At 58.9% G+C, this 115,343-nt stretch carries 75 protein-coding genes, 10 pseudogenes and 1 riboswitch; of the genes and pseudogenes, 52 read left to right on the top strand and 33 right to left on the bottom strand.

Translation table 11 applies throughout. From position 1 onward, the window contains the following. Nucleotides 1–790: 790 nt before the first annotated feature. Genes P6U29_RS32410 through P6U29_RS32380 form a run of 7 tightly spaced genes read left to right on the top strand, consistent with a single transcriptional unit; the run spans nucleotide 791 to nucleotide 8,263 of the window. Complete coding sequence (locus P6U29_RS32410; protein ID WP_407114379.1) at nucleotides 791–2,320, top strand: class I tRNA ligase family protein; 1,530 nt, start codon at nucleotides 791–793, stop codon at nucleotides 2,318–2,320. Beyond that, nucleotides 2,317–3,534, top strand: coding sequence for an MFS transporter (locus tag P6U29_RS32405; protein WP_407114378.1), 1,218 nt, complete (start codon nucleotides 2,317–2,319; stop codon nucleotides 3,532–3,534). Before P6U29_RS32410 ends, P6U29_RS32405 begins: the two co-directional genes overlap by 4 nt. A 24-nt stretch (nucleotides 3,535–3,558) precedes the next feature. Then, nucleotides 3,559–4,869 (top strand): lysine N(6)-hydroxylase/L-ornithine N(5)-oxygenase family protein, encoded by a 1,311-nt coding sequence (locus P6U29_RS32400; protein WP_407114377.1) that lies wholly within the window; start codon nucleotides 3,559–3,561, stop codon nucleotides 4,867–4,869. 55 nt (nucleotides 4,870–4,924) lie between these two features. Further along, complete coding sequence (locus P6U29_RS32395; RefSeq protein WP_407114376.1) at nucleotides 4,925–5,266, top strand: cupin domain-containing protein; 342 nt, start codon at nucleotides 4,925–4,927, stop codon at nucleotides 5,264–5,266. Further along, nucleotides 5,263–6,342 carry an NAD(P)/FAD-dependent oxidoreductase gene (locus tag P6U29_RS32390; protein WP_407114375.1) on the top strand — a complete coding sequence of 360 codons (1,080 nt, stop codon included), beginning with the start codon at nucleotides 5,263–5,265 and terminating at the stop codon, nucleotides 6,340–6,342. The genes P6U29_RS32395 and P6U29_RS32390 overlap by 4 nt, the downstream gene beginning before the upstream one ends. Before the next feature lie 11 nt (nucleotides 6,343–6,353). Continuing rightward, nucleotides 6,354–7,505 carry an alanine racemase gene (alr, locus tag P6U29_RS32385; RefSeq protein ID WP_407114374.1) on the top strand — a complete coding sequence of 384 codons (1,152 nt, stop codon included), beginning with the start codon at nucleotides 6,354–6,356 and terminating at the stop codon, nucleotides 7,503–7,505. A gap of 20 nt (nucleotides 7,506–7,525) precedes the next feature. Continuing rightward, a complete protein-coding gene (locus tag P6U29_RS32380) occupies nucleotides 7,526–8,263 on the top strand; it encodes a hypothetical protein (RefSeq protein WP_407114373.1) in 738 nt (245 codons plus the stop codon). A gap of 481 nt (nucleotides 8,264–8,744) precedes the next feature. On the opposite strand, the gene P6U29_RS32375 is transcribed toward P6U29_RS32380, so the two are convergent. Continuing rightward, nucleotides 8,745–10,289: an acyl-CoA dehydrogenase family protein gene (locus P6U29_RS32375; RefSeq protein ID WP_407114372.1), complete on the bottom strand. Its 1,545-nt coding sequence runs from the start codon at nucleotides 10,287–10,289 to the stop codon at nucleotides 8,745–8,747. A gap of 898 nt (nucleotides 10,290–11,187) precedes the next feature. Here P6U29_RS32375 and P6U29_RS32370 point away from each other — a divergent pair. From P6U29_RS32370 to P6U29_RS32360, 3 genes and pseudogenes are all read left to right on the top strand, one after another. Continuing rightward, nucleotides 11,188–12,513: pseudogene (locus P6U29_RS32370) on the top strand (M16 family metallopeptidase). Then, nucleotides 12,510–13,877: pseudogene (locus P6U29_RS32365) on the top strand (M16 family metallopeptidase). Before P6U29_RS32370 ends, P6U29_RS32365 begins: the two co-directional pseudogenes overlap by 4 nt. Before the next feature lie 352 nt (nucleotides 13,878–14,229). Beyond that, nucleotides 14,230–14,502: a hypothetical protein gene (locus tag P6U29_RS32360; protein WP_407114371.1), complete on the top strand. Its 273-nt coding sequence runs from the start codon at nucleotides 14,230–14,232 to the stop codon at nucleotides 14,500–14,502. 917 nt (nucleotides 14,503–15,419) lie between these two features. Here P6U29_RS32360 and groL read toward each other — a convergent pair. The 3 genes from groL to P6U29_RS32345 form a co-directional block, all read right to left on the bottom strand. Beyond that, nucleotides 15,420–17,060, bottom strand: coding sequence for a chaperonin GroEL (groL, locus tag P6U29_RS32355; RefSeq protein ID WP_407114370.1), 1,641 nt, complete (start codon nucleotides 17,058–17,060; stop codon nucleotides 15,420–15,422). An 83-nt stretch (nucleotides 17,061–17,143) separates the two neighbouring features. Next, entirely contained in the window at nucleotides 17,144–17,458 is a 315-nt protein-coding gene (locus P6U29_RS32350; RefSeq protein WP_407114369.1) for a co-chaperone GroES, read from the bottom strand. Nucleotides 17,459–17,993: 535 nt separating this feature from the next. After that, complete coding sequence (locus P6U29_RS32345) at nucleotides 17,994–20,357, bottom strand: LPS-assembly protein LptD (protein WP_407114368.1); 2,364 nt, start codon at nucleotides 20,355–20,357, stop codon at nucleotides 17,994–17,996. Nucleotides 20,358–25,190: 4,833 nt separating this feature from the next. On the opposite strand from P6U29_RS32345, the pseudogene P6U29_RS32340 reads away from it, so the two are divergent. Next, nucleotides 25,191–26,263, top strand: a pseudogene (locus P6U29_RS32340) (HlyD family efflux transporter periplasmic adaptor subunit). A gap of 31 nt (nucleotides 26,264–26,294) precedes the next feature. Beyond that, entirely contained in the window at nucleotides 26,295–28,448 is a 2,154-nt protein-coding gene (locus P6U29_RS32335; protein ID WP_407114367.1) for a peptidase domain-containing ABC transporter, read from the top strand. Nucleotides 28,449–28,800: 352 nt separating this feature from the next. Here P6U29_RS32335 and P6U29_RS32330 read toward each other — a convergent pair. Beyond that, a pseudogene (locus P6U29_RS32330) lies at nucleotides 28,801–29,007 on the bottom strand (transposase); the annotation flags it as partial. Between the two features lie 512 nt (nucleotides 29,008–29,519). Here P6U29_RS32330 and P6U29_RS32325 point away from each other — a divergent pair. Continuing rightward, on the top strand, nucleotides 29,520–30,167 hold the full coding sequence (locus P6U29_RS32325) for an FkbM family methyltransferase (protein ID WP_407119467.1): 648 nt from the start codon (nucleotides 29,520–29,522) through the stop codon (nucleotides 30,165–30,167). A gap of 564 nt (nucleotides 30,168–30,731) precedes the next feature. On the opposite strand, the gene P6U29_RS32320 is transcribed toward P6U29_RS32325, so the two are convergent. Together P6U29_RS32320 and P6U29_RS32315 are read right to left on the bottom strand one after the other, a co-directional pair. Next, a complete protein-coding gene (locus tag P6U29_RS32320; protein ID WP_407114366.1) occupies nucleotides 30,732–31,091 on the bottom strand; it encodes a hypothetical protein in 360 nt (119 codons plus the stop codon). Between the two features lie 329 nt (nucleotides 31,092–31,420). After that, complete coding sequence (locus P6U29_RS32315; protein WP_407114365.1) at nucleotides 31,421–31,585, bottom strand: hypothetical protein; 165 nt, start codon at nucleotides 31,583–31,585, stop codon at nucleotides 31,421–31,423. An 804-nt stretch (nucleotides 31,586–32,389) separates the two neighbouring features. On the opposite strand from P6U29_RS32315, the gene P6U29_RS32310 reads away from it, so the two are divergent. Then, nucleotides 32,390–32,557, top strand: a complete 168-nt coding sequence (locus P6U29_RS32310) for a hypothetical protein (RefSeq protein ID WP_407114364.1) — start codon at nucleotides 32,390–32,392, stop codon at nucleotides 32,555–32,557. A gap of 1,983 nt (nucleotides 32,558–34,540) precedes the next feature. On the opposite strand, the gene P6U29_RS32305 is transcribed toward P6U29_RS32310, so the two are convergent. The 3 genes from P6U29_RS32305 to P6U29_RS32295 all read right to left on the bottom strand — a co-directional run bounded on the left by P6U29_RS32305 (nucleotide 34,541) and on the right by P6U29_RS32295 (nucleotide 37,487). Continuing rightward, on the bottom strand, nucleotides 34,541–35,344 hold the full coding sequence (locus tag P6U29_RS32305; RefSeq protein ID WP_407114363.1) for a glycoside hydrolase family 12 protein: 804 nt from the start codon (nucleotides 35,342–35,344) through the stop codon (nucleotides 34,541–34,543). A 634-nt stretch (nucleotides 35,345–35,978) separates the two neighbouring features. Continuing rightward, complete coding sequence (locus P6U29_RS32300; RefSeq protein ID WP_407114362.1) at nucleotides 35,979–37,145, bottom strand: acyl-CoA dehydrogenase family protein; 1,167 nt, start codon at nucleotides 37,143–37,145, stop codon at nucleotides 35,979–35,981. 39 nt (nucleotides 37,146–37,184) lie between these two features. Continuing rightward, the gene (locus tag P6U29_RS32295) at nucleotides 37,185–37,487 is read right to left on the bottom strand and encodes a hypothetical protein (RefSeq protein WP_407114361.1); all 303 of its coding nucleotides are present in this window, start codon (nucleotides 37,485–37,487) and stop codon (nucleotides 37,185–37,187) included. 1,307 nt (nucleotides 37,488–38,794) lie between these two features. Between P6U29_RS32295 and P6U29_RS32290 the strand changes: the two genes are divergently transcribed. Further along, nucleotides 38,795–39,949 carry an 8-amino-7-oxononanoate synthase gene (locus tag P6U29_RS32290; protein ID WP_407114360.1) on the top strand — a complete coding sequence of 385 codons (1,155 nt, stop codon included), beginning with the start codon at nucleotides 38,795–38,797 and terminating at the stop codon, nucleotides 39,947–39,949. A gap of 677 nt (nucleotides 39,950–40,626) precedes the next feature. Here the strand turns inward: P6U29_RS32290 and P6U29_RS32285 are convergent. Both P6U29_RS32285 and P6U29_RS32280 read right to left on the bottom strand, forming a co-directional pair. After that, nucleotides 40,627–41,370, bottom strand: coding sequence for a carbonic anhydrase (locus P6U29_RS32285; protein ID WP_407114359.1), 744 nt, complete (start codon nucleotides 41,368–41,370; stop codon nucleotides 40,627–40,629). 10 nt (nucleotides 41,371–41,380) lie between these two features. Then, entirely contained in the window at nucleotides 41,381–42,136 is a 756-nt protein-coding gene (locus P6U29_RS32280; protein ID WP_407119466.1) for a thermonuclease family protein, read from the bottom strand. A gap of 901 nt (nucleotides 42,137–43,037) precedes the next feature. On the opposite strand from P6U29_RS32280, the gene P6U29_RS32275 reads away from it, so the two are divergent. Then, nucleotides 43,038–43,343, top strand: a complete 306-nt coding sequence (locus P6U29_RS32275) for a hypothetical protein (RefSeq protein ID WP_407114358.1) — start codon at nucleotides 43,038–43,040, stop codon at nucleotides 43,341–43,343. A gap of 563 nt (nucleotides 43,344–43,906) precedes the next feature. Here P6U29_RS32275 and P6U29_RS32270 read toward each other — a convergent pair. Continuing rightward, nucleotides 43,907–44,737 (bottom strand): nodulate formation efficiency C protein, encoded by an 831-nt coding sequence (locus P6U29_RS32270; RefSeq protein WP_407114357.1) that lies wholly within the window; start codon nucleotides 44,735–44,737, stop codon nucleotides 43,907–43,909. Between the two features lie 1,001 nt (nucleotides 44,738–45,738). Next, a riboswitch (cobalamin riboswitch) is annotated at nucleotides 45,739–45,942 on the top strand. A 100-nt stretch (nucleotides 45,943–46,042) separates the two neighbouring features. Between P6U29_RS32270 and metE the strand changes: the two genes are divergently transcribed. Together metE and P6U29_RS32260 are read left to right on the top strand one after the other, a co-directional pair. Continuing rightward, complete coding sequence (metE, locus tag P6U29_RS32265; protein WP_407114356.1) at nucleotides 46,043–48,388, top strand: 5-methyltetrahydropteroyltriglutamate--homocysteine S-methyltransferase; 2,346 nt, start codon at nucleotides 46,043–46,045, stop codon at nucleotides 48,386–48,388. Nucleotides 48,389–49,316: 928 nt separating this feature from the next. Beyond that, nucleotides 49,317–49,676 carry a hypothetical protein gene (locus P6U29_RS32260; protein ID WP_407114355.1) on the top strand — a complete coding sequence of 120 codons (360 nt, stop codon included), beginning with the start codon at nucleotides 49,317–49,319 and terminating at the stop codon, nucleotides 49,674–49,676. Between the two features lie 498 nt (nucleotides 49,677–50,174). Here P6U29_RS32260 and P6U29_RS32255 read toward each other — a convergent pair whose 3' ends face one another. From P6U29_RS32255 to P6U29_RS32230, 6 genes are all read right to left on the bottom strand, one after another. Further along, complete coding sequence (locus tag P6U29_RS32255; protein WP_407114354.1) at nucleotides 50,175–50,804, bottom strand: hemerythrin domain-containing protein; 630 nt, start codon at nucleotides 50,802–50,804, stop codon at nucleotides 50,175–50,177. 148 nt (nucleotides 50,805–50,952) lie between these two features. Continuing rightward, on the bottom strand, nucleotides 50,953–51,636 hold the full coding sequence (locus tag P6U29_RS32250) for a helix-turn-helix domain-containing protein (RefSeq protein WP_407114353.1): 684 nt from the start codon (nucleotides 51,634–51,636) through the stop codon (nucleotides 50,953–50,955). 800 nt (nucleotides 51,637–52,436) lie between these two features. Further along, nucleotides 52,437–52,679 (bottom strand): hypothetical protein, encoded by a 243-nt coding sequence (locus P6U29_RS32245; RefSeq protein WP_407114352.1) that lies wholly within the window; start codon nucleotides 52,677–52,679, stop codon nucleotides 52,437–52,439. Between the two features lie 291 nt (nucleotides 52,680–52,970). Continuing rightward, nucleotides 52,971–53,576 carry a response regulator FixJ gene (gene fixJ / locus P6U29_RS32240; RefSeq protein WP_407114351.1) on the bottom strand — a complete coding sequence of 202 codons (606 nt, stop codon included), beginning with the start codon at nucleotides 53,574–53,576 and terminating at the stop codon, nucleotides 52,971–52,973. Then, entirely contained in the window at nucleotides 53,573–55,003 is a 1,431-nt protein-coding gene (locus P6U29_RS32235) for a PAS domain S-box protein (RefSeq protein ID WP_407114350.1), read from the bottom strand. The genes fixJ and P6U29_RS32235 overlap by 4 nt, the downstream gene beginning before the upstream one ends. 112 nt (nucleotides 55,004–55,115) lie before the next feature. Beyond that, nucleotides 55,116–55,343: a hypothetical protein gene (locus P6U29_RS32230; RefSeq protein ID WP_407114349.1), complete on the bottom strand. Its 228-nt coding sequence runs from the start codon at nucleotides 55,341–55,343 to the stop codon at nucleotides 55,116–55,118. 1,666 nt (nucleotides 55,344–57,009) lie between these two features. Between P6U29_RS32230 and P6U29_RS32225 the strand changes: the two genes are divergently transcribed. Continuing rightward, complete coding sequence (locus P6U29_RS32225) at nucleotides 57,010–57,237, top strand: hypothetical protein (protein ID WP_407114348.1); 228 nt, start codon at nucleotides 57,010–57,012, stop codon at nucleotides 57,235–57,237. Between the two features lie 1,129 nt (nucleotides 57,238–58,366). On the opposite strand, the gene P6U29_RS32220 is transcribed toward P6U29_RS32225, so the two are convergent. Beyond that, nucleotides 58,367–59,113, bottom strand: coding sequence for a hypothetical protein (locus P6U29_RS32220; protein ID WP_407114347.1), 747 nt, complete (start codon nucleotides 59,111–59,113; stop codon nucleotides 58,367–58,369). A gap of 358 nt (nucleotides 59,114–59,471) precedes the next feature. Between P6U29_RS32220 and P6U29_RS32215 the strand changes: the two genes are divergently transcribed. The 4 genes from P6U29_RS32215 (at nucleotide 59,472) to P6U29_RS32200 (ending at nucleotide 61,377) form a co-directional block, all read left to right on the top strand. After that, a complete protein-coding gene (locus P6U29_RS32215; RefSeq protein WP_407114346.1) occupies nucleotides 59,472–59,873 on the top strand; it encodes a hypothetical protein in 402 nt (133 codons plus the stop codon). 510 nt (nucleotides 59,874–60,383) lie between these two features. Further along, entirely contained in the window at nucleotides 60,384–60,647 is a 264-nt protein-coding gene (locus P6U29_RS32210) for a hypothetical protein (protein ID WP_407114345.1), read from the top strand. A gap of 90 nt (nucleotides 60,648–60,737) precedes the next feature. Beyond that, nucleotides 60,738–60,959: a hypothetical protein gene (locus P6U29_RS32205; RefSeq protein ID WP_407114344.1), complete on the top strand. Its 222-nt coding sequence runs from the start codon at nucleotides 60,738–60,740 to the stop codon at nucleotides 60,957–60,959. A 16-nt stretch (nucleotides 60,960–60,975) separates the two neighbouring features. Then, complete coding sequence (locus tag P6U29_RS32200; protein WP_407114343.1) at nucleotides 60,976–61,377, top strand: hypothetical protein; 402 nt, start codon at nucleotides 60,976–60,978, stop codon at nucleotides 61,375–61,377. 640 nt (nucleotides 61,378–62,017) lie between these two features. On the opposite strand, the gene P6U29_RS32195 is transcribed toward P6U29_RS32200, so the two are convergent. The 3 genes from P6U29_RS32195 to P6U29_RS32185 all read right to left on the bottom strand — a co-directional run bounded on the left by P6U29_RS32195 (nucleotide 62,018) and on the right by P6U29_RS32185 (nucleotide 64,156). Next, nucleotides 62,018–62,341, bottom strand: a complete 324-nt coding sequence (locus tag P6U29_RS32195) for a low affinity iron permease family protein (protein ID WP_407114342.1) — start codon at nucleotides 62,339–62,341, stop codon at nucleotides 62,018–62,020. Nucleotides 62,342–62,605: 264 nt separating this feature from the next. Then, entirely contained in the window at nucleotides 62,606–63,001 is a 396-nt protein-coding gene (locus tag P6U29_RS32190) for an RNA ligase family protein (RefSeq protein WP_407114341.1), read from the bottom strand. 615 nt (nucleotides 63,002–63,616) lie between these two features. Continuing rightward, complete coding sequence (locus P6U29_RS32185) at nucleotides 63,617–64,156, bottom strand: hypothetical protein (protein ID WP_407114340.1); 540 nt, start codon at nucleotides 64,154–64,156, stop codon at nucleotides 63,617–63,619. Between the two features lie 754 nt (nucleotides 64,157–64,910). On the opposite strand from P6U29_RS32185, the gene P6U29_RS32180 reads away from it, so the two are divergent. The 3 genes and pseudogenes from P6U29_RS32180 to P6U29_RS32170 all read left to right on the top strand — a co-directional run bounded on the left by P6U29_RS32180 (nucleotide 64,911) and on the right by P6U29_RS32170 (nucleotide 65,981). Further along, nucleotides 64,911–65,159 (top strand): PilZ domain-containing protein, encoded by a 249-nt coding sequence (locus P6U29_RS32180; protein ID WP_407114339.1) that lies wholly within the window; start codon nucleotides 64,911–64,913, stop codon nucleotides 65,157–65,159. 65 nt (nucleotides 65,160–65,224) lie between these two features. Further along, a pseudogene (locus tag P6U29_RS32175) lies at nucleotides 65,225–65,329 on the top strand (ABC transporter ATP-binding protein); the annotation flags it as partial. A 379-nt stretch (nucleotides 65,330–65,708) separates the two neighbouring features. Further along, on the top strand, nucleotides 65,709–65,981 hold the full coding sequence (locus tag P6U29_RS32170) for a helix-turn-helix domain-containing protein (protein ID WP_407114338.1): 273 nt from the start codon (nucleotides 65,709–65,711) through the stop codon (nucleotides 65,979–65,981). A gap of 150 nt (nucleotides 65,982–66,131) precedes the next feature. Here the strand turns inward: P6U29_RS32170 and P6U29_RS32165 are convergent, their stop codons facing one another. Then, the gene (locus P6U29_RS32165) at nucleotides 66,132–66,389 is read right to left on the bottom strand and encodes a BON domain-containing protein (protein WP_407114337.1); all 258 of its coding nucleotides are present in this window, start codon (nucleotides 66,387–66,389) and stop codon (nucleotides 66,132–66,134) included. A gap of 551 nt (nucleotides 66,390–66,940) precedes the next feature. Then, a pseudogene (locus P6U29_RS32160) lies at nucleotides 66,941–67,608 on the bottom strand (helix-turn-helix domain-containing protein). Between the two features lie 217 nt (nucleotides 67,609–67,825). Here P6U29_RS32160 and P6U29_RS32155 point away from each other — a divergent pair. The 10 genes from P6U29_RS32155 to P6U29_RS32110 all read left to right on the top strand — a co-directional run bounded on the left by P6U29_RS32155 (nucleotide 67,826) and on the right by P6U29_RS32110 (nucleotide 76,693). Beyond that, nucleotides 67,826–67,939 carry a hypothetical protein gene (locus P6U29_RS32155; RefSeq protein WP_407114336.1) on the top strand — a complete coding sequence of 38 codons (114 nt, stop codon included), beginning with the start codon at nucleotides 67,826–67,828 and terminating at the stop codon, nucleotides 67,937–67,939. A 351-nt stretch (nucleotides 67,940–68,290) separates the two neighbouring features. Further along, nucleotides 68,291–69,913, top strand: a complete 1,623-nt coding sequence (gene ccoN, locus P6U29_RS32150) for a cytochrome-c oxidase, cbb3-type subunit I (protein ID WP_407119465.1) — start codon at nucleotides 68,291–68,293, stop codon at nucleotides 69,911–69,913. A gap of 11 nt (nucleotides 69,914–69,924) precedes the next feature. Then, nucleotides 69,925–70,659: a cytochrome-c oxidase, cbb3-type subunit II gene (ccoO, locus tag P6U29_RS32145; protein WP_407114335.1), complete on the top strand. Its 735-nt coding sequence runs from the start codon at nucleotides 69,925–69,927 to the stop codon at nucleotides 70,657–70,659. 9 nt (nucleotides 70,660–70,668) lie between these two features. Beyond that, nucleotides 70,669–70,833, top strand: coding sequence for a cbb3-type cytochrome oxidase subunit 3 (locus P6U29_RS32140; protein ID WP_407114334.1), 165 nt, complete (start codon nucleotides 70,669–70,671; stop codon nucleotides 70,831–70,833). 3 nt (nucleotides 70,834–70,836) lie between these two features. Next, entirely contained in the window at nucleotides 70,837–71,709 is an 873-nt protein-coding gene (gene ccoP / locus P6U29_RS32135) for a cytochrome-c oxidase, cbb3-type subunit III (RefSeq protein WP_407114333.1), read from the top strand. A 111-nt stretch (nucleotides 71,710–71,820) separates the two neighbouring features. Next, nucleotides 71,821–73,287, top strand: a complete 1,467-nt coding sequence (ccoG, locus tag P6U29_RS32130) for a cytochrome c oxidase accessory protein CcoG (protein ID WP_407114332.1) — start codon at nucleotides 71,821–71,823, stop codon at nucleotides 73,285–73,287. Nucleotides 73,288–73,305: 18 nt separating this feature from the next. After that, nucleotides 73,306–73,800, top strand: coding sequence for a FixH family protein (locus tag P6U29_RS32125; RefSeq protein WP_407114331.1), 495 nt, complete (start codon nucleotides 73,306–73,308; stop codon nucleotides 73,798–73,800). A 10-nt stretch (nucleotides 73,801–73,810) separates the two neighbouring features. Then, on the top strand, nucleotides 73,811–76,003 hold the full coding sequence (locus tag P6U29_RS32120; RefSeq protein WP_407114330.1) for a cation-translocating P-type ATPase: 2,193 nt from the start codon (nucleotides 73,811–73,813) through the stop codon (nucleotides 76,001–76,003). After that, nucleotides 76,003–76,185 (top strand): cbb3-type cytochrome oxidase assembly protein CcoS, encoded by a 183-nt coding sequence (gene ccoS / locus P6U29_RS32115; RefSeq protein ID WP_407114329.1) that lies wholly within the window; start codon nucleotides 76,003–76,005, stop codon nucleotides 76,183–76,185. Before P6U29_RS32120 ends, ccoS begins: the two co-directional genes overlap by 1 nt. A 55-nt stretch (nucleotides 76,186–76,240) precedes the next feature. Further along, a complete protein-coding gene (locus P6U29_RS32110) occupies nucleotides 76,241–76,693 on the top strand; it encodes a hypothetical protein (protein WP_407114328.1) in 453 nt (150 codons plus the stop codon). A 163-nt stretch (nucleotides 76,694–76,856) separates the two neighbouring features. Here the strand turns inward: P6U29_RS32110 and hemN are convergent, their stop codons facing one another. Then, entirely contained in the window at nucleotides 76,857–78,209 is a 1,353-nt protein-coding gene (gene hemN / locus P6U29_RS32105; protein WP_407114327.1) for an oxygen-independent coproporphyrinogen III oxidase, read from the bottom strand. 282 nt (nucleotides 78,210–78,491) lie between these two features. Between hemN and P6U29_RS32100 the strand changes: the two genes are divergently transcribed. Beyond that, on the top strand, nucleotides 78,492–78,698 hold the full coding sequence (locus tag P6U29_RS32100; protein WP_407114326.1) for a heavy metal-associated domain-containing protein: 207 nt from the start codon (nucleotides 78,492–78,494) through the stop codon (nucleotides 78,696–78,698). 591 nt (nucleotides 78,699–79,289) lie between these two features. Continuing rightward, nucleotides 79,290–79,475 carry a hypothetical protein gene (locus P6U29_RS32095; protein ID WP_407114325.1) on the top strand — a complete coding sequence of 62 codons (186 nt, stop codon included), beginning with the start codon at nucleotides 79,290–79,292 and terminating at the stop codon, nucleotides 79,473–79,475. 483 nt (nucleotides 79,476–79,958) lie between these two features. On the opposite strand, the gene P6U29_RS32090 is transcribed toward P6U29_RS32095, so the two are convergent. Together P6U29_RS32090 and P6U29_RS32085 are read right to left on the bottom strand one after the other, a co-directional pair. After that, entirely contained in the window at nucleotides 79,959–80,984 is a 1,026-nt protein-coding gene (locus P6U29_RS32090; protein ID WP_407114324.1) for a Ulp1 family isopeptidase, read from the bottom strand. 1,388 nt (nucleotides 80,985–82,372) lie between these two features. After that, nucleotides 82,373–82,573, bottom strand: coding sequence for a hypothetical protein (locus tag P6U29_RS32085; protein ID WP_407114323.1), 201 nt, complete (start codon nucleotides 82,571–82,573; stop codon nucleotides 82,373–82,375). Between the two features lie 1,046 nt (nucleotides 82,574–83,619). On the opposite strand from P6U29_RS32085, the gene P6U29_RS32080 reads away from it, so the two are divergent. From P6U29_RS32080 to P6U29_RS32040, 9 genes are all read left to right on the top strand, one after another. Then, on the top strand, nucleotides 83,620–84,720 hold the full coding sequence (locus tag P6U29_RS32080) for a sulfotransferase family protein (protein WP_407114322.1): 1,101 nt from the start codon (nucleotides 83,620–83,622) through the stop codon (nucleotides 84,718–84,720). Between the two features lie 277 nt (nucleotides 84,721–84,997). Then, nucleotides 84,998–85,897, top strand: coding sequence for a sulfate adenylyltransferase subunit CysD (gene cysD / locus P6U29_RS32075; protein ID WP_407114321.1), 900 nt, complete (start codon nucleotides 84,998–85,000; stop codon nucleotides 85,895–85,897). After that, nucleotides 85,897–87,780, top strand: coding sequence for a sulfate adenylyltransferase subunit CysN (gene cysN, locus P6U29_RS32070; RefSeq protein ID WP_407114320.1), 1,884 nt, complete (start codon nucleotides 85,897–85,899; stop codon nucleotides 87,778–87,780). Before cysD ends, cysN begins: the two co-directional genes overlap by 1 nt. A 2,111-nt stretch (nucleotides 87,781–89,891) precedes the next feature. After that, the gene (locus tag P6U29_RS32065; protein ID WP_407114319.1) at nucleotides 89,892–92,303 is read left to right on the top strand and encodes a 2-aminoethylphosphonate--pyruvate transaminase; all 2,412 of its coding nucleotides are present in this window, start codon (nucleotides 89,892–89,894) and stop codon (nucleotides 92,301–92,303) included. 31 nt (nucleotides 92,304–92,334) lie between these two features. Next, nucleotides 92,335–93,393: a dhydrorhizobitoxine desaturase gene (rtxC, locus tag P6U29_RS32060; protein ID WP_407114318.1), complete on the top strand. Its 1,059-nt coding sequence runs from the start codon at nucleotides 92,335–92,337 to the stop codon at nucleotides 93,391–93,393. Between the two features lie 29 nt (nucleotides 93,394–93,422). Then, nucleotides 93,423–94,208, top strand: coding sequence for a gamma-glutamyl-gamma-aminobutyrate hydrolase family protein (locus P6U29_RS32055; protein WP_407114317.1), 786 nt, complete (start codon nucleotides 93,423–93,425; stop codon nucleotides 94,206–94,208). A gap of 129 nt (nucleotides 94,209–94,337) precedes the next feature. Then, on the top strand, nucleotides 94,338–95,240 hold the full coding sequence (locus P6U29_RS32050) for an EamA family transporter (RefSeq protein WP_407114316.1): 903 nt from the start codon (nucleotides 94,338–94,340) through the stop codon (nucleotides 95,238–95,240). Then, nucleotides 95,237–96,523 (top strand): ATP-grasp domain-containing protein, encoded by a 1,287-nt coding sequence (locus tag P6U29_RS32045; protein ID WP_407114315.1) that lies wholly within the window; start codon nucleotides 95,237–95,239, stop codon nucleotides 96,521–96,523. The genes P6U29_RS32050 and P6U29_RS32045 overlap by 4 nt, the downstream gene beginning before the upstream one ends. Continuing rightward, nucleotides 96,523–97,860 (top strand): glutamine synthetase, encoded by a 1,338-nt coding sequence (locus tag P6U29_RS32040; protein ID WP_407114314.1) that lies wholly within the window; start codon nucleotides 96,523–96,525, stop codon nucleotides 97,858–97,860. Before P6U29_RS32045 ends, P6U29_RS32040 begins: the two co-directional genes overlap by 1 nt. 1,276 nt (nucleotides 97,861–99,136) lie before the next feature. Here P6U29_RS32040 and P6U29_RS32035 read toward each other — a convergent pair. The 3 genes from P6U29_RS32035 to P6U29_RS32025 all read right to left on the bottom strand — a co-directional run bounded on the left by P6U29_RS32035 (nucleotide 99,137) and on the right by P6U29_RS32025 (nucleotide 101,301). Beyond that, nucleotides 99,137–99,358: a hypothetical protein gene (locus P6U29_RS32035; RefSeq protein ID WP_407114313.1), complete on the bottom strand. Its 222-nt coding sequence runs from the start codon at nucleotides 99,356–99,358 to the stop codon at nucleotides 99,137–99,139. A gap of 70 nt (nucleotides 99,359–99,428) precedes the next feature. Continuing rightward, a complete protein-coding gene (locus tag P6U29_RS32030) occupies nucleotides 99,429–99,707 on the bottom strand; it encodes a hypothetical protein (RefSeq protein ID WP_407114312.1) in 279 nt (92 codons plus the stop codon). Nucleotides 99,708–100,752: 1,045 nt separating this feature from the next. Further along, the gene (locus tag P6U29_RS32025) at nucleotides 100,753–101,301 is read right to left on the bottom strand and encodes a hypothetical protein (protein WP_407114311.1); all 549 of its coding nucleotides are present in this window, start codon (nucleotides 101,299–101,301) and stop codon (nucleotides 100,753–100,755) included. Nucleotides 101,302–101,368: 67 nt separating this feature from the next. On the opposite strand from P6U29_RS32025, the pseudogene hisN reads away from it, so the two are divergent. From hisN to P6U29_RS32010, 3 genes and pseudogenes are all read left to right on the top strand, one after another. Beyond that, a pseudogene (gene hisN / locus P6U29_RS32020) lies at nucleotides 101,369–102,156 on the top strand (histidinol-phosphatase). A gap of 421 nt (nucleotides 102,157–102,577) precedes the next feature. Beyond that, entirely contained in the window at nucleotides 102,578–110,107 is a 7,530-nt protein-coding gene (locus P6U29_RS32015; protein ID WP_407114310.1) for a shikimate kinase, read from the top strand. After that, a complete protein-coding gene (locus P6U29_RS32010) occupies nucleotides 110,104–110,487 on the top strand; it encodes a hypothetical protein (protein WP_407114309.1) in 384 nt (127 codons plus the stop codon). Before P6U29_RS32015 ends, P6U29_RS32010 begins: the two co-directional genes overlap by 4 nt. Nucleotides 110,488–111,441: 954 nt before the next feature. On the opposite strand, the gene P6U29_RS32005 is transcribed toward P6U29_RS32010, so the two are convergent. Next, nucleotides 111,442–111,846 (bottom strand): hypothetical protein, encoded by a 405-nt coding sequence (locus tag P6U29_RS32005; RefSeq protein WP_407114308.1) that lies wholly within the window; start codon nucleotides 111,844–111,846, stop codon nucleotides 111,442–111,444. A 271-nt stretch (nucleotides 111,847–112,117) separates the two neighbouring features. On the opposite strand from P6U29_RS32005, the pseudogene P6U29_RS32000 reads away from it, so the two are divergent. Next, a pseudogene (locus P6U29_RS32000) lies at nucleotides 112,118–113,130 on the top strand (IS256 family transposase); the annotation flags it as partial. Between the two features lie 311 nt (nucleotides 113,131–113,441). Here the strand turns inward: P6U29_RS32000 and P6U29_RS31995 are convergent. Then, nucleotides 113,442–114,655, bottom strand: a pseudogene (locus tag P6U29_RS31995) (IS110 family transposase). A gap of 263 nt (nucleotides 114,656–114,918) precedes the next feature. On the opposite strand from P6U29_RS31995, the pseudogene P6U29_RS31990 reads away from it, so the two are divergent. Beyond that, nucleotides 114,919–115,119, top strand: a pseudogene (locus P6U29_RS31990) (transposase); the annotation flags it as partial. Nucleotides 115,120–115,343 lie beyond the last annotated feature (224 nt).

The raw sequence follows: 115,343 nt of genomic DNA, 5'->3' as shown, positions 1-115,343 counted from the left end.
CGCCCGATGCGGTTGTCAGGCCTGAAGCCCCCGATCACTACCAGTGTCGATTACCGCCGCCGCTAGCTAGCGCATCCGCCGTGCTCGGATCGACCAAGTTGCCGTTGGCGCCGTGCCGGTAAAGACGTGACGACCTCGATCCGCGGCAGGTGCGCCGGCAAGGCGCCACGGCGCTTGCGAGCCCGTACCTCACGGCCTTTGCTGGCCTAATCGGTGATTAGGCGTAAGCGGTGCGGCTTTACTGAGCCGCCTGTTAGGTTCGTGACCAATGTTGGAGAGCTGACGATACGCAGGCTGGGACCAAGCGCAAAATCAGCAATTTCGGTTGGCGCGCCGCTTGCTTTGTTCTCTGCGTCATCACCGATCGCTTCCAAGGAAGCGGGTCGTTGGCCCGATAAACCAGAGGCGGGAAGATTAGCTATGGTGGAAGCCGAGGTGCGACGATACGTCAAGAAGCTCGCGAAAGAGGGGCGTCCGCTCGAAAACCTCCAACAGAGCGCGAGAGGTTTTGCACGGATTGCGGGGGCCGATTTGAAAAGGCGCAACCCAACAGCGTCCATAACCTAGTCAAGCCGCGTGCTCCTCTTGCTTTCCGGGCGAAATATCTGGGCATCTGTTTGGGTATTTCCGGGATGTGGTGGAAGTCATTTGTGCAGATATGAGTAAAAGCCCGACTATCCCGCCGATAAATGTAGCGACCACGCATCCTGTGGATGTGTATATGTCCCCCGTCAACTTGACAGCCAATGGCAGAGCACATCTGGGTCACGCTGCTGGGCCATTTCTCAGAATGGATATCGTACAGAAACATCTGAAGAGAGCGGGGCATCATGTCCGCTCTGGACTGACGACCGACGGCTTCGAGAACCATGTCTTGGTCCGAGCGCTCCGTGAGAACATTGACCCCTCGGACCTGGCACATGGCTTCCATACTAGAATTGTTGAGGATCTCGCCTCCGTAGGTATCGTTTTCGATCATTTCGATGATCCGGCGTATGGCAGGAATCTGCAGCGCTTCTCGAATGTCAGCAACGCGCTCATGGATGCCTTGTTTGCAGCGGGCTCGCTCCATTTCCGCGCAGCACGCTTACCAGTGGACGACGCGGGCTCTACTGCCATGCAACCAGAAGAGCGCTTCTGCATTGGAGGCTGGTTTGGTGCAACCTGTCCAGTGTGCGAGGCATCTGCGGGTAGCTTCTTCTGCGAACAGTGTGGATATCATTTCGAGCCCGAAGAAGCTCTGAATCCGGTATCGAGGCGAGGGCGGATCGTAGAATGGACGGACAACATTTCCGCCTTTCTTTCAATTTCGGGAAACGACCGACTTCTCCGGGCGTGGGACGAGGCAGCCGTCGAATCTAGCTTTCTGGATATAGGGAAGCGGTATGTCGCACGCAAAGGACAGCAAATGCGATTGACAGTACCAGGCCTGCACGGGCTGGCTTGGGATTCGGGGCGTTTCGACAGCCAGCAGATATTGTTCAGCTACTCCTCGTTACTCTACGCTCATTCTCTCTATTGCGGGGATAAAGAGACAGAGGACTCCGGCAAGCTCAATCCTTTTGCCCGTGATTCCGATACTTTCCTGATTGGCGCCACCGGCATCGATAACACAATTCCGATGCTTGTCGGAGTTACAGGATGCGCATTGGGCCAAAACTCGTTTCGTCCATTTGATCGAATTTTCTTTAATCATTTCCTTAGACTGAACGGATCGAAGTTCTCCACTAGTCGCAGTCACGTGATCTGGGCGGGTGAAATCACTCGAATTCCAAATATATCCATTGATGTTCTTAGAGTGTACCTGTCGGAAATCTGCCCGGAAGAAACCGAGACCGATTTGGTGTCAGAGCGGTTAGTCGATCGTTACAACGTAGTTTTCGATAGGATATCTGTAGCCATTGATCGCTGCACCGACTCCTTAAGCGCGATGCCGGCGCTCACCGGGTGTCACGTAGATGACGCGATGATGATCGCGCTGGATCGCCTCTACGAGCGGCAGTGCGCCGTCCTTTCGCTAGACCACCTGCGAGTGTCGCAAGCTTCGAGGGCGGTTATCGAATGGCTCGATTGTCTTGATGACAAGCCGGACCATCAGACGGCTTACACATGGCTGATGGGGTTCAGTATACTGGCCTGGCCGCTGATGCCCAAAATAACAGAAGCCTTGTGGTACTGGCTAGGTCATAGCGGCCATCCCGTTGCAGCATGCGCTTCGACGCCTTCATCCCAACGGATCGGAACAGTACCAAAAATCCATGGGTGCAGGTTAGCGGCTGCAGATATTGATCGATGCCTCCCGGGGAAAATAGTAGCATGACACCTGCAGCGAACGTCGTTCCCGCCGAGAAATTGCCCAATCAAGTCCCGTTGGAGATCTCAATCCCCTTTATGCTTGGCAGTATCAGCGTGGCCGCATCCTACGGCTCGAGCTTCTTTCTCGTGGATGCTCTGCGGTCCTTTCGACAAAGCGCCACGACAGCCGGAGCCGTTATTTCGACCGGTACGATCGCCACAATACTGTGTTCGCTCGTAGCTGGCCGCATCGCGGACTCACTGGGCGTGATGCGAACCATCACCCTTGCCGCAGCGATGATGGCGATGGCGATGATATGTTTCGCATCAGCGCAAACTTTGACGCTTTTCGCTTACGTCGGCGGGCTTTTTCTTGGCATTGGATGGTCAGTCTTCTACATACTAGCGCCGCTTCAAGTCCTGGGTCACGTGCGAGCTGATGCTCGTATCAAGTATCTTACCTTGCTTTCGGGATCTCAAATGCTGGGCATCGGGCTTGCTGCCCCCCTCGCGCGCACCGTCGCGGAAAGTTCTGGTTCCTACATCGCGGTTTACGCTTTATTCGCGGCTGCATGTCTCGTTGGTGCGATGCTTTTGGAGTTCGCCGGTAGGGCCCTGGCGCAAGCTCCTCAGATCAAAATGCCAACTGTACGACTCACCCTTGAAGGCGTGCTAGGAGCCCTCAAATCGAACACGCGCTATCCGATAATCATGATAGGCCTCGGGGCATGCGCTTTCGCCGGTCTTTCCACGTTCCAGACGCTTTACGCGACATCGAGGTCGCAATCTGCCGACACGTTCTTTCTTGTATTCACGCTGACATCCGTCTTCCTGCGGTTTGCGGTGGCCCCGATAATTGGAAAGTTTCGTCTTGAACGTGTAGCCGCGTTTCTTATCGTGTGCACTATCGCCGGGCTATTCATCCTATTCATGAATGCAGGTAGTGCGGCGATCTACATCCTCGGGACAGCGATGTTCTCACTGGGATACGGGCTGAGCTATTCGACTCTGAACGGTATGGTTGTTTTCATTGCAGGTACGGATGGGACATCATTTGCCGTTGCTTCTCAAGTCTTCACGCTCTCCTATTTCATTGGCTTGTTCGGATTTCCATACATCGCCGGGCAGGTCGTGAAAGCCAGCAGCTTCGATGAACTGCTAATCAGCATGATGATGCTGATCGTCGCGAATGGTGTCCTTCTGGCAACTCAAGTCGTCTCGACCGGCCGGAAGCATTGAGCGGCTGTTTGCAAGGATCATGGGATGCTGAAGCACGGCAACAGCGTTGACGTAATCGCGATCGGTGCAGGGCCGGCTAATCTGAGTTTGGCAGCCCTCGCAGCACCGATTCCGGAAATCTCTTTGCGAATCCTCGAAAGTTCAGAAACGCTTAGATGGCATCCCGGTCTGCTTCTGGACGGTGCCGTTATGCAAACCAGCCCGCTAAAGGACTTGGTAACACCCGCGGATCCGACGAGCGCGTACAGCTTCCTGGCCTACTTGCATGATAAACGGCGGATCTACCAAGCCATCATCCGAGGACTCGCGTGCGTTAGCCGTAGTGAATTTGACGATTATTTGCGATGGGCAGCGGAAAAGCTGGCTAACGTTCAGTTCGGCGAGCGTGTTATTGCAGTCGAACTGCGCGACGAATCCTTCGATGTCATAACTGGTCGCCGCAACTACCAAACCAGTACGGCGGTGCTGGGCGTGGGTCGGGTCCCGTCTATTCCTGATTGGGGCAGGAATGCACCGCCAAACGAGGTGTTTCACAGCAGTACCCTCCTCGTGCAGCGCCGCGAGCTTTCAAGCAAGCGTGTTGTGGTCGTAGGTGGCGGCCAAAGCGGCGCTGAAATATTTCTTCGTCTCCTGAGGGGGGCATACGGTCCGCTGGAAGCCCTGACCTGGGTGACGCGCCGGGCAAACATATTCGCCCTCGAAGATAGCCCCTTCGTCAATGAATGGTTCTTGCCGCAATATGGCGGCTGGTTCTTTGAGCAAAGCGAATCCACTCGGAAGCAAATTCTTGAGCGGCAGTCATTGGCGAGCGATGGCGTCAACTCCGCGACACTTCGCACGATCTACAGTGCACTTTACGATCGCGAGGTCCATCGCGAGTCGTACCCGGCTCACGTGGAAATACGCGTCGACACCACGGCGGACGAGTTGCGCAGCGTGTGCCCGTTTCGCCTGGGCTTACGTCAGCAGACGACAGGTATTTGCTCAGAACATGTCGCTGACATTATCGTCTTGGCCACCGGCTACCGCACTGAGATCCCTTCGTTTCTAGAGCCGATCGCAAGCCGACTGACGGTTGTCAGCGCGCCCGGCGGCTCTCGTGAGATCGTGGTCGAGGAGGACTTTTCGGCTCGTTTTGACGGTCCCGAAAGATGTCGTTTGTACATACAGAACGGCGCACGCTTTCAACACGGCATCGCTGATACGAATCTCAGCTTGGTCCCTTGGCGTGCTTCGACCGTCCTCAACTCGATCATCGGCCGGGTGGCTTACGATTGCGGGCCTGCAACGGGCGCCGTCAAGTGGCCTAGCGCGGGGGTCGAGAGCTCCCGTTGAGCGGCGAGCGGTCGGCAGCATGCCGCGATCCAGCAGGCATTATTGGGAGTAGATCATGAAGAATGCGCAGCTGATGACCTTAGGCGACATAACGGTCTATAGCCCCGGTGTACTAATACAGAACGTCAAGGGAATAGGTGATCCCAAGACCACTTGTCCGGTTGAACTCCTCGAATTCCGGCTCGATCCGTTCGCGGTGTCGACGCCTCATTCCCATCCTTCCACCGAGATCTGGCGAATCACGAGCGGCCACGGTCAGGTGATGACCGATGATGGTGAGTTGGCCGTCAAGTCAGGGGATCTTGTGTTTCTGCGACCAGATCGAACCCATTATTTGGAAAATCGCGGCAGCGAAGTTCTGAGCGCCTTGTCCATCTCCTGGAAAGAAACCCGATGACCGACAGAATCTATGACCTAGCGGTCATTGGCGCCGGCGTCATGGGGCTCACTGCCGCCTTCATCGCAGCGAGCGGTAGCCCGAAGAAGAGAATCGCCATCTTCGAACGGGACATCGTTGGGGCAGGTGCCAGTGGGTTGGCCCCCGGAATCCAAATCAACATTTGTCGGAACGAGAAGGAAAGGAGCCTCATCAATCGTGGTTCGACATTCTGGCGAGAGGTCTATCCCCAATGGCCCAATGGCCGAGACTGTGATGTGTTTTGGCTGACGCGCGATCCCAACGAACTCGCGCGACGGAGCAGCGTGGGCGGTACCACCCCATCAACATCTTTCGCGCTGGCCGAGAGACTTTCCTCGCTGCCGCGGTTTTTAGTTCCGCCCGACGTGGCCGTGTCGCTGGATCGGGGGTCGTACTGCCCAGTCGATTCCATTCTTCAGGATCTGGCCCAAAGGCTCAAGACCGTCGGGATTTCGATTTACGAGGGCAGTTCAATTGAAAGGATATGGCAGGGACCAAGCGATATCCTTCTTCAGACCTCTCATGATAGCGAAATCTCGGCAAGTCGGGCCATCCTTGCAATTGGCCCCTGGTTACCAGAGTCACCATTGCGTCGGCATCTTACAGACGAACCGCGATTGCGAGTAAAAAAAGTCGTCGCGCTTCACCTGGCGGCGCGCCCCACCCCAAACTGTCCAATGATCGGCTTGTTCGACGACTACGCTTTCCTCATTCCCATGATTGAGCAAGGATATTGGTTGTTCAGTTTTACCTCGCAGGAATGGGATGTGAGGCCCGACATCAATGGGCTGCGCGTCAGCTCGGATGATCTGGCGCGTGCCACCGCAATACTGGCAAAATGGTTTTCCTCTGACGTTCCCGCAGTGGCGTCAGTGCGCGTGTTTTGCGACTGCTATTCTGAGGATGGTGTCCCGTTCTCCCGTGCAGCCAGAGATGTCGCCGGTCTGCATGTCATTGGTGGTGGTGCGGGTAACGGCTTTCGTTTTGGGCCCGCGTGTGCGGAAGAGGCCGTACGATCCCTGTATTCTCCGTATCGACATGTCGGCGCGACATGAGGGGAAGGCATATGCCGGATACGATTGGTATCGAAGCCAACCTCTCTCATAATTTTGCAGATACCGGTTATGGCGTTACCTCGAGATCGACCATGATTGTTGATCTCAGCGCCATTGAATCCAATTATCGGAGGTTTCAGGCGCTTGCGCCGTACAGCGCGTGCGGCTTAGTTGTCAAGGCAGACGCCTACGGTCTTGGCGCGGCGCGTATAGCGCCGTTTCTCGCTCGTATTGGCTGCAGGCATTTCTTCGTAGCCGATGTGGAGGAAGGTATCGCCGTGCGGGATGTGCTGCCATCATCTGCGAGGATCTACCTGCTTCACGGCGTTATGCCAGGTATGGAGCCGGCTGCCGAGCAGCATGATTTATTGCCAATCCTGAATAGCAGCGAACAATTGGATGCATGGCTTCGGCATTGCCGGCTTCGCAATCGGGCGTTGCCCGCGGGTATTCATGTCGACACGGGCTTGTCCCGACTAGGGTTTCCTATCGATGAGTTGCACAAACTCGCCAACGATGAAAACGGGCTGTCGGAGTTGCCTATAGCGCTGTTCATGAGTCAACTCGTTTCCGCGGAGTTGCGAAATGAGGTCAGTCTTCAGCAATTAGATCGCTTCCGCGAATTGACCCATTTGTTTCCGAAAGCTATTCTATCACTATCGAACTCGGCGGGACTATTCGCCGGAAGTGAATTTCATTTTGACCTCATAAGATCGGGTGGAGGGATTTTCGGCTTCTCGACCTCCGATGATCCCGACTTCAAGCCATCGCAAGTCGTCCGTCTGCGAACGCAAATCATTCAATGTCGAAAAGTGAAGCAGGGGGAAGCTATCGGATACCACAGGTCCTACACAGTGAAGAGGCGGATGCGTGTCGCTACAGCGTCCATTGGTTATGGAGACGGGTTTCCGCGTATTCTGGGCAATCGGGGGCACGTTTTCGTATGTGGTACCCGTGTGCCAATCGTCGGCTTAGTTTCGATGGATCTTATTACTATTGACGTAACGGATCTGCCCGAGAGTTGGACTCCGCCGGGTACCGTGGTCGACCTGATCTGCCCCGAGCAAACAGTTGGGGATGTGGCTTCAGCCGCGAAAATGCTGAGCGATGAACTGACCACCGCGATCGGACGGCGGTGCCGTAGGGTGTATGCTTCAGCCTAACGAGATGATAGGAGGCACCCGTGGACTCACCCGCCCTCCACTCCCGGCAAGTCAATCGAGCGATCTATCTGGGCGACGAAGGGATACGTCTCATGCGTCCGAACTACTTCACCACTCAGGTGCGTCAGTTCCATGACTGTGAGAGAGTCTTCTATCTCGATCTCTTGTGCTCGAACCGATACGATTTGATCATTGAGGTAGGTTGTAGTTGCTATCGCCTCATCGGCGTCAAAAAGGCCGACAATGACTATCTTGGGATCGACATAAACCCACCTCGTGCACGACGGCTAAAAAAGGGAAATGGAGCAGTTATCCGCTGTGAGGCCAACAAATTCTTCAAAAGAACGCGGCTGATCGATGAGATAATGCGGCGATATGACGGAAGGGTACTTTGTATATTGCCGTTTAATTTTCTTGGTACGATGGATGCGCCAATGGAGTTTCTCGCACGGGTGTGCCAGGCGCCCTTTGATCTCGCTTTGTCGCTCTTTTCAACTAGCGAGACGGCAACCGTAGCTCGCCTGGAATACTACAATCTTTGCGGCATCAACGTCCAGGGTGTGGTGCGTACCGATGACTATGTCCGCTTGGACTGCTCCAACGGTTTTCAGGCGTTCGCTTTCGATCCGCTCTTTCTGAAGAACCGCATATCGACCTTTGGCTTCCGCTTGAATGAAGCAGGGTATTATGACGTCTGTAACTTCCTCCATTTCAAAAAGAGCGGTCCTGAAGATTGTTCGCCTTGTAAGGCAAACTGAAGGGCTTGGGCTTTTGCGTGTGGGGCGGCACTGCGTCGTTGTTTAGGCCGACCTACGAACAAGGGTGGTACATGGCGTTTTTGGGCGTATTACGAGAAAGATCTGGAAAACGCGGTCCCGATCGCAGGCGGCCGGGCGCAAAAGCACGGTGGCGTCAGTATCGAACATGGGAGCCCCCGAAACTGTGGCCTGGCCATCACGACAAGGGGCGGAAACGTACTCAAGTTCATGGTGGCGGCTCACCGTTGTCGAGCCGCAGCGGCCGAGGAGGGGGCGCCGGCTGCTCCCTTGCTGCGCCGCCGGCCGACGTGGACGCCGTCAGCGCCGGCGCGTTGCCGGGAGCGAGCTCGGGATAAGGCCTCATAGCAGAGCCTGCCGGATTCAGAAGGCGGCAGTGCTCGGCGACGCCTCGGCTTTCCGCAGCTGCGTCGCCGCGCGCGGCACCACGACGTGGAAAGACGTCCGGACCGCGAGCTAGATGTCAGACGTACTGCACCAATTTGAGGTAATCGTCTGTGAGGACAGGTGAGCGAATCGAACAAGCCGCGTCTTGAAGGAAGGTGGTCAGAGTCCGGCTGGCCCGATTGCGGCCTTCGAAAGATTGCCGTGCTGGCGCGCGAGTACGGAGAGTTGCTAATTCGGAACTGACCAGGTCAGCCGCTGCTGCGGCGCAATCTGAGGCGGAGAAGCAACCAGCAGACATGACAGCCTGTGCCAGTCCCAGTGTGGTGAGCCAACCCGCATAGATCAGCACGGCACCGTCTGTCTCATTGAGCGCGGAGAGTTCCTCAATTGCAGCAGCATGGACTGATGCCGCACCAACAGACCGAAAGAGATCGGCTATCTCGTCACGCGTGGCTTTAGAGAGGAGGCAGCGGCCGAGATGTGATAGGAGCGCCTCAGTCGGACCTTCGAAGATGCGGAGGATGCGAGCGTCTCGATAGATCTTGGCTAAAGGCGTTCCCTCATCGTAACCACGGCCACCTAACAGCTGGACACATTGATCAGCGACAAGGCCGCACCACTCCGAGGACAAAACCTTCGTTGCCGACGCAAGGTGGACGTTGGGCGCGCCCTGCGCTGAAACAAGTCGGCAGGATGCGGCCAGCATCGCCTTCACGACTTCCCGCCGCAGCACCATCTGCCCAAATAACTGCTCGATGTAGCTGTTCTCGATCATGCGCAGTTTACCGAGTCGACGATGGCTTGCATAAGAGGCTGCGACCTGGATAGCGCGCTCAAGCGCTCCAAGACCCATAGCAGCCACACCGATACGGCCGCGGTTCATACTAGATGCCGCCGCGCCCCAGCCGTCTTGATCGCGAGAGAGCACGTAAGCACGCGGCACCTCGACATCCTGGAACTCCAGACTATTCTGAATAATGCCACGTAGACCGAGTGTGCGATGCTCGTGCGTGACCTTTAGGCCTGGAGCCTGCCTGTCAACGAGTACACCAACGAGCCGGCCTTTCGCATCAGGACCAGACGCGCGCGCAAAGCAAACGATCCAGCGAGCCCAGTCAGCGAGGCCGATCCAGATCTTGCGGCCAGAGATACGAACTTTATCTTCGCGCATAAGAGCCGAAGCCTCTATATGCCTCGGGGCAGAGCCAGCTCCAGGCTCCGTCAAAGCGAAAGCGCAGAGATCGCCGCGTGTTGCACCCCAAATGATATTTTTTTGTTCGGGGATGTGCGGTGCCGCTTCGATGCAGGGCAAGGCCAGGAAGTTATGGATAACGAGCGTAGAGGCAGCGGAGACATCGAAGGATGCAGTGGCGGAGATGAGGTTGACGGCCTCTTGCAAGGGAAGAGCTAATCCGCCGTGCTCTCCTGGTGTGGTGAGCCCGAACAGTCCATGCTTTGCCAATATGCTGTGTAGGGTCGGAGGGAATGCTCGGCGGTCATCCGCGTCTGCGAAATTCAGCTGACTGAGGTCAGCGATCAAACCGGAGTATAGTGCAGCTGCACGGCGTTCAGCTGTGCGTTCCTGCGCCTCCCCGCATTGGGCGTGAACCTGAGTATACATAGCCATAAGGCCCACAATGATCCCGGCCGCGCTTCGTGCCAATTCATCCCCGTGGCTAGCTCGGCTACACATTGGTATAGTGTGGATGCAAGCGCAGTATAAGCGCGTTGTCTGGATCGGGACTTATTGCGGCCGCCGCGCGGGCTCCCATCAAGGATGCGTCTTGTCGACATGACCTATCGAGGGCGCACGCTCGTTTCAGTGACCTCCCATTCTCCTCAAGACTCACTCAGGTTGTCGATTGGTGTTTCGTCCCAAAGAGAGCCGCCTGGGGAAAGATCCGTCATGGACCGATCGCCAGCATAGCGAGGCGATACATGACATATGGCATTTATATCATGTTCACCGGTACTCCGTGGCTGTTCGGTATAGCGCGGACATACGCGCAGCACCAACGAACCGAATGATCTGTCGCTCAAGACAAAAAGCGCTAGGAGGGTCAAACCCCGCTCCGCAAGCAAGAGACCTCTCGATAGCCAGACTTGTTGCAAAGCGCGCGCACCGTGTCCGAGCTAAGACGATGTGTAAAGATGAAGAGGCTGCTTTGGGCGGCCAAGTTGTAATGCAAGAGGTCCTTCTTGGCACGACGAATGCTTTGGGTTGTCCGACGACGCTCGCGAGCAGGCGCGACCTGGCGATATCCAAAGAATGGAGCAGCAGATAGATGATATTGATCATGATCTCATTCCTTATCCAGAAACAACTGCAATGGAGCTTGCAAAAACTCGTGCAGCTCCAGCGGCGGACGAACCATGCCGATCACAATGCCGCGTCCAACCACCCGCCCCACCGTGCTTTCGTTCCAGTTCGAGTGCTGTCAAGGCTGCCGACATCTTCATCTCGATCGGTTGCGTGCCTTCTAGCGCTGGTCCTGACCTGCGCCTTCTTGACAGATGGCATGTCAGCCGAGACTCCTTCGAGCTCCGTGCCGCTCTCCAGCTTCACGCTTGACAACGGCCTGTAGGTGGTCGTGATCCCGGATCATCGCACACCGGTGGTGACGCAGATGATCTGGTACAAGGCAGGCTCCGCAGACGAGACGCCGGGCAAATCGGGGCTCGCACATTTCCTCGAGCACCTGATGTTCAAGGGCACCGAAAAACACCCGGTCGGCAAATTCTCCCAGACGGTACATCGCACCGGAGGCAACGAGGACGCCTCAACATCGGTCGACTACACTAACTACTCTCAGCACGTGCCGCGCGAGCAGTTGCCGACCATGATGGAATTCGAGGCCGATCGCATGACCGGGCTCGTGCTCAAGGACGAGAACGTGCTGCCCGAGCGCGACGTCGTGCTCGAAGAACGCAACATGCGCGTTGCCAACCGTCCCGCGGCGCGGCTGAGCGAGCAAATTCAGAGGGCACTTTACCTCAATCACCCCTATGGACGGCCGATCGTCGGTTGGCGGCAAGAGATCGAAAAATTGAATCGCGAGGATGCGCTAGCTTTCTACCGCCGCTTCTATGCGCCGAACAACGCGATCCTGGTGATCGCTGGCGACATCGAGGTCGCCGACGTGCGCCCGCTGGTCGAGCGCAATTTCGGTCCGATCCCGGCACAGCCGGCGATCCCCGCGCAAAGCATCCGTCTGCAGGAGCCGGAGCCGGCCGCTCCGCGCACCGTTACGTTGTCGGATCCGCGCGTCGAGCAGCCGAGCGTGTACCGCTATTATGTGGTGCCCTCGGCGATGACCGCCGCAGCCGGCGAGAGCGCTGCGCTCCACGTGCTCGCGCAACTGATGGGCAGGGGCTGCAACTCTTATCTTCACCGCGCGCTCGTCGTCGACAAACCGCTCGCGGTCTCGGCCATCGCCAGCTATTCGAGCATTTCGCTCGACCCGAGCCAGTTCTCGATCTCGGCCTCGCCCAAGCAGGGTGTCAGCTTCGCGGAGGTCGAGCAGGTGATCGACGACGTCATCGCAGACATCGTAAAGAAGCCGATTCGCGCCGAGGATCTCGAGCGGGTCAAGACCCAGCTCATCGCCCGGGCAATCTACGCCCAAGACGATCAGGCGGTGCGGGCGAGCTTGTATGGCAGGGCGTTGACGATAGGCCTGTCCATCGAGGACATCCGCAGCTGGCCCGATCGCATCCGCGCCGTCACCGCCGAACAGGTGCGCGCCGCCGCGCAAAAATGGCTCGAGAAGAAGCGCTCGGTTACCGGCTACCTGATCAAGGATACCGCCACCGCCATCGCCAAGCGCGAGGAGAAGCGTTCGTGACCTATCCGTTCCTCCGCATGCGCGGCATCGCGCTCTCCTCGTGACCTCTGCGACGCTCTCCTTGGCGTCCATCTCGCCCTCGCAGGCGGCAGCCAAGATCCAGCATCTGAGATCACCTGACGGCATCGAAGCCTGGTTCGTGCAGGACGCGACCGTGCCGCTGAGCGCGATGGAGTATTCCTTTGCCTGCGGCTCATAGCAGGATCGCAAGGACAAGCCCGGCGTCGCCAACCTCGTCGGCGACCTCCTCGACGAGGGCTCAGGCGATCTCGACTCCAAGAGCTTCCGTGAACGGCTCGACCGCCGCGCCATCGAGCTCTCCTTCAACGCCACCCGCGACACGCTCCGCGGCAGCCTGCGCATGTTGCGCGACAATAAGGACGAGGCCTTCGACCTGCTACGGATGGCGTTGACCTCGCCGCATTTCGACACCGCCTATGTCGAGCGCATCCGCTCGCAGGTGATCTCCGGGCTGCGCCGCGAGACCACCAACCCGACCTCGCTGGCGAGCCGCAAATTCCTGGAGGTCGCCTTCGGCGATCACCCGTACGGCCGGCAGACCAACGGCAACCTCGATAGCGTGCCGACCATCACGGTCGCCGACCTGATGGGTTGTGTCGGCCGCGTGCTCGCCAAGGATACGTTGAAGGTCGCGGTCGTCGGCGACGTCGACCCCGTAACGCTCGGCCAGCTGCTCGACAAGACGTTTGGCAGCCTCCCAGCCAAGGCCAACCTCACGCCGGTCCCCGACGTCGAGGCCGCAAAGCCGCCGCAACGCGCCTTCGTGTCGCTCGACGTGCCGCAGACCGTGATCACCTTCGGTGGCCCCGGCGTGAAGCGCAGCGATCCGAACTTCATGTCTGCTCGTCGTCAACCATATCCTGGGCGGCGGATCGTCCTCGCGGTTCTTCCGCGAGGTACGCGAGAAGCGCGGGCTCGCCTACTCGGTGTTTGAACAGCTGTTGTGGATGGAGCACTCGGCGGTCTTCATCGGCAATACCGGCACGCGGGCGGACCGCGCCGGCGTCAGCATCGACGCCGTCGAGAGGGAAGTGCGCCGGATCGCCCAGGAGGGTCCGACGCACAAGGAGCTCGACGAGGCGAAGTCCTACCTCAAGGGCTCGCAGATGCTGGCGCTCGACACTTCCTCCAAGCTCGCGCAGGCGCGGCTGCATTATCAGCAGGACAAGCTGCCCATCGGCTATATCGAGAAGCGCAACGCCATCATCGATGCCGTGTCAATGGACGACGCCAAGCAGGCTGCCAAACGCCTGTGGGGTCAGGGCCTGCTTACCGTAGTCGTCGGCCGGGCACCGCAGGCGGCCGCGCAGCCCGCCGCAGCGACCGCGCCGAAGTCGGACTGAAGTGCCTCATTGCCAGCAGAGCTCCACAAGTCGAGTTTGGCACCTGCCATCTGTATGATATGTGGCTGTATGATATGTGGCGCTTCGCGGCCCAGCGGAATCCGCATCGCTCCGCGTAGCGTTCTCAACGGCAAAACAAGGAGACGATGCATCTTGGCTGTAGAGGATCGCTGGCACTGGGCTGGACTGCATTTGTTCACAATGAGCATTGTGAACCTGGAGGGCCGCCGGCAGTATCGTCGGCGCCTTGTTCAAGGAGAAGCGGATGAGATTTGGGATGTCCTTTGTAGCGACCAGCGTCCTGGCCACGTCGCGGCTCGTATAGCGGGCCGTACTGCGCGGGAGAGCGTCAATGCGTGATTGGAAGAGCGAACTCGATGCGCTCGTCGCTGAAGCGATGGCGTTCGCCGGATCGCTGAAGGTGGAGATCGGGCAGCCCCGGCCTCAACTGAAAGAAGTCGTCGACCGGGATGGCGTCAGTCTGCTCGATTATAGTGGCAGCGAACGCGATCAAATTAGGAAGCGGGTCGAGAGCTTCAAAGCGCACCAAGAGCGTTTCATGCGCGAGCGCGAGGAATATGCCACTTCGCTGCTGAGCCGGATCAGGCCGATCCCCAAAGCTTAGAAGAGCTCGTTAAACCTTTCACGAGCCCGGAGGCCGCTTTAGTTATGCAGCTCAAGCAGTGCTCGAGGGCAAACCTGTGGGCCGAGAGTTTTCCGTCATTTTGGTCATTGATAAGCTGGCCCTAGACTTGCGGACCTCTCGAACCGGCTCATTCCGGAGAGTTAAAGTTCTCAGGCTCTCGTGGTGCCAGGGTTTTCCGTCGCACATGTGACCCCATCACGCTAAAAAGAGGCGTTCTTTTCCACAACTCGCGGGATCTTGCTCCGAACTGCGGCGTCGTCACGCTCGGGCGTTTTTTCGAAAGTGCCGATCGGCAAACGGATTGCGACCAGCTATTTGGCACACGGTCGCGATGATATCCCGCGGCCATAACGCGAAAATTCCGCCGCGTCCTCATCTCCGGCCAGAAGCGCGGGTTGTTCGGCGCGATCACGCGCGAGGTACGCCGCCACTTGAAATTGACCCCATCATCGGAGACCTCAAGTGGATCTGGCGGCCTTACGATTGCCGAAAGCTGGCCAGTCTCGCAGCTTCGACATTGCAAAGCGGCGATCGGGCCGATCCCGACGCCGCCGACGTTAAAAATTCTTTGAGAGCACGGTCATCTTGAGAACGCCGAACGAGCGTCGGACTTCCGCCCGGCCTCCGAAAGGATGCCGGACTCTTTCGCCACAAACAGCTCCAGCAAATCCAGAACGATTTGAATCGGATGCTAACGCTTCGCCGTGGCCGCTGTTCGCAGAAAACCTTCAGCCACAGTTGCCAACCACGCTTTGTGGGGCGTACGCGCTGGCTTCAGTCGCTGTCGGCGCTGCCAGGCTCGCAAGCGCTATCGATGGTTGCAAGCTCGTCCGAAGCAAAAAACCCTGGCGTTCCTGCCAGGGTTTTGCATGTCATCGACTCTTTGAGAGGCTGGATCAGAAGTCCATACCGCCCATGCCGGCGCCCGGAGGCATCGCAGGACCGGCCGTGGCCTTCTTCGGCAGCTCGGCAACCATCGCTTCCGTCGTGATCAGCAGCGCTGCCACCGAGGAGGCGTTCTGGACCGCGATGCGCACGACCTTTGTCGGGTCAATGATGCCCTTGGAGACAAGGTTGCTGTACTCGCCTGTTTGCGCATCGAAGCCATAAGAGTACTGCTGATTCTCGAGGACTTTGCCGACCACGATCGAGCCGTCTTCACCGGCGTTGATCGCGATCTGGCGGGCCGGCCAGGACAGCGCCTTGCGCACGATCTCGACGCCAGTCTTCTGGTCGTCGTTCTTGGTGCGCAGGCCCTTGAGTTGCTCGGAGGCACGGAGCAGGGCGACGCCGCCGCCCGGCAGGATGCCTTCCTCGACCGCCGCTCGGGTCGCGTGCATCGCGTCATCAACGCGATCCTTGCGCTCCTTGACCTCGACCTCGGTCGCGCCGCCGACGCGGATCACCGCGACGCCGCCCGCGAGCTTGGCAAGACGCTCCTGGAGCTTCTCACGATCGTAGTCTGAGGTGGTCTCCTCGATCTGCGCCTTGATCTGGGCGACGCGGGCATCGATGTCGGCCTTCTTGCCGTCGCCGTGGACGATCGTGGTGTTCTCCTTGTCGATCATCACCTTCTTGGCGCGACCGAGCATGTTGAGCGTGACGTTCTCGAGCTTGATGCCGAGGTCTTCCGAGATGGCCTGGCCGCCGGTCAGGATCGCGATGTCCTGTAGCATGGCCTTGCGGCGATCGCCGAAGCCCGGAGCCTTGACCGCCGCGACCTTCAGGCCGCCGCGCAGGCGGTTCACGACCAGGGTGGCGAGCGCTTCGCCTTCGACGTCCTCGGCGACGATGACCAGCGGCTTGCCGGTCTGCACCACGGCCTCGAGCAGCGGCAGCAGCTCGTTCAGCGAGGAGAGCTTCTTCTCGTTGATGAGGATGTAGGCGTCGTCCATCTCAACGCGCATCTTGTCGGCGTTGGTGACGAAGTAGGGCGAGATGTAACCGCGGTCGAACTGCATGCCCTCGACGACGTCGAGCTCGGTCTCGAGCGACTTGGCCTCCTCGACCGTGATCACGCCCTCGTTTCCGACCTTCTTCACGGCGTCGGCGAGGAACTTGCCGATCTCGGCATCGCCGTTGGCGGAAATGGTGCCGACCTGGGCGATCTCCTCGTTCGAAGTGACCTTCTTCGAGTTCTTCTGGAGATCCGCGACGACGACTTCGACCGCGAGGTCGATACCGCGCTTGAGGTCCATCGGGTTCATACCGGCGGCAACCGACTTGGCGCCTTCACGGACGATCGCGGCGGCCAAGACGGTCGCTGTGGTGGTCCCGTCGCCGGCAGCATCCGCCGCCTTCGAAGCCACCTCGCGCACCATCTGTGCGCCCATGTTCTCGAACTTGTCGTCGAGTTCGATGTCCTTGGCGACGGCAACGCCGTCCTTGGTGATGCGCGGAGCGCCGAACGACTTATCGAGCACCACGTTGCGGCCCTTCGGACCGAGCGTGACCTGCACGGCATTGGCGAGGATGTCGACGCCGCGCAGCATGCGGTCCCGCGCGTCTACTCCGAATTTGACTTCTTTGGCTGACATAAAGAATTCCCTCAGTTCTTATTTTCTCATCCTTCAGCGCGCCCGGTGGGCGCTCGTCAGGGGTGAGCTGTGCGAGCGCTGGGTTAGGCGGCTTTCTTCTTGGAAAACACATCGGTGAGAACGCCCATGATGTCGCTCTCCTTCATGATCAACAGGTCCTGCCCGTCGATCTTGACCTCGGTGCCGGACCACTTACCGAACAGCACGCGGTCGCCGATCTCGATGTCAATCGGAATCAGCTTGCCGGACTCATCGCGGCCGCCCGGGCCAACTGCTATGACTTCGCCCTGCGAGGGCTTTTCCTTGGCTGTGTCCGGAATAATGATGCCACCAGCGGTCTTCTCATCGGCGTCGATGCGCTTGACTACGACGCGGTCGTGAAGCGGACGGAAATTCATACAGGTCTCCTGGGCGTTTGAACAAGTTGGAGATAGGCACATTGTGACCAGCCCAATTATAGCAAGAGTCGGGCCAAAAATGAGCTGAACGATCCAGGCCTGCAGTTCTGCTGAATCGTTGCATGGCCTGCGCGTGTCTTGTCCGGAAGCAAACGCGCTCAGGTACACAGCCGGCCAAGCTGTTGCGAAAATGACATTGCGTTTCGTCGAAACGCCCGGATTGAGCCCAAGGTTTCTCAACATTGCACGGCGGCCGTTACACCGATCGCAGTGCCGCGTGTTCGACGACCGCGGCCGGGCTGCACATGATTGCTTCGTCTGACGGCAGCTCTAGCAGCTGACGCCGGCGAAGCGTGCGCTGCACAAGACCCATCGAAGAGCGGCGCTCGATGAAATCTGACGTAGTCCCGCATAATAGCAATATGCCAATTATCTCGAAAACTCAGGTGATGTTTCCTGTAAGAGGCGGCGTGCTCCAAGAGAGGCCATCATCGAATTGTATCGAATTGTCGATGTCCAGCCGTGGCATGGCCCCTCAAAAACTGACTGAATTTACCCCGATCGTTCGTAGACCGATAGTGAGCAGGTAGGTGTTGTTCAGTACGGGGGATACCGAACCAGCGGAGTAGTTGTAGGAACTTACGTAGTTTGCCGCCACTAGGAAGCAATCGTCGACATAGCCGGCGCCAATAGCATATTGGTTGATATTGTTGGCCTGGAGATCCCAACGCGCCGAACCCATCACCACCCAATTGGTGGCCACCTTCAGCGAGCCGGAGGTCAGAACGCCCTCACGGCGCGTGAAATAGCCGAGTTCCGGTTGTGCGACATAGTCGCCGTACATCACACTGGCCGACCAGCGGTCGAAGTTCGCGCTGGCCTGCGTCTCGAACCGGTTAACGTTCCAGGTCGCCTCGTCCATCCGCGAGCTTACGCTAAACGTGTAGTTGCGGTTGGGTGAATAGGCGAAGCTTGTGACATAGTCCGAGTGCGAGTTCCGCAGGCCCGAGTAGACGCCGGTTCTCGTGATGTCGGCGACCGCGAACGAGTTCAGCCCGAACATCTGGTACGACTGGCCGAACATCGCGTTAATGTTGCCGCCCTGATCGAACTGCGTGGTGGTCTGCACGCCGACATTGGCGCGGCTGCCGCCCTCAATGCGGTCATAGCCGGAGAACTTGTCGACCGCGAACAGGTTCGAGGTGTCGAATACAAAACTCTGCGCGTCCTCGTTCGGCAGCTTGCCGGCGTGGGGTTCGTCCGGCCGGATGATGACCTGCGCGATTGGCTCGATGGTGGTCGTGCCCCATGGCTGCACATTGATGAGGGGATAGCGGTATTCAAAGCCGACGGTCGGCATCAGGCGGACCGTCTGGGTGCTGCCAACCGGCAGGTAGCTGGAAACGCCCGGCTGGTTCGATATGTCGGCATTGATCGCATCGGCGCGGACACTGACGAACGGCGTCCAGTTCTGGCCGATCGGGTCGGTATAGGACTTGCGCCACTGCGCCTCGGCTGTCAGGCGGGTATAGGTGCCCGGCATGCCGCGCAGCAGGCACTGCGACGGCAACCGCGCCATTGGATCAGCGGACGCGGTCGTGCACAGGCCATTGGTGTTGGCGAGGGTCGTGCGCGGATCGAACACCGCAGTTTCGCGGGTCAGGTTGGTGAAGTTCACCTTGTAGCTGAACTCGCCACCCAGAATCGGACTATTGATCACGTTGTTGTAGTCGATGACCGGTGCGACCACCGGAACCTGCTTCTGATTGCCCGAGTAGCTGAGATAATAGATCGCGCGCGCGTCAAAGAAGGCGCGGTTGTCGACGCCGGTTAGGTGGAGCTGCGAGACGGCCTCGGTTGGCAGCGACAGGAACGATCCGAACGGATCCTTGTACTGCGCCAGCCGGAAATCGGACATGAAGAGATAGTCGGACAGCAGCACGCCGTCCCAGCCCCAGGTCCACTTGTCGTTCAGCGCGAACTGGCCCTTGGTCTCAATGCCCCAGCGAAACTGGCGGTCGCCCGGCTGGCCAGCGAAGGCGCCTTGATCGAGCTGGTCGATGCCGGAGAGCCGGATCTGATAGGCGCCGTTCGACAGACGTTGGCGGAACTCACCCTGGAACAGCACACCCTGCTTCGATGTGATGCGCGGATGGAAGGTCGCGTCGAAGTCCGGCGCGAGCGCGAAGTAATATGGGATTTCGACGCCGGCGCCGAAAGCCGAATACGTGATGAAGCCCGGCATCAGGAAGCCGCTCTTGCGTTTCACGGTCGGATCGGGCGTCGAGAAATAGGGCAGGTACGCCATCGGAACGCCGAAGAATTCGAGCTGGGCGTTCTCGAAGTAGAGCATCTTCTCGGTCTGGTTTTGGATGATGCGCGCGCCCTTGACCTGCCAGAGCGGCGGCTTCTTCGGATGATCCTTACAGGGCGCGCAGGCGGTATAAACGCCGTTGTCGAACACCGTGTAATTGCCGTTGGACCGATCGGCGCGGGTCGCCGCCATGCGGGTCTGGTCTTCAGTGTCGACGCGCAGCGAATCGACGAAACCGTCGCGGTAGTCATCGCTCAGATCCACGATGTTGGCGTAGGTGATCTTGCCTTCCGCATCGGTCATGCGGATGTTGCCTTCGGCATGAAGACGCTTGGTCTTCTGGTCGTAGATGACCTTGTCGGCCTCGACGCTGGTGCCGTTGTAGAACAGCTGGACGTTGCCGACGGCCGCGATGCGCAGGTTATTGTAGTCGTAATCGACCTCGGTCGCCTGAACCAGCATCTGCCCGTCATTCCTGGCCGGCGGGCGGGGCGGCTTCGGCGGACGCGGATTGTAGGTGAATCCTTGTGCCCAGGTAGTCGCTGGCGCAATCATGCCGCAAGCAGCCGCAATAACACCGGCCATGACAAGCAATAAGCCTCGGCGGCGAGCGATCACGATAACCATTCCACGGTCTCAGCAAGGCAAACCATGTGACGCTCCCGACCGAAACCGGCGGAAGCACTGCGACAATCACATCCGGCGATCGCGCCGCACGAGCTACGCGATAGCACGGACATAGCAATGATCTAAATCAATCGAATGAGGTCCATCTGAACCCTACAGGGGCTGCGAGCCGTCATTGAATAACGACATGCCCTGCTTCTCAAGCAATCGACGTGCCATTACGTCTCTGGTGATGGCGAGACTCTGCCGTTCGTACCGTAAGGTCTGCGACATCGACGTCTCAAATGGGATATCGATCGAGGCAGCAACATGAATCGCCAATTGTTACGATTATCCAAAGCGCAACTCCGCGAAATCACCGCTCCCAGCCCATGCTCTCGTCGGCGTTGTTGAGGGGGGCTCGTTAGCGAGATGAGTGCCTGCAGATGCGCAACCGAACGCACTTGGCTGTGCGAGTTAGCAGCCTCTTGAAAGCAACTGGCCAGGGCAGTCGCGCCGAGCATCCGCTCCGCGAGCAGCTCCTTCAGCACGCACCGGGTCAGGCCGGCAGACCTCTTGCTGGTTGAGCAGTTCGCCTTCGGCAAAACTTGCTTGGTTTACGATGGGCTCCTGGCGGGATGTACTTCCATGGAAAGAGCCAATTCAGATCGCTGTGTGCTTAACAGCCCCACGAGTAAGGAGCCAATCAAGTCGCTTTTAGTCGCTGATGCTGCGCCTGTTCGGGGATCAGTTGTTGCTTGAGCCGAGCGCCAGAAGATTGGCATCAGGCAACGGCCAGCTCTTTGCAGAACCTCCCCCGTAACTGGTATTCCCAAGGCAGGAATGCCCAAGTCAATGAGCGTCGAGGTCCCACTTGTTCTGATTGGTGAGTGGCTAGTACTATAGGATCGCTTCCATCATTCTTCGCAAGCAGACAGCGGCCTATAATGCCGTTCGTAGCCTCGGCGGCCCAGCCGTCCGCAACGGATCGTTCGACATTTACGCTAGGCAGCCCCTCGCCGGGATCGGCTGCCTCTTGAACGAAAGCGTCAGCTAGCGAGTTCCGGAATGCGGAGAGTGTTTCCGTGTCCGAGGGAGAAATCGCGCAGACTACAGCTTTATTGTTTGCGTCCATATACACCTGAGGTCCAAAGGCATCGCGGCTGGCATTTAAGGCCATAATCAGGATGTAAGTAATTTTGGTGCCGTTCGAGGACGTAAAAGTATGGCTTCGGGCGGAAAGGGGAGTGGGTATCTGGACCAAATTGGCAAGCGCATCCGCATGGAGCTCCGGACGCTGCTGCCTGACAGTGCCTGTTTCCGCAAATGCGGCAGCTTGATTCCCAGCGCAGTGTTTTAGAATGTAATGAATGCAATTTAGTTGCTTATGGCTGCTCCGCGCCCCCGGCCGATGGCGAAGACACAAGAGAGCTGGAGAGATTGCGGTGGGCGGAGTACCGACCGGATCGACACAGAAACCGTCCGCTACCGGTTTGGTCAGCATCGGAGCTCGTGGCGACCGTCCAAAATCCAGCGCACGGAGCTTCGATCGAAAATTATCCGAGCTATTGGTGGGAAAAGCAATTGAAATCCGAAGGTAGTGGGGACGGTCATTCGAGCTGTTGGCCCTCGGTCCAGGCGTGCTGGCAACCAACATGGACGTGACGGCGAGCAATGTGAATCCCACGCGGTGCAAGTGCCGCAAACATTGGGATAGTTGAATCGGCCGGTGTGCCACCATGAGAAGGAGTCCGCCGCAAATGCCGCGAGGCGAATCGCCGATCAACCGATCGCGCCCCTCGCCAGTGGCTCAGATGTCGATTTCGCCAAGACCTGCCAAGAATCCGTGTTCTCTCAGAGCAAAAGGGCTGCACCAAACGCGACACGTCACCGGCATCGTCGATGCCGCTATCGTCGGGTGATGGTGCCGTGAACAAGCAAGCGCCGTGCCTCGTCAGGAATGTAGGCTTGCATGGTCTTCGTCGTATGTGCGTGCCCTCGGGGACATCTATACTTGTCTCGAACCTGACAAATCGGTCGTGCTGGTGCGTCGGAATAGTGCAGCACGAAGCGACTGTGAAAGCGCGCCGTCGTCGGTTACCATGCTTCTGCGGCAACGACTGTATGCGTGCGTAGAGCCGGTTGGCGTTCCTTCAGCAGCGGTCAAGCAGAGTTAGAGTAGCCCTTGGAAATGTTCGGCGCGATCGCGCTTCGTTTTAGGCCGAAGCTTTCAATTACCCACAGCTTCGGGGTGACCCGATAGCGATGCCACAGGCGACATCTTGCAACTTGGTCAGACCTCGCCGAACGAGGATGTTCCTGGAGGATGATCAGGGCGAGATCGCCGCCTAGCATGCGATCCGCAAAATGTAAGTTGGGAGCGTTCGCTGAAAGATGCGCGGTATGCAACGCGCCGCATCGATGCCATCGAGCTTTCAATCTCCGCGGCGGTAAGGAGAGTATCCGATCTCGGATCCGGTTGAGCGCGCGACGACATAGTGATCCAATACGCCAGCTGACGACCGTAATAAAGGCGAAAAGCTTTACCAGTCGCTCGGCGGTCTACAATCTCGCGTCCTCGGCGCGGCAACCAGATTTCCATGAGCTTGTGAAACACCTCGACCTTCCAGCGCAAGGCGTACAAGTCGAGCTTTTCGACGGCGGCTGCCAGTTCGCCGACAGGCATTGGTCACGAGCTTGCAGTCGATCGGGTCGCCATTCGAAGGTGGGGCGACCTCCAAGGCATGAATATACACAAGCGTTTGCATTTGCCTTGCCGATAGGCAGCGATATTTCCACCGAGGCAAACTTGTTCCGCAAGAATGCGGTTTCGCCATCTTACCGCCATTCGCGACCGGTGGCGGCCCGTCGAAGAGCCCCGGGCAAGCTGAGCTAAGACCCGATGGGACGTATTCATCGGCAAGGCCTTCGACGGTGGCTCGGCCAGCCGATTGGTCTGACCGCGCACAAGAAGCCCGCGTCCCGAGATCCTGCGCCAGGCAGAAGAGTTCGTAGATATCGCTTTTCGTAATGGCCAACGTGCACACAGCGCTCGGGCGAGCCCAGAAGCGCGATGGACTGACGCAAAATCTCGAGCCAGCGATAACTTTCGTTGGTCGCGATTGGCACGCGCGTTTGGTTTACAAGCCGCTTGAGCGCAGCCGTTCCTTTGAACTTGCTGCGGGTCCAGAACTTCACCGCCGACACGCCGAGTGGTGTTCCGCTGGTCGCGACGACCAGACTCGAATGCATCAACACGCCGCGCAAGGTGCGGGTGGTGGGTTGCCCGGCTTTATAGCTCCCAGCATTGATGGTCTTTGTGTAGCCGATCTTGCCGGGCGACTCACGCTGTAAGTCAACTCGGGCGTGTCTTGCAAGGCCCTTCGGTGGCTTTGAAGCGCGCTGCAGTCCCAGCGAAATGGTTCGCGGTAAGTTAGGCTACACGATAGGCTGACATATCGGCGTCCTCATCATAGTCTCCTTTCAAACGAGAAGGACCGGCGTGACGCTGGCCGACAACGTCTGCTGCCTCGCGCAGAAAGAAAACCAAGATTCATGGACCGGAGACAGCGGTGCGGGAAAAGAGCGCGGGAATTCTTCAAGAATTGATCCGCAGCGACGTCGATCTGGCCATTGCGCGCCCCGGTACGAACGCAGCAAGGGCCGGCCATGAGGAGGGCGCCCGGAATAACGGGGCATCGGCACGGGAATCGGCCGTGGTTGCTGACCAAACGTTCGGAGCAGTCGCGGTTCCGCGCTTAACACGGCCGATGGCCAACCGCGTTCATCGTATATTCTCGTCTCGTCGGATCTTCCGTCCGCTTCCGCACGTTAGGTACAGCGGTGCTGACGGAAATTCGCTTCCGCAGTTCTCGAGTAGCCGGCTCGCTAATACGGATGCTCACCACCCTCTTTACATCTGTTGTGTTCGCAACTGTTTAGTCGCGTTCGCGACGTAATGTTCGAGCGGTCTGCCGCACATTTACTCAGGCCTTTGAACAATACGCACTTTGCCGCTTCCCTGAGCGGCTGGCACGAAATGTGAAGCCCGTGCGTTGGCGGCAGGAGCCGTCTACTGTGCAAAAGGAGAAAGCATGGACTTGTCAGCTTATGAAGTGACCGAACTGACCTACGAAGAAGCCTGTGCTGCTGGGGGCTCTGGTTGCTGGATCGAGTGGGCGCAAGATCCTATTACCGGTATATGGTCCCCGGTGCTGGTCTGCGATGACCTTCCGTGAAAAATAAATGAGCTTGCGTGAAAAGTAGCTGGCAAGCCGGCGCGGTGACGCCGGCTCGCCTCAGGCTGTTTTGGAAAAGTCTGTGCAGAACGAAATGCTGTCGCGCCAGAGCTATGGCGCGAATATTACTTTCCGCTTGCGTCCCTAAGAGTCGGTCGCTCTGCGGTAGGACACAATGCTGGCGGCTGGCGATCTCAGACACGGTTAACCTCTTTTGGGGGCCGCAGAACCTGCCGATCTACATTACCAATCGTCCGCCACTCGAGAGGAGGACCAACAATGAAGCTCAACACAGCATCTTGCAATGTGGCCCAATGGATCGCCGAAGAGGGAGGGGCTCTCTGCTTATCTGCGGCAGTTGCGAGCATGTTCGCAGCTGTAGCTGCATGGAAGGTAATTGGCTATTAGCTATCCTCGTTTGGAGAGCTGATTGTCAGGCCCCCGGGGACACTCAATTTAGCTCAGTGTTTTGAACCAGCAACCGTCCATGACCATTATGAGGGATGTGTTGCTTCCTCCAGAAATGATCGGCTGCACTGCAGAGAGGGTCTTGTTGCGAGGATCAGGACGATCTTTGGCGATCTACAAGCTGATTGTGTTGTCCGTCACTGCGGCGGTGGCTTCGCTACCGGCCATCAGTATACCTCTCTGTGTTCAAGGTCCCGGTACGATTCGTCCCATAGCTGAGAAGACTCCTTTGACTGCGCCGCTTTTCGAGCGCATTTCTCGTGTGCTTGCCGTCGAGAACGATCGCGTTGTACAAGGCCAACAGATTCTGGTTCTCGACGACAAGGTCATTGAGGAGGATATCCGTACGCTGGCGGATGATCTGGTGCGCGATCGTGCCAGTGACCTCCAGGGTCTGATCTCTTCTGGCACGCAGTTCGACCCTCACGTCCGGCTCCGAACCGAGTCCGCCGAGGCCGAGCGGCTGCATTTTCTCAAACCGTTGCGCGAGAACCAATACGCCCGCAGCAATGCCGCGGTGGAACTCGAACGGGCGAAGCGCGTCCTCCCCGTTGCTCCAGCGCGCACCAAGGCGGTTGAGGACAAGACGTTGGCTCTGCAGAGCCTTGAGGTGAAAGGCGAGATCCTCTCCCGGAGCAAATCCGCCGAATGGAATCAGCAGCTCGTCGACACTAACCTTGGCGTTCAGGAGCTGACCGTCAGGTTGCATCGACTTCAGAGCGAACGCGACCTGACCCGCATTCGCGCCCTCGTGTCCGGCGCTCTCGAGCAATTCTCCGGCTTCTCGCCCGACAGCTACGTCCAGGCGGGGCAGACGGTGGGATGGATATCGCCTGAAGGCGAACTGGTAGCAGAAACTTGCGTTTCTCCTAAAGACATCGGCTTTGTGCGGCAAGGTCAGGCGGTGCGACTCCAGGTCGATGCTTTCAATTACAATCAACGGGGAGGGATCGATGCGAAAGTGCTTAAGGTCGCAGAGGATTTCATCTCGCATAACCCGGTCTTGAAGGTCCGCTGTGTGCTCTCTCGCTGTTACCTCGCAGTCAAAGGCGGAATTATCGGTCATCTGAAGAAAGGCATGACTGTGCGAGCCCGCTTTCTCGTGGCCGAGCGCACTCTCTTGAAATTCTCTACAATGAGGTGGACGATTGGCTCACCCCGCTCCTGGCTGCTCGCTAAATACTCATCTTCCAAGACTCAGTGAGCCACCATGTCGAGCCAGGTCGTCAAGTTTAAGCAACGCGACATGACGGATTGCGGGGCCGCCAGCCTTGCTTCTGTTGGAGCCTTCTATGGCTGCAAGTTGCCATTGTCTCGCATCCGCCAGTATGCCTCAACAGACCGCTCCGGCACCACGGTCTCGGGTCTTTTGCACGCGGCTCAAGAGCTGGGCTTCATTGCGAAGGGCGTGAAAGGCGACTTCGACAGCTTGTATAAGATACCCAAGCCCGCTATTGCGCATATGATCGTCAAGGAGGTCCTGCACCATTTCGTGGTAGTCCAGGCGATCGACGCGAGGTGGGTCACCGTCATGGACCCGGCGTTTGGTGAAATCCGAAAGTTGTCGCATGAAGAGTTCAAGGCGCAATGGACCGGCGTCCTGGTGCTGCTGGTTCCGGCAGACACCTTCAAGCGCCGCGATGAAACCACCTCAACTCTTCTCCGCTTCGCCCGACTGCTTGCGCCACACAAAGCGGCGTTGACCCAGGCACTCGTCGGCGCGCTGGTAACCACCATCCTCAGTCTTTCAACGGCCATTTACGTCCAGAAGATCGTCGATCACGTGATAACATCGGACAACCGCAACTTGCTCAACCTCTTGAGCGTCACGATGTTGCTGATCCTGGTGCCTCAGACCTTAATCAATCTCCTTCGAAGTCGGATCGTCTTGGAGACAGGGCAGAAGATCGATGTGTGTTTGATCCTCAGCTACTACAATCACGTCCTAAGCTTACCTCAAAAATTCTTCGATAGGATGCGCATGGGAGAAATCGTCTCCCGGATGAACGATGCGGTGAAAATCAGGAGCTTCCTTAACGAGGTTTCCATCACCATGTTCGTCAACATTCTCGTGATACTGTTCTCGCTCGGGCTGATGTTCCTCTACTCGTGGAAGATCGCGCTGGTCGTGGCGATCTCGGTTCCACTTTACGCGTTGCTATATTGGACCATCAATCGGCTGAATAGGAAACGACAGCGTGCTATGATGGAGAATGCCGCCGATCTCGCGGCGCAAGTGGTGGAATCCCTCGGAGCTGTTTCTACGATCAAGGCATTCGGCATCGAGAACGGCGCCTACCTTAAGATGGAGACCCGCTTCCTCAAGACGCTGCAGTCGGCCTACAGCGCCGGTCTCATCTCGATCGTCGGAGACAATGCCTCTAGCTTCCTCTCAACTCTGTTCACAATCCTGCTAATGTGGTTTGGTACGACACTTGTTTTGGATCAGACCGTCACTCCGGGTGAATTGCTCTCCTGCTATGCGCTGCTCGGCTATATGACCCGACCAGTCGCCAATCTGATCCAAACTAACAGAATCGTGCAGGACGCCTTTGTCGCGGCGGATCGCCTGTTCGAGATCTTCGACCTAGAGCCGGCACGTGACGGTAGCGCTGACCTCACAAAATCCGGGCTTGGTGACATCCGCCTGGAGAATGTCACGTTTCGCCACGGCGCTCAGCCCAAGCTCTTTCAAAATCTCAGCGTCACGTTCCGCAGAGGCGAGATGACGGCCGTGGTGGGGGAAAGCGGCTCCGGCAAGAGCTCCCTTGCCGCGCTGCTGCAGAACATCTACCCGCTTGAGGGTGGACGCATCCGGATCGGCTCCCATGACCTCAAAGACGTCTCGACCGTATCCCTGCGTAGCGTTGTTGCGGCGGTACCGCAATCAACGGACGTATTCTCCGGCTCGGTGATCGAGAACATCGCACTTGGCGAGTTCGAGCCGGAGATCGAAAGGATCATGAAAATCTGCGATCAAACAGGGCTGCGGGAGGTGATTGAGCGTTTGCCCGGAGGCTTCCAGGCCTATCTGGGCAAAAACGGCGTAAGGCTCTCTGCCGGCGAGAAGCAGCGCCTTTCGTTGGCACGTGCTCTATACCGGGATCCGGACATCCTAATCCTGGACGAGCCGACTTCCTCTTTAGACTCGGTTGCCGAAGCCACTGTGCACCGGCTCCTCCAAGATTTGCGCCGGGCGGGCAAGACCATCGTGGTCATCTCTCACCGTCTCAGCACCATTTGTGATGCCGACAAGATCGTCGTCTTGGACAGGGGCCGGATCGTTGCGGAGGGCAGGCACACTGATCTGCTGGCTGAAAGCGCTTATGCTCGCTTGTGGCAGACGCAAACCGGCGGACCCTAAAGTTGCAGAAGATGGCTCATCGTAAATTTGTGTGGAATCATTCGCTGACTCTGGAGCCTGAAGAGGTTGTCCTCTCAAACTGCGCCTGTTGATTGACGTTTGAGATTGTATACCGCCGCTTGCGGCCCATTTGTACTGGTGCAGCGAGATCGGCGGCTCAATGCTCCACGCCTGCTGACCGATCTAGCAAGCATCGGGAGAGTGCGAACACAAGCTTAAGGCATGTGGAATCTCAAGGCGAAGAAAGCCCGGGCCCTGTGCGGCGGGAAAGCGTAGCAGCTTTGTAATACGTAAGCGGCAAGCTGAGGTCGGCAGACGGCGTGCTCCCACGGCATAAGCGCGTCGAAGAGCGGCGTTCGACGGTGTTGGAGCCGAGCTCAATGCGGATCCGTGAGGAAGTGTTCGAAGAGCGCGCGGCGCGAGATGGGATAGCGGATTGCCTCGGCCAGTTTTGATTTGCCGTAGATCCGCCGCAAGGTTTGCTGCCAGAAGGCAAAGAGATCTGTGACGATCGCTGCGGAGGCTTGTGCCTGCGCGCAGCAACACATGCGTCGGGGCTTTAACCGCGTACGGTCTTCACCGAAGAACGCTGAGTCCGAGAAAAGGTATCGCCCGGAGCTGCCCGCACACTGCGTCAGCGGAATCTGAGATGGCGACCGTCACTCGGCAGAGCACATCTCGGGCGTCGCAACTGTCATCGAGGTGATTGGCTATTGCTGCGCACGAGAGATCACTCTGCCAGGCAAGCTCCAAGGAGAATAGCCGACAGATGACATTCGAGCGAAGTCGATCTTTCGGCACCCCGAAAAACGGACTGGAGACGACGATCTGGCTCACAGTTCGAGCATCTCCCGACACGGGCTGCAATTTGCATTGCAGGGCAGGCCTGCCACCTCCCGACAAGCTTCCCTGTTGATGTCGAAGGCATCCAAATAGTCATCATGGATCAAGAGGGCTTAGGGACATATGAATCGTATACCTTGATATACGTTGTGCCGGCGCGTCTGGCGTGTGATTGCGACTTCGAAGTGGAAATTCGCCCGATCTTCGCGCCCAATGGAAAAAGCACCTGTGTCCTCTGTAGAAGTACACCAGCACATCCTCTCACTTCTTCAGAAGCCGAATCCCGTCATCCTGGATATCGGCTGCAATGACGGGACCGATACGCAACAGTTTCTCAATCTGTGCCCGCAAGCTCAGCTCTACTGCTTTGAGCCGGATCCCAGAGCGATCGCGCGCTTCAAGAAGAAGCTGGGCCCATCCCTTAACAGGGTGAAGCTGCTTGAAATCGCCATCAGTGATCGAAACGGGATGATCGACTTCCATCCAAGCAATGCAGATGGTGATGCGAAGGAATGGGACCTCTCCGGCTCAATACGCCGCCCGAAAAATCATCTTACCGAGTATGATTGGGTTCGGTTCGATCGCCCTGTCTCCGTTGAAACACGGCGGCTGGACGACTGGTGCAGCGAAGCCAAGCTGAACACGGTCGATTTCATCTGGATGGACGTCCAGGGAGCCGAAGCCGATGTCATCGCCGGCGGCATGCGGACCTTGAGCAACACGCGCTTCATCTACACGGAATATAGCGACCGTGAGCTCTACGAAGGGCAGTTGTCCCTGCAAGCCATTCTGGACCTGTTACCATCATTCGCAGTGGCGGCCCACTATCCACGCACAGTGGAAGGTGATGTATTGCTTAAGAATACGCGCTTCTAGTCTACTCGTATCGAGCGCCTCGTTCATCGCCGGAAGACCTGACCAGCGCGCTCTATGCCACCCAAAGCTGCAAAACTGGTGATCTTAAGGCGAGGGGATATTGGTAGCCGAACGAGCACTCCGGTTTCAGGATGCCATTGCAGACCCACGCATCACGTCCGCGTCGGGCGGTGGTCGAGCTGCTCACGCGCTGGCAACGGAAATGATCCAACCAGCCTGCGGCCTACGCCGGATGCGTACGGTGGTCGGTTCCTGACAATCATCTATTCAGCGAGCCGGCACGACCGACGACTTCGCCCCGAGCCGTTTCAGATCTTGAATCAACACTGCCAGCCGGCTGCTGACCGAAGTCTGGCCATCAACGTCGCGCACGACTGAAATCTCCCAGCGAGGCGCGGCCTCCGTGACGCGCTTTGAGGTCGCGTGACTTTCCCGCGAAGGTACGACGTGCAGAGGCTGGCGGTCGCTCACATCTGGAGTAGTGGATTCCGGCCGAAGACCTCGATGCCTTCAATGCCGCACCTCGTCGACGTATCGAGGGGGACCGGAGCCCGCGCCGCCCGATCACCCGCAATTCCAGATCGGCCCGATCGGCGTCCGCGTCCAGCATGGACCGAAACTGCCGCCATTGTAGCGGGCGCCGCCGAAGCCGGGGCGGCCGAAATAGTGCCACTCGCCATCCCAACGGTAATACTGAGGGACCGGGTCGATGTACCAGTGGCGCCGGTCGGCGCGGGAGAGGCGACGCATCGCGTCCTTCTGCTTGTAGAGCGGAATGCTGTTGCTCAGCGGCTGCCGATAGCCCGGCAGGAAGCCGTAGCCTTGCCAGACCGGCTTGGGCCGCTTTTGAATTGACGCAGCCGGCGCGACGACCGGCAGCAGCGACACGATGATAGCAACAGATAGACACAGAAGGCGAGACATGGATGGACGATAGTCGGTCGGTTGCGCAGAGGCAATTCAAATTCCGAGTGAACAGTTCTGAGCAATCTTGCGCAGAATTGTTCTCTTAGCTGATCACGCCCTTCCTAATCAGAAAGCAGCCATACTGTGTCCACCTGCACGACGCCGAAGTCCGAAGCCGCCGCGCGATAGAAATCCGGCCGCGAGAGCTTGCCGGGACTAATGAGCGGCCGACCGAGCGATCGATCTCTGCCACCACCGCGCGCTGCACTTCGGGCACACATTCGGGACCGTCGACCGGCATCATCACGCGCACGAGATTCGGATGAAATCGTCGAGCGGATAGAGCATCATGATAGCGCGGACGGTCCTCTCCATGGCTCATGCCCGGCAGCTGGATCAGGCGATGCGAGGAGCGTCGCCGCGGCAATGCGGGTAGCGACCGTCGCCACGCCCATGGAGACGAGCAGCCGCAGCAGGTCGTGGGGCAGGATCGGATCAATAGATTTCAGCATGTGACGAACTATCCTCCCAATCGATTGCTCCAAACTGCCGTTCATTGGTGGCAAAAAGAGCCCGGCCTCGATGGCCGGGCGGAAGTCAGTCGTCGACAGAGGGAGAGCTGCCGACGGTTATTTGCGGCAAAACGTTCACCGCAAATTCCATCAATGATCGGAGAAATCGGGCGTCGTTCCCCCTTTTCAAAACGATACTGACGGAGTGCGGCTCAACACTGGCTCACACAAACCTGGAAGGATGTATTGTCCGCTGTCCTGAGGATCGTCAAAGTCATGCTGATTAAATGAACGGCGACGACAGAGACGATCCGCGACTGTTCGCAAGGCATCAACGTGCCGGCCGAAGAGCGCAGCGACCCAGCATTCCCTGGGGCTGGGAAGAAGTACCTTGTTGTTCGCATGCGAGCATTCGGAGCCCGTTCGCGCAGATCCCGCAGACCGGGATTGGCGCACCTGCGTCGCCCTCTGCTGTACACACGACCGCATTGGTATCATCGTCTCACCGATGTCAGCAGCAAACCGGGCCGGGTTGCCCGGCGTCCTCGTCAGCTACTTAAAAATGGTACAACGTGACGCTACGTGCGATTCAAGAGCCTTTTGAGCTGATCCGTATAACATTCAAGCCGCCGACCTCTCGCAGACAGCTAAGTGATCCGCCAGCGGTCGACGTGCGTGTCGCATTCCGGTTTTTGATGGGCATATACACGAGAGCGCTCAAGGCACATTGCACATCATGTTTCTTGTGTGATGACGTATGTGTTCGTCTTTTCCAGAAGATCACGTGCTTTGTAAGTGGCGACCATGAATCTTCAGGTCATCATCTTGAAGCTTCTTGTTGGCTATCCGAATGGCATGGCCAGCCTCGACAATCTCAAAGTCAAGATGGTCATTCTGGCCAAGAGTGGACAGGAATGGTCCGAGCGCACCAGCCTATTTGCCGCGCGAATGCCCGATCTGAGCATTTTTTAGAACATGTGGAACGTGCTCATTCGGCTGGTCCATCACAGCGAAATGACGAGCGGTACCGGCCAACATGGAAAGCCGCTCTCCTGTGGTCGAGAGCTCCTCATTGCCTGACGAGGCAGATGTTCTGGAGCGTGCTGGCGTTCTTCGCGGACTCCCACGACGACGCTGAGTCCCGAGCACGGGCAAGATCGGGGGTGGAGGCACCGTCCACGTACTGGTGCCTGGATTTGGCGTTCTCCACACCGACCACTACACCAACGAAGCTTTGGATCATACCTCAGAAAGGTCGTGTTTTTGATACGCTGTGCCCACGCTTAAATATTTGGAGCAAAATCAGGAAGGCAATTGAGCTCCAATGTGGCTATTCCCGCGGGAGCCGGCCCGAGGAGAACAAAACCCGATCTATTCGTCCGGCAAGCGAGTTTTTGTACGAGACGCTCAGATCTGTAGCCGGGATGGCACAATAAGCGGAGGCGGCGAGATCGTGGATCGCTGCGTACGATGTTTACTAATGCAAAAAGGCCGGTTGCCGGTACAATCCTGGGCAAGAGTATACTCGAGCCGTCGTTCGCGCTTACCTGGTCGGATAGAGGTTCAACATGGATTATGCGGCTGGGAACCGCTGTGAAGTATCGAGAATGACAGATGAAGAGCGCGAGTTGGCGCGGTGCAGGCAAGAAATAGCGAGACTCAAACAACTGGTTGTGCAGCTTTCTGAGCTCGTCTTGCGCAATGTCGCGGAAAATGCCGAGGGCCGAAAGTCGCAATGCAGGTGACGCGCTCGGCCGTATGTCGAATAATCAATCGACAGATGAGGGCGGTAGACCAAAAGCCATTGTAATCCGCAGCGCGGCGCCCCCGACCCCGCCTTGTTCTCCATGGGGCGGGGCAGGTAAATGTCCTGTCGAAGCTCTTCGTGGATCAATGGGCATGAGCGATAGTGCCGCACCGAAGCACGTGCGACTGCAGTTCGTCGAACAGTCGCCTCATCTGCCGAGCGCTCAACGATTTGCATTCGTCAAGCTTCACAAGCTCAATTGAGTCAAACCCGTGAGGCCTTAAACCCGCACGAGCCGGCTGTGCATCGATCGGAAGTAGAGATAAGAGCTCAGCTATTACGCGATGCTCGCTATCTCTGCCGGATGCCAACCCCGTTTGCGCCGATCTCGATAATCTTCTTTGCCACCATTTCGGCGATAGGTCGTCTCGATCAACCAGGCAAACGATTGCAGGGGCCGCGCATAGGCCGAGCTCAGGTACTCAATTTCTTCCGGCCCCAACGTGCTGCCCTGGAGCACTCGATCGATCGGCATTGATCACGGGCCCCGGGGATGCGCCGGGCCAAGATGCGTCAGAACGCGCTCGGGCTGGTCCAGGTCATCCCACCTATAAACGATATAGTCGAGCTGCTTGATGTCACCCTTGGCACCGCCGGATTTGCGAGATATTTTCGGATCGCTGCTCTTTGCAACGCCTGTTTTGATCGACAACTCCTGGCGGTGACAATAGGCCACCAAACTGTCGGCGAATGATGACGGTTCCGGGGCATCGGTCCTCTGACGCCCTGTCCTTTGTGGTTACCATCCGGCGACCCCACTTCAGACATTCTGCCGACGTTGGCGCTTATTTGGGCCTGGACGCCAGGACGTTTCCAATCCGATCGCACTGGTCGCATTTCCGAGCGCGGAGAGACGACCGCGGAGCGAAGCATGAATCCGGCGGCGGAACAGTTTTCTCTGGCGGGGTTGACGTCGTGCCCGCGATCAAGGAACGGGGTGCTAACTCAGAACCTTTCGCTGCGAACTTGCCGGCCATGTTGAGGGAGATGCCGCTCTCGGTTAGACAAGGAAAGCGGACACCCTGAACTCTGACAACCTTCTCGAGCGACTCACCTTCACGTCGGCTCACAGGTTGCAAACGGCAAGCCGAGGTTGTCAGTTGGCGCCTCTCAATGGAAAGTGCAGATCACATCTTCGCCCGCGATCTTCACTTTGAGCTCACGGTCCAGTCGTTGAAATTGAAGTTCATTCCCCCTGGGGACGAGGTGATCTCGACGCCGTATTGGACGCTACCGACGTTTATGTCGCCGAAGTAGCCCTTCGACTTGATCCACTGCAGGATACTCTTGATGTCCACTGTCCCGCTGTTGGTCTTCGAAGTGCGCAGGAGTGAGATGACCTTGTGACCATTGAAGCCTTCAAACACGTTCCAAGTCGCTCCGCCCACGTCGACGTTGGTGTAGACCGGGATCGCTGCCCCGGAAGGATCCTGCCGATAATGATAAGAAATTGGTTTGACGTTGCCGCTGCCGTCCGCATTTCCGGTGTAATTGGTCCAGAGCATTATCTCATGCTGGTTTGAGCTGTCCCAGATATCGTAGGCGACGTCCCAGGCCCCACCACTGGGAACATCCTGATTGAAGCTCGAGCGCAGAGTGTCGATTGAACTCAGCGGTTTCCCGATATTGAAAGCCTCGTGCGGATAACTCTTGATGCCGGCAGTATTAGGCTGGTTCGACCACACGCCCCACTGGTTGTCTGCATACGCCGAAATCGTCTGAGGCCCAGCGCCCGCACCCCATACGTCGTTGTTCCAAGAGTAGCCATCGCGTGAAAAGGTCCCGTATGGATCGCTCGAACGCCAAATCGGAGCCTTTGCCGACACAGGCGCAGCAGACGATGGTCTGGCTTCACTCAGAGCCTGCCTAAATAGATTATGGTCCTCCTGTGTGCGGACGTACCCCGTTGAGGACCCTGGCGAGCCGGCACCGTTTATCCGATTGGAATCCATAATGCTTTCCTTTCTTATTCGAACAAAGCCTCTTGCCCATCCGTCCAGCTGTACCCCAGGTTCGTGACCAATCCAGTCATAGGCGGTGTCGGCATCTAGAGACTAGGTTCGAATGCTAGGAAGGTTGGCTTTCGATAAGCTGACTAGTACCTATGTTCGGTGGTTATGATTCTTTGAAAGGGTTGGGGTAAGCGCGGCCCAAGCGCGAAGCAACACGTGCGAGGTTCGGGCTCGATCGCGCCGGATAGGTCACTGTTCCGATTGACGTTCCCATCTCCTGCCATGGTTGAAAAGCGCGTGTCTGTCGCTGTACCGGCCTGCCGGGCGGGCCTCGCTCGCCGCTTTCACGACGGTGGCTTGGGAGATTCGTGAGTTGGACCGCGAGTTGTTGCTGAAATGCAAACTGGATCGTGCTCGACACGACAATGATCAAGGCAGGGGCGCAGACACTTTATGAGAGCGCTCGCTATGTTTGCGACGCGGAAGGGATGTTCCACGGAGATGCAGTGGTCTTTTGAGAAGCGGATGACCGCACAGGTCTCCCTCTCTTGTCCTTTAAACAAGGTTGGCACGCCGCCAGGTCCTCTAGCGGTAGACTGCATGGCGCGTGCAGATTGCTCGTGGATGAACCACTTCATGGAAAGCCCGGCTGTGCTGCACTTCCGAGCAGGAGACGTCCGGCGCTCTGGAGCGTTCCCTCGTTTAAAGCTGCGTGCTGGGCAACCACGAAGCTGTCGCACATGGCCCGCGCCAAATTGCTAGTGGTAGAGAGCGACCCAGATCCAGCGAGAGCGCTCGCAATCTGGCAGACCTCAGCGCTCTGCCGCGCAGCGTTCGTCGCGGCGAGCCGCATCACCGTCGCCGTGCTCGAGTTTACCACCCCCTTGAGCGCTTCCTTCCACAGCTCCTCGGTCGCATCATAGAAGAAAGAACGGGCGGAACGCAGCATGGCTTCCGCTTTGGCCATCTCCAGCTGGACATAGCCGCGCTCTGCCATCACGGGCGCGCCAGTGATCGAGGCGCGGCTTCCGGCCATGGCAATCACCTCGTCTAGCGCGGAGCGCGCAATACCGATCCCGACAATCGCATGCGCCTGCGCAGCGAAAGCCACGGACGGATAACGATAGACCGGCCCCTCGAGTGTCGGCGGACCGCCCCGGATCAAGGTCCATTCCTCCGGCACAATGACATCGTTGACAACGACATCGTGGCTGCCGGTGCCTTGCAGGCCGATGACGTCCCAATTGGGGCGGATTGTCACCTTCTCGGCCGGCATCACGGCTACACGCGCAAGGCCACCGGTCGGATCGTCCTCCACAGTGATGCCAACGCCTATCAGATCCGCGCCCGGTGAGCCGCTGGCGAATGGCCACACGCCGTTCACGACAAATCCGTCGGTGCTTCGCCTGGCGGGCTGGAGCGGGAAAAGCGCACCCGCCAACACCACGTCAGGTCCATTCGCGTAAACCTTGCGAAGGGTCTCGTCCGGAAGAGCAGCAAGGTAGCGAGCCCCATCGCCGAAGCTAGCGACCCAACCGGCGGAGCCGTCGGCTTCGGAAATGCGCTCGATCAGGCGACAAAAATCGGCCGGCGTTCGCTCCTCGCCGCCGAATCGCCTAGCGGCCATAGCCCGATAGACGCCAACGCGCTTGAAGCCCTCGATGATCTCGTTTGGAATCTTCTGCGCGCGGGCGAACTCGTTTCGACGCGCGCGGATCTCGACCAGTAGCGGCGACAGATTATCCCAGGCCGCAGCCGTAGCGTCGGATTCTGGAGTGATCTTCTCTGGCGGAGCGTTCATAAACTGTCCTCGGTGTCTTGAGCCGATCGACGCCGCGCGTCATTGATATGGACTGCGTGCGCATGGCGAAGCCGGCCGGATTGATACCCAGCCGGAGGGATCGTCGAAACTATCGGAATTGATATCGACTGTGATGAGACTGCAGATGGTTCCCACTCCAAACCGCATCCCGATGGATTGGTTCAAGGAAAAGGTCTTGAGGCGGGGAAGGCTGACTGAGATCTGGCTGTCGATGCTGTCATTGAGGCTGAACCAGCAAGGCAGCCGATTTGCGGCGGCGAGATCGATCCGCCTCTGCTGCACCATCTCTCCGACGGTTGACGGCAGCGCATGTCTTGTCATGTGTTCTCCAGCGGACGATCTGTCACACTTGGGGCCGGACCAGCTCGAACCACGTTGTGAATTCCTGACTGCCCGACCGTGAGGTCGCCAAGCCTGCGGCTCCTTTTCCATCTCCTCAGCAATTGACGTGCCATCGAGCATGCTCTGCCGGCCTTGTCTGAATCGAGCGAGATCACGTGGCCCGTGCCGCGCCAGCAGGATGCTCGCACCTCGGTGTCTGTTTCCAGGCACAACACGTCATCAACCGGACACGGCACGGGAACGACTGAAGTGGACCTCGACCGCGGAACAGTCGGGCTCGGCTTACCTACTGCAGTGTCAGGCCCGCTCAATGCAACGAAGCATGGATGGATGCGAAGCTGGTCTCGCAAATCCGTCAGATAACTGTCGTGAGATTGGCCGCGTCGCAGTGTGCGGCTGCCGTGATGCGCGGCAAGGGGGCCGGTGGTTCGGCACGCCGAAACTGGAAATCTTCTCACGCTCGCTCCGGTACGCACCGTACGCTTATGATGCGACCAGGTCACTCTCGCTGAGAGAGTGTGCATTGGTCCGGTCAGTACGAAGGTTCCGCGCGCATGGCGAAGCGCAATCTGCCAAATAACCATGCGGGGCGGAATCGTCCGCGCCGCAAGGATTCGTTCTTTCGGCGGACCTTCGGAAAGGTCCTTAGGTGCAAAGGATCGGGGGCGCAGGTGTCTCCGCGTGGCGCTGGCATCAAGGTGTTCGGCGGCGGCATCACCGGCATGGCGAGCGTGTTGAGGGTGGCCTCAATATGCTGGTTCTGCCTGACTATCCTAAGGAATTACATCAAGCACGTGCCGGTTGGCAGCGTTGAGAGATGCGAGTGCGTCTAGTCGCGACATGCACCCAGCACGGGACTTGTTCGCCGGACGGCAGCACATGACGGATGGCACCGGCGGCGCTCGACTTCTTTTGGCCAGCGCGTTTCGACCTTTCTGCAAACGCGTCGCGCGCCGGTGATACGAGCAAGTTGTGCGACGCGGTCGCGCGCTGTCGCGGGGGGCGGAATAGTTGGTCAACGGACACGCTGTGACCTGCCAAAATCGAAATCGAAGCGCGGTCACCTACGTAATCGAAGCACTCCAGTCCATGGCGATTAATGGGCGCGCGACTGGCTGCAGTTATGCGTCCTTCGGGGAGGGAAAAACATGCAGGCGGCGCATCGTGCTGGTCGATGGGAGACAGTTGCGTCCGACCGGCTTCAAAGAGTGCACGGCGGATCCTTCATCTTCTTTTTGAAGCCATCACCGTCGTTTCACGATTGATGGCATTGGGCGAATTGAACAATGTACCCAACCCATATAGGCAAACTTAGCAGCTATGCCGCGGCCCTGGAAGCCTTGAGAGGAGACGATCGACTGCGTGGCCTAAAGCCGCGCGCAGGGACTGATTTTGCTTCGAACGATTATCTGGCCCTGGCGAGCGCGCCGCGTATGAAGAAGGCTCTGTTCACCGCGCTTGAGGCCGGCACGCCGATCGGAGCTAGTGGGTCACGGCTGCTGCGCCGCAATTGCGAGGAGCACGAAGCTCTCGAAGCCGAGGCGGCGCAGTTCTTCCGATCGGAGGCAGCGCTGTTCTTTGGCGGCGGTTATATCGCAAACTTCGCCGTTCTGACGACGCTGCCGCAGCGGGGCGATCTGCTCGTTCTCGATTCGCTCGTGCACGCCAGCATTCATGAAGCGGCGCGAGCGGGCCGAGCCGAGTTTCGAATAAGCGCCCATAATGATCTACAGTCGGTTGAAGATACGATTGGCGATTGGCGCGCCAAGGGCGGAATGGGGCGCATCTGGATCGTGGTGGAGAGCCTCTACAGTATGGATGGTGACTTCGCGCCGCTTAAAGATCTGGTCGCAATCGCCGAGCGCTATGAGGCTTTCCTGGTCGTGGACGAGGCTCATGCCACAGGCGTTTACGGCGAGCAGGGACGGGGGCTCACCGCCTCCTACGAGGGGCGCGAAGATCTGGTGGTGGTCCACACCTGCGGGAAGGCGCTGGGCGCGGCGGGCGCGCTTGTCACTGCTTCCGGCGTATTGCGCGACTTCATGGTCAATCGGTGCCGTCCATTCATTTTCGCCACCGCGCCGTCACCCCTTATGGCTGTTGCGGTGCGAGAAGCACTCTTGATCCTGCAGGAGGAGCCTGAGCGGCAGCAACGCCTGATCGATCTGGTTGACTTTACACATCGTCAACTCGTTGTGTGCGGGCGCCCGAGCCGCTCGGCCTCTCAGATCATTCCTTACGTCGTGGGCGACAACGCCCGCGCGATGCGGCTCGCCTCTGCGCTACAGGCGCGCGGCTTTGATATCCGGGGGATACGAGCGCCAACAGTGCCTGTGGGAACGGCAAGATTGCGGATCTCGCTGACGCTTAACGTCGCACAAGTTGATGTATCCGATATGATTGATGCGTTGGTCGAAGAGACTTGGGGCGACGTGCGGTGAGGGCGCAGACGTCCGCATCGGCAAAACGATCTTGTTCACAAGTTGTCGTACGCGCGACGAGTTTCAGTTTATGCCGATCCAAGGTACAGGTTTAAGACAGATGCAACGAGGCTGCTTTTCCGACACTGGCGGTCTCTCAAATGGCTGATGCAGGAGAGACCGTCCGATGCCGACGCGAGTCGCATTTTCGTTTACATCGGCCGGCTGGGCAGTCGTCATGGTCGTAATCCTGCTCCATGTGATCTTCGGCCCTGGCTGAGCCTGCTGATCATAAACAGGACCATCTGTATAGGTGGCTTGCCGCATCGCGGGTGCTATTTTGCCGGAATTCTCGCGTGTTCCCGAGGCCGAGAGCTCAGACCGAGCATGCCTCGCACCGCAATCTGCTGCTTGAACCACCTCTGTTGGCCTGGCGCATCAACCTGGAGGCATGAATGCTGTCGGCCGCGATATGAGTGTTTCTTGGTGCTGGCCGCGCGTTGCCAACATGAGTACGTAGAATACGAGGAGAATTAAGAGGCCGCGCATACCAAAGGTCTTCCCGAAGCTATGACAATTGTGAAGCGGATTGTATTCGGTGCATTTGATGCTGCCGCTGGACGAGCGAATTGGGCGGAACTCGACCGAAGCCTGTATCAGGCGGCAAACGAGTAGCCGTCCGCGCGAAGGTGCCAGCGTCAGCTCAGCAAATCGACCCTGCCGGTATCGAGCCGATACAGGCCCCCGACGACCTTCAGTCTGTTCTGCTCAACTGCCGCGTTTAGAATTGGCCCCGTCGATTTGAGTTTGTTGATGTTATCGATTACATTTTGTCGGGTTGCTTCGGCGAACGTGTTACCGGTTGACTGGCGAGATGCTTTTACCGCAGGCGCAAGTGCAGCGACGAGGGATGAAATGTGCCCCGGCGGCGGCTTATCGTCGTGGAGCGACTTGATCGTGGCGTCTATCGCACCGCAATGATCGTGGCCAAGTACCAGGATTAGCGGCGTGTTCAGCACGGCGACCGCATATTCCATGCTGGCGAGCGTGTCATCGTTGACGAAGTTGCCGGCGAGGCGGCAGACAAACAGATCACCAAGTCCGCTGGCGAAGACAAGTTCAGGCGCCACGCGAGAATCGGCGCAGCTCAGAACCGCCGCATATGGATTCTGCCCATCGACCAAAACCGGGCGCTCGCGCTTGAAATCGTCGCCTCGTGATGCGCCCTGGACGTAGCGATCGTTCCCTTTCATCAGCCGCTTCAGGGCAGCATCCGGCGAGAGCAGGTTATCTGGCTTGGGCTGCGGTTTTGCTTGCTTCGCATCGACAATGTTGTTGCCAAGCCGCAGGCAAACCGCCGAACCAGCGAACATCAACAGCGAGCGGCGCGAAGGCGCGATCTTGGTCAGATAGGACATATTCGGAGAACGGCCTGCAAGCATGCGTATCACCTCATCGCGCGGCTTTACGCCACCCGATGGCTTCGGCTTCAGCTTCGCTGCAGAGCCAGCGTTCACCCGGCTTCTTCGTCATGTCGATTTCTCCGTAACTGAGTTGCCCTGGCAGGTGATAAATGCGCTCGCCGTTAAGGTCCACGGTGCCTTTTATCAGACACTCGGGCGAGGGCGGGTCCGATAGCAGGGCGGATCCGAGCAGGAGTTCCTGAGCGTCGATCGGAATCGAGCTCGCGCCGACGATGATCGTCTTCTTGTTGCGGCGACGCCAGTCCCAAGGCGCGATGAACGCCCCCGACCACAGCCCCGCATAGCCTGTGCTCGCCACCAACTCATAGATAGCATAGGTATGGCTAGATGGACCCGACGATAGTGCCCAGCCCGAGCGTACCATCCAGGCGTTCACATCTTCGCCTTCGATGAAGCAACTGCCGAGTGACCTCCTGTACTCATCAACTCCCGTGGTATGACAATCCCACGTTCGTCCGTTCGAATGCTTGATGAGCTCGTCGCGAGCAGCTACGCCGCAAGCCCATTTCCTTCCGTGGGCGTCCAAGCAAATCTGATCAGTCTCAGGAGCGTCGATGCCTGAGAGCCGAATCTTGGTTTGCTCGATCTCGATCGTATTGCCGTCGACGATGCGCGGAGCACCGCTGAGTTTCGCCGCGCAGACCGGAGATGTGATGAGAGCGAGCAATGCGACCATCATTACGCGGTGTTTCATCCCGACAATAACCCTTCGCTCTTGATCCATGTTCACGCACGATCCGGTGCGGCCAAATTCGACTGTTGGACCGCATGATGTCTGTTATTCGGCCGGCATCGTTCGACGTGTGCTTTATGAAAGCTTGGTCGTGATTTCGAACCTACGACCTGACGCTGCGTGAGGTTCAAGCGATTTCTTCGGGTGCGTGTCGCGGTATCCTTTGAGCCTCGCCGGTCTCTCTCACTGGGCGGGCGCACCCTCTCGACCTGAGGAGGAGATCCCCATCGCTCAGCGCCGAAGTCGCGATGCAGGAGAAAGCCGAACCTCGGAACGCTGTTCTCCCGCGCTTGAACAAAATTCGCCTGTGAACTTTGGCGGTCGAGTGGAAGTCAGGCGTGGAGGAGCAACCTTGCTATTCTTCGTGCCACTCCATCGACAGAGAGAAGGCTGTCGAGGGTTTCGACGAGGGCGCTGACATTTCGCCGTAAAGTCTGGTCACGAAAAGACCGAAGTTCGAAAAAATTTGGTTTTGCTTCCTCTGAGAGTTGAACAAAGGCGCCATGGAGTTCAGCTCAAGCTCGCTACGTAAATGAATGGGTATCGTTTGCGCAGACCGCGCAAAAGCCGGATCCCTCTTTCGTAGAGCCAGCCGGGATGGTCGTTGATGCCAATCGCATTGAGGCTTTTCGCACCTCTGCGCTGCCCCATAATCGTTCGTGATGCAGCCGTCCCGTTCGTAACAAGGACTGGATTGTTCATCACCCAGGCGGCGCGACAGGCGGCCGCTTTCGTAGTACGCTTCCCCGCGACGGCATAAGGCCGAGCGTTTGCGCCAGGGAATTTGGAAGGGCAACCATGTCGAGCCGTGGCTTTGTCGTATACGCCCCGGGCAAGCGTTACGCCGCCCGCCTGTTCGAACGATCGCGAGTGGCCCTCCTGATGCCATTCAGTGCGAGGCGTCAATCCACAACATGCACTGGCCATCACCGCACTCGTGCAGGTATTTCTGGTGCGGTTCGCCGACTCACGCTACGCATCATTCTCGACCACCTCACCGCACAATGAGAACGAAATGGTTGTAGCCACCCGTGAATTGCCGGTCTCTCCTTACGCCCTTGAAGTGGATGGCCGACTCAGAGCCGAATTCGCAACCAGAGATGGCGCCAGGGCAGGTGGAGCAGAACTAAAGAAGCGTTTTCCCATGCTTCAAATCCGGATCTATGATGCACAGACGAATGCGCGCGAGGAAATCTAGATCCGACTCAATTTGTTTCCCGATGCCTCGCGCACGGCTCCGGGGCACCTCGCCGCTCGGAAAAAGGGCCCGCCGTCACGGAGTATGCAGTTCCGTTCCCGGGTACCCTCTTAATCGGTTTCTTCGCAGCACTCGGTCCCGGGGTGCCGCCGGCGTCGCTATGCTCGCGCTCCTGAGGTGCCAGTCAGTCGCGCGATGCGCAGCGCACGCCGGATCAGGCTTGGGCCCGAGGCATCTCCAGGACCGGTCCCGTGAAGAATGGCATCGAGGGCTGTCCCCCCCCCCCGCCCCCCGCAGATTGGTGTCCTCTCAGTGCGTGGGGTGCGGCGGGGCCAAACCGGCTCTCGCACGCTGGCACGCGCCGCTGAGCCCGACTCCTCGCGGAAAGAGCCGAGCGCAATCGTGCTGTCCGACTTTTCCGATGACGTCTGAAGGCTGCGGGAGTGGCTCGCGGACTGTTGCGGAGCCGTAAACAGCGCGGCTTTAGAGCGCATATGTCCTGCGGTTGCTCCGAGGCGCTCGGCGCTGAAAGAGCCGCGACGCGATGTTGCTCTGCGCGACCATTAACGAGACCTTCGCCCCTCTAACTCTTCCCGTTCCTTTGACTCTATGCGATCGAACCAGGAGCCAGGCGGATAGGCCGCGATACGCTTGGCAAAGAAGGATTGCGGCTCCCAATCTTGACCTTCGCTCTTCTCGAAAGTGATGACCCCGTTGTGGGTAAAAGAGCGGGGCCCTGGCGTATCACAGTTCACCACAAGCAGAACGCGCCAGAGATCAGCTTTCTCGGTCGGCTTGTCGTTCTGCTTCGGCAAGTAGTCCACTCCAACAGGTTCAACGATAGTGCAGCGGCCCTGCCGCAGAAGATCGCCAAGCGGGCCTTGCGTGGTCGTCACAAAGTTGAAGTTGGCCGGGTCATGCAGAAAGCGGAGATTTGCGTCCCTTTCGCCATCCGTGATTTCACTGGCGATCAACGAGAGCGCCAGGGCGCGCCAGCCCAATTCCATCGGCTTTGCATAGGTCGACGCAAGTTCAATCGTCCCGTCGAGCGCGATCTTCCATGTGATAACGTACTGTTCGTCTGATTTATTGTCCCGGTGCCTGGTCCACGAAACGAAAACATATTCATGTCCGTCAAGTTCAGCGACGCCCCACATTCGAGGGACGAAGTGTGCCACCTTCGAGACGTTGGAGATAATTTGTTCTATCGTCTCACCATCTTGCGCTCGCCACGTTGATTTGACTCTTTCGACGAGGGGGCTGTCGATGGCGAGAACACTGTTGCTCATGGCAGCCAGCCCAGCCAGGCAGATCAGGCATCGACCGAGACAAAACCATAGCGCGCGTCTTCCAGACATTCTCTTCTTCATAACCGTCGGCCTATCGAGTTTCATCCACACGTCATTCCAAAGCGGGCAACCTTGAACCTGTTATGCGAGAGCGCAAGAAGCTAGCGGCGACGCGACGGGGCGACCGCGGTCCCGCGCGAGCATGCGCTCCCCTCTATGTCACGCGCCGCTAACTTCAGTTGCCAGCGACAGCCTCAATTTGCTGTGCTGGAAATGCCCAGCAGGAGGAGACTGGGCATGCCGAGGACTTGCATTCTTCGTGCCAGGTAATAGACGGAAGTTCGCACCGGTTTTGTGTCCTCTTTGTCGACTTTCCGACTTGCGCACGTCTCGATGTTTCCATTCAGCCTATCCATCGCGGCTTATGCATCCTCGCACGCGCCGGATATTCGACGGCGCAGGGGAACGCCTCGGTGCCAAGTTCCTGATGAGAATTGGGAGCACGTGTGCCGCCATTGAACCGTTTGGTTCGGTATCATTGCCGGAATATAGGCTTCGATCTCTGCCATGTCTTTGGGCACTCGCGGCCAAAAAGGCCATGGCGCGTTTGGCGCTCCTTTTGCGACATGCGGCGCTCCGGAATTCGAGAGCAGCCTCAAGGTGCGCTTTGCACTCGATGGCCAACGACGCGAAGCCGATCTTCACCACCGAGCATCTGGAATCTGGCTGGCACCGCAAATCAACGTGCTCGCCAGGTATGTTGCTGCCTTCGCCAGGTGTCTTGGGCCTAGTCAACACGCATCTTGTTGGTCGAGAAGGCAGCTGGATGGTGGACGTGCTCGAAGAACCGCTGGGAAGCCGGGACTCGCATTAAATGCGTTCTGCTCGAGGAAGCAGTCCCGACCACGCAAGCCGCATTTGTCCCTTCCACCGGATTGGCGTGCGGCCCCACGCGCAGGTAGCTCCGATGGTCATTCCGATATCGCTGATTGGCAAGCGCTTCTACGTCGTGTTCAACGATATAGATGCACGGTCATTCGCGTGGCAGATGTCGCAGCATTAGCTTGAGACATAATCTGAGAGGTTGACGGAAGAGTTCTCTTGCCGATAATCCAAGTCGTCGAGGTTCTCCGGTTTCCATTTGATCCGGAGCTAAGAGGGAAGCCGGTGAAAATGCCGGCGCTGCCCCCGCAACTGTGAGCGGCGAGCCGCTGTCCAACGATGTCACTGAAGCCTGCGCGGCTTCGGGAAGGCCGGACAGCAGCGATGACCCGCGAGCCAGGAGACCTGCCCCGACAATATATTCGTCCACGGGCGGGGTGTCCCGGTGGTACGTCAAGCAGCCGTCGCACGCGCGACGTCCCCTGCCTGCGTCCGCCATGGCCTTCGCCCCCAACTGGGGTTAACGCTATGTCTCTTCTCTCCCTTCCGGTTGCCACGCTCGGAACGCCACGCATCGGTCCAAGGCGCGAGCTCAAACTCGCACTAGAAAGCTACTGGGCCGGAAAAAGCAGCGAACAACAGTTGCTCGAGGACGCAGCTGGCCTGCGCGCCGCGAACTGGGCCCGTCAGAAATCTATCGGCGTCACGGTCATTCCATCGAACGATTTCTCGCTGTATGACCAGGTGCTCGACACAAGTGTCATGGTTGGCGCCATCCCGGAGATCTACGCCTCGAAAACCGAATCCGTTTCGCTCAAGACGTACTTCGCCATGGCCCGCGGTTCACAATGCGACGACCAGGATGCGAGTTGCGGTCACGGACCGCGCGGATTTGGCGCACCCGCGCAGGAGATGACGAAGTGGTTCGACACCAACTACCACTACATGGTCCCCGAGTTTCACAGGGGACAGACTTTCAGGCTATGCTCTCGCAAGCCGATCGAGGAGTATGAGGAAGCCAAGTCCCTTGGCTTTCAGACCCGCCCTGTCCTGATCGGGCCGGTCACATTCCTAAAGCTCGGCAAGAGTGCCGATCCTGCGTTCCAGCCACTCTCACTACTGGACGAACTGATACCGGCCTATATCGAAGTTCTGCAGGAATTGGCCAAACGTGGGGCAAATTGGGTTCAGTTCGACGAGCCCTGCCTGGTTGTTGATCTGGATGAGGGGGCGCGAAAATCTTTGCTCCATGCCTATGACCGGCTCGCCAAGGAGGGGCCGGCCATCAAGATCATGGTTGCCAGCTATTTCGGCGACCTCGGTGACAATCTGGACACCGCCTTGAGCCTGCCAGTTGCCGGACTTCACCTCGATCTGGTTCGAGCGCCACAGTTATTGGACCAGATCATTGCTGGCGGCCGAAGTGATCTCGTCATATCGCTCGGTGTCATCGACGGCCGGAATGTATGGCGGTCGAATTTGTCGTCGCTGCGCCGGAGGCTGGAACCCGCGATTGCGAAGCTTGGCAAGGATCGTGTACAGATCGCCCCATCCTGCTCGCTGCTTCACGTGCCGGTCGACGTTGAACTCGAGGCCGGGCTCGCTCCCGACGTGAAGAGCTGGCTTGCTTTTTCGGTTCAGAAGATGCGTGAACTTGCGATCCTGGCGCGGGCACTCGCAGGCGACCAGAATGTTGCGCTAGCTCTTGCCGAGTCGGAATGTGCCGCGACTGTCCGCCGGAGTTCGCCGAAAATCCGTGATGCCAATGTCGCTGTCCGGATGAGAGCGATCGACCAGGGCACGCGCCGGCGCGCCAGCCCATTTGCCCGTCGTGCCGAGATCCAAAGCAATCGTTTCGGACTACCGCCTTTTCCTACCACGACGATCGGATCGTTTCCGCAGACCACAGAGGTCCGGAATGCCCGTGCGGCGCATGCGCGAGGCGCGATGAGCGACGAGCAATACGACGGGTTCCTCAAGGAGGAGACTGCGCGCGCCGTACGTTGGCAGGAGGACATCGGACTTGACGTCCTCGTGCACGGCGAGTTCGAGCGCAATGACATGGTGCAGTACTTCGGCGAGCAACTCGCCGGGTTCGCCTTTACCAGGAACGGATGGGTGCAATCTTACGGCTCGCGCTGCGTCAGGCCACCGATCCTGTTCGGCGATGTAGTGCGGTCGAAGCCTATCACCGTAGAGTGGTGGCGCTACGCGCAATCACTAACCAAGAAGCCGATGAAGGCGATGTTGACCGGACCGGTGACGATCTTGAACTGGTCCTTTGTTCGCGATGATATTCCTAAAAGCGAGGTCTGCCGCCAGATTGCGCTCGCGATCCGAGACGAAGTCCGCGATCTCGAGAATGCTGGGGCAACCATGATCCAGATCGACGAAGCTGCACTCCGCGAAGGATTGCCGTTGCGTCGATCGGAGTGGACGGCTTATCTCGACTGGGCCGTGGATTGCTTCCGCATCTGCTCATCGGGCGTCGCCGATCAAACGCAAATTCATACGCATATGTGCTACTCGGAGTTCAACGACATCATCGGTGCGATCGCTGCAATGGATGCGGACGTCATCTCGATCGAGACGTCGCGCTCGAAAATGGAACTACTCGACGCCTTCAGGAACTACGAATATCCAAATCAGATCGGGCCGGGCGTGTACGACATCCACTCTCCACGCGTTCCCGAGACGGGCGAAATGAAGGAGCTGATGGCGTTGGCTCGGACACGGCTGCAGGATTCGCAGCTCTGGGTCAATCCGGACTGCGGCCTGAAGACGCGCAAATGGGAGGAGGTTCGGCCGGCCCTAGCGAACATGGTCGCTGCCGCCCGCGAACTGCGCGCTGCATCCGATCCGCGAGGCCGTTGACCCGGGCTTGGGTCTCTTCTCGACAAAGCTGATCCGCTTGTGGTCATTTGCGCTCTCGATAATCCGGGAACCTTGAGAACACAAAAAAATGCCCGGTTCCGCTTGGCGGGCCGGGCGAAAGTCTGGGAGGAGCGACGCTGACGCATCGCGCGGACTTCCATCGGCGGAGGGAGGACAGCCGCCGGTTCGATCACGGCGAGGACATTCGCCGAAAATCGGAGCCCAGTTGAAGCACAAGCTCAGCGTAGCTCAATTATGCCCTGGTATGCGACGGTATAGCCTGAGATTTAGAAATCTACACCAAGGTTTGTCGCTCATGAGCACGTCGGCAACGGTTGCGACAGCAACGAGGGGCAGTGATGCCGGGCGGTCGCCGCAGGGCACCAACCGCAAACTCGGTGCGCTTTCCTGCCTGGCAACCTTATGCTCGATCAGCACGACGATACGAAAAACCCGGCTCCAAGGATCTCGCAAGCGTAGCCAATGCAGAGCGGTTGCTATTGATTTGGACCCTGCTTAAGGCAGTCGTTGGTCGACCGGTCCCACCCGATAGTCGGGTTTCGGCTTGAACTTCTGTTTGAGATCTATGAGCGGACCACGGATGATGTCACGAGCTTGAAGGGCGGCCCGATGCCGATAGGGTGCTCCTCAGCCGTGAGCCCGGTGCTGCCCCAAGATAGGCCAGTTAAGTGATGTCGATTTAGGATTGACACGACACGACTCGGCTCGGCGGAGCCGGTTTAGACCGCCCGACTGTGTGTAGCCCCGCACCGAGGAAGATGAGCGTCGAACGCCGATGTGACGCTCCGGAGCAGGAACTCTACGCCATCAGCTACGGAAAGCCGGCCATCGTCGATCACCACGACCCGTCTGCGATAAGGCTGTCGATTCGAGAACGATTGACGACGGCCAACTTCCGATCCCGACCGTGACGACGGGGTATCTCGGAGAGATCGACTGCCATGTCGCACATGATTCGCTCAATGATCTCGGCACGGAATTGATCCTCATCCGTCAGCAAGCAGCCCTTTGCGGTGGCGAGCCGATCCTCGGTGATGCGAGCAAGATAGTCCTTTGTCGAGACAACGTTCGCGACGAACCCTTGTTGCATGCGTCCGATGGCGCTGGCGCCGAGCCCGCGCAATCGTCAAGTATAACCCTGGAAGTTGCGCTTCAGCCTGCCTTCCTGCCTCGCCCGGGCAAGACTTTCGTGCGGCATGGCAAAGTGATCGATGCCGACACGTACGATCCAGCATCAACTAAAGCTTCCGCGATCGCTTCGGATTAGAGATAGCGCGTGACGCTGTCCCTATAGCCCGTTGTGGTCCAATCGCGCCAGAACCGGGCCAGGCGATCAACGTCCAGCGCCTTGCTGTTCGTGCTGAACGTAGCCGGAAGTGGCAGTGCTTCGCAGTTGGCGTGCAGTGATTCGAACCGGCTGCGGTCGGATGATTCAGAGCGCGCCGGGCGGGGCTCAAGGAGTGCGAGTGTTTCGCCGCAGTCGCGCGGCCGCAATCGCTCGTCCTTATCGGTCGGCGGACATGAGAGGCGTCCGTTTTGCGCGATATTACTGCGCAGGCCAAACCTGCGACGATCACATTGTGGAACGTGGCGGAACCAGAGCTCAGGAAGGCTCGGCCATGCCGTTTGCACCGGTGGTCGACGAAGCGATCATATTGTGCAGAAGTCATCTGGCGGTGCGGCAGCCTGCGTGCCGGCGAGCAACCCCATTTTCATTTCGACAGGATGAGCATGAGGTCCACTACCTGCTGTGAAACGGCAGCGGTCAATACGCCCCATCCGTCTCGGCGCCGTGTCGCGGGTTGCCGGCCTTGGCGGACGAAAACGCGACCGAGCTCCGTTCGGCCTCGGCTTCTTGCTCCAATTGCAGAATATGCGCTCTTAACGCATCGGAAGTCGCTGCCGCTGTCTCGCTGAATAGCGGATCTCCATGATCGGTGAGGGCGGAAGCGATTTCGGTCCAATCCTGAGCCGCGAGAGCCTTCAGGGCGGCGGGAAAGAAATCTCGTTCTTCCCACATCATGTGGTGCCGCTCGCGTACTATAAAGTCGCGTACGATATTGCCGATGTCTTGCCGAAGGAGTTCACGATCCGCGAGAATGGCGTCAATAGCTTGCGCGAAGTGGTGCAAACGGTCGACGACTTCCTGGTGTTCAAGCGCGAGATCGCCGACGATTGCAGCTGCATCCGGATCGCGAGCCTTGAGCTTGGAAAAAATCAAGTCTTCCTGTGGATGATGGTACACCTCCGGGTAAACCTCGAAATAGCTGATAATCGCGCGAATGACCTCATAGTCGGGACGGATCCCTTTCTCAAAAATCTCCAATTCGCGTTGAAGAGCGATTAGAAGCAGATCAATGTTGCGATGCTCTCGAAGCAAAAGATCGATGATCATTGCGGTGCTCCTGGAGGCACAATGTAGGCTGGGAGCGTTTCTGCCATTGGCAAGATCGCCCGATTTCGGTGTCCTTTGCGCTGCAATTTGTCCGCGCTGTTCGACGCACAAAAGTAGCGCGCTTCAATTTGAGCTGGTGCAAATCAACTTAGCCTAGGTTTTGCACAAAGCTCCTGGGCAATCTGTCGTTACGCAGCTCGACTCGGCGTGAGGTGGGCAGGGCGATCACGCCATTCTGCTCAAGTTGGCTAAAGGTGCGCGACACCGTTTCGATCGTCAAGCCAAGATAATCGGCGACATCCTGCCGTGACATGGGCAGTTCGATGGCACCGTTCTTCGTAGCGCGGCGAGACATATCGAGCAGGAACGCGACGACCCGGTCTTCAGCGCTGCTGATCAGGAGCATCATATGTTCCTGAAAGCGGCGGAGCTCGAGCGCCATCGCGTCCCACAGCTGCCGTGTTAGCTCCCTCTGGTCACTGGCGCAAACAATGAGGGCGGTACGCTTCACCATCAGCAGCTGCGTCTCACAAATCGCCCCGGCCGAAGAGACATGGCTTCCTCCGGCCTCGAAGCCGAAGAGGTCACCGGGTAGATAAAACGCACCGATCTGACGACGTCCGTCTTCCAGAATCTTGTAGGTTCGCACAGCGCCCGACACCACCTGATATAGGTATTCCGCTGCCTCCTCTTCGCTGTAGATCTCGCTATTGCGAGTGAATCGCATCGGTGTCGCAATCATGCCAAACGGTCCACAACCACGAGGTTGCCCACGCAAGACGCTGGTCGGATGGCGGCTGGTCTCGGTAAAATTGGCGACCTGAGCGTGCATAGCGGACTCTATCTTGCGAACGTCGATGCGCAGACATTGGCTGCTCCTGACGAACTGGGAAATTTGGATGTTTCCCCTAGGTAGAAGCCCTTAAGTATTTACACGTAAGTCCCCCGAGGAGGGCGTCTTGAATGGTTCGGCGCGGTCCCTTGGTTGCTCAAACATGTGCAAATTGGATTAGAAGGCTGCATGCTGGCTTCGTCGGCCGCGCCCGTGAAGAGCTCCAGCCAGGCCGAACGCTGTCGTCCACCGCCACTTTCGGCCTGTCGCAGGACGTCTTGTTCGGACGCCGGGACTCCGATCCCTCTCAGCATCGGTGGGCCGCGGAGGTGACGATGCGGACATTGACGGCATCCTGATCGATGTACGCTGCCCGACGTGGACGACGTGCTTGGAAATCATCCGATACGTGCGCATGTGGACCGAGTTGGGACCCGGATCATAGAACTCGGCTGGCGTGATATATTGACTTGGCTCACGACTTGCCGCTCTCCCGCGATTGTTGAAACCGAAGGAAATCGTGACTTGGTCTGGCTTGAAGCTGAGCTCGGGGCATCGTCGGATGGCCGGTGACAGACTGTCCGCGAGCAGTTCCTGCGGCATCTCGACCGTTAGCGCACGTGCAACGTTCGGAGCAATGTCGCATGATGGCGGGCCCTGCCGCATCTCGTCGATGGAGTGCCGGCGAACGCATCAGGGCCCGACAGACGGCACTCCTGTTCCTGATCGCGCCTGGCCTCGCCATTGCGCCGATTGCGACGATGTTTTGACCGCATCTGGAATTCCTGCCGCGGTGCGAGTTAGCCGCGGGACTGCAGGATTTGTGCCCAGCCAATCTGCCGCGATACCAGCGCGGCGATCAGGATGGGGAACGGATTGCGGATGCCGTCCCTCGCCATTGCCGCCTCGACATTCATGTCATGGCAAACCAGGCCTGCTGGACGAACAACGAGCCAGCAACCGAAGGTCATGCAGGGCTCGTTCGTCGCGGTCCCGCCGAATCCGCCAGTACTCGGATTCTTGAACTGCCGCTGGAAGGCCAATCAGAGCCGCTCGCGCATGATTGATGACAACGGGCCGGAAGTCCTGTTGGATTGTTTCGGATCGTGATTCCCTCAATCGATAGATATCAGTGCTGCGTCCGAATTGGCGCTTCTCGGAATTGATCGGGATGCTCGAACGCTTGCATCGCTCGGATGTGGTAATCGTCCTTATCCGGCGCGCCACGTCGGGGCCGGCGCCGTTGGCGCGATAAGACGAAAAACGTGTTTCGGAAGACCGAACAGGAAGTCAAAGCTGCTGCATCAGCTTGAAGTATGACATTTGCGCTGCTGCTAGAGTCCCGCGTTAATGGCGATCCGCATCAACTCGGACATGCTGCGGACATTGGTTTTGGCCATGAGGTTCGCACGGTAGACTTCGACCGTCCGGGGACTGATGCCAAGGTCATGGGCGATCACCTTGTTGATCTTCCCGGCTACTAGTCCCTTTAGGACGTCGCGCTCGCGCGACGAGAGGTCCGCGAGTCGGGCTTCCGCCTGCAGTTTCGCTGCGTCATCGGCTGGCTTTGTTGGGCGCGCTTCCAAAGCGCTATTGATCGCACGCAATAGCACTTCCTCCTCGAACGGCTTCTCGATGAAGTCGACCGCACCCGCTTTCATCGCTTCAACTGCGAGCGATACGTCCCCATGACCAGTTATCAGGACGACGGGGCAATCGACGCGATCGGCCTTCAGTTTGCGGACCAGTTCGAGACCGCTCATACCCGGTATGCGGATGTCCGATACAATGCAGTCAACCGGACCGCTCCCGCCGTCATTGAGAAACTCGGTCGCCGTTTCATAGGTTGCTACGTAGAAGCCGTTAACATCGAGCAGAAACGCGAGCGAATCCCGCATCGCGGCGTCGTCGTCGATCACAAGAATGCGCCGCCCAATCATGCCTCTTCACTAACCTCCGCAAATGGCAGGGTGAACTGAAAGATGGTGCCCCCGCTTGGATCCGCTTCCGCGGTGATGTGGCCGCCATGTGACTCGATGATCGTCCGGCAGATTGATAGTCCCACACCCATGCCATGCTCCTTGGTCGTGACAAAGGGCTGGAACAGGCGGTCGGCGATATCAGGGCTGATGCCGGGGCCCGTATCAGCAACGGTAAACCTGGCGAGGCCATCGACCTTGGCAACTCCGACGGTCAATTCGCGGCGCGGGCAGGAAGCCATCGCCTCGATTGCATTGCGTATCAGGTTAAGCGCGACCTGCTGGATCTGGATCTTGTCGACGATTATTGATGGCAGATCGCGGTCGCTGCGGATAGCCACGCGTACGCCTTGCTCCTTGGCGCCGAGTAAGGCCAGAGCCACAGCCTCTTCAAGGAGCGTGAGCGGATCCTCCACAGTGTGATGCGTCTCGCCCTTGGCAACGAATTCCCGCAGGCGCTTGATGATATCGCCGGCGCGCAGAGCCTGTTGGGCGGCGTGTTCTAGTGCATCACCAATGCGGTTGGCGTCCGGCTTGTTGGACGCCAACAGAGCCTTTGCGCCGCGCATGTAGTTTGTAATTGCGGAGAGCGGCTGGTTGATCTCATGGGCAATAGACGATGCCATCTCACCCATGGCGGTCAGCCGCGACACGTGCACGAGTTCAGATTGCAGTTCTTGCAAACGCCGTTCCTGCGCCCGCCGTTCGGTGAGGTCTCGGATGAAGCCGGTAAAGAACCGTTCGCCGCGCACTTTGGCCTCACCGACGGCAAGCTCCATCGGAAAGGTCGAGCCGTCGCTCCGTTCGCCGACCACGATGCGGCCGATGCCGATGATGTGCCGCTCGCCGGTGGTCAGATAACGTTCGATGTAGCGGTCGTGCTCGGCGCGGTAGGGCCGCGGCATCAACCTCGATACATTCGTTCCGACCACTTCGTCCGGAGACCAACCAAATAAACGTACTGCCGCGGCGCTGAACGAGCGAATGATGCCCTTCTCGTCAATCACGATCATGGCTTCGGGCACGGTGTCCAGGATCGACTGCAGATGGGCTAGCCGATACCGCGCCTGCTCTGATTCCCGCCGCAGCCGATTGCCCATGAAGCCAAGCAGGGGGCCAAGTACCGCGAATTCCGCGATATCGATCATGTTTGCGGTATCGGTGATGAGGCCTTTTCCAAGAAATGCCACGCTGATGACGAGGCAGAGCAAGGTAGCGAAGATCGCCGGTCCGCGGCCGCCCGCGAAAGCGGCAAAAACTACGACCGGAAGGTAGATGATCGTGAACGTGCGGTCCTGAAGATACGGATTTAGCGCCGCGCGCAGCACCAGACCCAGCGCGGCGGCTGCCGCGGCAGTGCCATAGCGGTACCAGATGTGGTCGGGCATGTTTCCTGGCAGACCCTCTCATTCGATCGACTTTACATTGTTTGCCCACGAGAGGCCACCGGAGGCAGCCGCGCCTTAGCTCATGCCAATCTATTGCGCAGGACGGCCGCCGCTATCCGGGCCAGATGCGCCAGTGCGTCGGCTGCACGGCGACATGTTCTCCGGTCTTGGCCTTGATCCAGCCGCCGAAGATCCGGCGGCAAGGAAAGACCACCCGGTGAATGGTATTACCCTCGATCACGGCAATCTCCAGATCCCGATCGAAGGGCGCCGATTCGAGCCGCTCCCAGGTCAGGTTGTCATTAGATCCTGGACGGTGTTCATCGCCGCGGGCTGACAATTTCAGGCAACCTTCTGAACACTACGGACGAGATCGCTTGGCCGCCGCGGGAACAGGCTCCGCGGCCCGGGGTTTTATCGGCTGTGGTGTTGTTGAACCTATCGTGCCGGGACATGATCCGCTCGCCAACCGAAATATTAGGATGGGGCTGCGAAACAACTTCCCGGCTTCGATCGAATCGATCTGAATCAGCTCAAGCCCGCGGCGGTTGGTATTGATCGCTGTTCTGCAGAATTTAGAGTGGACTGCCGCTCCCGCAATCTGGCCCGCGGCGGCGGGACGGATGTCGCCGTGGTCTGTCATGTCGAAACATCCTTCGTTGGTGAGAAATCTGCTTGTCCCACGGCGTCAGCATGGGGGTTGGGTTGTGATGACGTCAGCCGCGCCCTAGCGAGCGGGGGGATCCCCAAGCGAGAACGGGAAGACGCCAGAATTCGCTTGACGCCATTCGGCTGGGCCTAGCTGCGCTCGGCCCCAATCATAGCGCCGCTCCGCAGGTCGATGAAGTGGACACCATCGCAAGCGGCGCAGGTTATAGGGTGCAGGTCATCGGCACCCGGCTCGGGTGCGTCCGGCAGCAGTCCTTGCACTCGGTCGCCGGTATTTGGACATGAAAAGATGATGGGGCGCCAAGTCTTTCTGTCTGCCATGTGTCTGACCTTGGACTGGAAGATCGCTTCTATCAGTAGGCGGTCGCCGCAGTATTGATACAGGTCAAAAGAGCTGATGCGCGTCCAGAACGGCCGAGGTCGAGCGGCCGCTGCGAGCCGGACAGGGCCGCGTTGTAGGCGACATGTTCCAACTCGGGCTATCCGCCAGGCCTCGCGTTGATCCGCAAAACGGCAGCGCGTAGCGGGGTTGATTTGAGGCACACCGCACGCGGATTGGGCCACTACAGCATGTGTCCTCAATGCTGCGAGAGCCGGCAAGGAGATGGTCAGTCAATTGCCCGCCTCGCGTTTTCCGCAGCCTTGCCGGCGCTGATCGCAGCCATAGGCTTTGGTGCAGAAGTCCTGAACGCTTGGGCTTATCGAAACGTTGGCTGCGACAAGCCTGATCATCGACTTTGCTGTCGCGGCGGCAGGTTGGACCGTCAGGAGCGAGAGCGGGGCGGTTCGTCTCATTTGCCCATGATCACGTTCGCGTAGCTCTCGCCGTCGATTGGGCCCGGCCATCGGCGCGCGTCGGAAATGGCTCTGCCCGGTGATTGGCCAATGACCCGGGTTTGCGGCAATGCCTCGTGAGACCACTAAGAATCGCGTGTAAAGTTCGCGGCGCCGAGGTTCCATATTGCCGGCGATTGAGTATGGGATTGATAGAGATCAATCGTCGGCACCTCGGGCGTGACGGCTTCATGCTGCTCTCAAGCGTCTCTTCGAGAGAGTCCTCGATCCGCGCCCCAATTTTGTCGGTCGAGGGCAGAGCAGACCGGAAGGCGCTGTCCCTCGGCCACTTCAAACCAGAGTGCGATCCGCCAAGCTGGACAGATAGCGATTACGGGGTCTGCGGGACAACAGGAGCGCTCGCGCCGCGCTGCCCAAGGCTCGACCTTATCTCGACGGACGGAGCGGACAAACTCTTTGGGATGCTGCTTGAGACAGATCAAATACTCTTGTGGCGCGAATGGCAGAATGGGGGATAAGCAAACCCACAGCAAGAGGGTGCCATGCCTTCATTTAACGTTCGGTTCATTAAGACCGTTTGTGACGATACCGGCCACGAGCATCGTGCCTGTCAGGCATCGTTCAAGGTCGATGCCGCCTCGCTGAGTGCTGCTGCACAGCAGGCGGAGACCGATTTCTGCAAGCAAAAAGGTGTCCACGATTGGACAGTCTTCGCCGATGCGATGGAGCTTCGAACCCCGCCTCCATTGCCGCCGGGATGGGGTGGTTAGCCTGAGTTTGGCCAGGGAAGTCTGCGAATTGTTGTGGGGTCAATCTGCGAATCGAGGCGTGATCCCGGACTGCGTCGTTCCGCCGTCGATCCGAGAGAGCAACTCGTGATGCTGTCGTCAACTCGGCAGGCGCCCGGTTGTCTCAGGACCCTAAGCGGAGCTCGCTGGACCGTTTGCCGGCCTGCCGTTCAGCTGGCTCGGTGCAGCGCTCCGCCAACCGTTGTACCGGCAGGGCCATCCGGATCGAGGGATTTGCTCCCACAGATCGGTCTTATTTGTTGCATGTCAAACACAAGTCTGCCTCCGGCAGCTATGGCTGCTTCGCAGGGTAGGACACATGGTTAGCCAATCTGCATATATCGATGGCCCTTGGCGGTTTAGGAATCTGCTCAGCCAGTTATGAGCGAGCCGGTTTCCCGGACATCCGAACTGGCTTACTTGAGCCCCCAGAACATCGATGCGATCGCACGTGAGCTTAATCTGTCTACATCCGCCTTTCGCACGATGGCGCGAACACCGGGCTTTCCTGAACTCTTAAGCAAGCGCCTCGCACTTGCCGGTCTTTCCGAGAATGCCCGTCTCGCCTCCCGGCGCGAACGCCGATGCTCCGCTCATCATGATGACGGAAGAGTATCTTCATCGATTGACCGATCCAATCGAATGGAAGCTTCGAACGATTAGCGCAAGCCGGTGACTTGATCAGGATATTCGCGCCGCAGGTTCCGATTTCAAAGATAAACCGAAACTGCGTTTGAGATATGCCCTATGCGCCTCACAGAACTTGTTTTGAAGGAAGTGGCTAACAATTTTCTCGGCAAAACTGATGATTTCACCGGTCGCAATTTCGCGGCCTTCAATCGTGTGGCGAGACGCAGATGGCTGCGGGCATTTCGGTCTATCGAGCCGCGATCAACGCGCGCGGGACGTTCTCGATCAGCGCATATTCCGTCAGCGAAGACATTCAGGCGCGGCGCGCATCCTGATCCATCTCATCACGCAACAAAGGGCCGCCCTTCTGGGGCGGCCTTTTCATTTGGAAAGAGAGATGCTTCGCGGAGTTGATTGGCATGCCAAAAGGAAAAGTCCCGGGGCCGGGCCGATCTCTAATCCCTGCAAGGCCGTATTGAAGTCAACATTTCCCTACTCTGCCTTCTAGAACCGTCGTTCTGACGTCAACCGCTGAAATTGCCGCTATTGGCGCGTTGAGGTTACCGGTTTTGGTCTCTGGATTACCACGATAGTAACAATGTGACCGATCGATTGGAAAATTGAGTGATTGTACGGTCGCGCCCGTATTGGCCTTCAGGTCAAAGATAATATTCTGGCTGCCGCGCTGTGACCCACCAGACCCCGTCCAGGTCCATTGCGCTATGTAATAGGGCCGCGCTCCCCCAATCTCTGTTAAAGACAGCTCAATCTTAAATGCCTTACCCGCCCGGCCGTCGCCTGCTTGAGCGTCAATGTCCGGAGATTTGAAGGATTTGGTCTCAACGGGAACGGGCTTGGCTTGCTGCGCGGGCAAGAGGCGCTCCACAAGCTTGTTGAAGACATTTGTTTTGCAGTCCCCGCTGTCTTTGATTGCCTTCGCGAGGTCTTGCTGAAGGACGCCTTGCGCTTCTTTCGTTTTGTACTGACCAGCTGCCGACATGCCGACGCCGACGATTTTGCTAATCAGGCCGCTCACCTTACCACCTAATGAAAGGTCCGTTTCAACCGAGTGACTGTCTTGTTTCACAGTATAGCAAATGTCAGCCGCCGTTCCGCTGATGAGCTTTAAGGCCTCTCTCCGAGCCGCAAGATCGTCTTGGGCTAACGCGCTCCCTCGCAGCAACAACGATACGATTGCTATGCCTGCAGCTGAAAAACGGAGGGGCATCTTCGTTCACCACCGGTCATATGAACCAAACAGTGCACGCTGAAGCGTTGTTCTTTGGCGCATACTACCTACACCGCACGCAGTTTGCAAAATGACAAACAACGTCAATCTACCTGACTTGGCGGGGTAACACGCTATCTCATAATCGGGGACGGCCGAGCTGTTCCGGCGAAGCCCAGCCCGACCTTGTCCTTCCACGAGCGGGAAAGAACCCTTGGAGATTAACCGGGGAAATTCCCGCCTTCGTGCAGCCAATCTTCCCCGTTGTGTCCCGGTGGCGACTTCGGCTAGCGCCAAGCGGACCGCCAGCAGCTGCGAACTGCCGGCGGTCCTAAGTTACAGCACGATAGGTGACATCATGCAGCAAGCTGAACAGACCAATATCATCGTTGGACCGTGGGCGCACTCCCTTGCGAAGCCGACGCCGATCGAACTTCTCTGGAAACAATTTCAGGCAACAGCCGCCGAGAATCGCCGCATCTATGCTCTGGCGGATGATACCGCCGGAGGCGATACCGAGGCAGCCGAAGCTGCGTGCGACACGGCGTATGAAGCCTTGGAGGCTGTAGTTGATGCGATCCTAGCCGCACCGCTAGCATCGAAGGCGGACGCTGCGATCCAGGCGTGGCGCCGAAGGCCTTCTTCACTATCGGCCGCAAGACCTGACGCGCTTCGTTCAGGAAGTGGCGAGCTTAGGCCAGCGCTAAGCGATCGGCCGACAAAATCGCCATGGCAACTACCGACCTTACCGATCGAATGAAGGCGCTGAGCAAGCTGGCGCTGAGCATCGTTCGCCGGTGTGGCGAGCGTTGCAACGTCGATCGCGCGGGCGGCCGTTGCAGGCTGTCGGAAGTCCGACATAACGAATTCCGCCTGACGTACTCGCGATATGATGACGACGCCGGACCGCTGGACGTCCTTCGACGGAAAAACCGTCCTGCACGTTGATTGGACCCGGAAAAGGCTTACGCACGTCATACCGGCCAGGCGATTGGGAAACATACCTGCTTCGCTATGACGCGCGCCGGTTCTGGCCGGATGCATCAAAGCATGACCTTTCCTTAACGGCTTAGGCAAGATCAGGCGGCGGTCTACTGTCTGTGGTCACGTTCTGCTCGAGCGCCGTGGTTTCCCTAGAATCGACGGCTTGATGGGCGGTCGATACACGCGCGCAGTCCGCGCCTTCTTCGATCGCGAATACCACATTCACGGCGCGACCCAAGTATCGGCGCCCCATCAGCCGGCCAACTTGGGGCATCCTGGAAGAAGCGTGGGCGCGATCCGTTGTGATTCGCGGCGATCTCAATGGGCGAAGCTGATCGCGAAGCGGAAGGCGGCTTATGAAGCCGTGCATCCGGAGACGAAGCACGGCGCGGCCGCGGTCGTGGAAAGAGTTCTCAAGTTGAGAAAGGCCCGGTTCATGGTCGACGCGGCCGCGAAAAGCGGCCGGTCCACGGCGTCGGTCGCCCGCGACGCGACCCACGCCAAGCCGCACAGGTCGCGGCGGATCAGGTTTTCGCCGAGCGTCACCTGACCGGGACATCGAAATTTACAGAGAATAGGAACACTGTTCGCCGCTGCGAGGTTTTCCCATCATACGCTAGGCATTGCGGAGTTCTCTTCCATGGCTACCCAGATCGTGATGGACCACACGGGCGACAGCAGACACTTTTTTGACCAAACTGATCAGGAGGGGCTAGCAACGGCTGAGCGCCGCTTTCGCAAGCTGACTGGCCAAGGATTTACCGCCACCACCCGAACGCCGTCCGGGGATCTCCGCGTCGTACGGGCGTTTGATCCGACCGCTGATGAAACGCTGTTCTACCCGCGCCTCGTCGGCGGCTAGCCCCATATGGCGCAAAATGTTCTTGTTCAGACGCAGCGGCGCTGGCAGTAGCGCGCGTTTGCGCGCCCTGCGTACGCTCTACTGGAGCTTCACCGACCAAAGCACTCCGGAAGCACGTGCGCGGCGTCTTCTCCGCGAATGGTTGTCTCCCGAGAGTTATTTCGAAGTCACTGGCTCTCACACCGGCCGACGATATCGAATTTACTATGGTACCGTGAGTAATTTTGTGCAGATCGATGAAGCCGGACAGCCCGAAACACGGTGGTGTTTCGTTCCTGAAAGAGCTTTGGCGGCCGGCGATGTCATGCTCGCGCAGAAGATCGCGCTCGAAACAGACGAAATGTCAGTGCTCGCGCGCGCCAACAGGATCTCGCTGAACCTACCTCGGTTGCATCGAGTGGTGCGCCGGGCCTACTAGGCTTGCTCATGGGCGGGGCCGCCGCTTCGGGGGCGGCGGCCCCTCGCCGCGGAGGCGCCAGTACGCGAAACAACGACGTCTTCGCGACTGCATCTAGCATCGGCGCCGCCTCCAGCAAGCGCAACGAGATACAATCGTTAGTGTTAATTGGATGGCTTAGTGGTTGCTGGTCGCTTCGCTGCCGGCCTGCGCGACGTGATCGCATCCACCTTCTTCAGCGTCTGTGCAAACTCAGATCGGAGATGCTGTTCGTGCTTCGGGTCTGTAGGCTCCGAGAGGAATGCAATCTTCACGAGGAAGCGGTTCAGTAGCGATGTTATCGCAAGATTGTCCGAGTGTTGCGAGCGCAGGGCCGTGAGTTGCCGACGCATCTCGATAAGGTCAAGCTTTCCGTATTCTGACTGCTGTTTCAAATAGAATGGCCTGCAATCAGACGAAGCCGCCGCGTCGAATATAATGGCGCGACGGCTTCGCCACTGGGGATCCGGACTAAGGGCAATGTCCGGCCATAGGAAGCTAGCGCTCCGCAGCTTCGGTGCAATCAACCTCTGGAATTAAACTTGATGTCGCGGTGGCGGGTTAATTCTGGAACCGCGAGGGAGGAGCATTCAACGAGCGAGCTGGTCAGACCGCCAAGGCCTCAGGACGCACGGACCTGTGCTCGCTGCCGCTCGACTTCCTCAGCGTCCTTATCGTCTATAGTCATTAGGGAGTTCTTGGCATCGCCATGAACCTTCAGCAGTTCGTCGAGCTTCGCATGAATGGCCTGCGTGTCGCGGTGCTCAGCGCGCTGGATCACGAGGGTCATTCCCCAGGTCGCGAGAGTGGCAAGCGAATGCCACTCTAGGCCATTGCCGAACACGATCCAAAGCGCGGCATAAATGAGAAAGAGGACGAACGCGGCTGGCCGCGAGGCAAGCACGCCTATATTGGTCAACCAGCCTCGGACTTCCTTCAGGGCCATGACGACCAACTGGCGCTGCTTTGGTCGGTTCCAGAAAGCTTTACAGCTCGCGATCCATTGCCGGATGTCCGCGGTTCTTCACTTTGATCCAGTGCTTCTGACGCCCACCCCGGTACGGCCGATCGTGATGCTTTGAGACTAGCCCCTCAAGGCCCATGCGACAGGCGGCCCGGAATAGCTCCGGGCCGATCTCGCCGCGCTCAAATGGCGCAACCGTGATGCCGTCCGGCCGGCGGGCCAGCTGACGCGCGAGGTTCGTCTTCCTTAGGTGGAGCGGTAGGTCGCGCAGGTCTCGCCGCCCAGCGCGAGAACATCGAAAGCGTAGAGCTGGACTTCGTGATCGTGCTTGCGGGAGTGCAGCGCGTTGAAATTGGAAATGCCATCGATGCCGAGGATCACAGCTTCTCCGTCGATAACGAAGTGCTTCTGGCGGTTCTTCAGCGCGGCGTCGGCGATCCGCGGATAGCGCTTGATCCAGTCGGTGCCGTTCCGGGATAGGAGGCGGACGCGATCGCTCTCCCGGATGACCAGCATCCGATAGCCGTCGTGCTTCACTTCATGGATCCAGTCCGGCCCGTCCGGGACCTGCTTGCCGGCGGTCGCCAGGCAGAGCTCGTAAGCAATACGCATTTGCCGAAGATAGGCGCTGGAGCAAGACATTGCGACAGTTCCCGCGGGGAACAAACTCGCGCAGATGGCTCGCGCCCAGCCTTTGGCGCTGGCCTCTTTCCGGCGCTTATTTAATTCAGCAACTTCCCAGGGAAAGATGTATTGTCATTCCATCACCGGCCGAGGCTCTGTCCGTAGGCGTCGGTGGCTGAGAGACCGGTTGCGCTCCCGCCTGCATATCAGGGGAGCGCCGTTATGGCTAAAGATCGCTCGCATTCGCAGTTCGGTCGCAAGACGCAGGAGCCGTTCCCATCTGAGGACGACCCGATGCAGCGCGCCGACATTCAAAATTGATCCACAGCGAACTACAGCCGCCGAAAGAGTAAGGCCGCCTCAGTTGGCAGCCTCCTGCAAAAGCAGGTCCTTGCTTTCCGCCTTAAGCCGCACATAGGTCCCGCTTTCGTGCAGCTCTAGCCAGCCTTGCTGGATGGCGTACTTGACGCCAGCGCCAAACTCCTCGCCGCTAGCCTTCAGCGCGTAGAGGAACGGGGCGTTGATCTTCTCGATATGGATGGGACCGTCCTGGACGGGCTCGTTGCCGGCGGCAATCTCGACCAGCTTGCGGGCAGCGGCTTCCGGAGGCGAAAGGACGTTCGGTGGTGAGCTTCATGCGGCGGTCAGGCGGTGAGCGGTGCGGACGTGGGCGTCGAGAGTGCGAGTGGTAACCTCGCCGCAGAAGCAGCGCGCAATCCCTTCCGGGCGCTGTGTGGGTAACGGTAGCGCCAGATCGTGCATTTGGTCTTTCCAAGTCGTCCAGTCTCGCTCGCGGCGCCACGCCTCGAAATCGGCTTCCGTACGCGTGCCCGCCAACTCCTCCCACGCGGCTAGGAAGTCGGCGCGGGCTTGATCGAACGTCTCGGCGATCCCGCTGCGATGCTCCCCCGGGTCAATTCCGGGGTAAAAGCCGCAAGACCAGCCCCACTGCGGGGCCGAATTGGGGACGCCGGCGCGGAGCCCGATCGTGCCGATCCGGACGTCGCCGAAGTAGATCAGCCACGTTTCGCGTTGCCTGTCGGCCTTGCTGCGGCGGTGGGCATGTCGCATCAAAGCGGCAACTAATGAGGTCGGCAAAGTATCAATCAATTGTAGGGCGGTACGCGGCTGAACTACTGGACCTTGGGGTGTGGATAGGTTGCGGACTGCCATGGGATGGATCGGCGCAACGACCGCGTTCGACGCAGTCGTCAGGTCCGACGATCATTAAAGGAGCCGGCTAGCGGGACCGTAAGGGTCCAGCTATCAGATGAGTATCACGGCCCTTATCAGGTCCTTGTCGGCACGTTGGCGGACGCGCTCGACGGCATCCTTATGCAGGCCTAGGGCTGACCCTCTAGCTTAATTTCGGAGCGGAATGGCCGGCGGCGTCACCGCCGCCGGCCACCACTGGCGCTGCCTTGGGCTGGGGGGTAATCGGCAACGCAGACCGCAAGCCTGTCAAAGGCCGATTAACAAGCTGCTAACCAATTCGGGCAGGCTCTGGATATTTCGCGGGCAAGAACGCGGCCCCTGCGCCGCCCCTCGGTGAGGTTTTTGAGGGGCGTAAGGTGCATGCTCTCAACTTATCTGCTTTCCCCATCGGTTTTCTTACCTCCTGTCCTTCTAAGGCACGACGACGTCGAACGACGGTCGTGAGCGGTAACCCAATGTCAACCGTTATGGCTGTACGATTTGCTATCGCGGATTGGTGACGAGTGCCGCGGGTACGCATGGGCAATCGAGAACCCGTCAGCGCTACGCGGCTGGCGGGTTTTTCCTTAAGACGCGTAGCGCGAAGTCCTAGCTGTTCGGCAGAGTGACCGCCCCGCGTTTCCACTGCCCCCAAGCCGAAGGTCAAGAGGGCGTCGGGTCCAAAGCACGAAACGGCGCGCCGCCTGAGAAGGACTAAAGGCCGAGGGAAACAGTGCAGGAACGTCGCAGACAGCAGCGCGTCGAGACAAACGAGGTCGCCTACATCTTCGGCGACGGATCGAGCACCTGTTGCCGCGTCATCGACATTACCGATCACGGAGCAGCAATCGAACTGCGCTCATCAGCAGGGCACAGTATCAGAGACCGGTTCAAGCTCATGCTTGCGAAGGATCGCGTAGACAGGAACTGCCGTCTAATCTGGCGTTCAGGCAGCCGTATCGGCGTTGAATTTACGGAGTGACATGTAGGCTATTGCTGAACAATTGATCGTACGTGGCGCGGGCAGCTGTGGTTCACCTCAGTTTGCGCCAGCTCGTCGGGCTTGCTCAATGTCTCGTGCGCGAACCGCAGGTGCTGCTCCTGGATGAGCCGACCAGCGCGCTGGACATGCACCGCCAGCTAGAAGCGATGCGGCAAGTTAGCCACATTTGATCGTTGACGACGCAATCTGAAGTCCCATCCAGCACGGGCTGGGGGGCCACAGAAGTCATTCGTAAAGGAACTTCACCGTTCAGCGGCACACCCTGGCCACGGTGCCAAAGCCCACGATACCGGCGGAGTAATCGCTCTCAAAAAAGTTTTCGTGCGGCTTGTACTCGGGAACTGACAGGTCTTTGCGGAGTTCCTGTGGGCCGACAGCGTTCCAAAACTGCTTCAGCGTATCGGCCTTTATCCGCCGTGAACATCTCAGGACAGGTAAAGCTTCCTCAGAGCCCTGTTTGATCCAACGCAATGAAGAGACGAGAAATGTGGCTATGGTATCCAGCCTTAGAAACGTCGAGGGCCAATAGTGTTGAAGCAAATTGTCGATTTCGCTGCGGAAGCCTTGCCCGGAGCCGATTTCGCGCCGCCTTACTCAGAAGAGTTATTCCTGAAAGAACTCGGCGAGCGCTTGCGGTGTTCGCGGACAGGTGCTGACATATCGCGTCGGGAGCTCGCTCGAAGGTCGGAGGTTTCGGAGCGCTATATTGCCCAGATCGAGACCGGAAAGGGCAATGTATCGGTCATCCTGCTGCTGAGACTTGCGTTAGCTATTCACCGCGGACGACAGGAGGCGTCTTAAGCAAACGGCGCCCGTTTGTAGCAGGAGAGATGAAGTAGATCCTGCACCTATCGAGCTCCTTTTCTGGATTTCATCGCGCCCAACGGCGTATTCCTCAACTTATTAGACAATGGTGAGTGCCGAAAGCCGCTGTGGCGAATCAGCGAGAAATCAAGCGCGTCTCGGACCGAGATCGCTGCCGCCGAGATCGCGAGCAGGGTCGGTGCTTGGTGCCGGAGGCAGACTACGGCCCCGCCTTCTCGTCTGCGGCGACACCACGTAGAACCCGCAATAGCTGTCAACGAAACAGAGATGATCGTGCACCTTCTTGACGCCATCCGTATTCTCGGCTGCGACAATCGTCGCTTGACGCGCTTCATCGATGGTGATGATCCCGTGAAGTTGCACAAAGCGGTTGCGCACGGTCACGTCGAATCCGATCGGTCGCCAGTCGGTTCGAATTCACGGTGCGGATGTGCGGTCGCGAATGTGTTGATCGTCCGCGGTCGGGTCGGGAATCCCATGGGCGAAGCTCGCGACCGCCTGCAGCAGATTGGACCGGGTCACGATACCAAGTCCCGCGCATCACGAAGACGCTTGACATCATTCGTTCCCGAGCGAACGAGCTCATCCAGTGTAGTGTCCTCCGTGACGGAGATGGCTTTGTGTGTCATGACGTCCTTGGACCTTGCGATCTTGTTCGTGAACGAATTCGCTCGCCGCGCGTCCTGGTCCCATTAGGAATTTGACCAGGCCGCATGCTTGCGGCCCGGCCTATTTCGCACGTCGGAGAAAGTTGCTCGCGGAGACGATCCCGACGAGGCGCGCCGGCCTTATCCCTGACGGAAGATGAGCTGGGCCATCTCCTCGATCGTGGCGCTTGGCGTGACGGTAATGACGTTCTTGGTCACGACGTGATGGGCGCGCATGATGTGCTTGCTTGGCTGGTGTTTGCGATGGGCCCGCGTTCGCGAGGCTGGTCACGATTGCGCGTCCATATTGTGAAGCCGTTGCCTGTTGCGGAGGACGATCAGACGCGCGCCGGAGAAATGAGCACGCCGTCGTCCAGTTGCGACAGCGTACGCGAGACTATTTCCAAGGTCAGGCCGAGGTAGTCACCGATGTCCCGCCGGCACATCGGAAGCGCCATCATACCGGTGCCGGCAAGGCCGCGATCCATCTCCAGCAGGACGTTGGCGACATGCTCGAGGGCGTTCTTGCGGCCGAGAAGAAGCATGTGCGCTTCGGCGCGATGGAGATCATCGGCCATCATGGTCCAGAGCTTGTGGGCGACTTGGACGTTGGTGGTGGCGGCCTGCTCGAGGTTGCGGCGCTTCAACAGCCGTACGATCACATCGATGATGGTCTCGGTCGCGACCCGATGTTAGGCACTTGATCCCAGACCGAGGATGTCGCCCGGCAGGTAGAAGGCGCCGATCTGACGGCGACCGTCGGAAAGAAGCGAGCTGATAAAGTGTATTCGGCCGGTTCATCGTTTGCCGTAAATCTCCTCATCCTTTCGCTACGTAAACTCGGTCGCGATGAGGCGGGCCCGTGCGGTCAGGCCGCCGAACTGGTCGGGCGCAAACCTCGGCACCAGAGCTGGCCGGTTAAGCTTGATCGACGAAACAAAGGTCTGGTTGAGCATGGCCATCCTATGCGCCGTTACGGCGACCTCCTGAAATTCGGTTCCATTCCCTAAGGACAAGCACTTACATAGAATCCCGTAGGACGTACGGCAGTATCAGAGCGTGGTTCGGGTGGCGCAACCGGTTGAACGAGATCGGGCGGACCAGGGACCTCGTATCGCTCCCGATGGGAGGACTGGACATTGCTGACGATCTTGGGGGCTCACCATCGAGACGGTGAGCCGGACCTTCACGAAGCTCGAGCCTGACGGCGTGATTCATATTTATACGGGTGGCGTTCGTCTCGTGGATCTGGAATGCGCCAGGCAGCTCGCACTGTGCGGTGCGTGAGACGCGGCATCCCCAAAATTGATCGAGGTCAAAGACGCTTTCCCGAAAGTGACGATAGTCGGGGCCTCAAAAGGAGATCCTCATGCCCCTCGATGCCGTTCTGGTTTGCACAGTCGTCACGTCCACCTTCGCCGTCTTTGTCGCGGCCCTCGGCTGGGCAGGTATCCGAGCGCCGCTAAGCCAGCCGGTCACCGTGGCAAAGCCGAAGCGTCGCTCGTTCTGATCTCCGAAACCCAAAGCCAAGACCCGTTCTCCTGGCTCGAACCAGGGCCGGACGCAGAAGGAAGACGGCTGCCAGGTCAGCTCACGTTCACGAGGGACTCAATGAACCGATCTCAATCCGAGAAGTGGATGACGCACGGCGAAGCCGGGCTCACACTGTTCTTCGCTGCGCTCGCCTACTTCTGTGTTATCGCGGCTGCTAAAGCTGTTGATTCAGCCTTCGCGTTCCACGCAGCCCTCGGAGCGCTGGCCAGCATCGCGGCGGCATTCACGATCGTGAATCGATACTACGACCGTCCGGCGTTGCTGCCGCCTGCGGAGATTGGCGGCTGCCCGAACTACAACATGGGCCCGGTCAAGTTCAGTGCCGTCATGGCGATGTTCTGGGGGATCGCCGGGTTCCTCGTCGGACTAATTATCGCGTCCCAATTGGCGTGGCCCCTGCTGAATTTGGATCTGTCCTGGACGAGTTTCGGCCGCTTGCGTCCGCTGCATACGTCAGCGGTTGTGTTTGCGTTCGGCGGAAATGTGCTGATCGGGACTTCTTTCTATGTGGTGCAGAAGACCTGCCGCGCGCGCCTCGCCGGCGACCTGGCGCCATGGTTCGTCGTCCTCGGCTATAACTTCTTCATCCTGATCGCGGGCACTGGCTATCTGCTGGGCGCGACGCAGTCCAAGGAATATGCCGAGCCTGAATGGTATTCGGATCTGTGGCTGGCGATCGTTTGGGTCACGTATCTGCTCGTCTTCCTCGGGACGATTATCAAGCGCAAGGAGCCGCACATCTTCGTGGCCAACTGGTTCTATCTCGCCTTTATCGTCACCATCGCGGTCCTTCATCTCGGCAACAATCCGGCGCTGCCGGTATCCGTGTTCGGCTCGAAGTCCTACATCGCGTGGGGCGGCGTTCAGGATGCGATGTTCCAGTGGTGGTACGGCCACAATGCTGTCGGCTTCTTCCTGACCGCCGGCTTCCTCGCGATTATGTACTACTTCATCCCGAAGCGCGTCGAGCGACCCATCTATTCCTATCGCCTGTCGATTATCCATTTCTGGGCGCTGATCTTTCTCTACATCTGGGCTGGGCCGCATCATCTGCACTACACGGCGCTTCCCGACTGGACGCAGACACTCGGCATGACGTTCTCGGTGATGCTGTGGATGCCCTCCTGGGGCGGCATGATCAACGGCCTCATGACGCTGTCGGGCGCCTGGGACAAGCTGCGGACCGATCCCGTGCTGCGCATGCTGGTCGTCTCCGTTGCCTTCTATGGTATGGCGACATTCGAAGGCCCGATGATGTCGATCAAGGTCATCAACTCGCTCAGCCACTACACGGATTGGACTATCGGACACGTGCATTCTGGTGCGCTGGGCTGGGTCGGATTCGTGTCGTTCGGCGCGTTGTACTGCCTCGTGCCCTGGGCGTGGAATCGCAAGGGTCTCTACAGCCTCAAGCTGGTCAACTGGCACTTCTGGATCGCAACGCTCGGCATCGTCCTCTACATCTCGGCAATGTGGGTGTCTGGAATCCTGCAAGGGTTGATGTGGCGCGCCTACACGTCGCTTGGCTTCCTCGAATATTCCTTCATCGAGACGGTCGAGGCGATGCATCCGTTCCATGTCATCCGCGCGGCGGGCGGGGCGCTGTTCCTGATCGGTGCGCTGATCATGGCCTATAATCTCTGGATGACGGTGCGCGTCGGTGAGGCCGAAGCAACATCGCCCCTTGGCCTGCAGCCGGCTGAATGAGGAGAGGGGAATTGTCGTTCTGGAAGCGTCATCAAATATTTGAAAAGAATTCGATCATTCTCATTGCCGGCATCCTGCTGGTGATTGCCATCGGCGGCCTCGTCGAGATCACGCCCCTTTTCTACCTCAAGAGCACCATCGAGGCGGTCGAGGGCGTGAGACCCTACACGCCGCTCGAGCTCGCGGGGCGCAACGTCTATGTCCGGGAGGGCTGCTATCTATGCCACTCCCAGATGATCCGCCCGCTGCGTGATGAAGTCGAGCGATACGGTCACTTCTCGCTCGCCGCTGAGAGCATGTACGACCATCCGTTCCAATGGGGCTCGAAGCGGACGGGGCCGGATCTCGCCCGCGTCGGCGCCAAATATTCGGATGACTGGCACGTCGCCCATCTGACCAACCCGCGCGCCATCGTGCCGCAATCGGTGATGCCGGGCTATCCGTTCCTCGCCGACAACGAGGTCGATCCGAGCACCATCGCCGACCACATGCGCGTCTTGCGGACAATCGGGGTGCCCTACAGCGATGATCAGATCGCGAATGCGGCAGCTGACATGAAAGCCCAGAACGACCCGGACAATGCGGGCAGCGATGGCTTTGTCAAGCGATACGCCAAGGCGTCGGTCCGTAATTTTGATGGCAAGCCGGGGCTGCCGACGGAGATGGATGCGCTCATAGCGTACCTGCAGATGCTAGGCACGCTAATCGACTTCAAGCTTTACAACGAAAAAGCCAACCTTCGCTGAGAAAACACGATGAAGGCGATTTTGACAGTCCATAACCTTGCGTCAGATCTCGTGACCACAATCTGGACGCCGGCTTTTGTGGCGATCTTCCTTGCGATCACCGCTTATGCGCTCTGGCCCCGCAACAAGGCGGAGTTTGACGAGGCGGCCAAACTGCCGTTGCGGGAGGAGTAGGAGATGTCCGATCGCGGTGAATTTGACTCTCTCTCGAGAAGATCTACGACCGGGCATGAATGGGACGGCATCAAGGAGCTGGACACGCCGATGCCCCGCTGGTGGGTGATCACGTTCTATCTCACCATTTTCTGGGCGATCGGCTACTGGATCGTGTATCCGGCCTGGCCGCTGATCTCCGGCAGCACGACCGGTATGTTCGGCTATTCGACCCGGGCTGACGTCGGAGTCGAGCTCGCCAACCTCGATCAGGTGCGTGGTGACAAGATGGCGGCGCTCGGCGCGGCTTCGCTCGTCGATATCGAGAAGGACCCGGCGTTGCTTGCGCTGGCGCGCGCCAAGGGCAAGACGATATTCGGCGACAATTGCGCGCCGTGCCACGGCAGCGGCGGTACGGGCGCGAAGGGGTACCCTAACCTGAACGACGACGACTGGCTTTGGGGTGGGACGCTCGAGCAGATCATGCAGACGATCCAGTACGGCGCGCGGTCCGGCCATGCCAAGACGCACGAAGGCCAGATGCTCGCCTTCGGTAAGGATGGCGTTCTGAAGCAGGATGAGATCGTGTCAGTCGCCAATTACGTTCGCTCGCTGGCCGGACTTCCGATCCGAGACAAAGTTGATGTGACAAAGGGCGCGAAGTTCTTCGCAGACAATTGCGTCGCCTGTCATGGCGACGGCGGTAAAGGCAATCAGGAGCTTGGTGCGCCGAACCTGACGGACAAGATCTGGCTCTATGGCTCGGATGAGGCAACTCTGATTGAAACCATCAGCAACGGTCGTGCTGGCGTAATGCCCGCATGGGAAGCACGGCTTGACCTCGCGACGATCAAGGCAATGGCTGTCTACGTCCACTCGCTGGGTGGCGGCAAGTAGTCGGGTGAGATCGATACGTATGACGGGAGCCGGGAAACTGCTGTCCGTTTGCGCCGGATCGATTGCGTGATCGCAGTTCGGTCTAGGGTCGATTGCGACATGGACCCCACGATGAACAAGACCGTGAATTCGAGCGAGCTCACCTCCGACGGCGACTATGGACCGCTCTATGCAGCGCGCAAAAAGGTTTATCCGCAGAGCACCTCGGGCTCGTTCAGGCGGATCAAATGGGAGCTGATGGCCTTCTGCCTCAGCGTCTACTATCTGCTGCCATTCGTGCGCTGGAACCGCGGGCTTGGGGCGCCCGATCAGGCGGTGCTGATTGATCTGCCCAACAGCCGATTCTATTTCTTCTTCATCGAACTGTGGCCGCAAGAAGTCTACTACTTCACCGGCCTGCTCATCCTCGCGGCGGTCGCTCTCTTCCTGATGAATTCGATCGGCGGTCGCATCTGGTGCGGCTATTTCTGTCCGCAAACGGTTTGGATCGATCTGTTCTATGCCGTCGAGCGCTTGGTCGAGGGCGACCGGCGCGAGCGGATGAAGAAGGATGCGGTATCCGGCCCGTTCGCTCCCAAGCGCATCTTGGAGACCGTGCTCAAGCATGCGATCTGGCTCGTGATCGCGTGGTGGACCGGCGGCGCATGGGTGCTCTATTTCGCCGATGCGCCGACACTGCTGAAGGAGCTGCTGACGTTCCAGGCTCCGATGGTTGCCTATGCGTGGATCGGCATGCTCACCGCGACGACCTATGTTCTCGCCGGCTACATGCGCGAGCAGGTCTGCACTTATATGTGCCCATGGCCGCGCATCCAGGCTGCGCTGACTGACGAATGGGCCCTCAACGTCACCTACCGTTATGACCGCGGCGAGAAGCGGACGTCAGTCAAAAAGGCCACGGAGCTGCGCGCGATCGGTGAGCATGTCGGCGACTGCATCGATTGCTATCAATGTGTTGCGGTCTGCCCGACAGGAATCGATATTCGCGACGGAGCGCAGCTCGAGTGTATCCAGTGCGGGCTCTGCATCGACGCCTGCGACAATGTCATGAGAAAGATCGGTCGGCCGACCAGCTTGATCGGATATGACAATGACATCAATATCGAACGCCGGCAGGCCGGCAAGACGCCGATCTACCGGATTATCCGGCCGCGTACGATGATCTACAGCGTCGTCATCGCCGTCGTCGGTGGCATCATGCTGTATGCGCTGGCAACGCGCAGCCTGCTGGAGGTCAATGTGCTTCACGATCGCAATCCGATCGCCGTCAGGCTGAGCGACGGTTCGATCCGCAATGCGTATACCGTTAAGCTTCTGAACAAGCGCGGCTTCGACCGCGTCATTGCCATCGACGTCGATGGTCCTCCCAACGCGACGATTCACATCATCGGTGTGGCCTCGGTGACGCCGGATCGCCCCATGATTGTGATCGGCCGGGACCAGACCTCCGAACTGCGCGTCCTTGTCACGGCGCCGGCCGACGACAAGCAGGAAAAAACTATCCCGATCCACTTTCGCGTGACCGATATCGGGCTAGGTGAAGTCGCCGCGACGACCGACAATTTCGTCGCACCTTGAAATGTCAGGAATTTCGTCATGTCGTCCACAGCACCGAAACTCCTGACCGGTTTCAAGGTCTTGCTGATCCTCGTCGCGTTCTTTGGGGTGGTGATCGGAGCCAACGTCACGGTGGTGAAGCTTGCGATTGCGACGCTTCCCGGCACCGATGTGGAGAGCCCTTACGCGGCGGGCTTGGCCTACGAAAAGGAGATCGAGCAGGCGCGCGACCAGGCAGCGCGCAACTGGCAGGTTGAGGCGAATGTCCGGCGCGATCTCGATGGTAGCGCGACGATCCAGATCGAGGCACTGGACGCGAATAAGCGGCCGGTCACCGGACTGAAGTTTGAAGGCAGCCTGGAGCGCCCGACCGACAAGCGGCGCGATCTGTCACTCGCGTTTGCCGAGATCGGCATCGGCCTCTATCGCGCCAGGGTTGCCTCCGTGGCCTCGGGCCAGTGGGACCTCGTGCTCGAGGTTGATGCGAGCGGTACGCGCGTGTTCCAGTCGCGCAACCGCATGATCCTGAAGTAGGGGCTACTACATGCAGATCACGCGCGACTTCTCGCACTTCGTCCGGCAGGCGCGACCCGGCGTGGAACATGTGGATCTCGCCGTCGAGGGCATTCATTGCGCCGGCTGCATGGCCAAGATCGAGCGCGGCCTGTCGGCGATGCCCAACGTGACGCTCGCGCGCGTCAACCTGACCGATCGTCGCGTCGCGCTGGAATGGAAGCAGGGCACGCTCGATCCCGTGCGCTTCATCGACCGCCTCGAGGAGCTCGGTTACAAGGCTTATCCGTACGAGACCGCCAGCGTCGAGAGGGCTGATGTTGAACAATCCCGCTTCCTTTTGCGATGCCTAGGCGTCGCAGCGTTCGCCAGCATGAATGTCATGATGCTATCGATCCCGGTGTGGTCCGGCAATGTCGGCGACATGCTGCCTGAGCAGCGCGACTTCTTCCACTGGTTGTCCGCGCTGATCACGCTGCCGGCGGCCGCCTATGCCGGCCAACCCTTCTTCCGTTCGGCCTGGCGCGCGTTGTCAGCGAAGCGCACCAATATGGATGTGCCGATCTCGATCGGCGTTGTTGTCGCACTCGGGATGTCCGTGCTCGAAACGTTCAATCATGCCGAACACGCCTATTTCGATGCGGCGATCATGCTCCTGACCTTCCTGCTGGTCGGTCGCGTCCTCGACCAGAACATGCGCCGGCGAACCCGGGCCGTGGCCGGCAATCTGGCTGCGCTGAAGGCCGACACCGCCACAAAGTTCGTCGGATCAGGCGAGATCTCCCAGGTGCCGGTTGCAGCCATTCGTCCGGGCGACATCGTCCTGCTGCGGCCGGGTGAGCGCTGCGCCGTCGACGGTACCGTGATCGAGGGACGCTCGGAGATCGACCAGAGCCTGATCACCGGCGAGACGCTCTATGTGATGGCGGAGCAGGGGACATCGGTCTATGCCGGCTCCATGAACATATCCGGGACACTACGCGTGCGGGTTTCGGCGGCATCCGAAGCCACCTTGCTCGCGGAAATCACACGGCTGCTCAACAATGCGCTGCAGGCGCGCTCACGCTATACGCAGATCGCGGATCGCGTATCGCGGCTTTATGCGCCGGTGGTTCACGCCACTGCGCTTCTCACCATCATCGGCGGGGTCGTCTTCGGTGCAAGCTGGCACGACGCCACCGTCACCGGGATTGCCGTGCTGATCATCACCTGTCCCTGCGCGCTTGGGCTCGCGATCCCCACGGTGCAAACGATGGCGTCCGGCGCCATGTTCAGGTCGGGCGTGCTGCTTAATTCCGGTGACGCAATCGAACGATTGGCGGCGGCGGATCATATCATCTTCGACAAGACGGGCACTTTGACGCACCCCGATCTGGTGGTGGTCAACGCTGGCAGCATTCCTGGCGCGATCCTCGGGTTGGCGGGGCGGCTTGCGCTGTCGAGCCATCATCCCGTTGCCGCAGCTGTCGCCAGGACCACCGGCGCGAAATCGCCAATTGTCGCCGCGGTCGAGGAGCCGGGGCAGGGCGTTCGCGCCACGCATGATGGTATGGAAATTCGCCTGGGTCGGCCATCATTCTGCGGTGCCGAGCTTCTGGCGACCCGGCGCGGCAATCTTGATCCTGAAGCCTCGGTCGTAGCCTTCAGCAACGGTGCTCAGAAATACATCCTCTCGGTGCGCCAAGCCCTGCGTCCGGACGCGAAGGCCGTCGTCTCGGCGCTTCAGTCGCGTGGGATTGGTGTCGAGATTCTGTCGGGTGACCACGAGACAGCCGTGCAGGCGGCGGCTCTTGCACTCGGTATCCCGGAATGGCGCGCCGGCGTGACACCTGCCGACAAGATCGCACGGGTCGAGGAATTGAAGGGACGGGGTATGAAGGTTCTGATGGTCGGGGATGGCATGAACGATGCGCCATCTTTGGCGGCGGCTCATGTCTCCGCGTCGCCGATCTCCGCCGCCCATCTGAGCCAGGCGACCGCCGATCTGGTCTTTCTCGGCAAATCGCTGTCGCCAGTTTTCGCCGCGATCGACCTGTCGCGCAAGGCGCTGCATTTGATGCGGCAGAATCTCTGGCTTGCGGTTGGATACAACCTCCTCGCGGTGCCGATTGCAATCAGCGGTGCCGTGACGCCGCTGATTGCAGCCGCGGCGATGAGCGGATCGTCCATCCTGGTCACGCTGAACGCGCTCCGCGCCCGCTCTGCCTCGCGAAGGACTACGTGATGGAGGTGCTGGTAATCCTCGTGCCGCTGGCCCTGACGCTCGGGCTCGCGGGTTTGGTCGGCTTCCTCTGGTCGCTCCGCAGCGGCCAATACGAGGACCTGGAGGGCGCGGCCTGGCGCGCGATCGCGGATGATGAGGCGCCAGCCGCAGACAAGGGGCGCTGCCCTAAGCGGTCAATTTGATCTGGAGCAATGCGGATCAGGCGTCCTTCCGTGCATCATATCCTCGGGGAATGCAATGGAGGCTGCGATGACGTCAGCTTTACGGTCAGTCACCGAAGGCCTGGTTGTAAGATTTGCGCGTTGGCTCGGTTTGGACCGGGATGTCCGTGAGTTACACAATCTGGACGAAACCGAAATCGCGGCCATCGCGAGGGATCTGCGAATGCCCGTCAGCCAGCTTAAAAAGCTGGCGGCCCATGGACGCGGCGCCAAGGAGTTGCCGCAGCTATTGCAGCAGCTTGATCTCGATGAGGCTGCGATCGCAGAGGCGTGTCCGGACGTCTTGCGCGACATGTCCAGCGTCTGCGCACTTTGTGTTGCCAAAGCCCGCTGCCGCCATGATCTTGCGCGCGGCAGCGCGGACCTGAACTATCATCGCTATTGTCCTAGCGGCCAGACCATCGGCGCACTGCAGAAGGCCAAGAAGGCCGACGACATCGCGCTCCACCGTGGTCCGCTCTGCTGCTGAGAAGCTTCGTTTCCATGACGAGCAGCCCCTGACGCAACCGCTCAACCGACCTCGTTGGTCGGAACGGTTGGCCGCGATGGGCCGAGGTAGCTAGGAGCACTGTTCGAAGGGTGTGCTGGCATGGCCCGATCTGAATCCTGCACCGCGCGTGATCGCTCGCCGGTCAGACTGCGCGGCTATGAGTCGCCTTTTGCCCTGCCAGATGGGCGTCGAATGCGGAGGCGACACTTCGGACCAGAAACTCTGCGCCATCCTGGACGCGGAGCCGGTCGCCGTCCATGGTCACGGCGCCATCCAAGAGCAATTTCGCGAGCCGCCGTTCGTCGACGATCGCCGTCCGCGGATCGCGACCATGAGATCGGGCTACCTTGGACAGGTCGACGGCCATATCGCACATCACCCGCTCGATGAGGTCGGCCCGGAACCGGTCGTCCTCCGTGAACTCATAGCCCTTGACGGTAGCGAGTTGGCCTTCCGCGATTTGCTTAAGATAGTCGCGCGTCCCGATGGCGTTCTGGACGTGGCCCTGCGGCATCCGACCGATGGCGCTGGCCCCGAGACCGATCAGTGTTTCGGCGCAATCGTCCGTATAGCCTTGAAAGTTTCGACGTAGCTGGCTGTCCCGCTTCGCCGCGGCAAGGTTGTCATCCGGAAGCGCGAAGTGGTCGAAGCCGACACGAACATAGCCAGCCTCGACGAGCGCTTCGGCAATCGTTTCGGACTGGAGATGTCGCGCTACGCTATCGGGAAGGGCGGCCTCATCGATCTTGCGCTGATGCTTCTTGAACGACGGGACGTGCGCATAGCCGAATACCGAAAAACGATCCGGACGGAGCTCGATACACTTGGCTACGGTGTCGAGGCACGAACTAACCATCTGATGCGGGAGGCCATAGAGCAGGTCGAAATTGATCTGACCGATGCCGGCCCTACGCAACTGATCGACGCTCGCACCTGTCTGCGCAAAACTCTGGATGCGATTGATGGCGCGCTGGACCATGGGATCGAAGCTCTGAACGCCAAGGCTCGCGCGGGTGACACCGCCATAGCCCAAGGCTTCCGCCATCGCATCCGTCAGCGTGCGGGGGTCGATCTCGACGGCAATCTCCGCGCCGGGCACCACAAAATATGAGTAGCGAAGCGCGCCCACGAGATCTGCGAAGGTCTCGGGCGTCATGATCGTCGGCGTTCCGCCGCCGAAGTGGATACGGGAGATCGGAAGCCGTTTGCCGATCGCCTCGGCGACCAGGTGGGCTTCAGTCCGAAGGCCCGCGGCGTAGACCGCAATCGGATCGTCGCGCTTGGTCACGGAGGTATGACAGCCGCAGTACCAGCACATGGATCGGCAGAACGGAACGTGTAGGTAGATCGAAATGGGTTCTTCAGCCGGTAACGATCCGAGCCATTGCCGGTAATCGGCTTCGCCGATATCTGATGAAAAGTGGGGTGTCGTGGGATAGCTCGTATAGCGGGGCAGGCTGTCCTGGCCGTACGATTGCGCCAAATCGGGTCGCATTCCATCTCCTTTGTCGAGAGATCATCTACCCGCACCGCGCATAAGGGTCGTTGATCTCGCGCAAAACCACGGGCTCAACGTTGGAACATACCGCGGCAGCACCGCGGACGTCGCCGCCGGGCGGTGGGATCTCGTGATCGAGGGCAACGCTGACGGACGCCGCATGTTTCTGTCAAGAAACCGCATCGTCCCCGACTGAGGGCATATGTGCATGCAGGCGGACATCGACTTTTCTTACTATCTGAAGAGGACAGGCAGGGCCTCGTCCAACTCGACCTCGCGGTGGAGGAGATCAATTGCACAGGTTGCATGGGAAAGATCGAGCGCAATCTGTCGAGCATTCCGGAGGTGACCTCGGCACGCGTGAACCTCACCGATAACCGGCTCGCTCCAGCCGAGGACCATCAAGCGTCCGCGGTCTCTCTACGCGAAATATCGATTCATCACACCGAAAGCGAATTGAACGAAGAGCGCGCCATCAACCGCTAAAGAGTTGACCGTGATCTTGACGTCGGTCGTCTCTCTCTAAAAAATCATCGCGGATGCTGAAACCACCGAAAGGCTGTTCATCCGAACACACATTTCCCCTCCGACTCGTTGAGCCGAGACCGGAACGACAGACAGGAAGACGAGAACGATCTAGTATTCGCGCCCAGCCCGATGGAGGCTCTGGCGTCGAGACAACGCAGCGCGCCAAGCGTCGTAAGGGCGACCATAGTAAGAGACCGCCACGATGACTCACAGATGGTTGATCGCTCTAGGCTTAATACAAATCAGGCCTACCCGAGCTGGAACTGTTCAGGTTCATCGCGATCGGCTTGCTCATTTCTTTCCAGAAACATGTTAGTACGTGCTCAGCTTCGAATAACCAGGCGTCGATTGGGGCTGCATTCAATTATAACGAAGCATCTCAACACGGTCTGTACAAAGTTTACAATTCCACAGCCGCACTAGTCCAGATGCCTTGTCTTTTGGAACACATGATCGAGCTTAGTAGCGCGAGTTCCTATGAGTGCCTTTTTTATGGTCGTCGCTCCGAAAAAACTATGATACAAGCCGCTCCTCTCAAAAGGAGCATTCATGGTAAAAAAAGCAACCAAGAAACGCGTGCGGCGCGAGTGGACCAAGGCAGATATCAAAGAGCTCAAAGTCCATTCGAAAGCTCGAACCCCGGTCGTAAAAATAGCAAAAATGACCAAACGCAGCGTCGGTGCGTTACGCCAGAAGGCGTTGAATCTCGGAATCGGACTCGGACATCAGCGGTAGCTTACTGATAAGCGCTGGTAAGTGGCCCAGTAGGGCGGCTCGCGGGCCGCCTTTATGGCCATTGAAACGGTGTCGCAAATTGGCCCTGCCAATTGCGGTGAAAAGAGCTTTTCACGCACTTGGCCTTTCATTGTCGCGGAACGGGGTCCTATGCTTCGTCATCTTTGTTGAGTCTTGAAAGCAGCTATTGACGGCGAAGGCCGCTTGGCGCGGCATGCTCAACGGGCGCTCGAAGAGCTATGGCGGGCCACGATTGCTCACGGTGACGGCGCGGCGCGACCGGTTTTCCGCAAGCCAATTCTATCAATCGGGAACGAATCCAGGCGAAGTCGATTCATTGGCCAAGATGGGCAGCTTCGCGGACCATCATGCCGAACGGACCGCCTGGATCACTCGCGCCAAGTACCGCCTCGTTGACATCCACGCCGGCGCGCTCGCAAGCACACCGGTCTGGTCGCCCTCGGTGAGAGCCGCTAGCCAACCTCAGCTCCTTAGCCGGTTTTGCAGCGCCAGCCGGCTGACCCTGAGGTTCTTAAGGTTCAGCAGGTCCGACTGTCCTGTTGCCAATCCCCGAAGCAGCGCTCGCGTGCCGTCCAGGACAAAGACGCCGCAATCATAGCTGTTCTGTTGCTGGGCCATCTCGGCTGGCTTCAGGCTGAGTCCCAGCCGTTGTGCGAGCTCTGTTGCACGGCGCTCGTTGTATCCCTGGATGGAGTCGTAATGATAGGCGACCGGCCGTTGCCGGTCTCTGCGATCAACGAACAGCAGTGACCAATGGGTGCCGCGTTGATTAGGAAGATCGGCATCGTTCATTGGCAGAAACAGGAAGTCGGCAGTATCGTTGCCATTTCGATCGATGAGGCGCTGGAATTGACTTCGCGGATCGCCGTCGACGGCCGCCAAGCGTATTTGATAGTGGGCGACAAGGGGATCCACCAGCTGCGTCCGGGCGGTGAGATTCGGATGGTTCTCCTGCAGCCACTGCTCCAGCAGCTCATAATCCCTCCGGATGTGCTCATCGCCGAGCCATTGTATATCCCCGAGCACCAGTCCGGGACCTCGGGAACGGGCCGTCGGGTCCAAACCTCCGATCTGAGCAGCGGAGGTGGGGGCCGGAAACGCTGGGGCAGAATCAACCTCCTCGTCCAATTCGGACGGGGGCGGCGCATTCAAATCAACAAAAGACCCAAGACCGGCGTAGGTGTCTGAGCGTGCCCTGGCAGGCTGCGCTGGCGCAAAGTGAGCATCGTCGTCTAATCCGGACGGCGTCGGCCAATTCAAGTCAACAAAGGACTCAAGTCCAGCGTAGGTGTCCGAGCGAGCCTTGGCGGTCGATGGTGACACGGGTTGTTGCACTGCCTCGCTCAAAAAAGCCGCACCGTCCCCGCTCCGGGTTGGCGCGGGAAGCACCTGCAGCAGGTTGGGCGGCGCGGCATCCAGCACAGCTGGCGAAGTCGACTTCTCACGTGCTTGCACGACCAGTGCCCGATTCGCCTCGATAAATTTCAAGTAGCTCCGAAGAAGCGATAAGATCCCCGTCTGCTACTCTACCTCTGGCCTGCCTGAACGTCGTCACTTCTTTTTGCAACGTTCCCTGCTGCTGCTCAGGGCCATTGAGCCGGGCGATCACGCTCCCTCTGTCCTTATCTTTCAGCCAAGCACTGAACCCACGCAGACGCGAAACCCGCTTCTGGGCAGACTGCCTCAGTGTCGGAGTCGAAGTTCTGAGATCGTGCGGCTTGGTTAAGCGCGTTCTGGATGAGGGAGTCGTCTTCGGGATGAGGAGCCAGCGTGCCTCGGCGCGCCGCCCCATCGCACGCGTTCCGGATCCGAGTGCTTCGGCGTTCTTACCCCAGGCGCGAGCCTCCGGAGATCCTCCAAGAGCGATTTGAGGCGGCATTGAGGGTCTCCCCCCTGGCTCCTGTCCATCGAAAGATCCTTGGATATAAATCGCCTTGCACCGAGTAGCGATAGGATCCTTCTTGTTAGCCTGGGGCCACCGCCTAAAATCCCTAAGTCCATCAAAACTTTTGTCTATGGTCGTTTTGGCAATTTGCGCTGTTGGCTCGGAATCTTACCGGCAGGTTTGCATCTTTGGCAGGGAGCTCCCCGATCAGTTCGTCGGCGGAAGGGAGGCTCCGGGAGGCGATCTTGTTCAGCAGCCCAACGACAGCCGAACGGCCGCCATCTTTCAAATAGGCTCCGACGTCACCCACGAACGAATCATGGCCGGGAGAATCGCGGTCAAGGCGGTTTGCTATGGGAGCCCGATTGTTTCGGCGGAGCCAGCTGCTCAAACCGGTCAGATTGGCTCCCGCTGTCTTGACGCTTGGCTCGCGCATGCCCTCGGCGCGGATGCTTTCTTCAAGGAAGAGACGAGTGTCACGTGCTCAGCAAAGGGTTCGGGACGGTCACGCTTGGCGCGCCCCTCACGAATCTCTGTATTCACTAATTCCGGTTGCTGCCAGCCATTCTGCGGCGAGGCGGCGGTTCGTGCGCCTTCTACTCTCGTAGAGGGCCGAATCTAGCATCCGTTCCGCTAGCAGCTTCTTCAGCTTCGGCGAGGCAGCCTTGGCCGCGCTGGGCCGAACACATGGGCTGATCGCGTTAGCCATATGGAAACAACCTCGCTAATGGGCACTCCTCGAAGCTCATGCCAGGCTAAAGTTTGGGCGTAAGCGAACGCCCGGGAGCCTGTTGGCTAGCTCGAGCTCCGAGGCGATATGGCGCGCTCAGCAACAATTGAAAAAGCGCTCTGTTAGCTTGATAGATGGCGGCGGAGCGGCTACGTCCTGAACCCGTCATCACCTGTGCGCCCTCGGCGTTGTGAACGGACCACAACCACCTTCGACGGCGCTGCTTCAAGAAATACTCGTAGGATGGGAGACTCGACATGGTTAGCGAGCTCCATTTCTGACGGTCGTGCGTTTGGTCTTCTGAATGCCAGAGCGGGCCCTCGCCAGGCGATGCCTCACTGTAGCAAGCTTGGCAATGAACTCGCGGTCAATGCCGAATTCATTAAAAACGAGCTCATCCTGCGCTTCCTGTCGTGGCCCCAAAGTCGCGAGATGCTTGCGCGTTTTGGCCGTCAGCGACATCTGCCCGATCCGGGCATCCTCGCGGAGAACTTCTGCCGCAGGAAACCGTTTTTCTCTAGCAGCTTTGGGTGGGTCGTCACGAAGGAAGGGTCAACGTGCATCAATCGTGACACCGGATTGACCGGTACACCCTTTTCTCTGCCCAAATAGGTCACCGCCATCAGGATCGTCCACCGTGGCCCAGTGATACCCAGCACATTGCCACAGAATTTAGCAAGTTCTTCGAGACACGCACGGATCGATCTGATCTCGCACGTGAACGGCCGGACAATCTCGTCTCCGTCAGTAGAGATGCGGCCAAGCGCGATTGCTTGATCAGGTAAATCCGGCGGCATCTTAAGTCAGGTTCCATCCTTTACAAACCTCAGCGCCGATTAGGGAGTCAACGCTGCAAGAGCAGCTAGTTCAAAGATTTGGTAAAGTTCGGACGGATGGGCCTGCGAAAAACCGGCTGGCCGGAGCTATGGCTCAGTGTCTTGACGGGCCAGCGGCAGCATTCAGGGAAAGTTGCGTCAGGATCAATACGCGCTGACAAGCTTGATGCGCCCTGCCAAGTGAGATGTCCGCGACATGATCTGCTTCTTTGCCCCGCTCGCCTTAGCCGAATTTCTGGTGTACGCCGAGCGTCAGCGAGGTGCATGTCGCATTTACGTTTTAAATGGCGCACAGCAACGTGCCGATTATAGGTAGCAACGTTCCATCTGCCGCGGACGGTTATCCGGTAAACCTCCGTATGGTTCTTTCCAACCTTCCCATATCCGCAAGCAATCTTCGTGCGATTGAGTTGGCCCTTGACTTGGGCTCAGCTGTCGAGCAACCGGGGCGCGATTACCGGTGTCGAACCTTTCTGTGATCCGGCCCAATCGTTCGAACTGAACGGATCTCACATCAAACGGATCTCACATCATGAGTGGCAGGAAGAATTCTTGTCGTATTGACGCTTGGTACGCAAGCAGTCGGTCCCAAGCGATCCCGCGGCTGGCTTTATTTGACTCGATCAAACGAGCGGGGACGAGGTTCGCTTTTCAAGCACGAGGCTCTGAACGATGAGCGGACGTTTTGGCCGTTCGCCTGCGGTGTGCTTTCTCCTCGGTCTTCCGCGATCCGGGACGACACTCCTGGCGCACTTGCTCCAGCACCATCCAGACATCGTGGCTCCGCCTGAACCCTGGTTGATGTTGGCGCTTGAAGCATTTGGCAGGGTGGACCAGCGTCACCCGGCGGGCAGCTCACTGATCAAGGCCGCGACCTCCGAATTCCTGGGGCGGATAGATCGCACGATCGTCAGCCGCGCTTTTGCCGATGCAGCATACGATCAGTATCTGGCAGAAGCGGGCAAGCGCATCATCATAGACAAGACACCACGCTATTGGACGGTGCTTGAGTTTCTTGAATCTGTCTATCCAGAAGCGCCACACATCCTTCTGATGCGCAATCCCTATGCCATCGCCGCGTCACTGAAATCGACGTGGGGCATCCCACTGCGGACAGAAAGCTCGCATTCGGTCAGCGTATCCAGTCTCGCCGATCTCATGCTCCGTCTGCCCGACGTCATCATAACTTCGCTCGCCGATTTGGTTCTGGGCCTTCCCAAGCTCGCCGCGCACCGCACTCGCCCCCAGACACAGTTCGTGCAATACGAACTGCTCGTGGCGCATCCGGACGAGGAAATCCGGCGTCTGTTGACGGGGCTCGGCTGTGACCCAGCGGCCGTCGCATCGACTGGGATGAGACAAGCAGATTATCTTCGATCCAGCAGCTTTGGGGATCGAAAAATCCTGGAACGAAACGCCGTCGACGAAAGCTCTGTCAATTCATGGCAATCTCAATTGAGCGTCGAAGAGATGCAAACCGTGACTGATTTGGTCGGCGCTGAGCTTTTGCTAGAACTCGGATATGAGCAGGAACTGCTGCATGCACAGAAAGCCGGAGTGCTGGATAGGGGAGGGGAGGTAACCGGACTCTATCGTCGCATATTCCGAACCTGGTGGGATTTGCGAACTACCAAGACGGGAGCATTATCCGGCCCCTCTCACGCTGGAGAGCCAGTCCACACTGCTTGGAACGTTTCGGAGAACCGCGACGCGGCTATCGAGATGTTGCGAGGCGAGGTCGCGCGGCTTGAGCAAATCCTCAATATCTCCTAGGGCGATCTGAATGCTTGCGATCAAAACACGCTGGTTGATTTAGCCAAGATCCTTAACCCGCACGAGCTGATCTCCCGATCAGGTGTGACGCAGGCGCCGGCCGCACCAGCGGTGGAATGCGATATGCTGCCGCGTCTGCAAGTCTGCTGTCCAATGGGGCTTGATCTTATGGACGAGCCTGGCTCTTGGCCGGCCGTTTCCGCCGCGGATATTCCCCACTCTGGGCTGGAGCCATAGAACGGCGAAGAACAGAGATCCTGCATCGAAAAGAAGATATATGCTGCCGAAACATCTGCGCCGTCTCGAAGCTGAATCGATTGAAATCATGCGTGACGTGGTCGCCGAGTTCAAAAGGCCGGTCATGCTTTACTCGATCGGAAAAGACTCAAGCGTGATGCTGCACATTGCGATCAAGGCGTTCTATCCGGCAAAATTGCCTTTTCCCCTGCTTCACGTCGACACGACCTGGAAGTTCCGCGAGATGATCAGCTTCCGAGACGCGACAGCCAAGCGGCTTGGCCTCGACCTGATCGTCCATGTCAACAAGGAGGGCATCGCGCGCGGGATCAATCCGATCGATTCCGGCTCCGCGCTCCATACCCAGGTGATGAAGACAGACGCGCTGAAGCAGGCGCTCGACCTCCACGGATTTGATGCCGCCTTTGGCGGAGCCCGGCGCGATGAGGAAAAGAGTCGCGCAAAAGAACGGATACTCTCCTTCCGTTCGGCCGGACACGTATGGGACCCCCGTAACCAGCGGCCGGAGCTCTGGAGCCTGTTCAACACACGGATCCGCCAGGGCGAAACCATGCGCGTGTTTGCGATGTCAAACTGGACCGAGCTCGATGTGTGGGAATACATCATGCTCGAGAAGATTCCGGTCGTTCCGCTCTACTTCGCAAAACAAAGACCGACAGTGCGTCGAAATGGTGCGACTATCATGATCGACGACAAGCGATTGCCGCTGAACTGCGACGAGACGCCGGAAATGCGGATGATCCGCTTTCGCACGCTTGGATGTTATCCTTTGAGCGGGGCTATTGAATCCGATGCGACGACGATCGAAGACATCGTCGCAGAAATGCAGACTGCGACTGTGTCGGAGCGACAGGGACGCCTAATTGATACCGATGAAGCCGCTTCAATGGAGAAGAAGAAGCGGGAAGGCTACTTTTGATGTTTGTAAAGCCGACAACGGAAGCGATCCCGGCCAGACCAAAGGATCAGCTGCGATTCATCACGTGTGGCTCGGTGGACGATGGCAAATCGACGCTGATCGGCCGATTACTGCACGACAGCAGGATGATCTATCACGATCAGCTCACGGTGCTGGAACGCGACAGCATCAAGCACGGTAGCACCGGAAATGACATCGATTTCGCGTTGCTGGTGGACGGGCTCGAGGCCGAACGGGAGCAGGGCATCACGATCGACGTCGCCTACCGCTTCTTCACGACGCCGCGGCGCTCCTTCATGGTGGCCGACACCCCCGGCCACGAGCAGTATACCCGCAATATGGCTACCGGCGCCTCGCATGCCCAGCTCGCCATCATCCTGATCGATGCCCGCAAAGGCGTGATGGTTCAGACCCGCCGCCACTCCTTTATCTGTTCGCTGCTCGGTATTTGTCATGTCGTGCTGGCAGTGAACAAGATCGATCTTGTCGCATACAACAAGGAGTGCTTCGATCGGATCGTCCGTGACTATCTGGCCTTTGCCGCCGGTCTCGGCTTCACGTCGATCGTTCCGATCCCGATCTCGGCCCGCTACGGCGACAACGTCGTGGATCGCTCCGCTCATGCCAACTGGTATCATGGTCCCTGCCTGCTCGAGCATTTGGAGAGCATTGACATCCCGTCCGGCACCGCAGGTCAGGCTTTACGCTTTCCGGTCCAATGGGTGAACCGCCCAAACCCGGATTTTCGGGGCTATGCCGGGACGGTGGCTTCCGGGAGGATCTCGACAGGAGACGAGATCGTTGTCGCCGCGTCGGGACGGACCACGCGCATCAAGCGGATCGTGACCCACGATGGCGACCTTGTCGGCGCCGAAGCCGGCGATGCGGTTACTATTACACTGGAAGATGAAATCGATATCGGCCGTGGCGATATTCTGTCGCGACCGGACGACCGACCGAAGGTCGCCGACCAGTTCGCCGCTTATGTGATCTGGATGGACAAGGAGCCGCTCGCTCCCGGACGCAATTACGTCCTGCGGATTGGATCGCAGACGATTACCGGCAGCATTACCGCAATTAGGCATCGGATCGACGTCAATACTTGTGAGCATGTGGCCACCGGGATGCTTTCCCTCAACGAGATCGCCGTCTGCGATGTTGCGACCGCAATGCCCGCAGTATTCGATCCTTACGACCTCAATCGAAAGACCGGATCATTTATCTTCATCGATCGTTATACGAATCGTACGGTCGGGGCCGGCATGATCGCCTTTCCGCTACGGCGGGACACCAATATTGCTAGGCAAGCGCTGTCCGTGGACAGGAGGGAGCGCGCCGCGCTCAAGAATCAGAAGCCTTGCGTCATCTGGTTCACTGGCCTATCTGGCGCGGGAAAATCGACGATTGCCAACCTGGTTGATCAAAAGCTGTGTGGCATGTCGCGGCATACCATGCTGCTGGATGGCGACAACCTCCGGCACGGATTAAACGCGGACCTCGGCTTCTCGGAGACGGACCGCGTGGAGAACATTCGGCGCGTCGGTGAAGTTGCCAAGTTGATGGCGGACAGCGGCTTGATCGTGATCTGCTCGTTCATCTCGCCCTCTAGGGCCGAACGTGACAGGGTGCGCGGCCTGGTTGGCAAGGAAGAGTTCATAGAAGTCTTTGTCGATACGCCGATCGAGGAATGCGCGCGGCGAGACCCAAAAGGCCTGTATTCAAAGGTGAAATCCGGCAAGATCAAGAACTTCACCGGGATCGAGTCGTGCTACGAAGTACCAACAACACCGGAGATTCATCTCAGGACCATGGAGCAGACCCTAGAGCATTCAGCGGACGCGGTCGTGGATGTCTTGCTGGCGCGCTCAATTCTTGATGGTTAGATGTCCCTCGCATCGCACCATCGATTCGCAGCAATATCCTGCTGGCCTGGGGCCAAGGCGATTCGGCTCAGGCGGGACTTTTCGCTCAAAGGAACAAAATGGTCGCACCCACTCCTCGACTGCCCGCTGCCGGTTACGTGCTCGAAGTGGATGGTCAATTCAAGACCGAGTACGCGAGCAGAGATGGAGCATGGGCGGGAGCGGAGGAGCTCAAGAAGCGCCGTCCCATGCTCCAGATCAGAATCTACGACGCGATGACAAAGGCCAGAGAGGAAGTCCGATCCCAGTAGGTTGAGTTTCGCTTAGCGCTTCTTGCTACGCGTGCGGCCAGCGACACGCCGCATAAAGCCGAGCCAGGCAGCGTCTCGGCCGGTTTCGATCTTTCGAGCAGTATGAGGGTGGGGCCTCGGTTTTCCGGGCCTGGCCGCATCCGGCGAGCGGGCGGTTGCTGCCCGGTATATTGACCAATCCGAACTAAGCAGTCGGTCACGACTCGCTCCTGTCGCGGCCGTGCCAGCTTTCGGGAAGCTTGCTTCCTTTTGGCCCGCCGCTCGTCGACCGATACGGCCCATCGCGAGACAAAGCAGCCGCGAACCTTAGCCATCCTGCGCTGCGCTACGGGCCTCCGCCGCGCTTCGGGTTCTGCTCCATTCCGCCTGATCGCCATGAAGGCGGCAAAGGGGCGCGGCCGAAAAGGCAAGGGAGCTCATCCATGGCAAGGGACAAGGACGATGTCTTGATGATCTGCTCTGGTCAACCGTCAACCTGTTCGAGCGCGCGGTAGACCGCGTCGAACGCAAGCTCGCGATCAACGAGCAGGCGCTGCAGAGGAGTCAACGCGCCGATGATTGATCCGTGAGACGTTCTCGCTGCGAAGCGGCGTGCAGAACCGAGAGATGCTGCCAGCCTAGCGATTGCTCGCAGAGAGGGACACCTGCCATCACCTGGAGTCGGCTCGACATAGTCCTAGCAAAGCAGGACGACATGTTCTGCTTCACGGCGACTCGCCGAAAGGTGTCGAACTGATCGTTGCTAAACGGCCAGCGACAAGGCCGCCCAATTGTCTTCAAGCCGGACCCGACCACAGCCTGCGAAGGCCGCTCCATTCAAGCGCAACGACGTGATACCGGCAGTCATCTGCGACGAGGGCCTACACTTTCCAGGCACCAGCATCCAGGAGGATCTCGCCTGCACAGCGGAGAAGCTCGGTACCTCCATCTGGATGCTATGCGAGGATCGTACGTGAACGGAAGATTGGGCCATCACTTACCTGCAGGTATCGCTCTTGCGGGCGGAATGCCGACGGTCCTGATGTCGAACTCTCACTCTAGCCCGCTGTGAATCTCCGCACTCTGCTGCCTACGTCGGGTTTGTCGCCGCCAGATGGCAGTACGGTCAGGAAAAATTCACGCGAGAAAATCCCGCGAGAGGGTTGAAACGCCCCTAACGTCAAGTTGTACGATCTCGAACTAGGCGGCGACGGTCTTCAGCGTCCCAAAACCTCCAGCGAGCGACAGTGTGCGAATGTCTCAAGTCTCAGGCTCACGCAGAAAGAGCCCCGTCACCAGCGACAATCATCAGATGAGCCCTGCCCGGATCTGTACTCGGCGCGATGATCCGACGTGCATTGTTATCCCGACGTCAACCCTTGACTGAATGGCACAGGTCGCACGTAAGCCGATCGGCCGACCTGCCCGTTCGCGACGCAAGAAGGCGATCGCGCTCAAACATGCGCATGCGTGATGGCTGGATGAGAGCGGGCGTGGGCACCAATTGCGTTCGAGGGCGCGGTGGCAGAGCCCATTTCTGGGAGGTCTGAATGGCATTGGTGAGGAGCTTTGTGAAAGATCGCTCTGCATCTGCGATGAGATGTGGAGGTTGCCACGCGACAGGGTTTTCGGAGAGCGACCCGAAACGCGCCCGCGGTTTATGGCGTTTGACCCGAAGCTGTTGAACCGAGGAAATCGACGCTCGCCCACAGGGGCTCCCTGATGCGGTGGGCGTACTCCAGATCCACTGACGAATACAACTTGAGGAGTAATCGTTTGACAAGACAGCGCTCTTTGCTGACGCCTGGTCCATTGTCGTTATCGCTGGCGGTCAGGAGCCAGATGCAGCTTGATCTCGCATCGCGCGATTGCGAGTTCAAGGAAGTGACCGCCCGCATGAGGCGGCTGATGCTCAACTTGCTGGGAAATGCTGACGACTATTCGGTGGTTCCTATTCAGGGAGGCGGCTCCTTTGCAATGGAAGCCGCTCTCTCTTCATTTGTGTCCCGAGCCCACAGACCGCTCGTTTGCATAAACGGCATCTATGGCGAGCGCATTTTACAAATTTTGCGGCTGTGGGGCGTCGAAGCACTGAAGCTTGTCAAGCGGGCGACCGATCCTTTGGATCCTCAGGAAATTGGCGAGCATCTGAGCCGAAATCCTGGCGTTACGCACCTATGTTTCGTGCATTGTGAGACGACAACCGGAATCGTCAATCCGCTGGACGCGATCGTGGAGGAGGCGAGGAGACGTGGCGTAAAGACCATCATCGATGGGATGAGTTCTTTCGGCGCCCTGAATATCGACCTGAGCCAGCGTGGACCTGACGTCCTGGTCACCTCGAGCAATAAGTGCATAGAAGGGCCGCCGGGAGTGGCTTTTGTCATCGCGTCTCGCGAGCTGCTGGAGAATGCGGTTCAAGAACCGAGGTCGTTTGTGCTCGACGTGAGAGATCAATGGCTCTCGCTCGAGCGCACGGGTGAGTGGCGATCGACCCCTCCCACCCACATCGTTCAGGCAACGACAACGGCCTTGAAGATTCTGCACGAGGAGGGCATCGATGCCAGGCGCTGCAGGTACGAAAAGGTCAGGGACGATCTCGTCAAAGAACTCGAAGGAGTGGTGTCTCCGCTGCTGTCCCCGGACTTGCAGTCGCCGGTCTGCGTCGCGTTCAGTGCGCCGTCCGGAATCGTGGACCAGGCAGGATTCGATGGTCTGTATCGCCACTTGGCGGCCCACAACCTTTACGTCTACTCGAAGCTGCATCTTCCGACGCGCAGTTTTCGCGTCGGTTGCATTGGGGAAATCCAGTCCAGCTGGATCGAGCAGTTGGGGTGCGCTTTTCGTACATATTTCCGGTCCGGTCAGGTCCGGTCAGCAAGGCCGATGTCGGGTCAAGAGGCATGCGCGGCTCGCGTAAAGATGCCCGCTCGAGCGGCTGGGGACCCGCAGCTGCCGTTTTCCGCCGAGACTGCTGTTCTGCATGCGGGCTATCGACGCGACCCGGTGACAAAAGCCGTCGCAGTGCCAATTTACCAGAATACGGCTTATGAACTCGATGGCGATCTAAACCACATTGCTGACGTCTACAACGTCAAGGCCGATGGGTTCACCTACACGAGGATCATCAATCCGACGACCCGCGCGCTGGAAAAGCGCTACGCCGCCGTCGATATGGGCAGCGACTCGCTCGCCGTTGCGTCAGGTCAAGCGGCGACGTTCCTTGCTATCGTCAACCTTTCAAGTGGCGAAGTGGGGGACAATGTCGTCGCCTCTCCCTATCTATATGGCAATACCTGGAACCTGCTCCACAACACATTAAAGCGTCTTGGGATCAGCGTGAGGACGGCAGATCCTCGAAAGCCCGAGACGTTCGAACGTGCCATTGATGATCGCACGATATGCCTGTTCGGAGAGGTGATTTCGAATCCCTGTCTGATTCCGCTCCCCGTCAAGCAGCTGGCGGAGATCGGCCGAAGGTACGGCGTGCCTTTGGTCGTGGACAATACGACGACGCCACTGGTATGCCGGCCGTCAGATCTCGGCGCTGCGATTACGACGTACTCCGCAACGAAATATATATGCGGCCATGGCACGACGCTTGGCGGACTGATCGTTGACAACGGCGAGTTTAGCTACCGGAAAGCCTCTCGCTTTCCGTTGTTCAACCGTCCCGACGATGCGCATGGCGGAATTGTCTGGCACAACGCGGTGCGCGATGTCGACGATCTTGGAAAGAGCGAGTTTCTGCTCAAGGCTCGCATGACTTGGTTGCGCGATACCGGCGCGGCCATCGCCCCCTTTGCGAGCTTTCAACTGATCCAAGGGCTTGAAACGCTGCCCCTTCGCATGAAGCAGCACTGCGCGAATGCCAGGATCGTGGCCGACGTTCTCAAGGAGCACCCTAAAGTGCGCCGTGTCTTCTACCCGGGGCTCTTTGAAGGCGCCGATCGGGAAACCGTCGAACAGACACTCAATACCGCATACGGACACGGGGCGATGGTCATGTTCGAAGTGGAGGACGAGCAGGCTGGGCGCAAGTTCATCCAGAACGTCGACTTGATGTATCACGTTTCGAATGTAGGCGATGCCCGCACGCTCGTGACTCATCCTGTCTCGACAACCCACACCACCGTCCCGCGGGAAAAGCGCGAAGCCGCCGGTATATTTGGCGGCTCGATCCGACTTTGCGTCGGCATCGAAGATGTCAGCGACATCGTACGTGATCTGGACAAGGCGCTTTCCGCAATCTGACAACCAGCAAGGCGATCAGGAAGAGGTTCTCATGAATCAGGCAGACGCTTGGAAACTGAGGTCATCACGCTATGAGGCCGTTCAATTCAGCCGGGAGGTCAATAAGCAGCTCTCCGAGCTGAGACCGGACAACATCACGGGAGCGGCCTATATTGCCAAAGATTACGCTGTCATCGCAGCGTGCACGCTCGCGACCGTGTCCATCTCATGGTGGCTCTACCCGCTGGCCGTTCTTCTGATTGGTGCCTATCAGCGCGGATTGACAACCATCGCCCATGATGCGGCTCATCGGACGCTCGCGAAGAACACGACCTGGAACTACGTCCTCGGCATTCTGTTCGCTTCCTATCCCTTGTTCCAGCGCCACTGGGCTTACCGGATCTCGCACGTCTATTTGCATCATCCCTATCTCGGGGACCCGGACAAGGATCCCGACCTGAAGTTCTTCCTGGCCAGCGGCGTTTACGACGTGCAGCCTCCGAAGCGGTACGCTTTCAACATGATCTGGAAGCCGATCTTCGGCGGCGCGACAGTGGCGTATCTGAAGTATCTTTGGACCAATCGGTTTTCGATCACAGATGCCGAGGATCAGAGCCGCTCAGGTATACTTGTCGACAAGTATGGCTTCTATCTGTTCTGGATCAGCATCCTGGCCGGGTCATATGCTCTTGGGCTGCTCCATATGGTCGTCCTATTTTGGATCGTGCCCTATCTCACCACGTTTCAGGTCCTCGGCTGGTTTATCGAGCTCGCCGAGCACTCACCTATGTGCGAAACCGAGACGCAGAACGTCTATCTCACCAGGAATCGGAAGGGAAGTTTCCTCGAGCGGGCCATCTTCGGACAGAATCTGGATGAGTACCACCTTGAGCATCACCTTTCGCCGGGTATCCCGTTTTGGCTGTTGCGCAAAGCTCAGAAAATCCGAATGCAGGATCCGAACTACGCGAAGGTTGCCGAGACCTGGGGCGGGCTCTTTGTCAAGGGACCCCAAGGTCAACCTAGCGTCATAACTCAGTTGAAAGAGCGAAATCGACGGTTGTATGAGCAGTCCGTTGCCGAGGTTCGCACGCGAGGGCAGGTGGCGTGACGTTGCTACGGCCAGAGCGCGCCCGAGCCGTGGTCGGCGTCACTTCGAACCGTCTTTTGGTGGATGGTGTGCATCGCGACTGGTTGCGGCGCAAGTACGTGCAGGCACTCCATCGTCATGCGGGAGTGGCGTGCGTCATATTACCGACGCTCGACGCGGAAGATGCGAGGGAGGAGGTCGCCCCGCCGATGATTGGCCGGCTCGACGGCCTGGTGTTGACCGGGGATGAATCGAACATCGACCCCACCGTCCTGAGAGCGCCTGCGTCCTTGACGGAGGCTGATCGGCAGGATGTTGAGGTTGGGATCCTTGACCGTCCGCGAGACAGGCTCTCTGCCGTAACCATAGAGAGCGCTATCGCGCTCGGAATGCCTATTCTGGGTATCTGCCGTGGGCTTCAGGAACTCAACGTATATTTCGGCGGCACACTCCGCCCATCGCTTGCGGAGTGGAGGCCGGAAAGTGGCGCAATGCATGCCGAGAAGCCAGATCGTCCAAGAGACCGTCAGTACGACGCCGCGCACAGCGTCAGAATATGTTCCGATGGCGCGCTCTTCCCAATCGCGCGGACGATCGAAGCGCAGGTCAACTCGCTGCACAATCAAGGCATCGAGGCGCTTGCCCCGGCGCTGAGGAGGGAGGCGTGGGCGCCTGACGGCGTGGTCGAGGCAGCTTCGGTCATTGGCGCGCCGACGCTGCAAATCGGCGTGCAATGGCACCCCGAATGGCACGTCTCAACCGATCTCCTCAGCAAGCAACTGTTCAAGGCATTTGGTGAGGCGTGTGTTGGGTACTTCAGAGCTAAGAAGAACTAGAGGCGGATTGTGACATTTCAAACCAAACGTGATCCGTGCAGGTCGAAAGGAGAGTCCCTCGGAGCCGGTGCACGCGGCTGGTCCTGCGAGGGCCATGCGCTGCCGCGCGGGCACAGGAAGAGTGGGCGATTGGCGAATCGCTTCGCTCTAGGAGTTTTCTTTGTGGCGCTTTATGTGGTCGTGAGCGCGGCAGGCGAGGTTTATGCGGCATCGTATTTTCAGCAAGCAGATGTGTTCGTCGCGCTCTTGCTGTCCTTCGCTGTGGTTTGTCTGACGTTCAATCTCCTGGCTCGGCGCGAGGGAGGCGAGGCAAGGGTGGAGAAACGGTCGCTCCTGGTCTTGGTCGCGCTCAATGTAGTGACAGCGATCAGCTGGATCGGCCTATTTATCGGACTGAAATACGCTGAACCTGCGATCGTCGTCGCCTTCATGGTGGCGTTGGGGCCCACCGCAACAGTGTGGTTAAACGCACTGATCAGGCGCCAGGGCGCCCCTCCAGCATCCGATAGTGTCGTGAGCGTTACGATCGCGACGATCGGGAGTTACATGATTTGGATCTCGGCCAGCGGCAACGCGGGCGTCGAGTGGGGGGCTCGATCGTCCTTTGGCATCGTCTTGGCCATCGTGGCCGGCCTATCGCTGGCCCTTACAAATATACTTGTCAAACTGCTGTTCGACCGTGGCTTTTCTGGCCGACAAGTGCTGGCGCATCGCTTTTATGGAACGATTCTCTTGCTGCTGGGACTGGTCGACCATTCATCTATCGTGCCCGAGATCTCGCAGCATTGGTTTGCGATCGCAACAATTGGGTTGTCGACGATCCTTGTTCCTTTGCTCTTGATCCAGCAAGGCATTCGCCGCGTAGAGCCCTTCACCGTCAACATGGTCCTGTCCACCGCCCCTATCATCACCTTCCTGTTCCAGTACTTCGATTCTCGCATCGTGCCTTCGTCACACACGTTCATTGGAAATGTTCTCATTACAGCTGTCGCTGTCGGCAACATCTACTTGCAGTATCGGAGATCCGCATGAAAGAACGGAATTGTGTAATCGTAGACGCATACTCTACCGGCCGCTACCTACCGGAAGAATTCAAGCGTTATGGAATTGGAACGGTGCATGTGATGTCGGCTGCACAGATTCCACCCATATTCCAATCGCATTTCAATGCGGATCTGTATGATGAAGTCATTCGCCCCAGCGAGCGCATGGGGTATGACGAGATCGTTGAATATTACTTTCAGGTTCTCCATGGCAGGGAATTGGAGTTCGTTATCGCGGGCTGCGAGACCGGAGTTGAGCTCGCAGATTCTTTGTCGGAGCGGCTGGGCTTACCTTCAAATGGGACCGCGCTATCGGCTGCTCGGCGTGACAAAGCGCGGTTGTCTTGCGCGCTGACCTCCGCAGGCGTGCGATCGATCAGACAAGTCGTGTCCGACAGTGCTGTAGAGATCGCAAGCTGGAAGCGTGAAGCGAAGTTCAACGAGATCGTGATCAAGCCTCTGAACAGTACTGGTACCGAGGATGTATTCTTTTGCTCGACAGATGCTGATATTCAGCGGGCTCTAAGCGCAATTATCGGGAAGACGAACCGTGTCGGAGCGTTGAATCGTTTTGCCCTTGGGCAGGAAAAAATAAACGGCCAGCAATACACCGTAAATGCCGTCTCGATCGACGGGGAAGCCTTCGTTACGGAGGCCTGGACCTATGACACCGTTCCTATTGAGGGGGCATCATCGGTCTGCTCACTTGAGAGATTGTTGGACGGCAGGGAACCAATCGTTCAGGAGCTGTCCGACTACTTGGTGCGTGCGCTGCAGGCGCTTCAGATAGTCGACGGACCGGCTCATGCTGAGATCATTGTCGATCGCCGGGGACCGGTTCTGGTGGACTTCGGAGCGAGGCTTCAAGGGACCATGTCGGCAAAAGCACGAACCATGGCGTTGGGGCAGAACCATATGACGCTGACGGCCTGGCGCTACGCAGATCCCAAGGGCTTTGGTGAGTACATGAGGCTGCGCGGGCCCTACAAGCGGCAGGCTCACGCACTATGCGTCTCGCTTATCTCCGATATGGGCGGTGTCGTTGCCGGTTACCCGGGACTCGAAGCGATCCGCAAGCTCCCGAGCTTCGCTGATGCCATTGCATTCGTTCCGATTGGTCAAGAGCTGGTTCCGACGATCGACTTGGCGTCGACACCAGGCATCGTTTATCTCGTGAATAGCGAATCGACGCAGCTTGAGGATGACTATCGCAAGCTGCGCGCAATGCGGATGGACCAGGTGTTCGATTTAGTGACGCAGGATCGGGACTAATGCCAACTAAGGCCAGGTTGATCGGGGCGAATCCAGCCCGCGCGGCGATGATCGGCGTAAGCGACTTCGATGGCGTTCTGCGAGGCAAACACGTCTTAGGTGAAAATCTCTCAGATGGAGATAAAGTTATCAAGTTCTCTGAAGCGGTGCTGGCGTGGGATTGTTCGGACCGGGTCATTCCGGCGAGTTTCACGCAAAAGCCGCTATCAGCATTCGGAGACGCTGATCTGCGTATTCTGTCAGGCACCGGCCGTTCGGTGTCTTACGTCGGCGATCAATATCTCTACCTCGCCGAGTTCACGGGCGTACATGAGGACATCTGCCCGCGCGGTATTCTGCGTAAGGTCCTGAGAAGGGCCGCTGACCACGGATACGGCTGCGCTGCCGGGTTCGAGTTTGAATTTATGTTGTTCAAGGAGAACGCCGACACAATTGAAGATAAGCCGTTCGGCGAATGGGCTCCTTTAACACGGGGCCCGTTCGGCTACTCGATTGCGCGCTCTGTCGCGCAACATGAGCTGTTCGATGAGATCTTGGCGCTTTGTGAGAAGGCGAGAATACCTCTCAGCGGACTGCACTTTGAAACGGGGCCTGGCGTGGTCGAAGCGTCACTCCGTCATTGTGATGCGCTGGAAGCTGCCGATCGAGCAACCATATTCAAGTCGATGATAAAAGCGTGGGCGCAAACGCGAGGCATGATGGCTACATTCATGGCCAAGGTTTCCGAGAAATGGCCCGGCCAGTCCGGCCATATTCACATTTCGATGTCCTCGGATGGTCAGAATGCCTTTTACGACAGCGATGCGTTCGGTAACGTTTCGAAGCTTATGAGGCAATTCATCGCCGGACAACTAGAATACATGAATGATTTCTGTGTGCTCGCCGCGCCGAACTTCAATAGCTACAAGAGATTGGTACCTGGCTGCTGGGCACCAATCTGTCCAAGCTGGGGAGTTGACAACCGCTCCTGCGCGGTTCGGGCGATTCCGGGAGATCCGTCTGCCCATCGCCTGGAGTATAGGCTGGCTGGCGCAGACGTGAACCCATATCTCGCGCTCGCATGTGCCATTGGTTCCGGAATACTGGGTGTCGAAACAGATGTGGCACTACCGGCTTCGATCGTCGGTGATGCGGGCGTGGAGATGTGTCGTCCGTCTGCGAGACTGCCTCAAAGCCTATCAGAGGCGACATCTCGGTTTGTACAGTCTCCAGCGGCCAATGATGTTTTCGGAGAAAGGTTTGTTGAAGCCTTTTCTTGCTCCCGCCGTTGGGAATGGGAAGCCGTTCAACATCGGGTCACCGACTTTGAACGTCGGAGATACTTCGAGATCATTTAGCTTGAGCTCTTCGACAGTTTGCATCTCAGTCCTGTCGTCATCATGTGAATGGCGCCGGAGGGCTGGTGCGACTGTCTATGCCGCTGATGTTAGACTTCAATACAGGGCAAATGTGGTCACTCGTTAAGCGTTTCGATTCACATCGGGGATCCATTCGCATAGCTGCGCGCGCGGAACCTTGGATGCAGTAGGTGTGACGCGCTGATAGTGCGGTTACCGATGGCACGCGATCCCGGTCGACGTGAGATCAACGGCTTGAAACCGTTCAAGCGAATGCCAAACTCTAGATTGATCACGCCATCGCCACGCTGGAGCAGAACCATCGTCAGATGCGAGCGACCATACAAAAAGATTGCGACTCTTCAGCCAGGGCTAAGCTGAAAACCGGCCTCAATCTGATTGAGCAAGACCTCAAGCTCGCCAAATTGAAATCGTTAGAAAGCGACGGCAAGTGCTTGCAAACATCAAAATCGCCGGTGGGCTGATGGTCGATTTCGGATTGCTCCTTCTGATGACGGCTGCAATTGGCGCTTAGTCGATCCATGCTTCCCCGAGCGCGAGCGGATCGTTGGGTGGCCCGCCAAAAGAATCACGAGGTCGAAGACGAGCGCATCGAAAAACGTGTGTTTGAGTTCTCGGATACATGTGCAGATGACGCCGCGCGAAGAGAACGAAAAGCCGCCAGCGCTGCCTATCGTGGCCTGAAGGAGCACGGTGACTTGGGTCCCCTGATAGACGCGTACTTCACAGACAGCGAAACGAGGACAGGGAAGCGGCTCGACGCGCGCTCCTCAATGTGACCGACACCGTTATCGAACACACCGAAGACTCAGGATCGGAAGTGCTGTCGCTGGTGCGCGATTTGATTGACGCGCAAGAGTGAACAGACCGTTTTTCTGGAGCTTCGCCTCTCGCGCCCAAGCCCCTCTTTGTGCCGTTTCCGACGGGCGAATCGCTCGACTCCGGCTGGAAAAATCCGCCTGCATCTCTTGGTGTCCTCTCTCGATGGATGCCAGGAATTTAGCCGCATTCTCCGCGGCCACAGCCAAGGCGCGAGAGAGTTTGAGCGCCTGATCCGTCGTTACCCGGAAATGAACGCCGACAACGCTCGCAATGCCGACGGTGATCTCGTCATCGATCTGCCCAACTATGATCGCAGCCGACTCGTCGATTTCGATCTCCTCGACACGCGGACGTCGTCAGGTTCCTTCGTCATCGCTACATTCTCCATAAAGTCCCTGGCGACAGCATATCGGAGATCTTGGTCCCTCCACCATCAATTCCGGAGTCCTCGCTTGGCAAGAAAGGCGGGATCGACTTCGCGACCGGCAGGCGCCAGGATTTCGACGGGATTGCCGTCATCGTCGCGGCAACGTCGGATCGTGTAGGCGAACCTGCCGAGACTCGGAGTAGGAACGTTTACTGTCGCAACGCGCGGACGCGTCATCCTGGCTCCATGTGCGGGGCCGCCAATAAATTCAACGAGGGTTTTGGTCATGGGATGATCATCCCCGGTCTCTGCGTGGCGGAGATTACGGCCCGCGACAATCGAGAGCCATCTGCCAATCTTAGCTCTCGAGGAAATCGCTCTCCTCGACCCGTGCTCGCCGCTCAAGCTTACCGCCGGTCCGGACGCCCCGGCGCATGTTCCAGAAGGCCAGCGCGTCTGCGAGCGTCGGCGAATGAACGATAGGATTAAGGCAGTCGACCTCGATGCAGGCGATCCTTGCCGTCAGGCCTTGCTCGACCTCGGGCATCTCGCCGCAGAACGGGCAGGCCTTGGCGCGTTCATCGCCGCGCAGCGCGGCCCGTTCGTGGTTTATTTCTCTCTCTGGCTTATCGGTCATAGGCGGGACTCTGATACGTGGCGGGGCCGGAAGCGGAGTTTCTGTCCCGGCTTTACGGCGGGTCCGGAGTTTGGACGCCACACGCGCAATTTCCTCATCCGCTGAACGACAGCGAATTCGCTTCTCTCGAGTAGGATGGAAATGCGCTTCGGTATCTCGTTGTTTGACGTAAGTTCGAGCAGGCGCTTGTCCTCTTCCTTGCTCCATCGTCTAGACCGGTTCCTAAGCACCATATGATTGACTTTCATTCCTTCGCCTTGGCCGTTGGGTGGAACGCGATTGCCAGACTAGCAGTCTCCGGCGCGCCAGTCCGCGTTGTGAGGGCGGACCATCTCGCGATGAGGACATTTGATCAAGGCTCGCTCGAACCAAGCGCCAGTACCGAATGATGCGGTAAGCGTTTGCATGCGGGCGAAACATAGCTATTCACAAAATCCCAAGTCGCATTGCCAGCGGCGACTCCGAGGAAAATGCCTAACATGACAGTATTGCGAATACACTGACCATATCGGTCCTGGGCAAATACCAAGCGCACCTTAGCATTGCAATCACGGCGATAATCAGCGCAAAGCGATTGTCATCCGCTGTCTTTCTGCACGGTGGGTGGAAGGAGCACTGGTTGGCGGCCACAGGGCAAGCCTCATGTTCGGCGCAATTCGATGCAGCGCCGATACAGTTTGCTCCAAGAATATAATTGGGTTGGCGTATTCACGGCCGAATGAAGTGGAAGGGGCTGACTACCCAATCAACCTCCGACGCTGAGATCGTCAAAGCGAGTCGAAGATGACGAAGTTGCCTTTGTTTTTGCCGGTCAGCCGGGTTGCATCGCGCCCCGCAAGTTCCCGAATTCGAGGAATTGATCGCGGCCGTCAGCTTTTGGTCAGGGGACGGGGTTAGTCAGGCGCTGCCCGAAAGATGCCTGGGCAGTTTCCTTCACCGGTCATGCTCGATCAGGTGGTGGGGCAATGTCGTAGCGTTTGACGAACACGTATGGCACCTCGCGCGCGACGTTGATCGGCAACGCGTTAATAGACAAATCACATATCTAGGGTGTCCAATGCCGCATGACTATCGCAGCCTTAGTGTTATCGTTCGGTCCCCGTCGGGCGCGAAGGGCGATACCGGCGAGATAGCGGAAGGACAATACAAGGTCGAGGATGGATACGTACTGCTTAACAAGTTCAAAGATAATGGCGTTGCGTATCAGGCCGCCCTTGGCAACGACGATGATCCCACCGCTGTCGCGAAACGACTCTTGAAATCCTGGTGGCAGACGCAGGACGTTTGGGGCGGGAGCCTGGAGCCGCCTAAGCGGATTGCTTGAGCCAATATTGGCGCGTTCCGGACCGGGGACGCCGTGGCTGGACCGCAACCGCAGGCGCGAAATGAAGAGATCTCGTGCCAAGCGGTGTTCTTTTGCTTCTTCCCAGCGGACGATCTCATCGTAACCGTTGATGAGCGGGACTGGAAATATTGGGGAAGCCGCGCGACGCGCATCCCGCATTGACGCGACCGTCTCCGGTCTCACGACCGCCATCGAGGAGGTGATCGGCGCGGCCCGAGGAAACAAAGGGGATGAGACAATGGCTACCATCGGCACCTTCACCGAAAGCGCTCGGCCATCCCGAAACGGCCCTCGAGCAGCGCGCCGAACGCTCGAAATGGCCCAGCATGCCGTCACGGCAGACGATGCCGACGTCTATCTGTCATTCGCCGCTGAACTCGCAGATTCGGTCAGGCCCATCGTGCTGTCTTATTTCCGCACTCCGCTGGACGTCGCCGCCAAATCCGATGCCAGCCCGGTGACGATTGCCGATCGAGCCGTCGAGCTGCGTCTCAGGGAAAGGATCGAGGCGCGCTTTCCGGAGCATGGCATCATCGGCGAGGAGATCGGAAACAAGCCAGGTGGCGCTTTCACCTGGATCGTCGACCCGATCGACGGCACCAAGAGCTTCATCAGCGGCTTTCCCTTGTTCGGCACGCTGATCGCGTTGGCCTATCAGCAGCAACCATTCTGCGGCCTAATCGACGTCCCCTTTCGGGCGAGCGGTGGATGGCGAAGCCCGGCGTAGCGCGGTTCGGCGATGGATCGGCACGGACCAGCGCATGCGAGAGCGTCGCCGACGCGCGCTTCTACACCACATCGCCTGACATGTTCCGCAAAGGCGAGATGGAGCCATTCGAGCGGCTGTCGCGAGCTGCGCGGATGCGCCGTTTCGGCGGCGATTGCTACATCTATGGCCTGCTTGCGTCGGGACACTGCGACATCGTTCTCGAAACGGGGCTTCAGCCATATGACTACATGGCGCTGGTGCCGATCGTGCAGGGCGCCGGCGGCTGCATCACCGATTGGGAGGGATGCCCGCTCTCGATTCACTCGGAAGGGCGCATCTTGGCAACCGCAACGCCGCGGCTTCATGCCGAAGCGCTCGCCCGGATCCGGGGATAACCACCGATCATGCCCTACAGGACAACCATCGGAGGGACGGTCCTCGGCTTTGCAGACCTTACCCGTGCGCTGAGGGCGATCAGTGTACGTTCGGTCCCGGCCGCTGCGATCCAAGGCTGGTAATCCAATGAAACTACTCCGATGAATCCCGAGTCGGCTGTGCGCCAGTCAGATTTACGTCAGGTGCAAGACATATCTTCGGCACTAAAGCGCACAATCGTACAAAACTGACTCGCACGTCAGGTTAGTGGCGAGTGACGTCCCGTCGACGCGGCCAAGGGGCTCCGCTCTGAAGCAAAAGTCGTTGAGGCCAGCGCCGCGGGCCTCTATGCCACCGTCGTAATCGGCGCATTCTAGCTCGCATGGGAGATTGATTTTGACGAGAGCCGACTGGAGAGCGAAGGAAGCCCGCGGATCAGAGATGGACTGGTCCAGCCCTGAAGCAGATCTTGGCGGCGGAAACGATCGCTCGAAGTTCAGTTCTGTCTTGCAGGGCTTGCGCTCTGAAAATCAGGACCTGGCTGCGGGCTCGGCCCGAAGGCCGACTTCGGCCAGCGATGCCCGACGACGCACGTCAACCGATCCGTCCGTGAATGCGCATGTCGACGAGTCAGCTTTGCGGTATTTGGCGCATCGCGGCGCGCCAAATTGGGAAGAAAGTTCGTCGCGTTCCGGTGCCGAGAGCCGCTGTGCCGATCAGTCCAGGAGTTCACGAGGTGCCTCTTCCTCGCACGGGCAATCTGTATCGGACCTGGAGGCAGGGCCAAAGCGGCGGCGCCTGGATTTTGTCGCCCCGCGGGGCACGCAAGCTGCGATTTCAGAACAGCAATGTAACGCCGCTCTGGACGCCATTTATTTCGCTCGCGACATTGTCGAATTCTCACGTGCAGTGGTGGAAAACGACAAGCGGCTGCAGCGGGCGGACAAGAAGATCCATGCGGCCTTTATGCAAAAGGCTGCCGCCCAACTCAGAAGCCAATTTGTCACCCACTTCGAGGACGATATCCGCCGCAGGGAATCCTGGGGCTACGCCACGGCATGCAACGCTGTGAGTCGCGAGGCCGGCGGTCAGGAAGGCCTTGAAGCTTGCAAGGCGGTGGCATCTCGGGTGTCGCAGCTTTCCAATACGTTACTGCGCGAAGTTAAGCCCGCTGCTCTTGCGCTGTTCGCGACATCATTCGGTCGGCAACAACAGTCGAAGACATGCCGCAATGGAGTCATCAGAATTGCCGAGTGTTGCCGTGATGAACCCAAGGTACTTGGCGCGGCGAATAGCCAAAATCTCTCGCTGCTGGTGAACGGTTTCAGCAAGTGGACTCAGGAGGCGGGAACTCGTGAGGGCACGGAAGCTATTGCTCGCGTGGTCCGTCGTGCCGGCCGCAACAGCGAGCTCTCTGATTTTGATCAGAAACATTTGGCGATGCTTGTGAACGGGTTCAGCAAATGGCCGGACGCGCCAGACTGTCGCGACGGCACGTTTGCGATCGCGTCTGAGGTTCTTCGCCGCCGTGAGTTCGGGCTGTCCGATTTTGAGCCGCAGACACTGGCGAATCTGGTGAGCGGCTTCAGCAAGTGGCCGGACGAGGCGGACTCGCGCGAGGCCACGTTGGCGATCGCGAGTGAGGTCCTCCGCCGCGACCGCCATGCTCGGCTCTCGGAATTCAATCACCAGAATCTAGCTAACCTGGTGAACGGCTTCAGCAAATGGCCGGACGCGCGGGACTGTCGTGACGCTACGCTTGCGATCGCGGGTGAGGTCCTTCGCCGCGACGAGCTCTTCCATTTTAAACCGCAGGAACTGGCAAATCTGGTGAACGGTTTCATCAAGTGGTCGGACGCGCGGGACTCGCGCGATGCGACGTTTGCGATCGCGGGCGAGGTCCTGCGCCGCGGTGCCCGGCATTTTGAGAGCCAGCACTTGACGATGCTTGTGAACGGCTTCAGCAAATGGCCGGACGCGCGGGGCTGTCGTGACGCTACGCTTGCGATCGCGGGTGAGGTCCTTCGCCGCGACCGTTATGCCTGGCTCTCTGAACTCACTCACCAGCAAGTGGCCAACTTGGTGAACGGCTTTAGCAAGTGGCCGGACGAGGCGGACACGCGCGACGCCACGTTTGCGATCGCGGGTGAGGTCCTTCGCCGCGACCGCCATGTCCGGCTCTCTGAATTCACCTACCAGGAACTGGCTAACCTGGTGAACGGGCTCAGCAAGTGGGCGGATGCGCCGGACTGTCGCGGCGCCACGGTTGCGATCGCGGGTGAGGTCCTTCGCCGCAGCGCCCGGCTCTCTCATTTTATTCCGCAGGAGCTGGGGAACCTGGTGAATGGCTTCGGCAAGTGGCCGGACTCGCCGGACTGTCGTGACGCGACGTTTGCGATCGCGGGTGAGCTCCTTCGCCGTGCCGAACTCTCCCATTTTTCCCACCAGCACCTCGCTAATCTGGTGAACGGTTTCAGCAAGTGGCCGGACGCGCGGGACTGTCGCGAGGCCACGTTTGCGATCGCGCATGAGGTCCTTCGCCGCAGCGCCCGGCTCTCTCATTTTACTCCGCAGGAGCTGGCGAACCTGGTGAACGGCTTCAGCAAGTGGCCTGACGCGCCGGACTGTGGCGACGCTACGGTTGCGATCGCGGGTGAGGTCGTTCGCCGCGGCGCGCGCGGTGAGTTCGCACTCTCTGGTTTCAATCGTAGGGACTTTGCGCACCTGGTGAACGCCTTCAGCAAATGGCCGAATGCGCCGGCCTGCCGCGGCGCCACGATTGCGATCGCGGGTGAGGTCCTTCGTCGCGGTGCCCGGCATTTTAGCCACCAGCACTTGGCGAATCTGGTGAACGGCTTCAGCAAATGGCCGGACGCGCCGGACTGTCCCGAGGCCACGTTTGCGATCGCGCGTGAAGTAGTTCGCGCCGAACTCTCCGATTTTGCCCCGCAGGCACTGGCAAACCTAGTGAACGGGTTCAGCAAGTGGCCGGACGCGCCGGACTGTCGCGGCGCGACGTGTGCGATCGCGCATGAGGTCCTTCGCCGCGCCGAACTCTCTGATTTTACCCCGCAGGGATTGGCAAACCTGGTGAACGGCTTCAGCAAGTGGCCGGAGGCGCCGGACTGTCGCAAGGCTGCGTTTGCCATTGCGGGTGAGGTCCTTCGCCGCGATGTCCGGCTGTCTGATTTTACTGCGCAGGGGTTGGCGAACCTCGTACACGGCTTCAGCAAATGGCCGGAGAGTGAGGATTGTCTCAAAGCCACGATGGCAATCGCCGGGGAAACCCGTCAGCATCAGCTCTCTAATTTCCCTCCGCAGGCAGTGGTGAACCTTCTGAACGGCTTCAGCAAGTGGCCTGAGGAGGCGATATGCTGTCAGTCCACCATGGACATCGCGCGCGAATTGGGGGCTGGAGCACAGCGATTTAGTGTGTTCACCACGCCTGAGCTGGCTATGCTCGCCAACGCTCTGTCCCGAACGATCATGAGGGCGGAGGAGAGTGGGGAGATTACGGATGCCGCTCTGCCGAAGGATCGGTTGCACAAGCTCGCCCACTACCTGCACTATGATAATGATCGCCTGTTGAAGGCTGAGGTTCTGAGCATCACGAACATTTTCAAGGCGCTGGGTAAGGCTGGACTATTCGATGATCTCGGTTTGCTCGCGCCGACAGGATTGAGTCGGCTCTCTGAATTGCGTTCAGCTCCTGGTTTTTCCGCCGAGAACAACCTCGAAACCATGGGTAATCTGAGTGCTGCTCTGCTGCCGCTCGCGCGCAGCCTAGAGAAGCCACTGCGCTGGCACCGCAGGCAGGCCCTCAACGTGCTCAACGATCTTCAGCCCTTGCTCGAGCAAAAGATCAAGGCGCATCTGAACGCGGGCGATGCGGAGCGGAGCCGTGGGCCCCTTGCGAGCCGGCGCCCCGCTTTATCGATCTATCAGACGCTCAAGGCCCGTGCGGCTCTGGAGAGATTGTTCAGGTCACCCTATGTCGAGGGCAACGGGGCAAATTTACGGGCCAGGCAGAAAGAGCTGCAGCGCGGCACGAGAGAGATCCTGGCTGGCGCTCGCGACCTGATTCAAGGCGATCTCTCCAGCATGAGCTGGAATCTGATTGCGCAGATCGAGGCGGACAGTCCAGTGGATGCGCTGGACTTGTTCATGGAGCAGGATGCGGCGGCGATCCACGCGCAACATCCTCCGTCGGTGTTCGACGTGCATCAGGTATTGCGAGCCATGGACCACGCCCCGAGGTCTCCGCAGGGTGAGGCGGGACGGATGCAGTTGCCGGTCGTGGACCTGCATGGGCGGCCGTTGGCCACGGAGCCGGAGACGCGGTACTCGATTTTCCATCGCCTGACTTCGGGGGTCCTGCCGGTCGTCGCGGTAGAACTGCCGGCACCCCCGAGCGCCTTCATGCTAGCGCGTACGGTAAATGTAAACGGTATCCCATACCGGATGGACCTGTTCGGCGGCAGCAGGTTAAAGCCGCCACGATTGACTGTGTCTCAAGTTGCGACCCGCGCTCGAGACGAGCAAGCAAAGCTTTCGGGGGGAAAGCTGCTGGCGATTCCCTATGCCGAAACCGCGCCGGGTACAGCATTCGAGCAGCTGTCGCGCGCGTGGGCCCCTTTCAAAGAGGCCTATTATTATACTCAGCGCAGAGGCTTTGCGGCGCCTCCGGCGATCAAAGGTTTGTCACCCCACGACTCCGCTCTGGAAGGCGCCTTCAAACTGGTGCTGCTGCCGGACCGCCCTGCCAACGAGGAGCATCCCTTCCAGCTCAGGGGGCCGGACGGACCCATTGCATTGCGACCGCACGACGGCTGCGGCTTCATCCGGGCCTCGCTGGCCAAGCTTATGCCAGCTGTTCGCCGCGCCGGCGAGCAGGAAGGTCCTGACCGCGTGCATGCCTTTGCCGAGGGAACGAGAGCATCCTTGCCAGCGTTGGCCTTGCAACATTATCCGCGCAGCGAGCAAGTAGCGGATGAGGCCCGGCAGAAGGCGATGAGTTGGCTTGAGAGTCGGGTAAAGCAAGAGCTGACGTCGGAGGAGCTGTTTCGCGTCGTAACAGCCGCGAACATCAATGGTCCGGGCGCCGTCGCCATCCCATCCGCTGATGGCTATCTGCATGTGCCGAGGCTCAAGAGCGAAACATTGACCGGTGGTGGCGTGCTGATCGGGCGATCGCCCTACGACAAGCCCAACCTCCGCCCGTTCGCCCCCGATCGGGTCAGGTCAGCCGCGGATGGGGACCCGACTGCGGCGTTTCTCGATCAGTGCGTGACCATACAGTACAGCTTCAACGTCGCCCAGAAGTCGGGGGAGGAGCTGGCAGTCGATGATCCGACTTTCTTTGCTAAGGGGCTTCTGATCGTGGTGCCTGATGAAATGTGGCCGGCCGACTTCGCCGACCGTGGCTTGGTGATGTCCGCCGAGGACGTCAAGTGCCATTCGAGCTGGATCAAGGGCAAGGACCGCGTAACGGCGGACAGCGCGCTCGATTGTATCGGGATCCTGCAGGCCACTGAGATCTTCGCTCCGGGGTCCCTGGTGGCCATCCCGCCTGATGAACAGAAAAAACTCGACGGCGACTTCGATGGCGATACGGCCATTATCATTGCCGACCGGCCGCAGCTTTACGAGCATGTCAGGCAATTCGACCAAGAGGAGCAAGCTCGCGGCCTCCGCTCGCTCAAGCCGCCAAAATCCCATACCCCGGCGATTGAGGACGGTCGCTATAATTTCGGTCGTGCCAGCCAGATTCTCGCCGCCACGCGGAACGTTCTGGAAACCTATACCGGCCTGCAGCGAGGTTTTCTGGCTCAATCACATGAAGCCCGGCAGTGGTTTGCCGAACGTGCCATATTCGGCACGTACGAAGGCATTGACCGAGAGCTCAAGCGAGACATCCGCGGCCTGCTGGAGCAGGAACAGGTTAGTGCTCACGACGTCCGGGACAAGCTCGAGAAGGCGCGGCACGATATCGAGCTGGCACACCATCCCGTCGCGCGCGAGACGGCCGAGTTGCTTCTCACCGAACTCGAGGCGTGGGCGGCTGGTCTCGACGAGCAAGTTCCGCCCGAACTCCTGCCCGAAACAGCCGCCACTGCGAGTGAGAGACAGCTCGCAATGAGCCAAGAGCTTTGCGAGCTGTTTCCGCCGCTAGCCGAGACCTATCCGGCAACGGCTCACCCACGGGACCGCGTCCAGCTTCTGGTCGATCGTTACCCTACACGCATCGACCCCCGACCGGATGGTTACATGCCGCACGACCTCGTGCAAAGTGCAAAAAACCTGCCGAGCATCGGCATCAAGGTCGGAACTGACGCCTACAAATCCGACACTGGCGCTTACGCCTTTATGATCAAGAGCAGGCAGCTTCAGCGCCTGCTGCAACAGACACCCGGGTTGAAATCGGCTCCATACACCAAGAGCTTGGCGGCTACCCTCAACCAAGGTCGTTTCGATGTCGATGCGGCCTTGGAGGATCTCAAGGACAATCCGACGCTGGCGGCTTCGGTCATGCAAGCCTCGATCAAGCTTGCTGCCGAGCGGGGGATTCTGCGCGAACCCTCGGCTCCAACGCTTGCTGCCGAAGATGTCGCCACCACAATCACGTTGACTCGCGAGGAGGCGGCACAGCGCGCCCAAATGGAGGCTTCCCGCGCTCAAGCCGAAGAGAAGGACATCACCCGGACGGCAATGTCGGTTGCCGAAGCCCTTAAGGGGGCCGGCATCGAGGTGAAGATGCCCCATTTGGCTAAGCGTCTTAGATCGCCAAGCTCAATGACAGACGAGCTCACCGGAATCCAGGCCAGCTCTGAGACCGGCGTCCAGCTTTTCAACAACGCTGTACGCCACGTCTTCGAATTCTCTGACAGGGATTTTACACGTGCCTTCAAGAAAGCCATTCTAGCGTTCGAGGAGAGCGGGTATAGCGAGGTCAGCACGACTAACTGGTTCAGGACGCGATCGCGGACCTTCGCTGGCATCAAGACAGTGCTCGCCACGCCTGGCGGTTACCATTTTGAGCTCGAGTTTCACACGGCAGACAGCTACAAGGCCAAGCTCGACAATCATGAGACGTACAAGGAGCTGCAGAAGCTCAGACGGCTACAGCGAGGGAGCGAAGAGCCCCCGGATGAGTCTATAGCCGAGCAGCTCCTCGAGCGCGTGCGACGGGCGTGCAACAAGGTTGTCATCCCCGAGGGTGCCACAGAGATCCCCCATTGGGAAGCCGAAGCCGGCAACAGCGTTGGCGCTAGCCCTGCTCGTGTGTCGAACGTGGCCCGGCCGACACGCGCAGCGCGGTCGGCACGCGCAACAGAGATTGTTGGCGCCCTCGACAACCGCCCGATCGTGCTCGTTGGCATGATGGGGGCCGGGAAATCCGGTGTGGGACGTGCACTCGCAAAGGAGCTGGGGCTGACGTTCGTCGACTCCGATAAAGAGATCGAGGCGAAGGCTGGCAAGTCCATAACCAAGATTTTCGCGGAGGACGGCGAGGCGCATTTCAGGGATCTCGAGGCGAATGAGATCAGCCGGCTGCTCGATCGGGGGCCGCTGGTGCTCGCAACCGGTGGTGGAGCCTTCATGTCCGAAGAAGTCCGGCGTCGTGTCGGCGAGAAGGCAGTCTCGATCTGGCTTAATACCAACGAGGACGTGATCAGGCGCAACCTGCGATACGACACCAACCGTCCGAAAATACAAACCGCAGACCGGGACGAGGTGATCACAAACCTGATGGAGCAGCGCAATCCTGTGTATAAGATCGCCAATCTCACGATTGCCCCACAGGACCGGCGGGAACTCAAGAGCGCGGATGCTTGTCTTAGCGAGCTGCACGCCTATCTCTGCGCCGGTGGCGGGCTAGACGCTGGGCAATCTGGCTCGGTTAAGGAGGAGCCCGCTGCCTCAAGCGCCCTGAGGGCGCGAGCTTCGGTTGCGCAGGAGCAGATGCCATGACCCACGTCACTATCGACTGCTACGGCTCCCCGATCAGACATCCATCGCAGTGCTGGATCTGTGCTAGATTTTCCGTCGACACCGCACGACTTGTGATGTCAAACATTTCAAATCGGGATTTGTACCCGGGAGCCCTGGCCGATGCCGGCTTCGTGGACGGCGCCATGGATTCGCCAGGTGACGATATCGCGGCCGATTACGCTCTGCTGCACGAGCAGTTGCAGAGGCATGATCAGTTTCTTGCGGCGCAGACGCGGCTGGTTGGGCCCACGCAAAGTCATCTGCTGGCAGCGCAAATGACCTTCAGGAAACCTCAATGGGGATTGTCCACGACCAGTATGGCAACGGCACAGCCAGCTTTTGTTTCTGTCATTGAATGACGACGGTATAGGTGACAATGCCATTGGTCGCCACTCCTGCTGGATCGCCACGCGCCGGAACGGGTGGTTGCTTATCACTACGATTCCGCCGGATCGCGCAACAGCACCGCTGCGGAACAGCTCGCAGAGACTGCGCGCCGGCTGCAGCCAGCTCGCATGACCCAGCAGCAGAGCGGCTCCGATTGCGGCGTGTTTGTGGTGGATGCTACGCGGACCCTGGTTGGACGATTCGCACAATGAGAGTGGCCCGGGCCCGTGCCGCTGCATCTCGACCACCTCGTCGCCGATCGGCCGGCACCGCAGCACCGATTGATGGTTGGGTCGAACGGCTCTGGGATGTCCCGGCTTTGTTGAATGTCTGAACAAGTCCGGGTTGGCGACGTTGACGCGGTAGACTGGGAGAGCCGAGCCCACAAAGGAAAGGCCGAGCGTTTTACATTTTGGCGCAAGCATAACCAGTGTTGCCGACATAACTACTGCATCCGCGGGTGGACGGCGGCGATCACGATCAGGTTGACATTACGCGCTCTCATCTGTTTGTTGCTCCGTAGGCGGGGCTGGGCAGTTGTGACCAGCTGCCGATGTGATGCCAACTATCTTAGCTTTCGGGCGATGCGCATGGAGAGGCTGATCTCGGACAAGACCTGCTGGATCGGATTACGGCAAAGGCATCCACTTTCTTCGTGCGGAGGACAGCAACCCTAAGCCCATCATCGGTGTCGGGTGTCGAAGGGGGCGGTTGTAGATCAACATCTCCGACGGCGCGTTCACCGACTGGGATGATCCAGATTATCGAACATGTCGAAACCATTACGCCAGGCTCGCAAACATCCCCAACTTCCTCCTGTCACACGCCGACAACGACCGTGCTGCCGGCCTGATCAAGTTAATTGAGCATTCCCGGTTCAATAGTGCGAGGCTTGGGTGAACGGCCCCGGGAGTATGTCGATGAGGTCATCGACGATTGTCAGGGCGCGTATGCGCGCCAATCGCCTCATCAAGCGGATGCGCGAAATGCATCCTGCGATAGAGAAGATACCGCAATGGCGTGGTATCGCCTTGTCGCTCCCTCTCTCGAGGTGTGCCCGAGTAGCGCCCTATCCTCGCTCTCGCCAGCGCTCTGCGGCCCTTGAACGCGATACGCCATGTTTGCTCGTGCGGCATGTGGCCCTGATTGAGCAAATCGCGCAACGCGCAAATGGCGGCGATTGTTGCGCGTCGCTCCGCATTTCCAAGGTCGTCAGCGGTAGCGCCGTCGCGAAGGAGGTCCGCGAGGAGCTTGTGAGCAGTGGCGCGTTCCGCTCCGCGTGGCTCAGTCAGCACCACGAGGGCATAGCTGGCTTCGACATAATCGGTCATTTCAAAACGAGCCGACCGTAACTGATAACATCCAACGCTTGGCGCAGTCGGACAGCGCGGGCCGCCCGTATTCACTAGCTGCGACACAGGGGTCAGCAGTTGTGCAGGAGCGAATGGCTTCTGAACGAGGATGGGGTTTGGCACGCCTTGTGAGGACCATTCCTCGCCGTGGTAGTGTGCGGGAGGTTCTGCAAAAGCTGAGAGGCTGAAGCGGTCATGGTAAGTCCGGTGATTGCGAAGATCACCGCTCGTAGAGGAGCTTGGACCCGCCATGACCGTGACAAAGATGAGGACGGATGTCGCTGCAGTCAAAGAGTTGTTGAGGTCGGACAAGGAGTTCCTGAAGCCGCTGATCCAGGGTGCGGTGCAGGACATTCTCGAAGCCGAGATGACGGAGACGCTGGGTGCGGAGAAAGGGGAGCGCAGCGAAGGACGGCTTGGCTATCCTCCGGCGACTATCCCCGCTCGCTGATCACCCGGGTCGGCAAGATCGAGCTGAAGGTGCCGCAGGACCGGCAGGGGCGGTTCTCGACTGAGCTGTTCGAGCGCTACCAGCGCTCGGAGAAGGCGCTGGTTGCGGCCTTGGCCGAGATGTACGTGCAAGGCGTCTCGACGCGGAAGGTCAAGCAGGTCACCGAGGAACTGGTTGGCCATGCCTTCTCGGCCTCTGCGATCAGCGCGATCAACAAGCGGCTGGATGCGTCGCTGAAGGCGTTCTGCGAACGCAAGCTCAAGGAGCCGTTCCCTTATCTGATCCTGGACGCCCGCTACGAGCGCGTCAGGGACGATGGCATCATCGCGAGCCAGGCGGTGCTGATCGCGATCGGTGTCGACTGGGAGGGCCGGCGTCAGGTGCTCGCGGTCGAGCTCGCCAACCGAGAGAGCCGATCGAGTTGGAAAGAGTTTTTGGAAGGCCTGAAGGCCCGCGGCCTGCATGGCGTCGAGTTCGTCGTCTCCGACGATCATCCCGGGCTGAAGAAGGCGATCGCCGAAGTCCTGGCCGGGGTGTTCTGGCAGCGCTGTTACGCGCACTTCCTGCGCAACGCGCTCGACTATGTGCCGCGCAGGGTCGACGACGATTGCCTGCTCGAGCTGCGCTGGATGTACGACCGGCGCGATCTTGGCGAGGTGCGGCGCGATCTGGCGGCCTGGCTCGGCAAATGGGGCGGCAAGTACCCCAAGCTCACCGGCTGGGTCGAGGAGAACATCGAGGAGACGCTCACCTACTTCCGTCTGCCGCTGGGGCACCGCAAGCACATGAAATCGACGGATGAGATGGACAAGCGATTTTTTATGACCGCGCCGCGATGACGATTGCGGAAATCGCGTCCATTCTTTTGTTCGGCCGCGCCGCGGGCCATTCTTCCGTCCCGGCCACCGATCTCGCAGCCGCCGCGCCCAGGGTCGGTCAAGGCTGGCCGCGTTTGCGGCCACCGCACGGCTTGGCCTTGACCGGCCCGAGCACGGCGGCATGCTGGCGTGGAACGGGACTGCATTCCTGGCTGGCACTTGCCGTCAGCGGCGGTTATGGTTGTCGGGCGCGGGCGACCTCGTGGCGAAGCGTGACGCGTCGGCTGCAAGCGTCACCGGACTGCCTATTTTGTCCTGCCGAGCTGAGGCGCCCGCGCGCCGGGTTTTGGCCGCCGCGGTTTCCATTGCGACACCAATCGTTCGTAGCTTCGCTCCGCCTGGGCGGCAATCAACATCTCACGGTCGCGCAGCGCCTTGATGTTGTAGGCATAGGCTGGTCCACGCCGGCTGCCCTTCTGGTGCGGATGTCCAGCTTGAAGTTGCATTGCGCGGGTCTTGTTGGCGACCAGCGCCGGGCGCGCCCACAGGTAATCCTCGCCCTTCGTCAGCAAATGCCAGCAGAGCACCGTGAGCTTGCGAGCCACGGCCAGCGCGGCGACCTGATGGCCACGCCGGGCGCGGATCCGCACGAAAAAAGCATGCAGTGGACCGGGCGCCTTGGCCGCGGCCCAGGCCGCCTCGACCAGCATGGCGCGCGCGTGACTGCGGCCGGTCTTGCTGATGCGACCGTGATGGGCGGCTCCCAGTCCCGACTGCCGCACCCGCGGGTTCAGCCCGAAATAGCTCACCAGCTTCTGCGGGCTGTCGAACCGGCTGATGTCGCCGATCGCCGCCACTATGCCGGCGGCAACCGCCAGATTGACGCCGGTGATCGTCATCAATCTGTTGACCGCGAGATCGTCGATGGCCTCCCGATCTCGCGGTCGAGCAGAGCCAGGTCTTCCGCCAGCCGGTCAAGCTCACGGACGTGCCGATCGATGGCCGCGCGCTCATCGTCCGGCAGCTGTTGGGCGGCCAACCACGCCCGGCCGCGGGCGTTGAAAAGATCGGCATGCGGGCACTTCGGGATTAGGTGCGCGTGCAGGATCGAATGCACCTCGTTCTTGAGCCGCGTGCGATGCCGCACGACCTGGTAGCGCCCCGCCACCAGCCGACGCTTGCGTTCGGTCTCCGCGTCAGGCGTCCAGATCTGCGGCAGGTACCCGGCCGCCTGCAGACTGGCGAGCGTGCCGGCATCGATCTTGTCGGTCTTAACGTGAGCCTGGGCGATCGCCTTCACCTGCAGCGGATTGGCGATAATCACCCGTGCCACGAACGGCGCCAGAACCCGCGACACCGCCATGCTGTTGGCAGTCGCTTCGATCACCACCTCATCACTGGCTAGCAGGGTCTTGCCAAATCCCTCCAACGCCGTCCGCGTCATATCGATGCGGCCCGCATGTCGGAGCCTGCCGTCCTCCCAAAACACCACCTCGCCGAAAGTTCGGTGGACGTCGATGCCAATCACCCGTCGCATTCGCACCTCCTGCCAGACATATGACGGGAGCGGCGGGCGACACGACAACTACGGATTCGCGCTCCCAGCGCAACCGGGCGAGTCGCAGAGGCGGCCAGCTACTAACTCGAGCTCTCGGCTCATCGAATAACATCGGCCTGCCCGCACTTCGTGCTCCCGGTGCCTCTGTCCTGATGGTCGCACCATACGCCACGATGTAGCACACCGCAGCGGGAACCTTGGCACCGAGACATCTCATACCGGTTACCAACATGCTGGAGCGCCTCAACGAGGAGATCCGGCGGCGCACCTATGTGGTGCGAATCTTCCCCAACGCCGAGAGCTGTTTAAGGCTGGTGCGGGCGCTGACCGTCGAGCGCCACGAGGCCTGGCTCGAGGATCATCGCTACCTCAACATGGATCTGTTGAAGCAGCACAAGAAGGAGGCGTTACTTCAGGCGGCCTGACGATGCTCAGGCCCACCAAGGGGATGCACGCCACCCCTCTCCGCCGCCGTCGCTCGCCAGCGCTGCGCTTGGGGCAAGCGAGCGACGGCGGCTCCGAGGGGATGGCTCGGCCGGACCCCATGATCAATTTTGCTGAACTTGACGCACAGAACTCTCGCCGTCAGAGCCTGTCATGTAGATCACCGGCAATAGCTGATCGATTTGTCTCGCTCGCCGGGCGACCT

The organism is Bradyrhizobium sp. LMG 9283 (assembly GCF_045571415.1).
GTDB lineage: Bacteria > Pseudomonadota > Alphaproteobacteria > Rhizobiales > Xanthobacteraceae > Bradyrhizobium.
Note: the sequence above shows the minus strand (reverse complement) of the source record. Positions and strands in the feature narration are given on the sequence as shown.

Excerpts from the sequence above, each read along its gene's own strand:
- P6U29_RS32410 (WP_407114379.1), top strand. The coding sequence starts at position 791 with ATGGATATCGTACAGAAACATCTGAAGAGAGCGGGGCATCATGTCCGC.
- P6U29_RS32405 (WP_407114378.1), top strand. The coding sequence starts at position 2,317 with ATGACACCTGCAGCGAACGTCGTTCCCGCCGAGAAATTGCCCAATCAA.
- P6U29_RS32400 (WP_407114377.1), top strand. The coding sequence starts at position 3,559 with ATGCTGAAGCACGGCAACAGCGTTGACGTAATCGCGATCGGTGCAGGG.
- P6U29_RS32395 (WP_407114376.1), top strand. The coding sequence starts at position 4,925 with ATGAAGAATGCGCAGCTGATGACCTTAGGCGACATAACGGTCTATAGC.
- P6U29_RS32390 (WP_407114375.1), top strand. The coding sequence starts at position 5,263 with ATGACCGACAGAATCTATGACCTAGCGGTCATTGGCGCCGGCGTCATG.
- alr (WP_407114374.1), top strand. The coding sequence starts at position 6,354 with ATGCCGGATACGATTGGTATCGAAGCCAACCTCTCTCATAATTTTGCA.
- P6U29_RS32375 (WP_407114372.1), bottom strand. The coding sequence starts at position 10,289 with ATGTATACTCAGGTTCACGCCCAATGCGGGGAGGCGCAGGAACGCACA.
- P6U29_RS32360 (WP_407114371.1), top strand. The coding sequence starts at position 14,230 with ATGCGTGATTGGAAGAGCGAACTCGATGCGCTCGTCGCTGAAGCGATG.
- groL (WP_407114370.1), bottom strand. The coding sequence starts at position 17,060 with ATGTCAGCCAAAGAAGTCAAATTCGGAGTAGACGCGCGGGACCGCATG.
- P6U29_RS32350 (WP_407114369.1), bottom strand. The coding sequence starts at position 17,458 with ATGAATTTCCGTCCGCTTCACGACCGCGTCGTAGTCAAGCGCATCGAC.
- P6U29_RS32345 (WP_407114368.1), bottom strand. The coding sequence starts at position 20,357 with ATGGCCGGTGTTATTGCGGCTGCTTGCGGCATGATTGCGCCAGCGACT.
- P6U29_RS32335 (WP_407114367.1), top strand. The coding sequence starts at position 26,295 with ATGTCGAGCCAGGTCGTCAAGTTTAAGCAACGCGACATGACGGATTGC.
- P6U29_RS32320 (WP_407114366.1), bottom strand. The coding sequence starts at position 31,091 with ATGTCTCGCCTTCTGTGTCTATCTGTTGCTATCATCGTGTCGCTGCTG.
- P6U29_RS32315 (WP_407114365.1), bottom strand. The coding sequence starts at position 31,585 with ATGCTGAAATCTATTGATCCGATCCTGCCCCACGACCTGCTGCGGCTG.
- P6U29_RS32310 (WP_407114364.1), top strand. The coding sequence starts at position 32,390 with ATGAATCTTCAGGTCATCATCTTGAAGCTTCTTGTTGGCTATCCGAAT.
- P6U29_RS32305 (WP_407114363.1), bottom strand. The coding sequence starts at position 35,344 with ATGGATTCCAATCGGATAAACGGTGCCGGCTCGCCAGGGTCCTCAACG.
- P6U29_RS32300 (WP_407114362.1), bottom strand. The coding sequence starts at position 37,145 with ATGAACGCTCCGCCAGAGAAGATCACTCCAGAATCCGACGCTACGGCT.
- P6U29_RS32295 (WP_407114361.1), bottom strand. The coding sequence starts at position 37,487 with ATGACAAGACATGCGCTGCCGTCAACCGTCGGAGAGATGGTGCAGCAG.
- P6U29_RS32290 (WP_407114360.1), top strand. The coding sequence starts at position 38,795 with ATGTACCCAACCCATATAGGCAAACTTAGCAGCTATGCCGCGGCCCTG.
- P6U29_RS32285 (WP_407114359.1), bottom strand. The coding sequence starts at position 41,370 with ATGCTTGCAGGCCGTTCTCCGAATATGTCCTATCTGACCAAGATCGCG.
- P6U29_RS32280 (WP_407119466.1), bottom strand. The coding sequence starts at position 42,136 with ATGGATCAAGAGCGAAGGGTTATTGTCGGGATGAAACACCGCGTAATG.
- P6U29_RS32270 (WP_407114357.1), bottom strand. The coding sequence starts at position 44,737 with ATGAAACTCGATAGGCCGACGGTTATGAAGAAGAGAATGTCTGGAAGA.
- metE (WP_407114356.1), top strand. The coding sequence starts at position 46,043 with ATGTCTCTTCTCTCCCTTCCGGTTGCCACGCTCGGAACGCCACGCATC.
- P6U29_RS32255 (WP_407114354.1), bottom strand. The coding sequence starts at position 50,804 with ATGATCATCGATCTTTTGCTTCGAGAGCATCGCAACATTGATCTGCTT.
- P6U29_RS32250 (WP_407114353.1), bottom strand. The coding sequence starts at position 51,636 with ATGCACGCTCAGGTCGCCAATTTTACCGAGACCAGCCGCCATCCGACC.
- fixJ (WP_407114351.1), bottom strand. The coding sequence starts at position 53,576 with ATGATTGGGCGGCGCATTCTTGTGATCGACGACGACGCCGCGATGCGG.
- P6U29_RS32235 (WP_407114350.1), bottom strand. The coding sequence starts at position 55,003 with ATGCCCGACCACATCTGGTACCGCTATGGCACTGCCGCGGCAGCCGCC.
- P6U29_RS32225 (WP_407114348.1), top strand. The coding sequence starts at position 57,010 with ATGCCTTCATTTAACGTTCGGTTCATTAAGACCGTTTGTGACGATACC.
- P6U29_RS32220 (WP_407114347.1), bottom strand. The coding sequence starts at position 59,113 with ATGCCCCTCCGTTTTTCAGCTGCAGGCATAGCAATCGTATCGTTGTTG.
- P6U29_RS32215 (WP_407114346.1), top strand. The coding sequence starts at position 59,472 with ATGCAGCAAGCTGAACAGACCAATATCATCGTTGGACCGTGGGCGCAC.
- P6U29_RS32205 (WP_407114344.1), top strand. The coding sequence starts at position 60,738 with ATGGCTACCCAGATCGTGATGGACCACACGGGCGACAGCAGACACTTT.
- P6U29_RS32200 (WP_407114343.1), top strand. The coding sequence starts at position 60,976 with ATGTTCTTGTTCAGACGCAGCGGCGCTGGCAGTAGCGCGCGTTTGCGC.
- P6U29_RS32195 (WP_407114342.1), bottom strand. The coding sequence starts at position 62,341 with ATGGCCCTGAAGGAAGTCCGAGGCTGGTTGACCAATATAGGCGTGCTT.
- P6U29_RS32190 (WP_407114341.1), bottom strand. The coding sequence starts at position 63,001 with ATGTCTTGCTCCAGCGCCTATCTTCGGCAAATGCGTATTGCTTACGAG.
- P6U29_RS32185 (WP_407114340.1), bottom strand. The coding sequence starts at position 64,156 with ATGGCAGTCCGCAACCTATCCACACCCCAAGGTCCAGTAGTTCAGCCG.
- ccoN (WP_407119465.1), top strand. The coding sequence starts at position 68,291 with ATGACGCACGGCGAAGCCGGGCTCACACTGTTCTTCGCTGCGCTCGCC.
- P6U29_RS32140 (WP_407114334.1), top strand. The coding sequence starts at position 70,669 with ATGAAGGCGATTTTGACAGTCCATAACCTTGCGTCAGATCTCGTGACC.
- ccoP (WP_407114333.1), top strand. The coding sequence starts at position 70,837 with ATGTCCGATCGCGGTGAATTTGACTCTCTCTCGAGAAGATCTACGACC.
- ccoG (WP_407114332.1), top strand. The coding sequence starts at position 71,821 with ATGAACAAGACCGTGAATTCGAGCGAGCTCACCTCCGACGGCGACTAT.
- P6U29_RS32125 (WP_407114331.1), top strand. The coding sequence starts at position 73,306 with ATGTCGTCCACAGCACCGAAACTCCTGACCGGTTTCAAGGTCTTGCTG.
- P6U29_RS32120 (WP_407114330.1), top strand. The coding sequence starts at position 73,811 with ATGCAGATCACGCGCGACTTCTCGCACTTCGTCCGGCAGGCGCGACCC.
- ccoS (WP_407114329.1), top strand. The coding sequence starts at position 76,003 with ATGGAGGTGCTGGTAATCCTCGTGCCGCTGGCCCTGACGCTCGGGCTC.
- P6U29_RS32110 (WP_407114328.1), top strand. The coding sequence starts at position 76,241 with ATGGAGGCTGCGATGACGTCAGCTTTACGGTCAGTCACCGAAGGCCTG.
- hemN (WP_407114327.1), bottom strand. The coding sequence starts at position 78,209 with ATGCGACCCGATTTGGCGCAATCGTACGGCCAGGACAGCCTGCCCCGC.
- P6U29_RS32095 (WP_407114325.1), top strand. The coding sequence starts at position 79,290 with ATGGTAAAAAAAGCAACCAAGAAACGCGTGCGGCGCGAGTGGACCAAG.
- P6U29_RS32085 (WP_407114323.1), bottom strand. The coding sequence starts at position 82,573 with ATGTCGCTGACGGCCAAAACGCGCAAGCATCTCGCGACTTTGGGGCCA.
- P6U29_RS32080 (WP_407114322.1), top strand. The coding sequence starts at position 83,620 with ATGAGCGGACGTTTTGGCCGTTCGCCTGCGGTGTGCTTTCTCCTCGGT.
- cysD (WP_407114321.1), top strand. The coding sequence starts at position 84,998 with ATGCTGCCGAAACATCTGCGCCGTCTCGAAGCTGAATCGATTGAAATC.
- cysN (WP_407114320.1), top strand. The coding sequence starts at position 85,897 with ATGTTTGTAAAGCCGACAACGGAAGCGATCCCGGCCAGACCAAAGGAT.
- P6U29_RS32065 (WP_407114319.1), top strand. The coding sequence starts at position 89,892 with ATGCAGCTTGATCTCGCATCGCGCGATTGCGAGTTCAAGGAAGTGACC.
- rtxC (WP_407114318.1), top strand. The coding sequence starts at position 92,335 with ATGAATCAGGCAGACGCTTGGAAACTGAGGTCATCACGCTATGAGGCC.
- P6U29_RS32045 (WP_407114315.1), top strand. The coding sequence starts at position 95,237 with ATGAAAGAACGGAATTGTGTAATCGTAGACGCATACTCTACCGGCCGC.
- P6U29_RS32040 (WP_407114314.1), top strand. The coding sequence starts at position 96,523 with ATGCCAACTAAGGCCAGGTTGATCGGGGCGAATCCAGCCCGCGCGGCG.
- P6U29_RS32035 (WP_407114313.1), bottom strand. The coding sequence starts at position 99,358 with ATGACCAAAACCCTCGTTGAATTTATTGGCGGCCCCGCACATGGAGCC.
- P6U29_RS32030 (WP_407114312.1), bottom strand. The coding sequence starts at position 99,707 with ATGACCGATAAGCCAGAGAGAGAAATAAACCACGAACGGGCCGCGCTG.
- P6U29_RS32025 (WP_407114311.1), bottom strand. The coding sequence starts at position 101,301 with ATGGTAGCCATTGTCTCATCCCCTTTGTTTCCTCGGGCCGCGCCGATC.
- P6U29_RS32015 (WP_407114310.1), top strand. The coding sequence starts at position 102,578 with ATGGACTGGTCCAGCCCTGAAGCAGATCTTGGCGGCGGAAACGATCGC.
- P6U29_RS32010 (WP_407114309.1), top strand. The coding sequence starts at position 110,104 with ATGACCCACGTCACTATCGACTGCTACGGCTCCCCGATCAGACATCCA.
- P6U29_RS32005 (WP_407114308.1), bottom strand. The coding sequence starts at position 111,846 with ATGACCGATTATGTCGAAGCCAGCTATGCCCTCGTGGTGCTGACTGAG.